Genomic DNA, 115,343 nt, shown 5'->3' on the forward strand with positions numbered 1-115,343 from the left:
CGCATAAGGGATAAAGCGTCGTCCTTCTGCACCACCAAACACTGCCTCAATATACGGGCTGTATGTGCCAACATCCGGCATCATTACAATAATATCTTTTGGTGTTAGCGCTTTATTTTCATTGAATAAATTGAGTAAGTAATCATGTAGTCGTTCGACTTCGCGTAGTGGCGTGTGACAATCGCTCAGCACAATGCTGGTGTCATCAACCTGAATCGGCAATTTGCCTTCGTCATTAATAAACCATTCTTTATCAGGCGTTAGTGATTCACCCTTAAAAGCTAATTGGTAAATTTCAGACTGAATTTGCGATAGCAAGCTTTGATCAAACTCGTTATCGAATCCGTCAAGCCACTGCGCGTCTAGTTGTAGTAACTGCTCAAAATAGTCTCGGCCTAATTTACCCCACGACGATAGTAACGGGTTACCAATAAAAAAGTACTCGTGATCAGGGTTTTTAGCGCTGTCTTCAAGCGCTTGTAACTGCGGGCGTTTGGCATATTTAGCAGCAATTTTGGCTGCTGTTTTTTCATCGAGTGTGTCGCCCCAGTAATGTTCACTTGGGTTAAAGAAAAACAAAAACACCTGCGTTTTTTTCGCAATGGCCTGAAACACTTCAAGCTGGCTACTCGCAATTGCAGAAATACCAAATAAGCTAATACGCTCAGGTAATTGGCTTGCGTCCATTTTTTCAAGGGCTGCAAGGAGTTTGTCTTGCATATTGGCGCGGTGATATTGGCTTTGCCCTAGTTCTTTACTGTGCGCCACCAGCTTACGCCAGAGATCTGGCTGCCATGGCGCAATGCCCACATCAACATCATCAAGTTCATCGATGCCCTGCTCCCAAGTGGCAATCCAATTGGGGCGATACATTAAATATTGGTCATAAACGTCGGCAATTTTCTCGCACAAGGCAAAGGTTTTTTGCCCTTCACTGTCACCATCCAAATAGGTTTTCAGCGGTAAGTACAGCGGCTCATCAATGCAGTTTGGTAAAATAGCAAACAGCTTCCAAGCAAGGTTCGCTTTGTTATACGGTGATTCACTGGGTACATCTGGCAATAATTGTTGGTAAAGCTGCCATATAAAACTCGAAGGTAGCGGAAAATCAACCTGAGCGGCAATCCCTAAGTGTTCACTTAAACCTATTTTTAGCCACTGCGACATACCTGGTGACTGCACAAGCACAATTTCTTTTTTAAAGGGACTCGTTAATGGATTAACTTTAAGAAGAGCGTGAAACCGCGCTTGCAGTGCTTCCATGCGATTTGATTGAATTATATTCAGCACTTTACACTGTCCTTGCTTGAAACTAACTAATTGACACAGTGTAAGATATTTTAATTAGATGGGATAGAGAGAAATACCCGCAAACAAGGCTTATTCCATGTTTGCGGGCATGAGCTACGGGCATGTGTTAAATATATGCGCAGCTGGCAATATTTACTGGTATGGGCTTATCGTCGATAACGCGAACTCAGTGTGAATTATCTCATCACCCTTGATACCTTTAAGCGCAATACGAATGGTAGGGTCTGCTTTTTGCCAATCGATTGTTAAATCGCCGTAGTTAACCTCATGAGTGTAATCACCCACACGGTGTTTATTAGGGCTAACATCTTTCCACTTTTCTGTAAGCCCCGAGCTGGTCATTTCATATAAAGGATAATCTAGATTTTGTTGATACTTAGACAGCTCACCCCAGTGGGTATCACCACTGACAATAATCACACCATTTACTTTATGCTTTTTAATAAGCGCAAATAAACGCTCACGATCAGCCGGATAATTTGCCCATGACTCCCAGCCTGTAAAATCAGCTAATAGCTGCAAGCTTGAGGCAATGATTTTTATCTTTTCATCTGACTTGAGCTCTTGTTCAAGCCATTGCCATTGACTTTCGCCAAGCATAGATGCGTTTTTATCGGTTGTTGGGCTATAAGGCCCTTGTTTTGCAGGTTTTCGTTCAAGCTGATAGGTCATCGCCGATACGTGATTCAACGGTGCGCGATTAAAACGCAGATCTGGCATGATGACTTTTACTGTTTGCTCACCTTCACCGTACGTGTACGAAGTGTAAATACCATCTTCACGAGTCCTGCGAGCAGAATCCGCAGGCTCTTGCCAAAAGTCGAGCATGATTTTTCGTGACTGCTGTTTTTTGGGGTATTCACTGCCAGCATCATTTTCGCCATAATCGTGGTCATCCCACATGGCTATTATAGGTGTATTTGCACGTAATGTTTTAAAGCCCGGCTTTTGCCCTAAACGTTGATATTTATCGGCAAGTACCGACATATCTTCGGTATCTCCATAAATGTTATCGCCAAGGAACATAAATAAATCGGCTTGCTCTTTGTTGATGGCATCAAAAATGGGAATAGCCTTGTCTTGATGACCACATGAGCCAAACAAAATTTTACTCGGTGCGGCAATCGCACTCGCACAACTAACCAGCATTAATCCAGATAAGGCGCTTCTAAAAAAACTAAGCGTTAAACTCATTTTAAAATCTCCTTAATCGGCGCGGCCATTTTCGGGTTAACTTGCTGACTGTTGACGCCTAAAACGCTCAACACAGTTGCAGCCACTTGTGCTTGTTTAAGCTCATTTTTGGGCTTTATTAAGCCCTTTGCTTTTATATCTGGGCCGATCGCCGCTAACCAAATATGCTCAGAGCCAACAATGCCGTTTGGAAAACGTTGCTTACCTTGCTCTGAACGAGCTAAAGCACGCTTCGAACTATGATGCTGCCAATCATCTGCATGACTGCCACGGCCATGATCGGTGGTAATGATCAATGTGGTATTGTCTTTATAGCCCGGTGTTTGTTGAATTGTTTGCCAAAGGTCACGAATAAACGCATCACTTTGTTTAGCCGATTTTAAATAGGCATCGTATTTACCGTTATGGGCAAAGTCATCGGTTTCACCCAAGCTAATAACAAGCAAACGCGGCTGTTTATTTAATAAATATTGTTTGGCAAATCGGTAGGTAAAGCTGTCGAGGCGAACATTGTGCCAAGGACTTGGGATCTCGCTTTGCATTTGGTTTAGCAGAGTCACTTCCTTTGACTTCACCGCATCAAAAGTTTCAAAGCCAGCATTAACATAAACCCCACTGCGCTCACGATTTACAATATAGGGAAACACATCCCAGCTACCAAAAAGCGCGGTTTTACCTTTAAACTCTGGCTGAGTATTTAAACTCTCTAAAATCGTTTTATTGGGGTTAGGCACTTTATCGTTACTATCGATATTTTCATCTACCATACCGGTTAAAATTTCACTGTAACCTGGGTATGAGAAATACCACGGGTTGCTTACCGACATCAATGAGCCTTGCGTTCTATCGCCAATCAAAACGCCTTGTTTTGCCAATGTTTCGCTAAAAAATGGCATTAACGCTTGAGTTCGCTGTGCTTGGTCATCTCGCCAAAAAAGCGCCTTTAGTTCATCTGTATCTGCAACAAAATCAGTGTTATCGATTAGGTTTTTATCTGCACCAGAGAACACTTCTTGCCAGCGAAGGCCATCAAGGGTAATGAGCACAACATTGTCGGCAGCTTTACTGTTTAAGCTTAATAGTGATGCCGCTACCACCGCCGTGGCTAAAATTAATTTTTTCATATTTCACCTGCAAAAAAGCCCATCAACGATGGGCTGTTTTAAACGTTAGCTTATTACTTAAAACTGCGCTGTAAGTGTTAAAGCTGCGGTACGTGGTGCACCAATAAAGTAGGTTGAACCATTACCTGTACCACCCGCTAGATATGATTTATCAAACAGGTTATTCACCACAAATGCAAGGTCGATTGATTTAAACACGCCTGAATCAAGACTGGTGTTATAACCAATGTTTAAATCAACCAAGGTGTAACCATCAACCTCGTTACGCGAACGGGTTTGCTCATCAGTCCATGCACCTAAACGCTCACCTGTGTATTTAGCCGATAAACCAAAGCGGAAATCACCGCTGTAGTAGTCTGCCGATACCACAAATAAATCTTGTGCTGAGTCAATCACTTCATCACCCGCTTTAAAGCTGGCTGATGCATCCTCAAGTAGCTCACCATCGCTGTTGTAAGCACTTGGATCGTTCGATTGATACTCAGAGTTATTGTAGGTATACGATGTGTAAAGATTCCATTTCTCAGTCAGCATATAGCTTGCTGAAAGCTCAACACCCGTTGACTCAATACCACCAACGTTGATGTAAGAACCGTTCGTGCCGATCGTGTAGTCAATACCATCGGTATCACTGCCCGGAGCAATAAAGGTAATACGGTTATCAAATTCGATGCTGTAAGCGGTTGCCGTTAAACGTAAACGGTCATCACTGTAACGTACACCTAGGTCGATGTTTTCAGCTGTTTCAGGTTCAATTTCGGTCAGTGTTGATGAATCACGTTCAAGTACACCATCTTTAATTGCTGCAAAGTTTTCGCTGTAGCTGGTAAATAACTCTGTGCTTGCAGATAGCTGATAAAGCACACCACCGCTGAATAGGACGTCTGAATCACTGTCGATTTTATCTGAGTATTCATCTTCAAAATGATTATAACGCTGAAGCTCAACAAGGTACTGTTTAGCACCTAAATTAAGTGTGAAGTCGCCTAAACTGATTGAGTCTTGTACGTACCACTTGAATGTATCTGTTTCGAAGGTGTTTTTATACTGTGTCCAATACGGCGTATGGTCAAAGTGATGATAAATACGGGCATCAATAACTTTATGCCAGTCACGTGACTCATCACGGTCTGTTTGCTCAAACCAAAAACCGGCTTCAATATCATGATTGCCAAGGGTTACTTGGTACTCACCGGTCATACCTAAGCGGTCTTTTTTGTAGTGAGTATGACGATACGACATAACCGGAATAGCATCATCTGGGTAACAGGCTGGGTTTAAGCCAGGGCCTGAAGACCATGGCCATTCTAAACTTGCAGTACAACCCGCAGCTGGTGCAAGTGGATTACCGTCGCTATCTGTAAAGCCGTAGCTGCCAGCGTTTTCGCCGCCAATTGTTGTTGGATTGCCATCGCCATCAACCGGTGACGTTAAATAAGGCGGGATCCAATCACCACGACCTGAATTTTTATGATAGTAAGGTGACAAGCTTAAGTTTGAAGTGGCACTTAACGCGTAATCAAACTTTACATACGCAAGGGTATTTTCACGCAGTGTACCCCAGCCCTCAGCAAACATTTGATCAAAATGCGGCACGCCAGTCCAATTCCAAGTTAAACGATCCCAATCAGGGTTTTGTTCAAACTCACTAATGCTGATGCTGTTATAGTTAATTTCGTGAACATCATCATACGAAACACGACCTGTTACAGTTAAGTCACTAAAGTCTGATACAAACTTCGCTTCGATGTGCTGATTGTCTTTACCACCATTGCTGCCATCACCAACCCAGCGGCTAGTGTCTGTTTGCGAATAGCTGATATAGGCTTGCGTGTTATCAAACACAGTGCCGGTTTCGTGCTTCACAAAGTAGCGGCTAGCGTTATGATCGCCCGTTGTGTAAGCAAACGTGGTGCTTTGCTCGGTACTCGGTTGTGCACTCACAAAATTGAAAGTACCGCCTAATGCTTCGAGTGAGGCTGAGGCAATATCAGACGTACCTTGCCCTACTTCAACTGTTGCTAAGTTTTCGCTGTCTAAGTAACGGTTTGCTTTTGCACCGCCACCATAGTTAGAACCACCATTAGGAATACCATCAATCGTCATTCCTAATTGCTGTTGATTACCATCAATACTAAAGCCACGCATAGTAATGGTGGTTGACCAATCGTCACCACCAAACGCATCACCTTCGTTGATGCTGATACCCGGTAGGTTATCAATCACGGCTAACACGCTTGATACTGAACTTTGTTGCTCAAGCATGGCAGGTTCAATAACGTTATTTGCATAACTGGTTGGCTTTGCAACAACGGTAATTTCTTCAATTTCGTTATTCGAGTTTGCATTTGCCGATGTTGCTAAAAGCGTTGCGACTATAAGGCTTAGCTTTGTTTTTTTAGTTACTGTGCTCATTGTTTTTCCAAGGTTACGTATTTAAAAGCGGGCACAGTATGCAGAGCGTGTATGACATTTAGGGTCAAAATTTTTGACACAACAATTAAACAATTAATGCATTTTCATGGCAGATTTAAGACTTAACTGTTTAATAAATAAGAAAGTATTAGAAAAAACGCCCAGTTAAATTAACTGAGCGCTTGTTGGTTGGACAATATTATTAGGTTTGCTTAAATCAGTTCAGCCAGCATTTCGTCGCTGTATGGTGTTAACGCTTCACCATTTTTAACTTTACTGATGTAATCTGGGTTCGCAATGAATGGGCGACCAATCGCAATTAAGTCAAATTGGTTATTATCGATAGCTTGATTAGCTGTCTCAAAGCTATAGCTGCCTACCCCGACTAAGGTACCTTTGTATGCACCGCGCATATATTCAGACGCCGACTTATCACCTAAGCTTGCAAAGCGCATGCTGTCATCAAAAATACCAACATGTAAGTACGCAAGGTTACGTGTTTCAAGGGCTGGTAATAGATAATCAAATACCGCCTTATCACCGTCACTTTCAGTCATATTAAAATACGCGCCTGGCGATAAACGTAATGCAGTTTTATTTGCACCAATTGCTGCCACTACTGCATCAACGACTTCAAGAGCAAAACGCGACATGTTTTCTGGTGTTTGACCGTATTGGTCTTCACGTTGGTTGGCAGCAAAGTGTAAGAATTGATCAATTAAGTAACCATTCGCACCATGAATTTCAACCCCGTCAAAACCCGCTTCAATTGCATTTTCCGCCGCTTTTGCGTAGTCAGCAATCAAACCTTGGATGTCTTCGATGGTTGCCGCTTTTGGAGTAACGTAAGTTAATTCACGCATTCTTGGTACCGAACCTTCAATACCAATTGCTGATGGTGCCAGTACATCACCACCAAAAAAGTGAGGATGAGCAACACGACCTACATGCCAAAGCTGAGCAAACATTTTGCCGCCTTTGGCGTGCACAGCATCGGTCACTTTCTTCCAACCTTGAATTTGTTCACTGGTAAATAAACCCGGCGTATTTGGATAACCTTGGGCATCTGGGCGGATAATCGTTGCTTCACTAATAATTAAGCCCGCATCAGCACGGCGTGCATAATAATCAACCATTGCTTGTGTAGGTACTAGGTTATCGTCGCTCATACAGCGCGTAAGTGGTGCCATTAGTACTCGGTTTTGCAGCTCAATGCTGTCGTTTAATTTAAACGGAGAAAGTAAATCGGTTGTCATGGTTTTATCCTTATCTTGAACATACATTCAAGATAAGGGCGAAACATACACACTTCAAGGTTTATTTTGAATAATCGTTCAAGATTACGTAAACTTCGTTTATACCAATTCGCTTAATTAAGTGGTCTATTTTGAGGCAAGAAAACCTCGTTGATAACAAGGCAAAAATTTCGTTATTTAGTTGTGCTCGGCAATTGCTCCTGCATTGCTCTACCTTCTGCATCCATGCAGTCGTAAATCAGAAATTTTAACGCGGGTAGCGACAGGTTTAATCCCTCAAAATGACTAAGTATTATTGCGGATTGGTATTATATACCGTGAGGAGCTTTAATGAGAACTGCTGAATTTGATACTGAATTTGTACTACGCCAAGCCATGCATGCTTTTATGCAATATGGCTATGCGAAGACCAGTATGCAAAAATTAAAAGAAGTAACTCACCTTCATCCGGGTTCTATTTACGCGGCTTATGGCAACAAAAAAGGCTTGTTTTTAGCCGCTACGGAGCAGTATCAAAAAGATAGAAACCAACAATTTACTGCCCTTTTCAATAACCAACAATCAATTTTATCGACCCTCAAACATTACTTAACTGTGATTGTCGATGAATGTATTGAAGGTGAAGTAGCTAAAGTGTGCTTGCTTACAAAGAGTATTTCTGAGGTTGAAGGCAACGACCCACAAATTTGCACTGTGCTGCGTGGTAACTTAAACGCTTATGAGCATGCTCTCGCCGAACAACTTCAAAAAGCGCTAGATAACAACGAATTTGTAAGTAGCAAGTCAGCGCAACAGTTGGCGCGCTTTTTAGTGATGGGCATATACGGTATTCGTACCTATGCGCTGACAAATCAAGACCCTAAATCTCTGCAACAACTTGCTGACGATCTATTTGCTGCATTAGTAAATTAATTTAGCTATTAACTTTACTTGTCATATTAATTTATCACCTTATGATTAAGGTGTAGCTGTGTATAACTAAAAGAGTGAGCCTGTCATGAATAATGCAACTGCTAAACGTGTTGAAACTGAGTTTGATGCTGTACTCGCCTTAGGCGCTAAGAAACGACTCGCTTATATGTTTGAAACGGTTCAAGAGTTTAAACAAGTGTGGATCCTCAATGATGAACATGGCTGCGTCATGCTCTCAAACGAAGACGACGACTGCGTGCCTGTATGGCCTAGCCGTGAATTTGCCCAAAGCTGGGCAACCGGTGAATGGCAAGACTGCACCCCAAAAGCCATCCCTGTAAAAGACTGGTTAAGTCGCTGGACACCTGGCCTTGAGCAAGATGACTTACTCATCGCTGTATTCCCAACAGACCAAGACGACGGCACAATTTTATTCCCCGATGAGTTTGACTCACAACTGAGAATGCCAAAAAGACGATTTTAAGTACAAGGGAGCCAAGCGCTCCCTTTTTTATGCGATTTGTTGTAACCGCAGTGCCGAAATATCTTTTATCGGTGGCTTGCCAAAAAAGCGTGTGTATTCGCGGCTAAACTGGGATGGACTCTCATAGCCCACTTTTAAAGCCGCAGAGCCTACATCAATTCGCTCATTCAGCATTAATTGCCTTGCCGCCTGCAACCGTAGGTTTTTTACGTATTGCAATGGGCTCATCTTTACCACATCACGAAAATGTAGCCTGAATGTCGACGGACTCATGTGCGCATCACGGGCTAAATCATCAATTGAAAATTGACTCGTGTAGTTTTCTTTTAACCAGCATAAGATCTTGGCTATTTTTTGATGGGCAGAACCAGACATCACAATTTGCCTTAAATAAGGGCTGTGTGGACTATTTAACAAGCGCAATATAATTTCTTTTTTAATAAGTGGCGCAAGGTTAGCTTTTAATTGAGGCTCTTTGTCGAGTTGAATAAGCCTAAGTAAAGCATCAAGCAGGCCATTATCAGTATCAACCACCGACATAGCTTGGTGTTTAGGGAACTTGCCTTGCCCAGCAAACTCCATTTCAGCAACAATGTGGCTGATCTCATGGGCATCTAAGCGTAAGTAAATGCCGTAAAATGGCTGCTCTTTACTAGCACGCGTTATTTGTGAAGCTACGGGCACATCGACTGAGGTCACCAATGATTGGCCGTCAGTGTAATCATAACTATGTTCACCCAACACAACTCGCTTTGCACCTTGCAAGCTAATACCCAGCCCTAACTCATACACGCAGGCCATCGGTAATGAAACTTCGCTTCGTCTGAACACCAATAACTCAGAAATCGCCGTTTCAAAATTACCGTCTGAAATCGCTATCGCTTTAACCGCTTCTATTAATGCCTGACGCATTTAGATTACCTCTAAGAAATACTCAATTAAGTGTATCACCGTAATTTGAGGTTAGGACCATTTTGGGTAACAGTTCGTTATTTTAGGCAAAAATTAAATCATTTATGGCAAGCAGAAATCGCCATCATCAACCATAATGTATTTTCAATTTTTCGATTGCATGCTCTTTGCAATCAGCCAAAGCTACAAAACCTCAATACATTCAATATCTAAAATCAAAAGAGAAATTATGAACCATAACAACACGGATTTATTTGTGTTTGTCGCGATCGCTGCTTTGGTCACCGTTCATGACAAGCCTTTGTTAAAACGAGCATGTCAGCACGCATTGAATGATGGCGTTTCAATGCAAGAGTTGTGTGATATTTTACCGCATATTAGTGTGTATTCTGGGGTGCCAAAAGCATTGCTGGCGCTAGAGATTTTAAAGTCCCTTGATGATATTCAGGGTTCAAATACGTTGCTTATCAAGCGCACAGAGCAACAGCTAAAAACCGCACTGACATTCGGTCAGCTGCCGTTTGGCATAGAGCAGCAAAACAACACAGTATTTGAGCTTGCCTCTTTAGGCGCTTTATTTGCCCTAGACGATGCCAGCAGCTTAGTTAGCGAGCAACTTAAACGCTGTGTATTGCTTGGTTATAGTCGTGAACAACTTGAATTATTAGTAATAGAACTTGCCAGAAAGGTCAGTAGCCACATAGCAATGCGCGCTAAATGTAATCTTGAAAAACACTTTGCTAAGGTGGGTTAAGAAAAGCGTATAAGTACTCTATTTTATCCGAGAACTTTGCTGCACATTGAAATTTGTCTAAGTTTTCGGATAGTTAAGAAAACGCCTCTGCTAAGCTTCAACTAAATAAATTATAGAGTATTGAAATCACTTGATTAACCCGCCTTAAGTTATAAAAAATAAAAATACTACTAAGATGAAAAAACTATAAGTTTGTCTATATTTAAGAAGATATTACTTAAATAGTGAATTGTATTAATGAAATCAACGATTTTGATAAAGCTCAACTCTTTTAAAAGTAAAGGGTTCACATTAGTTGAGCTTATGGTGGCTATCTCAATTATAGGGATCTTATCCTTAATCGCCTTGCCTAATTATCAAGGCTATGTAAATGAATCTAAGGCAGCCACCTTATTATATAGAATCCACTCTATTGGCCTTGCTTATCAGGATGTTATTGCAACTTCACCTGATGCATTAGCAAAGCCAAATCAGCTTTCGAGTTCAAGCTTTGGTCAAGCCCCAAGCTATTTACCTGGGCTTGCCAATCAATTTTCAGAAGAGTTTGGTATTCAATTTTCAGCTCAGTTAGTTAATCACTCTGGTTATTTTAATTTTACGGGTCATGAGGCTTTTCCTGTTTTATTTTTAAAAGCAAATAGTCAAAACGGATTGAATGTACTCAATGCCTTGGATCATGTAACTGAATTAAAACATTCTTTTGTGACTCCTAATATGATGATTATTGCATTAGCAACACCTTATGAGACTCACCAAACCAATTTAATACCTTCAGAAACAAATACAAACCCTCCCAAAATAAATCAACCACCAAAATTAACTGATGCAGGGACTAATCAGCAACCTGATGCTAGCAATACAGGTAATACTCAACTTCCTGACGCAAGTAACACAGGTAACACCCAACCTCCAGATAGAAATAGTGGAGATAGCAACACAGGTAGCCAAACGAGTACAAGTACAGAAACTAGTACCAATGGTGATTCAGAATCGGGCAGTCGAAGCAATGCTGGTTCTAACTTGAATTGGCCTCCTGGCTGGGTAAAACATCCAGATCAACATATAGGCCAACAGCATGGGCATCATGATTAAAAAATTAGGAAGATAAAAATGATTTCAACCAATAAACGATGGCAAGAAAGTATCGCGGAAGCGATGGATGAAACGCAAAATAATCAACGAAATAAAAATAGAGCTTCCATTGTATTACCTAGCTGGCTTCCTTATGCCGCATATATTGCTTTTGGATTTTTGTTAGCAAAAACTCTACTAATTGGCCATGAAACCCACCCTGTAAATTACGACAGAGATTATCAAACAGGCAGCTCAGTGGCATTATTAATGATTGCAGAAGATGTTGAACATTACCGCACAACTTACGGAGAACTGCCAGACGATTTACCAAGCCCTATCGCGTCTGTCATGGATGTAACTTATGAAAAAATTACCAATGAACATTTTCGCTTAACCATTCCACATGGTGATTCAACAATCACGTTTGATGCCAAAGACGACAAAATATATATGGAATGAGTATGATAGATAAAAATGAGGTACACAGAAGTAATGCCACTTTTAACTGGCTAAAACGATTTTGCATTGAAAAATCGACTAACAGCAATATTAATATTGAAGAAATGTATAACGGTGAGTCAGCCATTTCAGCATGGAAAAGTGCAGAGGCAATTTTGCAAGTCGACAGCAAAGTGTTAACAGCAATGATTGCAAAAAGTTACCAGTTAGATGTAGCAAAACCTCCTGATGATATGTCAGAAGAATTGCTTCATTATGTTTCTTTTAAAGTAGCTAGAGAGTATGGAATTTTTCCTTTAGGCTTTACAAATGGCTTATTAACAGTAGCTTCCCCTCATCCATTTGATACTGATATGGAATCAATGGTTGAATTTTTAACGACCCTTCATGTTAAATCGGTATTGGCATCACCCGAGCTCATAGCAAAATGGACGGAAATGTTTTATCAGGAGCAAATGCTATCTGAGAATGACATTATTATAAAATCAAACCAACTCAACACACGAACAAAACAAAATGAGCCCGACTCTTCAAACTCAGCCATAGTTAAAATTGTATCCGAAATGCTGTTAGAAGCGTTTATATTCAAAGCCAGTGATATTCACATTGAACCCTTTAATAATGGCGGCATAATTCGTTACAGAATAGATGGTATGTTAAGGGTCATATCAGAATTACCAGCACAAGTTTTTATTCCAATAGTACAAAGAATAAAAGCATTATCTGACCTTAACTTAGCAAAAAAAATGGTTCCACAAGATGGAAGTGCTAGTTTAGAGCTCAAAGGTCAGGATGTGGATCTACGGGTATCGACACTACCAGTTAAAGGGGGAGAAAAAGTAGTCATCCGTCTACTGATTAAATCTGTTGTAAACAAGTTAGATGATATTGGTTTACAACAGCAAGAGCTCAATACATTTAAAAACTTACTGCAAAGTAGCGAAGGTATCTTTGTAATAACAGGCCCTACTGGGTCAGGAAAGACAAGTACGCTTTATGCTGCTCTAAAAGAATTAAACACTCCGGAAAAATGCCTTGTAACTGTTGAAGACCCAATTGAATATGAGATTGAAGGTATTGCCCAGGTTAATATTAACCCACATCAGAACCTCACCTTCTCCAGCGCCCTCAGAAGCATTTTAAGACAAGACCCCGATGTAATATTAATGGGTGAAGTTCGCGATGAAGAAACGGCAGAAATGACCTTTCGCGCTGCAATAACTGGGCATTTTGTGATGACCACCTTACATACAAGTGATGCAATTACGACTATTTCAAGGTTAATAGGTTTAGGTGTGTCACGTCCTATTATTGCAGACTCCTTAAAAGGTGTTGCAGCGCAGCGATTAATTAGAAAGCTATGCCCTAGTTGTAACCTAAGTGGCCCGTTGTCCACAGATACCTATGGTAAACGCTTTAAAAGCATCTTTCCTGATATAAATATTATGTCGCCATCGGGTTGCGATGACTGCGATCAGTCCGGTTACAAAGGACGTATTCCTCTGTTCGAAATAATCACTATTGATTATCAACTAGCCGATGCAATTCGTGCTGGAGAAAGTACCAGTAAGTTAAGAGAGATTGCAGCTAAATGCGGTGCGAGATCTTTATATAAAGTAGCCTTAGAAGCACTTTCAAAAGGCCTCACTTCAGTAGAAGAAATAAATAGAGTATTAGGACAGTCTTTTTGGAAAGAGTGTGAAAGAAATAACAGCTTAGATAATTAGACTGGCTAAACCTAATATCCTGTGATGTAAAGCCACTCTTGTTCAAGAAGTATTGTACAGTCTTATTTATTTTTATAGGGCCTCTAAGCCCAAAGTAAAAGTTAAGCCTAATAATTACAGCAATCTAGCAAATAGTAAATTTGTAATAGTTATTTAAGCTTAGTATTCATCCAAAGTATATGAAATTATTACATATTCAGATATCATTCAGCTTTCATTAAAAGGAAATTGAATGAAGAATCTATTCCACTTCCCTTTTGGAATTAGCCCCAGAACTATTTAAGAAATCCTTTTGTTGTCTAATAACTAAAGAGCTGATTACATCATTACTAAAAAACTATTGAATATTGTAGAACTGAATTTGATTGACATCCCAAGAAAGCGCCTAGGAAGAAAAAGATGACTGATTTATTACATAAGCTGAATCACTTAATTACTGATAAAGATTTTCAATTACTAACACGCTTGTGTATTTCTACTTCGTTATTCGAATATATTCATTTTGACGAGAATAGGAGATCCGATACTTTGGCTTGGTTACTAGCTCCAAATGAAGGGCATCAACAAGGCGAGTATTTTATTAAAGCCTTAGTTAATGCAGTTTACTCAAAAGAAAATGAAGTAGCTTCAATGCCACCTCTAGATTATATGCTGCGAATTAGCTTTTCTGGTATCCAAGTATTAAGAGAATTAGCAATAGATGTTAATGATGGTAAAAAGCGTATCGATTTGTTATTGGTCGATCCACTGTTAAAACTAGTTATAGTGATTGAGAGAAAAGATGGCTCTTATGCGAAAAATAATCAGCTATTGAATTATGCTGACTGGGTAGAGAGAAACTATGAGGGTTGGCAGCACATTTTTGTACTTTCAGATAGCTACGGCCTTAATCACAGCGAACAGTATGATCAGCGCTATATACAAATTGATGATACTTGGATTTGTAATGCCTTGTTAGATGTTATTGAACGAAAAAATTTAACCCCTAGGTTAGAAAATCAATTTAGAGATATCCACGACTTTATATTTGGCGAATGGGAGGAGTCGCGGGATAATTATTATCGAAACTTTGATAAAACTCTTAAAAGTATTGCTCATACCCACTCTGATACATTAAGGCTTTTAGTAGCTTATTCAATTGAAGTGAATGATAAAAGTTTTAATTTACTAGAAACCTCTCAAAATATGTTCTATTCGGACGTATTACCTAACTTAAAGAGTGAAGATAGTGATTTTTATAAAATAGCGACCTTAGTACATCGTTACTTTAATGTTTTTGATCACTTACATGGCCTTACTGAATTTGATCAGTTTGAAGAGGGGCTCTTATCATTAAACTACCAGCTAGAAACAGAAGTTCACTCTGATCATATTTATTTTACTCTGAAGAAATTTATTGCAGACGAAAGTTATTGGCCCATCTCTTTTCAACTACATCGAACCAAGCTAGAACCTAATAATGAAGACAGTACTGAAGTTTATGAGTTTAATGCTTTTTTTAGTAAATACTCTGAAGACAAATACCACGGACTTGCTGATAGAGCAGCTACCGCATTTAAGAAGCCTTTCAAAACCAATCAGAAAAAAGCATCAATTAAACGTTTGGCAGTTTTTGATCAATTAGATATGTCGCCAAATTCAGATCTCGTTCTATTCATTGAGAAGCAGTTAAGTAGAATCAATGAATTAAGTTTTTGAACCAAAAATAGAGTTTAGTTATTACTGAACTCTATTATTTATTTTCAACTCCGTATAAAACCTCATATATTCAATGAAGTAGTGCCATCTATATCGCTTGCTTTTAGTGTTTTAGCGATTGTTATTTGGTACTTTGAAAGGTTAAAGAACGAAATAAAGAAATGGCGGTGACGGAGAGATTCGAACTCTCGATACGTTGCCGTATACACACTTTCCAGGCGTGCTCCTTCAGCCACTCGGACACGTCACCTAAGGCGCTTAGAGTAAAGCGCGGCGTTATAGTATGAAAACAACCCTATAGACGCAAGGGCTTTTTAAAATCGTGCAGTTAAGTGATTAGTAATCAAACAAAAAAGGCAAGGTAAACACCTTGCCTTTTGTATAGACGATTCGTTCTTAGCGTTGAAGCGTTGCTGAGAAATCTAACATACGATTAAGCGACTTTAATGCGCCTTCGCGTAAGTCCATATCAACAAACACTTCTTTACCTTCTGGGTCTGTCAGTGCTTCTTCAATCGCTTTTAAGCCATTCATTGCCATCCACGGGCAATGTGCGCAGCTTTTACATGTTGCGCCTTCACCCGCTGTTGGGGCTTCAAAGAATTCTTTCTCTGGGCATAACTGCTGCATTTTGTAGAAAATGCCTCGGTCAGTCGCTACGATGAACTTTTTGTTGTCCATAGTTTGCGCTGCTTTGATTAGTTGGCTTGTTGAGCCAACCGCATCAGCTAAGGCTACAATCTCCGCAGGAGACTCTGGGTGAACCAATACAGCCGCATCTGGGTGTAAGGCTTTCATATCCTTAAGTGCTTTGGTTTTAAACTCGTCATGAACGATACAGGCGCCATTCCACATTATCATGTCTGCACCTGTGTTCTTTTGAATGTAAGAACCTAAGTGTTTATCTGGACCCCAAATGATTTTTTCGCCTTGCTCATCAAGGTGCTCAACGATCTCTAGGGCACATGAAGAAGTAACAATCCAATCTGCACGCGCTTTAACAGCTGTTGATGTATTTGCATACACTACTACCTTGCGATCAGGGTGCTGATCACAAAACGCTGAGAATTCTTCAATTGGGCAACCTACGTCTAATGAACAAGTTGCAGCAAGTGTTGGCATAACAACTGTTTTATTTGGCGTTAGGATTTTTGCTGTTTCGCCCATAAAGCGAACACCGGCTACCACAATTACATCTGCGTCGTGCTTAGCGCCAAAACGCGCCATTTCTAGCGAGTCAGCAACACAACCGCCTGTTTCTTCAGCTAGAGCTTGAATTTCAGGATCAGTGTAATAATGGGCAACAAGAACCGCGTTCTTGTCTTTTAATAATTGTTTGATACGTGCCTTATACTCAGCTTGCTCGTCTTTTGATAACGGAGCTGGCTTTGGAGGGAAGATATAATCTTCAGGCATAATTTGTTCAGCTAGACTCATTTCTCGACCACTTAGTCCACAGTGCATTCATGGCGCGAATTATACGAGAATCTTAAGCTAAAGAACAGTATTGCTGTGAGCTGTTAAGATAAATAAAGGATAACTTAGAAAGAAAAGATAAATCAGCAATGGTGGGTCATGATGGACTTGAACCATCGACCAATGGATTAAAAGTCCACTGCTCTACCAACTGAGCTAATGACCCGCTCTGGATATTTAGATGCGTAAATCCGCCGATATGAGACCATTCGAAAAATGGTGGGTCATGATGGACTCGAACCATCGACCAATGGATTAAAAGTCCACTGCTCTACCAACTGAGCTAATGACCCGCTCTGGATGTTGAATTGCGTAAATCCGCCGATATAAGACCATTCGAAGAATGGTGGGTCATGATGGACTCGAACCATCGACCAATGGATTAAAAGTCCACTGCTCTACCAACTGAGCTAATGACCCGCTCTGATGCTTGTAATAAGCTACGTAAATCCGCCGATATAAGACCATTCAAAGAATGGTGGGTCATGATGGACTCGAACCATCGACCAATGGATTAAAAGTCCACTGCTCTACCAACTGAGCTAATGACCCGCTCTGATGCTTGTAATAAGCTGCGTAAATCCGCCGATATAAGGCCATTCAAAAAGAATGGTGGGTCATGATGGACTTGAACCATCGACCAATGGATTAAAAGTCCACTGCTCTACCAACTGAGCTAATGACCCGCTCTGATGCTTGTAAAAAGCTGCGTAAATCCGCCGATATAGAACCATTCAAAAGAATGGTGGGTCATGATGGACTCGAACCATCGACCAATGGATTAAAAGTCCACTGCTCTACCAACTGAGCTAATGACCCGCTCTGATGCTTGTAATAAGCTGCGTAAATCCGCCGATATAGAACCATTCAAAGAATGGTGGGTCATGATGGACTTGAACCATCGACCAATGGATTAAAAGTCCACTGCTCTACCAACTGAGCTAATGACCCGCTCTAATTGCTTATAAAAGCTATACGTAAATCCGTCGATTAAAGATTACCATTCTAAGAGAATGGTGGGTCATGATGGACTTGAACCATCGACCAATGGATTAAAAGTCCACTGCTCTACCAACTGAGCTAATGACCCGCTCTTTTTTCCGCATTTTGGCTGTTGTTACCAATCGCCTGCTGCGGGCGCTTATAATACTTATTTAAATGCTGAGTGCAACAGAAAATATCTCTTTTTTTAAGTTTTTATGTCTAGTTGCCTAATTTTAGACCGCTTATGTCAAAAAGCAGTCTAATCAGGTCAAATCTACATTTGCGACAGACGTTCTGTGGCTAATTTAGCAGCGGTAGTACTTGGGTACTGATTAATTAAATCATTAAAGGTTTTAAGGGCTTGCTCGCCTAAACCTTGATCCGCTAATAAGTTTCCTAACTTTAACATCGCATCTGGGCGCTTATTAGAATTAGGGTATTCATTCACAACAACTTTAAAGTGCTCAGTTGCACCAGCTTGATCGTTTTGAATTGTTAACAGCTGACCTAACCAATAATGCGCATTAGATGCATACACTGAATTAGGGTAAGTAGTTAAGAATGTTTGGAACTCAGGAATTGCTTGCTCATAACGTTTATCTTTCATGATTAACGCTACAGCACGCTCATAGGCTTCGTTTTCAGATAAGTCTGAACTAATTGCCTGTGATGCACCCACATCCGTATAAGTGTTAGTAGGTTGAGTTTGTGTTGCAGCAGGCTGGCTATAAGCTTGACTTACACGGTTCTCAATCTCTTGATAAAGCTCACGCTGACGTTGTAATACTTTTTCAAGCTTATAGCTTTGCTCTTCAGTAATACCACGTACTTGGCTCACTTCGTCTTGTAAAATATTAAGCTGCTGCTGAAGCTCAGCTTGCAATAAATTACGTGACTTCATCATGTTTTCTAAAGCGACTAAACGCTTCTCAATGCTCGATTGCGAGCTTGCAGCTTCTGAAACAGGAGCGGGAGCAGCCCATAACTGGGTGCTCCCGCTTAAGATCATTGCTGCCAAAATAATTTTCGGCTTCATAATGACTCTTTATTAGTAAACTAATACTGCGCGACGGTTCTTCGCGAACGCTTCTTCAGTGCGAGACTTAACCATTGGCTTCTCTTCACCATAGCTCACTACTGACATTTGGCTAGCAGAAACACCTAAACTTTGTAGGTATTTTTCTACTGCTTGACCACGGTGCTCACCTAGTGCGATGTTGTACTCAGGCGTACCGCGCTCATCTGCGTGACCTTCGATTAGTACTTTCACTGAAGGGTTTTGTACTAAAAACTCAGCGTGTGCTTGTAATAATTCAGCATATTTGCTTTGGATTTTTGCGTTATCAAAACCAAAATAAATGATTTGCTCTTGACGTAACGCTTCGTATTTTTCACGAAGTGCTTCTTCAGCTTGTTGCTCTGGAGTAAGCGTTGCAACTTCAACAGTATCAGTGTTGTTTGATTGCTCAACCATACCTTGGTTAGATTGGTTTGCAGCACCTTCGTCAACACCTGAAGAAGAGCTACACGCCGCTAATGTCATCACTGGCACAGCAATTAGCAGGCCTTTTAAAGTTTTATTAAGTTGCATTTAATTGATTCCTATATTGAGTAAACCAGTAAAATTACTGTAAATAAGGCGACCAAGCTGGTGCCTTTACTTGTCCGTTTAGCACAGGTAAGCGTGCTTTAAAGCGACCGTCCATAGAAACTAACGCCAACACCTGTTTATTATTATGAAGCGTGCTGTAGATAATCATCGAGCCGTTTGGAGCGATACTCGGTGATTCATCTAAGCGAGTTCTAGTTAATACTTGGAACGCGCCTGTAGCTAGCTCTTTCTTAGCAAGATGGTATTGACCGTTGGTACGGTTCACCATCACTAATTCTTTTCCGTCTGGAGAAATCGAACCTGCTAGGTTCATATCTCCGTCAAACGTCATGCGTTTTGACCTACCAGTTTGCAAATTTAACTTATAAATCTGGGCATTACCACCCCTTTCAGACGTAAACACAATATCTTGCCCATTAGGGAACCAAGATGGTTCAGTATCTATACTACGGTGGTTTGTAAGACGTCTTTCTTTACGAGTTGCAAGGTCTAAAACATATACTTCTGTTGCACCATTTCTGTCTTTAGAAAGCACTAATAATAACTTTTTACCATCAGGCGAGAACTGCGGTGCACCATTAATACCAGGGTGACTTGTGATCAGCTCACGTTTACCTGTGTATAAATCTTGAATATAAATTTGGCTTTGACGATTCTCAAATGTTACGTACGCAAGCTTAGTACCGTCAGGTGACCACGCTGGTGACATTAATGGCTCTTTAGAGCGAAGTAACACTTGCTCATTAAAACCATCGTAATCAGCAACTACAAGCTGGTATGGCTTAGGCTCTTCTTCGCGAACAATCACATAAGCAATCTTCGTTAAGAATGCACCTTTTTCACCCGTAAGCGCTTCGTAAACCACATCACTAATGCGGTGCGCGTAACGGCGAAAACCTGTTTCAGCAATTACGCTTTCACGCGCGTCTAAAATGTGATCTTGGCTTTTAACTAATTGGCCATTGCTCATCATTTGCGTTTCGCCACCGGTAATTTGACCACGAATAACATCAATAAGCTCATACTTAACTAAGTAACGGCCATTTGTTTGCTGTTCTACTTGGCCTACAAGAACCGCTTCAACGCCTTTATTAACCCAAGCGCCGTAATCAACGTCGGTGTCAGTAGCTGGAAGCTGCGGCATTGTGTTAACGTCAATTGGCTTAAACTTACCACTACGCATTAAGTCAGCTGCAATGACTGAGCTTAATTTTTCAGGGATAGTTCCTACACCATTGTACTGGAAAGGTACAATCGCAATTGGACGTGCACCGTCAATACCATCGGTGATCACAATTTCTAGTGCAGCACTGGCAATGCCATGAAAGCCCAGTAATACAATAAAACATGCTGTTTTTATCTGGTTAAACATATCATTCCTTTAAAATTGAGGCGCTATTGTTAAATTAATATTTTTAAGTTGCTCAAATACTTCACGGTCTGGTGATACTGGTAGTGTGTCTGCCATACGCACCGCGCGCATTGCAGCTTCGCATACCAAGGTATCTCCGCCCAGTGATTTTACTTGAGTCACTAAGCCATTAAAACCAAGACGAATATTAAGACGACATTCTTTACCTTTCATCTTCTCATCTTTTAAGAAGTTTTGTTGAATGCGCGCCATAATTAACGCTTTATATTTTTCAACTTCGCCCACTACTTGTTGCTGGCGCACTTTATTACGTGCAGCCTGCTCAGCAGCTAATTGTTCTTGTAGCATTTGCTCTTGCAATGCTTGCTGGCGTTTACGCTCTGCTTCAGCTTCTTTGCGTTTACGTTCAGCTTCAGCTTCGGCAGCTTTACGCTTACGCTCTTCTTCCGCTTTCTTTAACGCCTCTTCTTCAGCTTTACGTTTTTCAGCTGCAGCTTTCGCTGCGGCTTCAGCTTCTTGCTTTTGCTTTTCAGCCTGTTGCGCTTTAGCTCGTTCTTTCTCTTGAATTTCACGTGCTTTCTTCGCTTGTGCTTCTGCTTCTGCTTTTTCTTTCTCTTTCGCGCGGCGTTGCTGCTCTAGCTTTTTAAGGCGTCTGTCTTCAGCTTCACGTTGCTTACGTGCATCATTTGCACGGCGCTCAAGGTCACGAATACGTTTTGCTTCGGCTCGTTTTTTTGCTTCTTCTTGCTTTTTAAGCTCGGCAATTTTCTGCTCAACCTTTTGCTGATCAACCGTTACTGCGGCAACGGCTTTTTCAGGCTCTGGTAAAGCAGGGTTCAGCGTTACTTCCATCACCTTAGGCGCTGGCATATGAAAATTAGCTGTTGCTACTAATAAACCTGCTATTGCAAGGTGCAAAAGAACCGATTTTACTACTGATGCACCCATACTAGCCTTTCGTCCCCTCGAATGATTCGGTCATAAGACCCACTGAAGGCACACCAGCATTTTTCAAAAAGTCCATAAGCAGCAGTACTTCTTGATAAGAAACACGGCCAGAACCTTTAATCATCACAGGTGTATCTGGATTTTTTTGCAGTTGAAGTTTAATTACCGCCGCAACATCCAGCGCTTCCATTGGTGCTTCTGGGTCAGTACCAATACTTACATAGTACTTACCTTCAGCATCAATTGACGCAATGATAGGCGGTGTATCTTTGGTATCAACTAAATCCGATTCTTCCATTTTCGGCAAATCCACTTTTACACCATGGGTAATAAGTGGCGCAGTTGCCATAAATATAATTAGTAGTACCAACATTACATCAATGTAAGGTACTACGTTTATTTCACCTACAGGGCGACGTTTCTTACGCTGATACATTCGCTTTAGCCTCTATTTGCGCAGCTGCTTGGCGGTGTAAAATATTGGCGAATTCTTCCATGAAGTTAATGTAATTACCTTCAAGCTTTTCTACTTTATTAGCAAAACGGTTGTAAGCAATTACAGCAGGGATTGCAGCAAATAAGCCCATTGCAGTTGCAATCAGCGCTTCGGCGATACCTGGCGCTACCATTTGTAGCGTTGCTTGTTTAACTTCACCTAACGCGATGAATGCGTTCATGATACCCCATACCGTACCAAACAGACCGATGTAAGGACTAATTGAACCCACTGTTGCTAAAAACGATAAACTAGACTCAAGCTTTTCAACTTCGCGCGATAGCGCAACTCGCATTGAACGATGTGTGCCTTCCATTACGATGCCTGCACTTTGAAATGTATTTTTCTTATGACGTGCAAACTCTTTAAATCCTGCAACGAATAATGCTTCAACACCTGATGCACCACCAGGACGAGCAGATACTTCGTTATATAATTTACTTAAATCAATACCTGACCAAAACTTTTGCTCAAAACGCTTAGCGCCATTAAGTGCATCAGAAATCGCTTTTTTACGTTGAAAAATAATTGCCCATGACATTACCGACATACCGACTAATGCCAACATTACTAGCTGGACAAGTACACTGGCTTCTAGAATAAGATCTAAAAAGTTAAGCCCTGATCCCACGTTAAACTCCTAAAATAGATTTCTATGTAATTTGTTATATTTTTTACACTTGCATTTATTGACCACAAAGGTGGCCAAAAGTTACATCTAGTGTATCTAGTCAGTTATAAACTGACAACGCTCTTGCTGTGAATTAGCGGCAAATAACGGTAAAAAGCAATTTGCTTAGTTATTTTTTAGCCATATTAGGTTTTATCAACACATTTACGCATATTTTCACCTTAATAATAAGTCACTAGAATAGCTCTCAAAAGCAACCAAAACAGCCAAAAACACGACGTTTATTCATAAATTACGCATAAACACCCAAAAGCACTTTTGCAAATCTACTACAGAATACTTAAACTAATCCTGAATAAAGATCACAAAAATTATAAAAACCCTTTTATTCAGAAGGTTAAAAACAAAATAGTTACAAAGTGAACAAAAAGAAAACAATTCAATTTTTAGCTCACATTAGTTTTTTTTATCTGAAAATAAAATTTTTCTAGTTTGAAGAAAAATCCATCATTGCGTATTATTTACCTATACCGAGCTAGCAACCTCATGAAAGTTTCTTTCATCAAGCTCCGTTTTTAGCAATATGAAGTTTCGTATTGCTCTAGGTTCACTTAAATCGGGATAAAACCTTATTCAAGTAGACCGTAGTTCCCTGGATTACTTCCTTCAACTTGTTGTTTGCCCGCATCCTTATGCGGGCTTTTTTTTGCCTACACAAACGCCAATGAGAATACCTACCGATAACTTAACAGCATGTGAATTACAGATGTTAAAATGAGACAACAACCCACTGGTTAGTGGTTTGTGGTAAGCGGTAAGCGGTAAGCGGTAAGCGGTAAGCGGTAAGCGGTAAGCGGTAAGCGGTAAAAATCTACATACCCGTTGGATACAAGCAATTTATCTCGATAAAAAACAGCCCTTCCGAGCTGCTTGATACTTATAGCTTAAAGCTTCTAACTAACCGCGGGGTTTTAGTTATTTCTCTGGCGTTAGCCCAAAGTGCAGGTAAGCGATGTCTGAAACAAGTCGTCCGCGGGGGGTACGCTGAATAAAGCCTTGTTGAATTAAAAACGGCTCTATGACATCTTCAATGGTTTCTTTTTCTTCGCCAATTGCAGCCGCTAGGTTATCAAGGCCAACGGGGCCGCCCATAAATTTTTCGATAATAGCTAGCAAGTATTTTCTATCCATGTAGTCAAAACCGCTTTTATCGACATCAATCATATCGAGGGCTTGCTCTGCAACTGTAGCATTTACTTTACCGTCTGATTTCACTTGGGTGTAATCACGAACGCGGCGTAATAAACGGTTTGCTATGCGCGGTGTACCGCGTGAACGCTTGGCGATTTCGGTTGCGCCTTCATCACACATGGTTAAGTCTAAAAAGCTTGCTGAGCGGGCAACAATTTTTGATAAGTCTTCAACAGAATAAAACTCTAATCGCTGAACAATACCAAAACGGTCTCTAAGTGGTGAAGTGAGTGAGCCAGCACGAGTTGTTGCACCAATTAAAGTAAATGGCGGCAAATCAAGCTTGATAGAGCGTGCTGCGGGGCCCTCACCTATCATTATATCCAGCTGATAATCTTCCATTGCGGGATACAAAATCTCTTCGACTTGCGGGCTCAAGCGATGTATTTCGTCAATAAACAGTACGTCGCCTTCTTCAAGGTTCGTTAAAAGTGCGGCTAAATCGCCTGCTTTTTCGAGTACTGGCCCTGATGTTGTTTTAATATTAACGTTAAGCTCGTTGGCAACAATATTTGCAAGTGTGGTTTTACCAAGGCCCGGTGGACCAAATATTAATAAGTGATCCAGCGCTTCGCCACGGTGGCGAGCTGCCTCGATAAAAATTTCCATTTGTTGCTTAACATGCGGCTGGCCTGTGTAATCGGTTAACAGCTTTGGTCGTATGGCACGATCAACACTGTCTTCGTTACTTTGTTCACTCGCATCTATTAAGCGATCTGCTTCAATCATGGTTTACTCACAACATTGATTTTAGAGCTTCTTTAATTAGAACCTCGGTCGTCATATCTGGTTTGTTCACTGTTTTAACCGCCTTTTGTGCTTGCGGTAGCTTATAGCCTAATGCCACTAATGCTGATACTGCATCATCTGCAGCATTATTTGCCACTAGGCTATCATCACTTGATGGCTCAATGACGGCATTATCGCTAAATGGTGTAAATAAGTCATTACCCCAATCTTTGAGTCTATCTTTCATTTCGAGCACTAAACGCTCAGCCGTTTTTTTACCAACACCCGGCAGTTTAACCAGTGTTGTTGCATCTTCATTATTAACACAACTTACAAATTGCTGCGCCGACATACCCGATAAAATAGCAAGACCAAGTTTTGGCCCTACACCATTGGCTTTTAAAAGCTCTCTAAATAAAGCGCGTTCGGTTTTGTTGTTAAAGCCAAATAATAGCTGGGCATCTTCACGTACCACAAAATGGGTATAAATAATCGCTTGCTCACCCACTGCAGGTAAATCATAAAAGCAGGTCATCGGCATTTGCACTTCGTAGCCTACACCACTTACTTCAATAAGAATTTCTGGCGGCTGTTTTTCTACTAGTAAGCCATTTAATCGACCAATCATATTACTTCCTTAATCGTCCTCTTACGGTTTTGCTCGCACTGCCCGCAAGTTTTATTAAATTTTGTTCTGAATGTGCATGACAAATAGCAATTGCTAAGGCATCTGCGGCATCGGCTTGAGGGGTACCAGGCAGCTTTAAAATGTTTTTAACCATATGCTGTACTTGAGACTTATCGGCTCCGCCATTACCTACAACGGCCTGCTTAATTTGCCTAGCTGAATATTCATAAACTGGCAGCTCTGCCATTGAAGCGCCAACGATAGCAGCGCCACGTGCTTGACCGAGCTTAAGCGCTGAGTCTGGGTTGTGTGCCATAAACACTTTTTCGATAGCAAAACTGTCTGGTGAGAATTGCTCTACCAATTGACTGATCCCTTGGTAAATCATTTTTAAGCGTACCGGAAAATCGTGATCAGCCAATTTAATGCAGCCACTACCTAAATAAGTGAACTTAGCACCTTGGTGAGCAATCACGCCGTACCCTGTTAACCGTGAACCAGGATCAATCCCTAAAATAATCGCCAACTAACTGATCCGTCTATTATCATTATTATCTGCGGTTAATAATGCCAGAGCACTGTATAAATTACCAGTAACCAATTGCAATTCATAAAAAATGCCCGCAATTGCGAGCATTTTATAGCCAACCTTCAAGAGACTTTTACGCGAGTGAGCGTAATAAGCCTTGGGTATTTTTTCGCATTGTGCGGGCTATCATCAAATAGCCCAAACATGCCACGAATAAGCCACCGACTGCTGGGCCAATCACCCAAATATGAGGGTGGAACTTACCTGCTAAATCGAACATTTGTTTTTGCACTATTAACAGAGCGATGTCACTGACAATGGCAGCGACTAAACCTGCAGTAACGCCTAATAGTAAAAACTCATATAAGGTGGCATTTTTAATTAAGCGCCCTTTCGCACCTAAAGTTCGCAAAATGACAATCTCTTGCATTCGCTCGCCTAAACTTGCTTGCACTTGCGAAATAAGTACTAAAGCGCCACAGGCAACCACAATCGCTAGTACAAAGCCAATCGCTAACGATACTTGCTCTATGGTTGAACGAATTTGTTTAATGAAACTCTCAACATCTATCACGTTAACCGTGGGGTATTGACGCATTAGCTCATTAAACTCTCGTTTTTTCTCTGCTTTTACATTCACTGATGAAATATAAGTAGCAGGAAAACTCGCAAGCACATCAGGGCTTAAAATAATAAAGAAGTTAGGTTTAAGTGTGGTCCAATTAACCTTACGTACACTGGTAATTTTTGCATCGAATGATTGTGCACCAATTAAGAAAGTAAGCGTATCGCCAATTTGTACATCAAGACGTTCAAGCATCGACTCTTCTAACGATGCCTCGGCTACTGAGTCTTCACTAAACCATGTACCGTCGATAAGTTCGTTTTGATTTGGTAAGTCTTTACGCCAAGTTAGGTTTAACTCACGGCCAATACCAGAGCGGGCTTCTTCATCTTTCTTTTCGTTGTCTTCTTGCGATACTTCGCGGGCAACCAACTCGCCATTAACAGCGTTTACACGGCCACGCACAACCGGATAGAAATCAGACGTTGGCATATCGTTTTGCGCTAAGAAGCTAGTTATAGGCTCTAACTCTTGCTCAGTAATGTTCACTAAAAATGAATTAGGGGCATTTTCAGGAAGCTGAGACTGCCAATCCGAAATCATGTCGTTCTTAAGTACAATTAAAAACAGTAATAGTTTTATGGCCAAAGCAAAGCTAATTAATTGTACCGCATTCACATTGGCACGCTTTTGAATTGACGCAATCGCCAATGACCAACTGTTACCAGGGCTTAAACCAAGTTTGCGGCCACCACCAAAAATAACCTTTGATAAACCAAATAACACGGCAATTAAAAATGCCGTCGAAAGGAACAAAATTGCACTAATTTTGAGGTTGTTACTAAATAACCACATCAGTAAAAACACAGTAAGCGCCGACATAGTAAGATGCACTTTACTTACCAATAAACGGTCGCCTAAGTTACGGCGAAGTACACGTAGCGGCGGAATATCAAATAAATCGAGTAGCGGTTTAATTGAAAACATAACCGCACAAATCACACCTGTGCTAATCGCAATGATCCAAGGTTTAGCCGATGCGCTCGGCAATGCTGTGCCCATGGTTTGTGCCAAATAATCCGTGGCAACCGCTTGTAAACCATAACCAATCAGTAAACCGACAATCACCGACATTGAACATACAAGGCTCAAATGTAATAAATAGATTTTACGGATCATAGCGCGGCTACCGCCAAGCGTTTTCATCATAGCAACTGGGTCGTACTGACGCTCACAATACCGTTTTGCCGATACCGCAATAGCAACAGCAGCTAAAATAATGCCAAGCAAACCAGCTAGCAATAAATAGCTTTCGGCACGATTTAAACTATTAGAAATAGGTGACTGGCGGTCTTTAACACCATACCAACGCTGGTTTTCTTTCATTTGTGGTTTTAACCACGCATAGAAGGTATCTAAATTGTCTTTGTCGCCAGCATAAAGTTGACGGTAAAACACCCGACTCCCCGGCTGAATTACCTCTGTAACAGCAATGTCTGCTTCATTAATTAAGATTCGTTGGCTGCTCGAAAACACATTAAACGGTGCATCTGGCTCTTCGGCTACAACATGACTAGCAGTAAACGTAGCAGCGCCAAGCTCTACTTTATCGCCCACTTTAATGTTTAGCGCATAAAACACAGATTCACTTAACCATACTTCACCACGGCTTGGGATCTCGGTTGTTACTTCTGGTTGGCCAGTCAGGCTAGTTTTAACTTTTAACTCGCCTTTTAACGGATAGGTGTTTGATACCGCTTTAACCGAACCAAGCTGCATTTCGTCACCGGCAAATAGCATGGTGTCGAAGTAAGTTATTTTAGCGGTGCGTAAGTTATCTTGGTTGGCTTTTTCTAAAAACTCAGCAGGTAAAGCATGGTTACTTGCTAAAACGCGATCAGCCGCAATAAAAGCACTGCTTTTTTCTTCAATACTTTGACCAATTCGATCGGTAACCATAGACAATGTTAAAACAGTGAGCACAGCTAAGGCTATTGCTGCACTGATCACTGTTAATTCGCCACGCTTAAACTCACGTGAAAACAGTTTTAGTGCTAATTTAGCCCACATTCGCTTGCACTCCTTCGCTTTCTTTTACAGTTACTAGCTGCCCTGCTTCAATATGTAAAATTTGCTGACACTTTTGTGCAAGCTGCTCATCATGGGTTACTAAAATGAGTGTTGTGCCGTGCTCTTTATTTAATTCAAATAATAAAGACTCAATTAACTTACCGTTTTTGCTATCAAGGTTCGCTGATGGTTCATCGGCAAATAAAATTTTCGGTGTGCCAATAAATGCACGAGCAATTGCTACACGTTGCTGCTCACCACCAGATAATTGCGATGGGTAATGACCCACGCGATGACTCAAACCTACTTTTTCAAGTAGCTCAAGTGCTTGTTGTTTAGCGTCTTTACTACCCGCAAGTTCAGCAGGAAGCATTACGTTTTCAAGGGCTGTTAAGCTTTGTACAAGCATGAAAGACTGAAATACAAAACCTACTTTTTCAGCGCGAAGTGCTGCGCGTGCTTCTTCATCTAATTCGTGTAATGCGGCTCCGTCTAAATGGATACTGCCGCCCGTTGATTGGTCAAGGCCTGCTAATAAACTTAATAAAGTAGACTTCCCCGAACCTGAGGTGCCTACCACGGCAACTGAGTCGCCCGACTTGACATTAAAGCTGATGTCACTGAGGATGGTCAGGTCGCCCTCAACCGTGGTGACCGTTTTAGAAAGTCCTTTAACTTGAATGATGTTTAATTGAGAAAGCGCTGACATATGATGCATCCAATCCTACGTTTTATATTCGTTTTACTGTTAGTAATCAAACCACTTACGGCAGCAGCTGACAACACAATTTTAATTCTAGGTGACAGTTTAAGCGCCGCTTACGGACTTAAACAAGAGCAAGGCTGGGTTAAATTGTTACAAGATAAGTACGATGAAAAAGACCAATCTGTATACCTAGTAAACGCCAGTATTAGCGGTGAAACCACAGGCGGTGCCCTAAGACGACTCGACGCGTTACTGAGCGAATTTGAACCCACTCATGTACTCATTGAGCTTGGCGGAAACGATGGTTTAAGAGGTTTCCCTATTAAACGCCTGCAAGCTAACCTACGTGATTTAATAACAAAAAGCCAACAAATCGGGGCGAAAACCGCCGTAATGGAAGTGCAAATTCCACCTAACTATGGCCCGCGTTATACCAAACTTTTCACCGATAGCTTTAAAACCATTGCCGATGAAACAGATTCTGAGCTCATGCCCTTTTTCATGCTAAGTATTGCAGGCCGTCCAGAACTTATGCAAAACGATAACCTGCACCCTAATGCCGATGCTCAGCCATTAATACGCGACTTTATGTACAAAACGATCAACGATTGGCTAGATTAACCTCTAGCCCATTGATTTAATGTGGATTACCTGAACAATAAACAAGCAATCAAACTGCGGGGATATTGATTTTTATAAAAAAAGCCGTACTATGGCTTGCAACGTCGGCATATAGCGCAGCTTGGTAGCGCACTGTCATGGGGTGTCAGGGGTCGCAGGTTCAAATCCTGCTATGCCGACCATTTTTCTACACTCTATTCAATAAGTTACTTAACTTACCAGCTTAATTTATCGCACTTTAAACATACATTCCTTTATTTATATCGCACATTTATCGCACCATATTAAGCTAAACTTATTTTCTCATTTTTTGGGGTATTAGGTGTTGATTGGAGGGATATATAGTAAGACAGCTAATGGCACCTCAGTTAGCCTTATAAGTTTTCACTTGCCACCGATACGATGGAGTGACGAATTAAAACAGTGTTCCAATTGTTCATAAATCATCAGATTTTTTTCAATATAGTCGTTCACCATTTCAATGAAGCTTTCAATTTCTTCTTTGTCATATGGTATCACAATAATTTTGGTGATCACCCTATGATTGATTTCGTTTAACCATTTGATCCTATCGAGCTTTTCGCTGAGATCCAATTCCTTATCCCACAAATAAACACGAACAGACACAGTTAATGAGTGAGCTAACATTCGAAAAAAGTCGCATCTTTCACTGTCAGATAGCGATTCTATTTTATCGATGAAACTATTGAGCTTAATACCAATCTCCTTTTGAGAACAGCGCCATTACTATTAGGCGCATAAATGCTTGGCTACATCAACAAAGGAGAAGCAAACGCCGACTGTTTTCTCCTTTTTTAATTTCTTGTTATGTTTGAAAATCACTAATATATGTTTTTTGATTTCATAATAGAATTGCCGAATCCAAAACAGCAACCTTTTTAAAAGGTCAAAAGGGATCACTACCAATTACGAGTAACGCAAATTCAGAGTTTTTAGTGAAATAGCGAGTTGCTATAGTAAGTATTTTAAAATAAACATCACAGCATTCGCTCTTTTAACAAATGCTGTGTAATTGACCTAGTTACCTTCACTTTTTAGAAGATAATGCCGCTTCTCTAGCTAGTGAAGTGATCTCATTAGTCAAAGCATCATCAAACGAAAATGAATAGACTCTCCAACCTTGCTTTACTTTAAAAAATTGAAACTCATAACGTAAAGGTTGTCTATCATAAGTCACTAAATAGGTAACATGCACAAAGTTGTCACCTACAAAATAGGTGTCTATTTTGCCTACGTTGTTTATCTCTCCAACGAGTCCTTCAAGAGCATTCAATTGAGTTTTAACATTTTTAACTTGATCAGGAATTGAAGATACGTATTTGTTCGTTTTGTAAATCGAATCTACGGCTTCATTTACCTTACCAGATTGGTAAAGCTTAAAAAAATCATCAATTTCAGATTGATAATCTGATGCTAAAGAATTGAAAGATAATAATGTCGCTATTAAAAACACTGATAACTTCATATTTGGTAATATTCCTTTAGTTATGAAACCCAAAATGGGTATATAAGCTTGAATAGAATTCGCTAAAACGATTTCCTAGCCAACTTTAAACAACCTTCTTATTGTTATTTTTTAGCTTACAGTTCTTATCCTTAAAGAGAAAGTTATAATTGTTTATCTTTAAAGTGTGTTGCATTGATAGTTGTACAATAATTCCTTGCGCGTTATCTTAAAGAATTATGAAAAACATTGCTCTTTAAGTTATTCCATTTGAAGCAATTTACAGATTAAATCAAAACTTCTTTAAATGGATTTCTTAATATCTAAAACGTCAATAACGTTGAAAAGCTATACACTAATTTACCATCAACAGCCTCATGATCTTTAGCTACAAATTGTGCTGTCCAGCCTTTGTTATCACTTGAAACTAAACCTGAAGAATGCAACTGACAAAAGAGTTGCTCTAAAAATAATGATTGGTAACTAATTAAGAGCTCTTCCAACTCAGGTTTACTTTTTGAAACTGGAATATTTATTTTTGCGTTGTAAATAGCGTCAATGGGTTTTGGTTTATAAGCATTGAATTTAGTATATAAATCAGGATTTTGATTGATAAATGAATCGAGTTCATCTTGCTCGGCTTGTTGCAAATGATAAACAAATGTTGAATCACAGCATTCTGTTGCAAAGGATCGCTCATAAGAGTCATTTACAAAGCGTGAAGAGAAAACAACAGTTCTAGGTTTGTTAGTTTGACTTTGAATATCAAAATCATTGATTTCTAGAATTCGATGAACTCTCCATATTCCTGAACCATAGCTTCTGACCCAATCTCCGACCTTAATATTATTGTCCATACTTTCCTTGATGCCTAACGCCGTGATAAACGGAACAAAATAGCAGGCTACAATTTAGAGCGTACACGGCCTGATGATTTGTGTTCGATTTAATTACCTTGTTAAGGTTATAAAGCACCTTTTTTGATTGAGTGTGCTTCAAGTTCTTTTGCTATTAAATCTCGATCTATATCTTTAGGTAATAAAAATGTAATTTCACTATCATCTGTAAACTTAAAAACTATGCCGTCAACAATAAAAGTATACGAAGATATCAGCTCCCAAGGTATCGAAGTTATATTATCTGCTTTGATTCTAATAAGACCTTTGGGGCCGGAATCAATTTTAACTGGTGACAGCCACCTGATCGTATACATGCCCCAAGCTAAAATGAAACCTCCTACAGGCGCAATCCAAATAGTTTTAACCAGATGATTGATAAAGTCATCTTTTGTCAACAGACTTACAACTGCCAAAAAAACGAAAAACAACGTCCAAATAAGGTAGCTGATTAATACCCCCTTTGAAATGAGGCTATATCTTTCTTGATTTTGGATTGATTTAACCCAAGGTTCAGTCCACTTCATTGCTTGATTGTAACCCTAACGCCGTATAGAGGGCGGATAAATCTTGGCTAAAATTAGCGACAAAGGAGCGCAAGCCAAGCTTTTTGCGTCCTTTTCATAATTATTTAGTTAGGTTTTGCTTAGCGCATTACCGTAATTTATACCAAGTAAGACTTTGTTAACTGTATCTTGAAACGAGCCACCGAAATATAATTGCTCATCTGGATCTGTAAAGATATAAAAGTTATTAAATTCATCGACAACTATTTGCATGTGATCTCGATGGGCTGAGGCAACAGAGAAGAGGCTATTTATGTTAGTCCAATATTTATCAAACTCTTTGACTAAATCAAAAGTTTTAGAGTAAAAACAAATTTCACTCGCTGAAAAGTCTCGACCTGGAGCGACTTCACCTACGGTTAGACCTCCGTATTCTTTTAGAACTCTTATTGCGTTTTTGTATGCTGGCTTAAATAAATCCAAAACATTAGTTTGTACTTTTACATTTCTTCCTTCATACCAACCAGAGTCGTCAAACAATTTCTGAATATATTGCTCGGTGTCCATTAAAAGCCTAACATGTTTATAGCAAGCAAATCGGGTGTTTTTCTACCACTGTATCGCTCGCTTTTCTGAATGACTCATTTGTAACAAACTTCTTAAGTAATTGCCAATACTACTAAAATGCAGGAGCTTTAGCTTTTGTCTCAGAACAAAAACAAGCGATTGGATCGTTTTCGTGACTATGCAAGCACTTTACTTTGATGAAATAAAAAAGCAATTGTGAACAGACGAAGGGCGGCTCTATAAAAGAAAGGCCTTGGTAACACCCAGTTAGGGGCTGATTAATGTTTGGCTAAAATGCAAAGGTAGCGAAACCGACCAAGCTTTAGCAGTCCCATACTTAAACAGCTTGTTAGGTTTTCTTATACACATAGAACCTAAATATCATTGCTTGGGACAATGCAGTCAGCGCAAATAATACAGAATCCTGACTTTGAACAAAATACAACGTTAAGCTTACTAGAATACTAACTACCATATAGATCTTGAAGGAAGCATTTGCATATTTACAAATTACCCAATGAACAGGAAAGCCGACACATAGCCACCCGACCAACGATACAAGTAAATAGACACTTAAAAAAAGTAAACTTGATACAAATAAGCCAGTAATATCACTAGCGGTTGTAGGTAGTGAACCCATAACCAAAGTTATTACGATTATTCCTAAGGCTACCCATGACAGGCTTTTGATAATTGCGCTATCCAAGCTTCCTAAGTTCACCACTCCTCCATTAAAACATAACGCTCGATTAACGGGTTAAAAATAGTGGGCTAAAATAGAGCGAAGAGCCCGCTGTTTTTAATCCCTGTTTAATTGCTTGTTAGCTGTACTTACATTAGAAATATGGCCAAGGGCATAAAAGTAAAAAAAGCTAACAACATTAATGTGCTAACCCAAACTTTGAGCTTTGTTGAAGTGCAATTGTTTAAGTTGATAAACCAATCTTCAGCTTTTTTGTAACGAAGTTCATGTTTTACTGCGACATGAAACAAAGCAGTTGTAGAAAAGAAAAACGCTACAATAACAACCTCATAAAGATTGGAGTCTAATCTGATTCCAAATGGGTTATTGATGGCAATGTAGATAATGCTTTGTAAGACAATGCTCAACCAAAATGCGCAAGTCATAATAGGAAAGAATCTCTCCCCTGCATCGTGGTTTAATATGTACTTGACAATAACATGCCATTTACACAAAACGTACATCTAACTCCCTGTACAGCTTACAGCGTATTACCGAGAATTCCCGTTAACACTTAATGTGTCAATTTCCAGAATTATCAAAATACGATTTTTATTAATTTAATTATTAATAACTTACACATAGCCTAAAGGAATTACAATTGTTTAGAATCCCATATAACCGAGAATTTACTTATTCGAGAGTAGGGAAAATTACATTTCGAGAACATGCATGAAAAATAGCATTAAAATTAGTAACTTAAATTTCTATGAAAGTTTTAACGAGAAGCCAATTATTTAACATAACGAGAATTGATTATTTGTTCATTAACACTTTGAATATCTGCTTCTCTAAAAGCAGCCATAAGTGGGTTTACCCTAACTTGTTTTGGAGCAGAATAAGTTACCCCAAACTCCCGTTTTATTATTTTTCACTCTGTGCTTCAAAATCCTTAAAAATACTACCCACATTCACTTTTGCGCCTAGCTTTGCAGCGATTAAAAACAGGCCTGCTAGTTTTCTGTGAACGAACAAGGCATCTACCGGTGGTGCGTGCCAATGTTCTGATGCGGTGCTCATTTTTAGGCCGAGTTCTTTAATGCGTTTTGGTAAGTCGCTATTTGCAAAGTCATACTCACCTTGATGGCGCAGTGGCTCGCAGGCGAGAAGAAATATATCAACGACATTATCTATATATTCTTGAGCAAGCCCTTGTTGAAAATAGCCAATTTGCTGTGCTGCTGTTGCCACACCTGCTCTGTCGTTATTATACGCGGCAGATAATAGCTGTAAGTAACCATCACTAATATGCTGAGGTAGTTCACGGGTGGCACCAAAATCTAAAAGCACTAGGCGTTGATTGTCGATTTGATATTGATAATTGGCAAAGTTTGGATCTGTTTGAACTAGTTTAAAGCTAAATAATTCACGTAAAAATAGGCTGAGTAACTGTTCAACCGCTTTATTACGTAGCGCTTGCTCTGTATTTGCCAGTTCATCGAGTTCTTGCCCTGTATTTGCCAGTTCATCGAGTTCTTGCCCTTCAACAAAACTCATGACTAATACTTGAGAAGAACTAAGCGAATCTACCACATTAGGAATAAGGTAATTGTCGTCACCTTTTAAACACTCGCTGTAGCGTTTTAAATAATTAGCTTCTAATTCGTAGTCTGCTTCGTTTATAAGCTGTTGTTTTGCTTCATCGATAAGAGGCTGTATTTCTACCTCTTTAGGTAATAAGCCACTGAGCTTAAGAAGGTAAGCTAAGTTATCAACATCACTGGCAATGCCTTTTGCAATACCTGGGTATTGCACTTTAACTGCTAACTTTTCGCCCGATTCTCGATAAGCAATATGCACTTGCCCTATTGATGCCGCAGCAAATGGTCTGAGTTCAAAATGCGATAATTGCTCTAACCACGCATCACCCCAATGCTCACGCATTACTTTAACTAGCTGCTTTTGCGGCATAGGTGTCGCTTCTGCACGCAGCCTTGCTAAAATTGCAGATAGCTCAGGAGTGAGTAATTCACCGCTATCCATAGATAACAGCTGGCCCAATTTCATTGCTGCGCCACGCAAATTTGCAAGCTGTTCGGCAAAGCGCTGAATATTTTTAGGCTGTAACAATAACTCTTGTCGTGATGTTTGCTTGCCAGTTGCCCATGCTTTTGTGCCTTCAAACAACATATTACCTGCGACTTTACCAGCTAAAGAGCCAAGCCGAGCAGCGCGTGAAAACCGTGATGTTGGCACTGACTTTTGTTTATTACTCATATTGCTTCACACTATTAACTTTATGCTTTGAATACGTTGATTGCTCGCGTTTAGATCCACTTTGGCTTTTACTGTCTACAGTCTTTTCGCCAAAAGTAAAAAGCCGCATGGTTTCCAGATGCGGCTATTTATTTAGATTAACAACTTAATAAATCGTTTTATTGAGTGTTACTGCTTACCAGACATCAACTGTTCCATCAGTTGGCTAAAGTCAAAGCTCGCTGCTTTTTGCAGTGGTGGATATTCAGTCAATGACTTAATGTGTTCACCAAGTAGATGTTGCACAGGCTCATTTAGCCATTGCTTAGCTTGCACAATGTCTGAACGGTCTGTTAGGCCATCAAAGCTTTCAAACGGGTCCATACGTAAGTTATAGATGATCGGGAACTTTTGCTTCTCATACTGAGCGTAATAGTTTTCGCTCGTTTCGAAATGAAGTTTCCACTGCTTATAACGCACAGCCTTGATGCTTGATTCGTAATAATAAAGGAAACTATCACGCGCACTTTCGTCTGTTTTACCTAACCAATAATCTAAGTTGTTTACACCATCAATCGGTTGCTTATGCTCTTTAAGGGCTTTTTTCGCGATATTTGGTTCACCCGCTGCTGCTGCAAGGGTTGTGTAAATATCCATGTGCGATTGAATACCCGTTAGTATCGTATTTGCAGGGACTTTACCTGGCCAACGAACAATCATTGGTACGCGTACGCCGCCTTCGTAAGTTGTCATCTTTTCACCACGGAAAGGTGTTGTACCGCCGTGTAATCGAGCGCTGTGCTCTGGACCATTATCTGTTGAGTAAATAACGATAGTGTTATCAAGTACACCCATATCATCTAGCGCAGCCATTAACTCACCCACTTGCTGGTCATGTTCAATTAGGCCACTGCCGTATAAATCATGCTCTGTGGTGTACTCTTCAGCTAAATAACGACTTTCGTCACTTAAACGCGTATACATGTGCATACGACTTGGGTTAAACCAAACAAAGAAAGGTTTATCAGCTTTTTTTGCACGCTTGATAAAATCTAGGCTCGCAGCCATAAACTCTTTATCTACGTTTTTCATACGTTCGCGAGAAAGCTGGCCGGTATCTTCAATTTTTTGTTTACCCACTTTACCAAAACGTGGATCAACAGTTTTATCATCTACATTAGTTGCGTAAGTATGTAAAACACCTCGCGTACCATACTTTTTGAAAATTCAGGGTCTTTTGGATAATCACGTTGCTCGAATTCTTCTTGCGTATTTAAGTGATATAAGTTTCCAAAAAATTCATCAAAACCATGAACGGTTGGTAAGTGCTCATTGCGATCACCTAAGTGGTTTTTACCAAATTGACCTGTAGCGTAACCTTGCTCTTTAAGAACCTCAGCAAGGGTATAAGAGCCCGCTTTTAAACCAAGCTCTGCACCTGGTCTGCCAACAGTTGTCATGCCACTACGGATTGGGTACTGGCCGGTAATAAGGGCAGCGCGACCAGCAGTGCATGATGGTTGTGCATAGTGATCGGTAAACATTGCGCCTTCGTGGGCGAGTTTATCGATGTTTGGCGTTTTGTAACCCATGGTACCTAGGCCATATGCACTGACGTTTTGCCAGCCTACATCATCGGGGAATATTATGAGGATATTGGGCTTATCTTTAGCAAAAGCGACAGAGCTTGCTAAATACAAAGCAGCAGATGCTACGGCGAGTAGTTTTTTCATAACAGCAGTCCTTCGTGTATTGTAATAAAATACTATGTGATTTAGTTTTAAAACTGATAGTACCTATTTTTAGTTTACTAAACATACTGCTTACCGCAATTAATTATTATCAAAAAATAAAAAAAAACCGCATGGTTTCCCAATGCGGTTTCATAAAATGACTAAAAATTAAGCCTATTTAATTACTTCTAAGCCACCCATGTAAGGGCGTAATACTTCTGGTACAACAATTGAGCCATCAGCTTGTTGGTAGTTCTCTAAGATTGCTACAAGGGTACGACCAACCGCTAAGCCTGAACCATTTAGTGTATGAAGTAGCTCTGGCTTTTTCTCGCCTTGACGACGGAAACGCGCTTGCATACGACGTGCTTGGAAATCAACCATGTTTGAACATGATGAGATTTCACGATAAGTGTTTTGTGCAGGTAACCATACTTCTAAATCGTAAGTTTTTGCGGCACCAAAGCCCATATCACCCGTACATAAAATCACTTTACGGTATGGAAGTTCTAATGCTTGTAAGATTTGCTCAGCGTGACCTGTTAGCTCTTCTAGCGCTTGCATTGAATCTTCTGGTTTTACTAGTTGTACTAATTCAACTTTGTCGAATTGGTGCTGACGAATAAGACCACGTGTATCACGGCCATAGCTACCCGCTTCACTACGGAAACAAGGCGTATGCGCTGTTAAACGAATTGGTAAGTCGCTTTCGTCGTAAATTTCGTCACGAGCACTGTTCGTAAGTGGTACTTCAGCTGTAGGAATTAAGCTAAAACCTGGTTGTTGCTGACCGTCGTCATCCACTAAACCTAAGGTGTGGAATAAGTCACCAGCAAACTTAGGTAATTGACTTGTGCCGTATAAGCTTGCGCTATTAACTAGGTAAGGCACATACATTTCTGTGTAGCCGTTTTTCTCTGTGTGCGTATCAAGCATGAACTGCGTAAGAGCACGGTGCATACGTGCAACTTGACCGCGCATAACGGTAAAACGTGCACCACTGATTTTAACGCCCATTTCAAAGTCTAGGCCGTTTACGTCTTGACCAACATCAACGTGATCTTTTACTTCAAAGTCGTATGACTTAGGCGTACCCCAGGTTGAGATTTCAACGTTTTGATCTTCGTCTTCACCTACTGGAACAGACTCATCAGGTAGGTTCGGAATAGCAAGTGCAATTTGCTTAAGCTCTTCTAACACTGCATCTTGCTCTGCTTTAACGCTGTCTAGTTGATCGCCAAGATTACTAACTGAATCAAGCAGCTGTTGTGCTTTTTCGTGCTCGCCTTTCGCTTTTGCTTGGCCGATAGCTTTGGAACTTGCATTACGCTCGCTTTGAAGTTCTTGCGTTTTTACTTGTAATGTTTTGCGTTTTTCTTCAAGTGCAGTTACCGCTGCAGTATCAAGTTCGTAACCGCGTGATGCTAAACGTGCAGCCGCTTGTTCGATATCTTGACGTAAATATTTAGAATCTAACATGTTCGATTTTTAACCTTTTTGCATTACCAGCTGAAGGCCCAGCCAAGCCATAAATATACACACCACCACGTTTAAGGTGATATTGAGGGCCATTTTAAAAAAGTGACCTTGTTGCAAGAGCAACAACGAATCCATTGAGAATGTTGAAAAGGTGGTCAATGCACCTAAAAAGCCAATACCAATTAAGGTTTTAGCGGGGCTAACAGCGATTATTTCTTTTTCAATCAAGCCGTATAAAATGCCCATTAACAATGAACCAAGAATATTAACTGTCAACGTGCCAAAAGGGAATCCCCTACCGAGGAGTTTTAGCATGGTTTCGCTAAGAAAATAGCGTAAACATGCCCCTGAAGCGCCACCCATTGCAATCATCATGTAAAGTTTCAAACTATTCATAACGTTTAATATCACTTTGCTCGTTGCGCTGAGTTAAATAGTCCAGCTTTTGTTTTATTTTTTGTTCAAGCCCGCGGTCGGTTGGGAAGTAATACTGGCGATCATTAATTGCCTCAGGGAAATACTTTTCGCCTGCTGCAAATGCACCTTCCTCATTATGTGCATACCGATATTCAGCGCCATAACCTAAGTCTTTCATTAAGCTAGTTGGTGCATTGCGTAGATGCTCTGGCACCGGATGGCTCGGCTCATTTTTAGCATCTTGCATAGCTTGATTAAATGCCATATAAACTGCGTTACTTTTCGGGGCACTGGCTAAATAAATGGTGGCTTGTGCAATAGCGCGCTCACCTTCACTTGGGCCAACACGTTGAAAAATATCCCACGCATTGAGTGCAACTTCCATTGCTCGCGGGTCTGCATTGCCAATATCTTCTGTAGCAATCGCTAATAAGCGCCTAGCCACATAAAGTGGGTCGCCGCCCCCTGCTAAAATACGGCAGTACCAATATAAGGCGCCATCAGGTGAACTACCTCGCACTGACTTATGAAACGCTGAAATCAAGTCGTAAAACTCATCACCGCCTTTGTCGTACTTGGCTAAGTGTGTTGGCAGCACTTGGCTTAAAACATGTTGGTCAACAAGGTATTTACCCTGCTGCTCCGAGGTTAAATCAACAGCTTGTTCTAACAGGTTAAGCACTTTACGCGCATCGCCATCACTTGCTTGGCAAAGCGCTTGTTTAGCGTTTTCGGCAATTTCAATGTGTTTTTGGCTGAGCTCTACGTCTTCACGTAAGGCGCGTTCAATTACGTTAAATAAATCGGCTTGCTCAAGTGCTTTTAAAACATACACACGGGCACGAGACAATATCGCGTTATTAAGTGCAAATGATGGGTTTTCGGTGGTCGCGCCAACAAAAATAAAAGTACCATCTTCAATATGTGGTAAAAATGCATCTTGCTGAGATTTATTAAAGCGATGCACTTCGTCAACAAACAATAAGGTGCGCTGCCCTCGACCAGCAAGATTTGCTTTTGCTTCGCTTACGGCCTCACGAATATCTTTTACACCTGCTGTGACTGCCGACATTTGAATAAGGCTGGCATCGGCATGGTTTGCAATAATCTGCGCTAAGGTGGTTTTACCAACGCCTGGCGGCCCCCACAAAATGAGGCTGTGGCATCGACCAGCAAGAATGGCTTGGTAAAGAGGTTTATCGGGGCTTAAAAGGTGCTGCTGACCTATGTAGTCATTGAGTGTTTCTGGTCGCATGCGCGCCGCAAGTGGGCGCACATCAGGACCAAAATTAAATCCGAGATTACTCAAGCCTTAATCACCTTGGCTTTGGTCGTCAACTTCAACGCCTTCTGGAATGGTAAATTCAAAGGTTTGAGTTGCAAGTGCTTCGTTTACTTTAGCATCTTTAAAGGTAAATAAAGACTGCTGACCAGAGGTATCTAATACTGTCAGTGATGCTAGGCCTTGCTCTTTAGCATTAAAGCTAATATCTAACTTTTCAACTTGGCTCTCAACGCCTTTGTTTGGCGTGACACTAAAGCCTGCATCAGTTGCCACAACTTGGTATTTAGCCCACTGCTCTGGATCTTTTGAGGTCAACAATACAAACGGTGTTGAATCAATCAGGCTGTGGGTATTCATAATCGTTACTTGCTCAGCAAAGCTGTCGAAGTAATACGTTTTGTCGCCATTTGATACAAACAAGGTATCGTCTGGGCTTTGCTGTTGCCAGCGGATCATCATAGGTTGCTGAAGAGCAATATTCCCCTCACCTTGCATGATAGCTTCGCCTTGCGAATCGGTCACTTGTTGTGAAAACTCTGCTTTAAAACTTTTAATCGCAGCCAGTTGTTGTTGCAACGCTTCGCTGTCGTCTGCAAAACTTTGACCGCTTAATAAACAACCCATAATTAGGGCTAGGTATTTAATTTTTTTCATTAATTTGCTCCACCATTTGGCACTAAGACTTCGCGGGCACCGTTGTGTCCTGGTGCGCTAACAATGCCTGATGTTTCCATTTGTTCAACTAAGCGTGCTGCGCGGTTATAACCTACACGAAGCTTACGCTGTACACTCGATACCGACACTTTGCCGGTTTCAATTACAAATGATACTGCTTCATCGTAAAGCGGATCTGACTCTTCATCACCGTCTTCACTGGTTTCTCCTGGTAGTAAAATTTCTTCTGTAGCGTCGCCACTTAAAATTTCATCAATATAATTTGGTTTGCCACGTTTTTTCCAATCGTCTACAACCGCATGTACTTCGTGGTCGTCAACAAACGCGCCATGCACACGCACTGGTACACTAGTACCCGGCGGTAAGTAAAGCATGTCACCCATACCAAGTAAGTTTTCAGCACCTTGCTGATCTAAAATGGTACGCGAGTCAATTTTACTTGAAACTTGGAACGCCATACGGGTTGGAATATTCGCTTTAATCAAACCTGTAATTACGTCAACCGATGGGCGCTGTGTTGCTAGCACTAAGTGAATACCTGCAGCACGGGCTTTTTGCGCGATACGTGCAATAAGCTCTTCCACTTTTTTACCCACGATCATCATCATGTCGGCAAATTCGTCAATGACCACCACAATACTTGGCAGTTTATCTAGCTCTTCAGGGCCATCGGCCATGCCATCGGTGTCTTTAAACAGTGGATCTAGAATCGGTTGACCCGCTTCTTTGGCATCCAACACTTTTTGGTTGTAACCTTTTAAGTTACGTACCCCAAGTGCCGACATTAGCTTATAACGACGTTCCATTTCGCCTACACACCAACGCAATGCATTGGCTGCTTCTTTCATGTCGGTAACAACTTCACATAATAAATGTGGGATGCCTTCGTACACAGAAAGTTCAAGCATTTTCGGGTCGATCATGATCATACGAACATCATCAGGGCCCGATTTGTACAGTAAGCTTAATATCATTACATTAACGCCCACTGACTTACCTGAACCTGTGGTACCCGCAACAAGTAAATGTGGCATTTTGCCAAGGTCAGCGCATACCGGCTCGCCAGCAATGTCTTTACCTAACACCATAGTCAGTGGTGATGGATTTGATTCGAACTTAGGCGCGTTAATAACTTCACTTAAACGCACTATTTCACGGTGTTTGTTTGGCAGCTCTAAACCAACATAGGTTTTACCCGGAATAACTTCTACTACACGCACGCTTACAGCAGACAGTGAACGCGCTAAATCTTTCGCTAGGCCAGTGATTTTAGCGACTTTAATACCCGGCGCTAAATCAAGCTCAAAGCGCGTTACAACCGGACCTGGATACACACCCACAACCGCAGCTTGAATGTTAAAATCAAGTAATTTGGTTTCAACTAAACGCGAAATACCATCAAGCTCTTCTTGCGATAATGGGTTTTTCGCTTTATCTGGGCGGTCTAATAAATCAAGTGATGGTAACGGGTTTGTAGGCGGCTGCTCTTCCAGCAGTGCTTCAAATTTTTCTTTTGCCGTTGGCGGTGGCTCATATGCAGGTTTTGGTTTAGGCATAGGGCGCGCAGGCGAAACAACCGTTGTGACAGGTTTTTCTGGCTCAACAACTGGGCTCTGATCAAGCGCATTTAGTGCCGATACGGTATCGAATGATTCATCATCAAGGGCACTAAAACCAATTTCTTGGTCAAGAATATCGTCTAGTTCATCAAAGCCTTTAAAGTCATCATCGGCTTTTTCTGCAGGCTTTTGCTTAGCCTTAGTAGGTTTTGGTTCTTCTTCATCTGCATCATTAAAGCTTATAGCTGGCTCGTTTTCTGGCTCTACAAAGTTAGCGTCTGGCTCTGTAGTAGCAATATCTTTAACGGCTTCTTTTTCACGATGTAACCAAGCAGAAAATTGCTCACGTAAAAAGTAAAATGCTTTCATTACCCACTTGCCGACAAAATCGACAAATTGCACCCACGAAATACCGGTTAATAGGGTTAAACCAGCAAAGAAAAAACACAGTAATAAAATTGAGGTGCCGGTAAAATTAAAGGTAGGCATCATTGCTGTCGCAATAACATCCCCCACTACCCCACCAGATGAGAAGTTATAAATATCGTCAAAATTAATGCTGCTGATTGCCGTCGCTGAAGTAATAAACAGCGCAAAACCAATAACACGTAAGGCAAGCGTGGTGTAATCTAGCTGGAAAATACGGTGTGGCTGTTTAAACAATAAATAACCGAACAATTGAATGGCAACAGGCACTAAATAAGCAAGCCAGCCAAAAGTGAGTAATAGGATATCTGCAACCCAAGCTCCCGCTGTGCCGGTAATATTCTTAACATTAACAAATTCACCGGTTTGCGACCATGAAGGGTCCGCAGGATCAAAACTGATTAATGCACATAAAATAAATACTGCAGCAAAGGTGCTGATGATTAGCCCCGTTTCTAACAGTCTTTGAACACCATTTAGGCGCATAGCTCCCTATTCCTTATTATTCTTTACTGATCGATTAGCAGTGAAATACCTTAGCAGGAAATGCCGTTTGATGCACTTTATCTTAGCCTTGATGGACTGATAATGAACAAGTTTTTGTTACTCAATATGTATTTTAACAGTTTAGGCAATATATGGGCGAATAATGACCCCTTCTTCACCTTTTACTTCTTCCATTACCACATAAGTTCGGCTTTCACTGACATTTGGTAGTTTTAGTAGAATATCACCCAGTACATTGCGGTATTCCGACATATCATTTACCCGCGTTTTTAATAAAAAGTCGAAATTACCCGATACTAGATGGCACTCAATTATTTCGTCGTGCTTTTTAACTGCAGCGTTAAACTCTTCGAAAACATCTGGTGAGGTTTTAGTGATGGTTACTTCTACATAAACCGACAAACCTTGGCCAAGTTTAGCAGGATCCACTACTGCTTTATATCCGAGTATATAACCCTCTCTTTCGAGCTTTTTTACCCGCTCCAAACAAGGGGTGGCACTTAGCCCTACACGCCTTGCCAGCTCTACGTTAGAGATCCGACCATCGAGCTGTAATTCCATTAAAATTTTACGGTCTATTCTGTCGAGTAATTGATGCATAAGCCAAACCAGAGTTTTGCACTGTTTAAAATGTATTTTTAGATTATATCACTAGAATGACACTTAAAAAAGGTGAGACACACTGGCTGGTCATGAATATAATAGTCAAAAATTTTATCCCGTTCTATTAAGGCGAAAAACTATGATTATTGGTGTACCTAAAGAAATCAAAAACCATGAATACCGTGTAGGTATGGTTCCTGCGAGTGTTCGTGAACTAGTAAACCATGGCCACCAAGTGTTTGTTGAAACTGATGCTGGTATGGGCATTGGCTTCACTAACGAAGATTATGTTGCAGCTGGTGCTGAAATTTTACCAACAGCAGCAGACGTTTTTGCTAAAGCTGAAATGATCGTTAAAGTAAAAGAGCCACAAGCTGTTGAGCGTGCAATGTTACGCGAAGACCAAATTCTATTTACTTACCTTCACTTAGCACCGGATCTTCCACAAACTGAAGACCTAGTTAAAAGTGGTGCAATCTGTATCGCTTACGAAACAGTAACTGATTCACGTGGCGGTTTACCTCTTCTTGCTCCTATGAGTGAAGTTGCAGGTCGTATGTCTATCCAAGCTGGTGCACAAGCGCTTGAAAAATCAAACCACGGCCGTGGTATGTTACTTGGTGGTGTACCAGGTGTTGAGCCAGCTAAAGTTGTTGTTATCGGCGGCGGCATGGTTGGTCGTAGCGCAGCGCAAATGGCTGTTGGCCTAGGTGCTGATGTTGTTGTTCTTGACCGTAACATCGACGTACTACGTGCATTAGACGCACAGTTTGGTAATAAAGTTAAAGCTATCTACTCTACTGCTGACGCACTAGAAAAACACGTACTAGAAGCTGACCTTGTGATCGGTGGCGTACTAATCCCAGGTGCAGCAGCGCCTAAACTAGTAACAGCTGAGCACATCAAAGCAATGAAGCCTGGTTCTGCAATCGTTGACGTTGCAATCGACCAAGGTGGTTGTATCGCAACTTCTAAAGCGACAACTCACGCTGATCCTACTTACATCGTTGATGACGTTGTTCACTACTGTGTTGCTAACATGCCAGGTGCTGTACCACGTACTTCTACGTTCGCACTTAACAACGCGACATTACCGTTCATCATCAACCTTGCTAACAAAGGCTACAAGAAAGCGCTTCTTGACGATGCAAACTTCTTAAAAGGCTTAAACGTGATCAAAGGTAAAGTTACTTATAAAGAAGTAGCTGAAGCTTTCAACATGGAATATGTTGACCCACGTACAGCAGTTGAAAATGCTTAATTAGCATTATGAAACAAAAAAAGCAGCGATATCGCTGCTTTTTTTATGCCTGTTTGCAAATAAATTAGTTTATCTGCAAACAATTATATTTCTGATTAACGACGCTTAGTTTGTTTAGCGCGTTGATTGTGCTTTTTAACCGCCTTACGGATTTGGTTAATTTTGGCACGTTTGTCTTTACGCTTTTCAGGAATAACCGACAGCTTAGTTTGCGTTTCGCGGCCTAGTTGTACTGTTTTACGTAAATAGTTAACCGTGTCTAAATCAAGCTCAGCCCAACCACCTTGTGGCAAGCGCTTATCAAGCTCTAACTTACCGTAACGAATACGGATAAGACGCGATACTTCAACATCTTGTGATTGCCATAAACGACGTACTTCGCGGTTACGACCTTCTGTTAAAGTGACATTGAACCAACGGTTGATACCTTCACCGCCCATAGGTTTGATGTTTAAGAATTTTGCAGGACCATCTTCAAGCTCAACGCCTTTTGTTAAAGTGCGTAGCGTTTCGTTAGTCACTTCACCAAACACACGAGCTGAGTACTCACGCTCTACTTCGTAGCTTGGGTGCATTAAACGGTTAGCAAGTTCACCATCGTTAGTAAACAGCATTAAACCAGCGGTATTTATATCTAGTCGGCCAACTGCAATCCAACGTTCGCCATCAACACGTGGTAAACGATCAAATACCGTACGACGACCTTCAGGGTCTTTACGTGTACATAGCTCGCCTTCTGGTTTGTTATACATAAGTACACGACAAATACGGTCGGCTTTGTCTTCAATTTTTACTACGTGACCGTCAACTCGAATTACATCGGTTGCTTCAACACGGTCGCCTAAACGTGCCACTTTACCATTCACGCTCACACGGTTGGCATCGATGTATTTTTCCATTTCACGACGTGAACCCACGCCAGCACGGGCTAATACTTTTTGTAACTTTTCAGTTTCTACATTACTCATTCAGATAGTTCTCTCACAGAAGGATCGCTCAATAACTGGTTGATTTTACTCTCCTGAAGTTCAGGTAACGGCGGTAATTCATCTAAACCAGCTAATGAAAAATAATCTAAGAAAGCGGATGTTGTGGCATACAACGCTGGGCGCCCAGGCACCTCTTTGTGGCCAACAACTCTGACCCACTCTCTTTCTAATAAGGTTTTAATAATTCCTGAGCCAACAGCAACCCCCCGTACTTGTTCAATTTCACCACGGGTAATAGGTTGTCTATAGGCAATCAAGGATAAAGTTTCTAGTAGTGCTCGTGAGTATTTAGGTGCGCGCTCTTGCCATAAGTTTGCCAGCCAAGGCGCTAAACTAGCGCAGGCTTGAAACCTGTAACCGCTGCCTACTGCAACAAGCTTAATGCCTCGGGTTTGATAATGCGTTTGAATTTGTTCAATTGCATTATTAATGCGCGGCATAGATACGCTTAAATCAGCTAATACTGTCTCTTTTAAATGACGTTTAGATACAGGTTTTCCAGCAACAAAAATCGCGGCTTCTATGATTTCGATTAACTGTTCATCACTGATACGTTTTGTGGCCATCGCTACTAAAGGTCATTTTAAATCACTAACGCTCTATTATGACAGAAGTCGGCCAAGGTTGGAAAAATTATTGTAAAAAAGCCAGTGTAAAACACTGGCTTTGGGGGATATTTATGAATGGATATTGAAATTAGCTATTTTTAACCATTTCAAGGGCATCATCTTCGGCAACGTCGCTGCCATATTTGCTAATGTAATTAATAAACTCAGTACGGCTTACACGCTTATCTTTGTTGCTATCCATATAGCCAAAGTGATTTGCGATATCGTCGTCATCGGCTTCTTCAATAGAAACATAACCATTTTTGTCGTTATCTAACGATTTAAAGTCATTTTCGATTGGGTCAAATTTAGCGATTTCAGCTTTAAATGCTGATTCAGATACCTCACTATCAGTTGCTACCTTGCCTGTATTTAACTGCATATATGCATTAAATTCAGTACGGCTGATTTGCTCATCCATATTGGTATCGATATTTGAAAAATGATCCCAAATTGCATCATCGTCAGCTTCTACCTTAGAGATATAACCGTCATTGTCATTATCTAGGCTGCCAAAATCGCTGTCGATTTTTGCTAAAGAGTTACTTGCAGAACATGCTGAAAGACTTAGTGCTGCTAAAATTGTTGATGCTAAAGTTAACTTGTTCATAAGACATTTCCTTGTAGTCGATTAGATTCACTTCGACTGTTACAAGTTGAATGCCAAAATGCCTTATTGGCTAAAATCAAGCACTTACAGCCTGGTTAAGTTGAGGTTAAGCCTATGATTTAGCAAGCTTTTCATGGATTACTGTAATTTTTTCATAAAAAAAGCGCTCCGAAGAGCGCTTTTTACAAATAACAAAAATGCCGCTATTAGATAGCTGCGTTTTGGTAACGCTTAACGAAGTCTGTTACTGCTTCGCCATTACATTTTAACGTATTTAAGTTACCAATTTTTTCACGCACAGGTGTTAAACCTTTTTTAAGTGCAGTGATGCAAAGTTGAGTTTCTTTTTGCTCATTTTTAGCAAACACTTCAACAGCTGCTTTTGCTGCTTCTTGTGATTGTGCTTTTTTAGCAATCTCACGGATGTCAGTACCGTTACATAAAATGCTTTTTGAAAAACGTGACATTGAAATGCCATGCTTTGCTGCTTCTTTACGTGCAGCGGTAAACCCTTCGTTCGCACTTAAGCTACATAACTTTGATTCAATACGGTTATCAGCTGAAAAGTAGTGCGGGTTGCTTGCTAATGAGCCAAATGAGATACATGCAAGAGAAAGCATCACTAATTGTTTTTTCATGGTTTACCTTTAAATAGTACATAATATGAACGGATGGTTTGCGCGCATTATATAAACAAAAATCAGTAGATCAACTGAATTATTTATTTAATTTAATAATTAATAGTGAGTTAACAATGTTTTTAAATTAAGCAGCAATTGATCAACATTTACCCAATTTGATTTTCGTAATTAGCTCATGAATAAGCCCTAGTTTGATGATAGAATTGCGCTAAACACTGAAACAAAAATAATAGGTGCACCATGAAGGTAATCTCATTTAACATTAACGGCCTGCGCGCTCGTTTACACCAATTGCAAGCCGTAATTGATAAACATCAACCAGATATTATTGGCTTACAAGAAATCAAAGTACATGATGAGGCCTTCCCTCTCGAAGACGTGCAAAAAATGGGTTATCACGTTTATTTTCACGGTCAAAAAGCGCATTACGGCGTGGCTATGTTATGTAAACAAGAGCCAAAATCAGTTGTTAAAGGCTTTGCAACCGATACCGACGAATCACAGCGTCGTATGATCAGTGTTACCGTGACACAAGAAAATGGTCGTGACCTAACGGTGATGAATGGCTACTTCCCGCAAGGGGATAATATTGCCCACGAAACCAAATTCCCTTATAAGCGTCAATTCTATAAAGATTTAATGACTCACTTAGAAGATAACCACACGCCAGAGCAAGATGTTATTGTGATGGGCGACATTAATATTTCACCGACCGATCTCGACATTGGTATTGGTGAACCAAACCGTAAGCGCTGGTTAAAAACAGGTAAGTGTTCGTTCCAACCTGAAGAGCGTGAATGGTTAAGCACTTTATTAAACTGGGGCTTTAAAGATACCTTCCGTGAACTTTACCCAGAAAAAACTGAGCAATACTCGTGGTTTGATTACCGCTCAAAAGGTTTTGATGACAACCGCGGTCTGCGTATTGATGTGATCTTAGCAACCCCTGCTCTTGCTGAGCGTTGTGTTGAGTCTGGTATCGATTACGAATTACGTGGTATCGAAAAACCATCTGATCATGCGCCAATTTGGTCAACATTTAACGCATGATAGACACACTGCAATGGCAGCTCCCTTTGTGGAGCTGTGTGGCTCTAATACTTTGGCTCAGCTTTGATAAGCAAAGCGCATCACAATTATTGGCAACGCCAATAAGACAAGTTGGTGTGCTCGCATGTGCTTTAGTACTTGCGGTACTGTGGCGCATTAAAGCGGGGATATTGCCTGGCCTCGAATTGCATATTTTAGGGGTCACTGCAGTGACCCTAATTTTAGGCTGGCGACTGGCTATTTTTGCAAGCCTTCTTGCAAGTTTACTCTTGGTATTAGTCGCTCAGTTGCCAGTATCAATACTGCCAGTGCATTTATTGTTTACTGCTTTTTTACCAATTACATTGAGCTATTTGTGTTTTGTGCTTTGCTATAGCTACCTGCCGAGACACTTTTTTATTTATATCTTTTTATGCGCGTTTTTAACCGCTGCTGTTATCGCCTGTATTAAAATACTTACCAGCGGTGTGTTTTATTACTTGCTTGGTGATTACAGTTTTATTGAGATTTCAGAAAACTATCTGATCCTGTGTGCCATAATTTGGTTTCCTGAAGCAATGCTCAATGGCATGGCCATTACCTTGATGATCACCTATCGCCCTCATTGGGTTAAAACCTTTTATGATAAGGACTATTTAGACTCATGAGTCTTCACTATCACTGCCCGCTTTGCAAACTTGAACTTACTCTAAACGACAAAACTTACCGTTGTGACAACAACCACAGTTTTGATATCGCCAAAGAGGGTTATGTCAATTTACTTCCCGTGCAAAATAAAAAGTCTAAACAACCAGGCGATAATCTTGAAATGGTGCAAGCTCGCCGCGCTTTTTTAAGTGCCGGACACTATTTGTTTTTACAGCAAGCTTTAGCAGAGCTAGTGGCATCTCTCGAACCAAGTTCAGTTATTGATTTAGGCTGTGGTGAAGGCTTTTACACTCAAGCAATTGCAGCGCAGTCGAGTGCCGATGTATATGGTGTTGATATTTCTAAGCCCGCGGTAAAATACGCCGCTAAGCGTTACGAAAATGCGCATTTTAGTGTCGCGTCGATTAGCCAAGCCCCTTTTGCAGATGCGCAGGCTGATGTGCTTGTTAGTGTGTTTGCCCCTTTATTTGCACAAGAACTTGCTCGCCTTGCCAAACCGCAAGCTAGTTTAATTGTTGCAAGCCCTGGCCCTTGGCACCTTAAAGAGTTAAAAGCGTTTATTTATGCCGATGTAAAACCGCATACAGAGATAGAATCACCAGCAGGCTTCAGCAAAGAGTCGATAAACTTGTTAGAGCAACAAGTGCTGTTGTCTGTCGATGAGATAAAACATTTAATTATGATGACGCCATTTGCGTGGAAGTTTCGCCCAGAGCATTGGCAGCAGATAGAGCAACAAGGCCCACAAAAAGTAACGTTATCGTTTTATGTGAGCCAGTTTGTTCGCGATTAGAAGTGTTCTTTAGTGAAGGCTTTATCCATTTTTTCGAACATATCTTTTAATAATTGAGCTAAGTCAGTGTAGCGTGGTTTTTCAGTCGTTAATTGTGACTGATAACCATGCGCCTTCATTTTACTGTGCAACTCGGTATACCAACTTAACATTGCTGGTTCTAAACGCGTTTCTGCACGGCGGCCTAGCCACAACAAACCTTGAAGTGGTAGTGATAAAAAGAAAAGCGCAATAGTGATAGCTTGTGGAAAATAATCACTACCTAAGTAATTCACTTGCATAAAAACGGTCAGCATTGCCAATATTGGCATCACTGTAATTGCCAGATCAGTGGCCTTGATCACTCTAAATTCGGCAAACAATGGAGCGAGCTCTTGTCGCATCGGCCATTTTTTAGCGTACTGACGACCTGTTTGCACTTGTGACATGACACCTTTTTGCATCATCACTCCTAGGGTTTTCAACTTGTTTCACAACCGAGTGTAACACACTCCCGGATACAATCCCTGCAAAACCTGTCCTAGTTTTAATACCAAATTAATGGTTAGGAGACTAACGTTTAAAGTCTAAATGAGATAAAATGTTATCGGCTTAAGTCAACCAGACTTTAGTATAATTACAGCCTAGCTTTGTTAAGTGTAGCAACAAAATACTTATTTACTATACTGGCAAAGAATTCTAATTATCAAGCCTTAATATACACTGACTGATATCGTACTTTTAGGACCTAGCTATGTCGACGCCCCTTTGCTCACCACAACATGTTTTAGTACTGAACTGTGGTAGTTCAAGTTTAAAATTTGCCATTTTAGATGCCGCCACTTCTGACGAAGTTATTTCTGGTTTAGCTGAGCGCCTTGGCTCAGACACGCCTTCAATCAAATATAAATATAATGGTGAAAAACAACTTATTGAGCTTGCAAAGGGCCAAGCCCACGATGCAGCAATTGCTGAGCTTGTGAAGCTAGTTAATGAGCTAGGCCTTGCGGATAATTTAATTGCTGTAGGTCATCGTGTTGTACACGGTGGTGAGCATTTCACTGAATCTGTGCTTATCGACGATGATGTACTTGCAGCTATCGAAAAAACAGCTGCACTTGCACCACTTCATAACCCAGCCAACTTATTGGGTATTCGTACTGCACAGCAAGCGTTCTCAGCGCTGCCACAAATTGCTGTATTTGATACGGCATTTCACCAAAGCATGCCAAATATTGCTTACTTATACGCCCTACCTTACTCGCTTTATAAAGAGCACGGCGTAAGACGTTATGGGTTCCATGGCACGAGCCATTATTATGTTGCAGGTGAAGCGGCAAAATTATTAGGCAAAGAGCGCGAGCAAACCAATGTGATCAGTGCACATTTAGGTAATGGCTGTTCGGTATGTGCGATTAAAGATGGTAAGAGTGTTGATACCAGTATGGGTCTTACACCGCTTGAAGGCTTAGTGATGGGTACCCGCAGTGGTAGTATCGACCCTGGTTTATTCACGTTTTTAACTCAGCAACTAAATTATTCAGTGCAAGAAATTGATGATTTACTTAATAAACAAAGTGGTTTGTTAGGTATTAGTGAATTATCAAATGATTGTCGCACTATTGAAGAAGCCGCCGTTGAGGGCCACCCACAAGCGAACCTTGCACTCGATATTTTTTGCTACCGTTTAGCAAAACAAATCGCCGCATTCTTGGTGCCAGTACAACGCCTTGATGCACTTATTTTCACCGGTGGTATTGGTGAAAACTCAGATATCATTCGTGACAAAGTAATCACTCAATTAGGCTTTTTAGGCCTTGAGTGTGACGAAGCTGCAAACTTAGCGGCACGTTTTGGTAAAGAAGGCTTAATCTCAAAAGACCAAGCCCACGCGAAAGCGTTTGTGATCCCGACTAACGAAGAATGGGTTATTGCTAACGATGCAGCCCGTATTGCAAAGGAGGGTTAAGTAAATGGCACGTAGAATTATGTTGATCCCTATTTCGACTGGGGTTGGTTTAACATCTGTATCTGTTGGTTTAGTGCGCGCACTTGAGCAAAAAGCGCTTAAAGTGAACTTTTTCAAACCAATTGCGCAGCCGCGCTCTGGCGATACAGGACCTGAAAAGTCGACGCAAATTGTCACCCATGGCTCGCCAATTAATCCGCCGACACCATTTGAGCTTAGCTATGCAGAGCAAATGATAGGTGATGGTAAAGGCGACGATTTACTAGAAGAAATCGTAGAGCGCTTTGAAAGTACCATTAAAGAAGACGAAATTGCTATTATCGAAGGTATGGTGCCAACACGCCGTCAGCCTTATGCAGGCCGTGTAAACCGTGAAATCGCGCAAACACTGGGTGCTGATATTGTTTTTGTTTTAACACCTAGTAACGATAGCAACGACCAAATTGAAGACCGTTTAGAAATTGCCTCAGGCAACTATGGCGGTGTTAACCACCCTCGCGTGCTAGGTTGTATTTTCAATAAAGTTAATGCACCTTTAGATGACGAAGGTCGCGCACGTGCAGACCTTGTTGAAGCCCATGAGCCTGAGCAACTTGAAAACGAATTAAACCGTTTAGCATCATTGCCTATTTTCAGAAAACACCCATTTAAATTATTAGGTTCAATCCCGTGGGATTTCGACCTAGTAGCGCCACGTGTACGTGATTTATGTGAATACCTAAAGGCCGAAGTTATTAACGAAGGCGACATGGCTCACCGTCGTTTACGTCGCGTTACTTTCTGTGCTCGTACTGTATCGAATATTTTAAGCCACTTTACCCCGGGTGCATTACTAGTTACTCCGGGCGATCGCTCTGATGTACTCGTTGCCGCTTGTTTATCAGCCATGAATGGTACCAAGCTTGGGGCTATTTTATTAACCGGTGGCTTTAAACCTGAAGATCGCATTATGAAATTGTGCGAACAAGCTATGAATACCGGCCTGCCGATTCTTGCAACACAAGAAGATACGTGGCGCACGTCTTTATTACTGCACAACTTCAATATGGAAGTACCGTGCGATGATGACCAACGTATCGATAAAGTAAAAGATCACAACGCTAGTAACATTGACTCTGACTGGTTAGACAGCCTTGCACAAAGTGTTGGTCGTACTCGTAAAATGTCTCCGCCAGCGTTTCGCTTCTTACTAACAGATAAAGCCCGTCAAGCGAAGAAAACGGTTGTTTTACCTGAAGGTAATGAGCCACGCACGATTAAAGCCGCTGCAATTTGTGGTCAACGTGGCATTGCAAAAACAATCCTACTTGGTGACAAAGAAGAAATTTTACGTATTGCTGAGCAACAAGGTGTTGAGCTTAACGATAACGTAACCATTGTTGAACCAGGTGATGTGATCAACGATTACGTTGCGCCTATGGTCGAAATTCGTAAAAACAAAGGCTTAACAGAGGTGGTTGCCCAAGAGCAATTACTGGATAACGTGGTGCTTGGTACTATGATGCTTGAACAAGGCAAAGTAGATGGCCTTGTGTCGGGTGCGGTAAATACCACAGCCAACACAATTCGCCCACCGCTACAGTTAATTAAAACTGCACCGGGTTCATCGTTGGTATCATCAGTGTTCTTTATGCTGTTACCTGATCAAGTTCTGGTTTACGGTGACTGTGCTATCAACCCTGATCCAACGGCAGAGCAACTGGCCGATATCGCGATTCAATCAGCGGATTCAGCGGCCGCGTTTGGTATTGAGCCTCGTGTTGCAATGATCAGCTACAGTACGGGTACCTCGGGTTCAGGTGCTGACGTAGAAAAAGTGCGTGAAGCCACTAAGCTTGCCCAGCAAAAGCGCCCTGATTTAGTGATTGATGGCCCGCTTCAGTACGACGCTGCAATTATGGAAAACGTAGCACTTAAAAAAGCACCAGACAGCCCGGTTGCAGGTAAAGCAACAGTGTTTGTATTCCCTGATTTAAATACGGGTAATACAACCTATAAAGCCGTACAACGTAGTGCCGATTTAATTAGTATTGGCCCTATGCTGCAAGGTATGCGTAAGCCGGTAAATGACTTGAGTCGTGGTGCATTAGTAGACGACATTGTTTACACCATTGCCCTTACAGCGATTCAAGCTAAGCAAGTTGAAAGCTTAGAAAATTAACCCTTCAAAATTTAGGCTAATTTATAAAACCTTTATAAATTAGCCTATTAGCTTCTTTATACTGACCTATTCCCATATTTATCCACAGATTCTGTGGACAACCTCAACAGCGATATTGAGTAAAACCTCAGCAATCAAAATTATTGCGCTTTATCTTAACTTTGTTTACCTATACTATAAATTCAAAGGCTTCAAAGATAGGATCGCAGATGTCAAAACAAACGTTACAACTTCATAGTGAAGAACTTACCATTCATAGTTTAGATGTCGATGCGACGATTGATCCTGCCTTACTCCAACAAGCTATTTTCTTTATTGCAAAAACGGCTGATGAGCTGTCTATTGTCTGCCCAAGTAGTTTCCAGCTCGACAGTCTGGACCAAGAAACCGACTGGCAAGCACTTGAAGTTATTGGCCCACTTGGTTTTTCGTTAACTGGTATTATGGCGAACATTTCTGGCGTGCTAGCAAAAGCATCGATTTCGATTTTTGCTTTATCAACCTACGATACAGATTATGTATTGGTGAAAAAGCAAAGTATGACAAAAGCTATTACAGCCCTGAAAAAAGACGGTTACCATGTGCTAGGTGATGTTAAATAAGCCATGACTAACGAAGTTCAATACTTACCCGAACGCAGCCTCAGAAAAGCGCGCTGCATGGCCATTAAAAGCCCATTTACCGGGCGTGTAAAAAGCATTAACGAGCATCCTGAGCCATTTTTTCGTTTTGCCACCCTTGGCCCAGGGATTAGTGTTGAACTAACTAGCCACAACATAATCGCGCCATTCGATGGCACCCTATTACAAGTTAAAAATGCCGGTAAAGAATACATTTTACAGGCAAAAAACGGTTTAAAAGTTTTATTAAACTTATCGTTTTCATCGGTTGAAGAACATATCAACCACACCAATATTGCTAAATTAAACGGCAGTAAAATTAGCAAAGGTGAACGATTAGCCTATTTTGATTTACGCGAGCTGAGCAGCCCTATGCTTGGCACACTGTGCGTTCTCAATAGCCAACACCTTGGACCCCTATATTATTCACTATCTCAGGTCACTGCTGGGGTAGACACATTACTCACTGTAACTAAAAAGTAGAATTTATGACTATCATGTACGGTATCAGCAACTGCGATACAATCAAAAAAGCCAAGAAATATTTAACTGATAACAATCAAGAATTTACTTTCCATGATTACCGTAAAGACGGCATTAGTGCTGAGCTAGTTAACGAATTTGCAGCGCACATTGATTGGCAAGAATTAGTTAATAAACGCGGCACAACTTACCGTCAATTATCTGATGAGCAAAAGCAAAACCTAGATAAAGAATCTGCATTAGCATTGCTGGTTGAGCAACCTGCGATGATCAAGCGCCCGGTACTTGTGCATAACGGCCAATACCACTTAGGTTTTAAAGCAGCTCAATACGATGAGATCTTTGCCTAATGACTCACCCTGTTATTGAACTTGCTCAAGCGCTTATTCAGCGTGAATCAGTAACGCCTGAAGATGCTGGTTGCCAAGCGTTAATGAACGAACGCCTTGAAAAACTAGGCTTTAATATTGAATCACTGTTTTTCACTGATACCTTGAATACTTGGGCTCGTAAGGGAGATGCATCACCGCATTTTTGTTTTGCTGGTCACACAGATGTTGTACCAACAGGTCCTGCAAAAAATTGGCAGCACCCGCCTTTTTCAGCACTGGTAAAAGACGGTATGTTACATGGCCGCGGTGCAGCCGATATGAAAGGCTCTTTAGCTGCTATGGTGGTTGCCACAGAGCGTTTTGTGACTAAACACCCAGATCATAAAGGGTCAATTTCGTTTTTAATTACTTCTGATGAAGAAGGCCCGTTTATCAACGGTACAACCCGTGTTATCGATACTCTTGAAGCACGTGGTGAGAAGATTGATTTATGCCTAGTTGGCGAACCCTCTTCACGTGATGTGCTTGGTGATGTAGTAAAAAATGGTCGTCGCGGTTCTTTAACTGGCTTTTTAACCGTGAAAGGTGTGCAAGGCCATGTTGCTTACCCGCATTTAGCGCAAAACCCAATTCATTTAGCTGCTCCTGCGTTAACTGAGCTGAGTCAAACCGAGTGGGATCAAGGTAACGAATTTTTCCCTGCAACGAGCTTTCAAGTTTCGAATATTAACGGTGGCACTGGTGCCGGTAATGTGATCCCAGGTGAACTTGAAATTCAATTTAACTTTCGCTTTAGCACCGAAGTAACTCACCAACAGCTACAGCAGCGAGTGGTTGATATTGTTGAGAAACACAACCTGAATTACGAGCTAAATTGGATTGTCAATGGACTGCCGTTTTTAACCGATCATGGCCCGTTAGTTGATGCCACCGTGCACGCTATTAAGCAGGTGACGGGACGCGACACCGCACTTGAAACCACCGGCGGTACTTCTGATGGCCGCTTTATCGCGCAAACGGGCGCCAAAGTCATTGAGCTTGGTCCGCGTAATGAAACTATTCATAAAGTAGATGAATGTGTTAGCACCGATGATTTAATTCAACTAGCAGATATTTACGAAGTCATTTTAGAGCAACTGCTTACATGAACCAAACCGAGCTTAAACAATGCGCCACGGGGTTAAGTAGCTCACATTTAGTTGAGCTACAAAATCATCGCTTGCATCGTGATATTGTTAATGATTTTTTAGCTCTGCAGCAAGGAGCAAAAGAAGCAGGTATTGATCTGACAATTGCCTCAAGCTTTCGCGACTTTCATCGTCAAAGTGCTATTTGGAATGCTAAATTTCAGGGCCTTCGACCGGTTTACACCCTTGAGCAACAAACGGTAGATTTAGAAAGCCTAAGTGATACTGAAAAGTGCCACGCTATTATGCTTTACTCAGCACTTCCAGGGGCAAGCAGACACCACTTTGGTACCGACCTCGATATCTACGATATCCGCCCTATTGACGATGATTATCAGCTGCAATTAACGCCTGATGAGTATTCGCCCACAGGACCCTTTGCCAAGCTTGCGATATGGCTTGATAATAACCTCGAAAAGTATGGTTTTTATCGCCCTTACCAAGAATACAAAGGCGGGGTTGCCCCTGAGCCTTGGCATATCAGCCATATCGGTGTATCTGCTAAGATGATGGAGTATTTATCAGTTGCAACATTACAGCACTGTATTGAACAAAGTGAGCTCAGCGGCAAGCAAGCGATACTAGCTGAACTTAACACCCTTTATGAACGCTACGTATTAAATATTAATACGCCCTAATTTTAGCAATTAAAAACACCAGTACAGCGCCAAGAATTAAGGCGCTGGCTAAAACTAAACGCGCTGTTAATTGCTCATCTAAAACCACCACCCCAGCTAATGTGGCAAGCACAGGCACGGTTAGCTGCACTACACCTGCTTGGCTACTTTTAAGCCTAGGTAATGCTATGTACCAAATGCTATAACCAAGCCCGGATGCAAGCGCTCCTGAAGCTATCGCTAAATAAACCCCACTCGCAGTAATACCTTGCCAATCAACCACGGCTAGAAACACTAAAATTGGCACGAGTATTAAACTTCTTAGAAAGTTAAAGCTGGTTGCTTGCAACGGTGAGCTGCATGATTTTCCGCGAATACTGTAAACACCCCATGCCACGCCACTTAACGCCATAAGCATTGCAGGCATGAAAGAAGGCACTGTGGCTGAGGGCAGCATTAAGTAAATAAAACCCGCAAAAGCGGTAAACAAAGCCCCCCACTGCACTTTACTGAGTGGTTCTTTATTTAAAACACTATGGCCTATCATGGTTAACTGTACTGCTGAAAATAAGATAAGTGCGCCTGTGCCTGTGTTTAAATCAACATAGGCAACTGAAAAGCACAGCGCGTAAACAAATAAACTAAGGGCACTGATATTGTTACCTTTATCGGTTAAAGGTTGTGCTGATTGTGATTTTGATCTCAATAAAGTTGTTTGCCATAAAAGTAAGCCAAGCAACATAAACGCCCCACTGGCTAAGCGAATAGCAGTGAAACTTAACGGATCAATATCACCACTTTGTAATGCCATTCGGCACAGCAAAGAGTTAGCTGCAAACGCACAAAGTGCAATCAAGGTATACAGTATGGTGCTCAACAAATGAGTTATCCTTTTGGTTTTAAAAAAGATAAGACCTAAAATTAGACAATTAACTTACGATTTTTTACATAATTTATCATAGAAGGTTAAGCCGCGTATGCTAATCTCAGTACATTGTTTAAAAGGAGTGTTCAGTGCATCGACGTTTATTTATTGGAGCTGCTCTACTGTTATCTGGTTGCAGTACCATAGGTATTACTGATCTATTCCAAGATTATGCGACGCAGCTAAGACCTGTGCGCCAAGCTGTTTCTCAGAATAACATAGCAAGTGCGCAGCAACTTTTGCCAAGTAACAGCCGAGGCCATAGTAACTATTTATTAAATCAGCTTGAAACAGCTCGTCTTGAATTTTTGGCTAAACAAAATTCTCAGGCCAATGAGACCTTTGAAGCTGTTTATCAAAATATGGAAAAAAAGCGTCAAGCAGCCAAAGTACAGCTAAGTGCAGGCCTTGAGCAAACAAATTCATTATTAACCAATGACTCAGTGATTGGTTATGAGCCAGCAGCCTATGAAATGACGATGCTGCATAGCTACAAAGCACTGAGTTATGTATTTAATAAACAACTTGAATCTGCATTAGTTGAAGTTAGGCGTGCTAATAAAGTGCAAGAAGATGCACTAAAAGACAACCAAGCCGTACTTTATGAACAAGCAGAAAAGGCCGCTGAAGGTTACCCTGATATGGCTGAGCTAATTGGTAATGTCAAAAATGGCTTTCAAAATGCCTTTACGTTTTATTTGTCTGGCCTACTTTATGAGGCAGATAAACAGTTTGATGATGCCTATATCGATTATAAAAAAGCACTCGAAATAAATAGCGAAAATAGCTACTTACAGCAAACAGTGTTACGCCTTGCCAAAAAACAAGGGTTTGATCAGGACTTTGAAGAATTTAGCAAACGCTTTGGCAAGCTAAAACAGACTCAAGCAAACACGGGCCAAGTAATTGTAATTGCAGAGCAAGGTTTGATACCAGCAAGGCAAGAGTTTCATTTACGATTACCCATTTATACCTCCCGTGGTGATGCACGCTTTTACAGTATTGCGATGCCAGTTTATCGCGATGCGCCTTATGCAGGCAGTGATAAAACAGTGACATTCGATGGCGAAAATTTGCCACTGACGCCCATTGTTAGGCTTGAAGCCTTGGCAGCAAAAACTTTGAAAGATCAAAGTGCTGGCAGAATAACCCGCCAAGTTATGCGTTTGGTTGCAAAAGAAAAGATGCGCGCAGAATTGGCAAGAAGCGGCGGCGATGTCGGTAATATTTTAGCGAATATTTATAACATTGCATCAGAGCAGGCTGATACGCGAAGTTGGTCTACTTTACCAAGTCAACTGAGTATTGCGCAGCACGCGATGCCAGCAGGTCAGCACGCTTTAACCGTGCCAGGGCATGGCGAAATAGACTTTGCGGTTAGTAAGCAAGGGTTAACCTTGATTTTTCTAACCTCTATAAATAACTACTACGACACACATGTCGTACAACTCTAGGAGCAATGATGAAATACTTAGTGCCACTATTAACCATTTTACTTGTTGCGGCTTGCTCCTCACGCCCTACCACTTCTGGCATTGGTGTTGAGCAGGCATCACAACAGTATAACCAACAACTGATTGTTAATAACCCTGAACTTGGCAAGAAATTAGCCATTACAGATGTAAAAACACGCCAAACAAATGGCTTAACAGATGTTGTTGTGACACTGGCAAGCCAGTACAAAAAGTCTCAATACTTACAGTATCAATTTACTTGGTATGACGCTGATGGCTTTGTTATTCGCGGCAACCATTCACCTTGGCAACCTATTACATTATTTGGATTTGCCAAGACCCAATTACCGGGCCTAGCCCCGACAGCAAATGCTGTCACCTTCTCGCTTGCAGTGCGTGAAGTGTCAACAGAAGCACAAGAATTTGAAGATTAAGGATACTACAATGAAATTACTTTCTGTTAAGTCGGCTGCGGCCGTTGCAATGACAAGCGCTTTATTGCTGTCTGGTTGTGCTAATAAAGCCGTTGTTAGCTATGGTGATGCGCAAGCCGTAGAAACCACAGATATCAACTTTGGTTCAACAGATCTACAAAAAGTAGCAAGCCAAATGACAGACTCGTTACTTGCTTCACCTGTGGTTGGTACCATGACAGCAAATACCCGCCCTATCGTGTTTGTTGAGCGTATTAAAAACAAAACGAGCGAGCATATTGATACTGAATCTATTACTGATTCAATCTCAACACAGTTATTACGCAGTGGTAAGTTCCGCTTTGTTGATATGACCCGCGTTGAAGCTGTGCGCGAGCAACTTAATTTCCAAAACGTTGACCCACTTGTAAACCCAAATACCGCTATTGCTTTTGGCCAGCAAGTTGGTGCGCAATACATGTTATACGGTAACTTATCGAGCATTGTTAAATCAAATGCTGACAAGGCTGATGTGTATTATAAATTCACTATGCGTTTAATGGATTTAAAAAGCGGCCTAGTTGAGTGGGCTGATGAAACTGAAATCCGTAAAACACGTGAGAAATCAACTTTTGGCTGGTAGTCAGGAGGATTTATGAAATACCTAGTAGCAATCCTAGCAAGCTGTTTATTACTGAGCTCGCCAAGTTATGCTGACTATCAGCGTAACAAAGCAGTACCAGTACAGCAGGTGTTGTTCGGCTCAGTACAGTCAGTGCGAACCATTACTGAACAAGAGCTGGTCAGAGATAAAACCAACGGCTGGGAAACGTTTGGTGGTGCGCTAATTGGCGGTGTTATCGGTAATCAGTTTGGTGGCGGCAGTGGCCGCACTGTAGCAACCATTTTAGGTTCGATGATTGGTGGCTCTGTTGCCCACAACCGCCAACAAAACAGTCGCATTATACAGTATCAGCTCGTTGAATTGATGATCAAAGTAGAAAGCGGCGAACAATTTATGGTTGTGCAAGATAAAGACAACCAAATGCTGTTCAACCAAGGTGATAAAGTACGTTTGGTCTACCTCACCGATAACACGGTGCGTGTTGATAAAGCTTATTAAAAAAGCGAGCCTCGGCTCGCTTTTTTTAGCTTTGTCGATAATCAGCGAAGAATCGCTGCATCTTACTCATGGCTTCTGTTAAATCATCTTTGTTTGGTAAAAATACTAATCTGAAATGATCAGGATCAGGCCAATTAAATGCGCGACCATGCACTAATAAGATTTTCTCAGCTTTGAGTAAATCTAAAATCATGCGCTCATCATCTTTAATGTTAAAGTGCGCCGTATCCACTTTCGCAAATGCGTAAAGTGCCCCTTTAGGCTTTTTACAGCTAATACCATCAATGGCATTTAAGCCACGCCATGCAATATCACGCTGAACGTACAGTCGACCACCTGGGTTTATCAAGTTATCGATTGACTGCACACCACCTAAAGCTTGTTGAATAGCATATTGTGCAGGTACATTGGCACATAAACGCATTGATGCCAGCATATCAAGGCCACGGCTTAAGTCGTCCATCATGCTAGTGCGGCCGCTTAACACCATCCAGCCCATTCGCAAACCCGCAGCGCGGTACGTTTTGGCTAAGCCATTAAAGGTGATAATTGGTACATCATCACACAGTGCGCCAATCGAGCTGTGGCTGACACCGTCGTACAAGATTTTCTCGTAAATTTCATCGCTCAGTAACAATAACTTGTGCTCGCGAGCAATATTGATAAGTTCCATCAACAGATCATCGCTATACACCGCACCAGTTGGGTTATTTGGGTTAATAAGCACCAATGCTTTGGTCTTTGAGGTGATCTTCGATTTAATATCAGCAATATCAGGGAACCAATCTTGTTCTTCATCACATAGATAATGCACAGGGTTACCCCCTGCTAATTTAACCGATGCAGTCCATAACGGATAATCCGGTGCAGGAATAAGCACTTCATCGTCATTATCAAGTAATGCTTGTGTGGTCATTTGAATTAATTCGCTGACCCCATTGCCGATATAAATATTATCGACATCAAGATTAAATAATCCGCGTTGCTGATAGTGTTGATAGACAGCCACACGGGCTGAGTAGAGGCCTTTAGAGTCACAGTAGCCTTGGGCTGAATATAAGTTACGAATGATATCTTTGTGCATATCTTCAGGCATATCAAAGCCAAAGGCAGCTGGGTTGCCAATGTTTAGCTTTAATACTTTTTGCCCTTCGTCTTCCATTTTTCGAGCTTGTGCAAGCACAGGCCCACGTATGTCATAACAGACACCGTCTAGTTTGTGACTCTTTTTGATTTGTGACATGGTTACCTCTACTAATTAGCCTTAAGACTAACCCAGTAAGGGGCAACCACGCCAGAGGATTATTGCGGTTATAACTGAAATAAATTCAAGTTTTTAGCGAGTAGCGAACCAAGCTTGTAATTTTTCTACAGAACCTGAAACTTGTTCATCAAGGGTTTGTGATTTTTCTTGTGCAGTGGCTACATCACCTTGGTTCAAGGTCAGTTCAATTTCTTGCGCAAGCGATGATAAACTTGCAGCACCAAATTGAGCTGCATTTGATTTTAAACTGTGTGCATGCCTTGCAGCTGCTTCGTTATCTGAACCAAGATTTGCAAGTACTTCAGAGCCTAGACGCTGAAATTCACTACAACAAAAGGTCAAGGTGTCGGCAAATTGGTCACCTAAAAGTGATTCCATCCCTTCAAGTGCACTCTCATCAATTGTGATTGTCGTCATCTTTATCCCTTAATCAAAAACGTAATTATATAAATCGCAACTTTAGCCGTTCATAGCTAAAAAGCAAACCTGCTTTGCGAGTTAAGCTCATGTATACTAGGCATAGTTTTGATTTACACCTGAGTTCGTATGGCTAGAGAATTGTGCTCACATTGTGGCTTTTCAGTTAAAACCTGTTTATGTGATTCAATAAGCATAATCAATAATAAACTAAAAATCATTATATTACGCCACCCTAGTGAGGAAAAAGTTACTAAGAACACCGCTAATTTACTGAATTTAGGCTTAGATAACTGCCAAATCATTGCAGGTGAGTCAGAACAAGACTTTTTACAGCTCGCAACATTGCCAAAAGCAACAACTGCGGTACTCTATCCTGCTGATAATGCATTATGTTTAGATGAACACACTGCCACTACAGATGCTTTCAAACAGTCTTTAACTCATTTAATTGTGATTGATGGTACGTGGAAAAAAGCCTACAAAATGCTGCAATTAACTCCAAGCCTTCAGGGGTTTCAGGCTGTGAGTTTTAAGCAAATACCACAAAACAAATACGTCATTCGTAAAGCACCACGCGCAGATAGTTTATCAACTTTAGAAGCAGTGGCTCATAGCCTTAAACTGATTGAAGGCCTTGATGTAACACCGCTATACAGATTATTAGCAGCACTGGTCGATAAGCAAACCCAACATATGCCAGATGATGTTAAGGCACGCTATTTATAATGCGTGTATCAAAACGGCTTAGTGCCGGTTTTCACCGTAAGGGACCAGATTATCGCTTTGATGATCAGGTCGATTTTGACGATATTCGCGATACCTTTGGTTTTCGTACCATGGTGGTTGGCAATTGGGTTAATAAGCAAGAGCGGCTATTAGCGGCGAATTTAATTTACGATGCCTTAGCTGATCTAGCGCAAATACTGACTTTACCCCCAACGGCAATAGGCCTTAGGGGAAAGCTTAATTTTGCCTTTGGTCATGGTGGCCAAAAAGGTGTGCAGGCTCATTATAATGCTCACAGTCAAACCCTTGCGCTAGCAAAAAATGCCGGTGGTGGCGCTCTGGCCCATGAATGGTTTCATGCGTTTGATCACCATATTTGTCAGCATTTATTTAAGAGCAGAAAGAGTATGCAATTTTGCTCAGCACTGTGGCTCGAACAGTCACCAGATTTGAATCATCCACTTAATCAACACTTAAATGAGTTTTACCATCAGGTATTTTTAGACACCTCAGGTGAAAATCCAAATGCGTTCGTGAAGCAATCTATCGCTTTTGATAGGCAAGTAAAGCAACTTTATATGAGTATGCCTGAAGAACTAGCGGCTCGCTGTTTTGAAAAGTGTATTGCCATGCACCCTGATATAAAAAATAGCTTTTTAGTGAGTGGGTTATCGACAAGTGGCTTAATCTACCCAGATGAGCAGCATACAATGCGCTGCTTTTCAGCACTGCTGAATTACTTTAATCAGTTAGGTTCGCTGTTGCATCAAGGCTAATTTCAACTTTCTGCACCTCGCTTATCCAAGTTAAGTAATCATCTGCACAAAGCGGTTTTGAAAAATAATACCCTTGTCCAAATTGGCAGCCATAACTTTGCAGCATTGCTAGGCTTTGCTCATCTTCAATACCCTCAGCAACAACATGTGCACCCAAAGTAGTGGCGATGTCACAGGTTGCCCGGCAGATACTCTGATCGTTCACTGAAAATGGCAGGTTTAACACAAATTGTTTATCTATTTTAACTTCATCAAAGCCTAGCTGGCTCAGATAGGCAAGCGATGAGTAGCCAGTACCAAAATCATCAATTGCAAGCTTTAAGCCGATTAAACGGTAGTCATCAAGTGTTGCTTTGATCTTTTTACTTTCTTCCAAAGTTGCTGATTCTGTAAGCTCCAACATCACAGATTCAGCCGCTACTTTTTGCTCATTTAAAATAGTGATTAACAGCACGGGTAAGTCTTTATTTAATAAATCTTTTGCTGAAATATTTATAGAAATAACGTGATCGGGTATCAGTTTGCAAAACTTTGCTTGCCACTCAATGCCTCTTTCAACAACCCATTCAGTTAACTGATTGATCACACCGGCTGACTCTGCAATTGGAATAAACACATCAGGGCTTACTGCACCAAATACGGGATGCTGCCAACGCAGTAATGCTTCACAGCCCACTACTTTGCCTGTTTTTAAGCAAATCTGTGGCTGAAAATGCAAGCTGAGTTGGTCTTCATCAATCGCTATTTTAAGCGCTGCAGCAATCGATAACCTTTGCTCAGACAGGCGTGCAGTTTCTGAATCAAACATTCGCCAACGCTCACCTTGTAAACGCTTTTCAGACATTGCTTGTATCGCACATTGGAAAATTTGTTTCGCGGTATTACCGTGCATTGGGTAATAAGCAACGCCGATATCAACACTGTCGACTAAATTAATTTCTTCATGGGTGAGCCCTTCTTCAAACACACCATGGATCAAACATGCAAACTGCTCAATGTGACTTAGTTCAAGCTCGCCCATAATTAAACAGCCAAACGTACTGTCATCAACATGTGCAAGCCAAGCACTTCTGCTTGCTTGAATTTCAAGCTTTAGTGCACTCATACTCTGTAGCTGAGTATTTAAGATACTTAATCTTTCATTGATACAAATATTGGCCTGTTCAAAGCCAAAGGTAGAACGGGCATTTGAAAGTACATGAGCCTTAAATAATAAAACTGAGAAGTGTTGTTTTTTCGAAACTTTTCTCACTATCTGCGCGAGCAAAAATTGCTTATTTGGCAGTTTAGTATCTGCATCATGTAACATGGAGTAGCTAAACGCTGAGATTTGCTGGCGATCTTTTAACAATAAGACAGAACATATCGCCAACGATGTAAGCAGCAATATGGTGTTATGGATGTCATGATAACCAATCCCAAAGCCATTCCAAATAACTAGACTAAGCACTTGAATAACAATAGTTAAAAGCATAAAAACACGCAGGTGGGTTCGGCTATTTTTGCGCTCCATTAAACTAAAAAATAGAGCGCCAGCAAAACTCAAGAATCCAACGCAAGAAACGATAAATAACCACTGGCGATTGAACTGTGGTTGAATTGATGACAGTAAAGCTGCAACTAGCAAACACGCAATCATTGCTTGCCATGCTTTTTTAAAAATAGGTTTGTATGTATGAATGGCTAAAAAATGATATAAAAAGTAGCTCACAAAACACAGTGCAAATTCATTAACAGGCCATTTTGCTTCCCAATCTAAGCCATCAACTAGATAGTTGATTAAACCGTTATCTATGAGAAATCCAACCGTAACAAGCAAGAAGTAGGCACTTAACACCATATATTTAGGTCGCTGCGATACAAAAAAATAAACAGCGCACACAAACATGCATAAAATTAGCACACCCAAAATAGCACCATAACCTAAAATAGTTTGGTGTAAATTGGCTTCAAATATTTTCGCAGCCACCACCCCAACTTCTATCGTCAGCGCCCTATCATGCACAAAGTTAACTAAAGCCCAGCGATGTCCTTGGCTATGCTCAATCAACCAATGAGGACGAACGTTCGACAAACTTTCTAGTGAAGCGAGTCGTTGATTATTAGTAGCCTGAAAATTTTCATCTAGAAGATAAAACTTAGCCCAGCTTAAATTGGGTTCGCCAAGAAAAACAACATAGTTTTTATTGTCAGGTAGTTGGTATAAATCAATGACTAACCAGTGGGACGTTTTAGCTGTAAGACGGACTGAGCTTGTTTCAAGCGCGTTTAGTTTTTCTGCGTTTTGTAACGATACTTCAAGAGATTGGCTAAGTTTGGCAAGTGGTTGTTCTGAATCAAGCAACCAAACCGATAAGTCATCCTCAGCAGCAAAAACGCTGGTGCAGTGTATAAATACACAACACAATATTATGAGCAGCTTTGTGATAATCCAATTAACTTGCTTGCCAACAATGTGCATTTTAGCTCCGTGCTTTTAACACCAGCTAAAAGTATGGGAGGAATACGCTTAAATTGCCAATTATGCAGGCTTTAATTAGGTAAAAAGTTCAGTAACAAAATGTTATGTGGCCCGAAAGCCACACAAACTGGAGTTATTTATTATCATCACTGATACGACTTGCAACCGCCGAATTTTGATCTTTATATTTTGCGTCTTTACGAACGTTGTATGGGTTTTCTGCAGGGCTTGTCATGGTTTCAAAGCTCATAGCACCAATTTTCATCATTGGGCGAAGCGCCAGTGGCAATTTGCCTGAGTTATAAAACTCTAACACGATATTACCAGACCAACCCGGATCAATACGATGTGCTGTAACATGAACCATCAAACCAAGACGTGCTAAAGATGAACGACCATCTAACCAACCAACAATATCTGCTGGTAATGTGACTTTTTCATGGGTGATAGCCAGTGCCAGTTCACCTGGGTGGAGGAAAAATGCTTCTTCTTCAGCAAGCACAATCTCATCACTCATGATTGATTCCATCGCCTTGTTAAGCTGATCTTTTGGACCACTTAAGTCAACATAGGCTGCGGTATGATCTTGGAAAACTCTAAACTTGTTGCCCAAACGCAAGTCCACCGTAACACCTGAAATCATTTCTTTGCTCGGTGTTGGCTCAATAACAATGCGGCCTTCGTCAATAAACTGCTGAATATGGGTATCTGATAATCTCATTTATTATTCTACCTAATACAACTTAAACATATGATTTTAAGCTGAAAAAACACGCTAAGCTCTAGTTGAAACACAACAAAAGTCGAGTGTGTATCAGTAAAGCCAAATGGGGTGGATATAGTGTGACATATATTACACAAATCAACAGCGTGTTGCGCAAATAATTCTCAACAAAATAAGATAAGCCATCTCAGCTAATAAGATCAGTGTTTTCTGATTTATCTAAAGTACTGGGTTTTGTTTTAATTACGCGATTACAAGGAGAATGAGGATAAGTTGTTATGGATTACGTTATTTTATCCGTAATAACATTGCCAGCATGCGTTGTCGCAATTTTAATAGCCAAACACTATGCTAAAAAGCACGATTTATGGCATGGCTTTCTCGTTTTTGTCGGTTCACTACTATTAACTAGCTGGTCGGTAGTGGGCTTAGTTGCTAACGAAACTTTCTTTTTCCCGCTACCTTCATTACTCACTATTGCCTTTTACTTCTACTGTTTTGGTGAAACCGATATTGTGTTCATGCCTAATTTATTAATTAATCCTGGTATTGCTATTTTTTGCTATTTTTTGGGCTACTTACTTTATCGCAAGAAGCCTCTTTAAAAACGTCTTAATTATCAGATTAAAATAAAAAAAGCCGCTCATTGAGCGGCTTTTGTTCCATCGGGATCACATATTAAAAGCTATAACGGGCACCAATTGTGTAACGAGGTCCGTATTGACGAGCAAATAAGAACTGCTCTTCGTAACGACCGTAGCCACGCTCAGTTTCGTTATTAAGGTTTATACCTTCAAAGAAAACAGTCATGTTTTCGTTGATGTCGTAGTTAACACTTAAGTCCCATTGACCGTAGGTATCGCCAAACTGTGGCGGAGCATCAGACGAGCCTTGCGCTTGACCAACACCAATTAAGTAAGAGTCACGCCATGCGTAGGTTACTTTTACTGATAAGCCGTCTTTATCGTAAAAAGCTTGGAAGTTAGCTGAATCACTTAAGCCAGATAAAGGAGCTTGTTGAGTCAAACTTGCTACATCAAATTCAACATCACCATCAACAAACGTAGCATTAACCCCTAAACCAAAGCCACTTTCACCAAATAAGTGTTGAACAGCAAGTTCAAAGCCATCAACTGATTTGCTATCAGTATTTTGTGGCTGAGAAATGTTCCATACCATCAGTGGATCTGAACTCGTTGGCTCAATGGCACCATCCGCATTACCATAACCTAATGCCAGCATTTCATTGAACACAGCGTCACTCGTTGCCTGCTCGCCACGTGCTTCTACAGATGCAACAGCTTCAAGGTAACGAGGACCATTTAAGATATCGTATAAACCTTCAATGGTTGTTTCAGTGATTTGCGTTTGAATAAAGTTATCTACGTCTTTTTTGAAGTAACCAACCGACGCGTAGCTACCTTCACCGTAGTAGTACTCAAGTGATAAATCGAGGTTAGTTGATTCAAATGGCAACAGATTAGTATTGCCTTGGCTACCTGTACGCGAACCTGGTTTCGGGCTACCCGTCAAGCTTCGGCCACCAGCCAAATTACCCAGCGGCGCACGTGCCATGGTTTTACCCCACGAAACACGACCAACAAGCTCGTCTGTAATTTCAACTTTTACGTCGATATTTGGTAACCAGATATCGTAGTTACCTTCTTCTTGGTAAAAGTTATCTGTACCGCCAGTTTCGTACTGCATGATCCACTCAGATGCACTCACCCAGTTAACTTGGCTTTCAACACGTTGACGAACCGTACTGGTCACATCAGTTTCTTCATAACGAAGACCTGCGTTGATTTGAACAAAGTAATCAGACAATTCAAATTCCCACAAGCTATTCACATAGAAGCTTTGTGTTTTTTCTTCTACGTAGCTTTCACTGTCGATACCATCAAAGAATGGGTCAATTGAATATTGATTATCGCCTAATAAATCTTCGTTTAAATAAGCAAGTTGACGGGCTAACGCTTCTTCAAAGCTATAGGTGTAATAGTAATTTGGTTCAAGGGCACTACCACCACCAGCAAACTGATCTAGCATGTCGCCAGTATCATTATAAGTGAACATACCATCAGGGAAAATTTCGGTGAATGATGGATTAAAACCAGGGCCGCCACGCAGGCCACTCCAAGCAGTAAAACCACCCATAGTTTGTTTAGTATTTGCTGCACCGAATTTTACTTTAACAAGTGGAATTTCAAAGCTTTCATTGAACCAGGTTGCATGAAGCTGAGCTTGCTCAACATTAGACTCACCTGGCGAGTAAATAAACTGACTGAAGTTCGAATCTATCTCACTTGGATCTAGCACTGTTGAGCCATTGTTCCAATTAACGTAGGCATGCGGAACCTCACCAGTGCGATAGTCATATACTTTGCTCTGTAACTGGTCAGAGCCAAGAATGATTTGACCATCAGAACCTAAGCCATCATCTGCGCCGTTATCTGTTTCGTTTTTCGAATCATGATAATCGAACTCAACTTCCCACTGGTCATTGATTTGCCATTCTAGGTTTAAACCAATTGAACGTGCTTTAACTTCTGTAGTGGCGCGGCTTGCTGTAAATGAACCATCATTACCACTTATATCGGCATAAAGCGCTGTACCATTTTCATCAAGCTCATAACTATTGATGTTACTGCCAAACTCATTCCAAATACCCCAACCTGCAGTTTCAACACCGGTGATTGCACGACTTGCTGTGTAATCAACCGTTGCAGTAAAGCTTTCAATTGGCGAGTACTGCAAAGTTACTTGGCCATTAGTACGCTCACGTTCAACATCAGCAATACTGTAGTTCATGTCTTTCGGGAAGAAATGATTACCGACACGGTTGCCTTCGCTATCTACTGCACGTGGGTCAATGTAGTCACCTTCATCAAGGGTTGGTAAATCAACATTTGCTTGCCAACCTTGAATATTGGCACTTTGCTGTTGAAAATCACGTTCTTGATGAGAGAATGATGCCGCAAAACCAAATGTATCATCAGCATAGGTATTGCTGTACATCGCTGAAAACTCTGGCGTTACATCATCACCTTTTTCATTTGACGAGTCATGAATAGCTTTAATAGACGAGCTAAACTTTTCGCCTGGGCTATTTAATGGGCGAGTTGTAATAATATTTACAGTAGCACCTAGACCACCACTTGGTACATCAGCTTGACCTGATTTTGCTACTTCAAGTGCACTTACACCATCAGCGGCAATATTCTCAAGGGCGTATGAACGCGTATAACCTGTGCCTGGCATTTGACGGCCATTCAACATTACTAGGTTAAACTCAGGGCCAAAACCACGTACCGTAATTTCGCTACCTTCGCCGTTTGAACGGCTCACTGATACACCGGTAATACGCTGTAATGATTCAGCTAAGTTAGTATCTGGGAATTTACCCATCTCTTCTGCTGAAATCGCATCAACAACACCTGTTGCATCACGTTTCATATCCATGGCGCGGATCATACTGCCACGAATACCTTTAATTTCGATAACTTCAATATCGTTATCAGCTTTCTCTTGCTCATCCTGTGCATAAGCAGACATAGTGCCTAGCCCTGCGGTTAAAATCATCGCAACTGACGCTGCAAGAGGTGTTTTAATAAATTTTGTGCTTTTCATGATATACCTGCTTTTGCATATGTTGTCATGGATACTGGGTGCTGTAATCAGCACCCATCACTTGTTGCCAATGTTAATTACGGGTTTGCAATAACTGCATTATCAATACGGTAAACCGCACCTTCACCCATCCCCCATGACGGGAACACCATAACAACGTCGATTGCACTAATATCAAGACCTGCACTTAGTAAGTCAGCAAGTGTATAAGTATACGTTTGCCACTCACCAACCACCGGCTCGACACCTTCTTGACTTGCACTTAATGCAAGCTCCACAGCTTGACCTGCATCGTTTGATTCAATCTTGAATAACCACTGAGCATCTTGGTCGCTGGCGTTTGAAACAATCTTCATTTCAAAACGAACCACACCTTCAGATAATAAGTGCGATGCATCAAAGCTCACGCCATCATCAGCTAAAAAGCCCATTACCGTAGCGGTAGAACCAATTTGAAATTCTGCCACAGAGCCATGAGTTTCATCGTCAGTTTCGACTGTTGGCGTGCTACCAGCACAACAATCCCAAATGCTCCACTGATCTGCCACGTTTTCGGCAAACAGCGTAAGTTCTGACGCAGCTGCTTCTTGCTCTGGTGCATAAATGCGAGCATTGTCGACACGGTAAACTGCACCTTCACCTTGACCCCATGCAGGGAAAATCATGATTACATCAATAGCACTTACATCTAAACCTGCGTTTAATAAAGTACTGATTGGGAACGTGTATGTTTGCCATTCACCAGCAACAGGGTCAACTCCTTCTGAGCTTGTGTTAAGGTTAACTTCTACTGCTGTTGCACCTTCATTAGACTCAACTTTTAATAGCCAAGGCGCATCTGGTGTTGATGATAAAGAGGTGATCTTCATCTCAAACTGCAGCATGCCATCATCAACCAATGCTGATGCATCAAACTGCGTACCACTACCACCTGATGAAGTACGGTTAATAAAGCCCATTACCGTAGGAGTTGCACCAATAGAGAACTCTGCAGTAACACCATGTTCTTCGTCGTCGACTACTTCAACAGGTGTTGAACCACCACAACAATCCCATAGCGGCCAATCAAGATTAGTTTCATCAGTGAATAAAGTTAATGAAGGTAATGTTGTTGTGCCGCCATTGGTAATTTCAACATTATCAACACGGTAAACAGCACCCTCACCTTGACCCCATGCAGGGAAAATCATGATCACATCAATTAGCGATACATTTAAACCTGCGTCAGCTAATGTTTGCAGTGGGAAGGTATATGTTTGCCATTCACCAGCAACTGGGCTAACACCTTCAGTACTATCACTTAGGTTGAGCTCAACGGCTGTCGCGCCTTCATCACTTTCGATTTTAAATAACCAAGGTGCATCTGGTGTAGCGGGCAGCGAAGTCACTTGCATATCAAAAGTTACATAGCCGTCTTCTAACATTGCACTTGCATCATAAGGTGACGCTTCACCGTTTTCATCGGTAATAAAGGCATCACGGCTAATAAAGCCATTTACTGTAGGCTCTGCACCCACACTAAATTCAACTACATTACCACGGTCTGCATCTTCAACTAACCCTGGCGTTGTGCCACCACAACAGTCCCATGCAGGCCAGTTAGGGTTAAAGCTGCTATCAAAGATAGTAAGCGGTGTTACAGTGCCATCACTTGGTGGTGTTGGAGCAGGAGCTGCGCCTTGCACAAGTGCATCTTCTAAATTGTCATAACCTGGGCGAACTGTTTCACAGCCTTTACCTGTGTCTGGGTCTTGAGCACATTCATAAACACGTACATAGTCAACTTCAAAAGTTTGACCATTTTCGAATGCAGTAGCATCAATACCAAGGGCATTAACATTTTCAGGCCAATCACCGCCAACAGCAAAGTTTAAGATTAAATAAAACTCTTGGTTATATGGCGCTGCATCCCAGAAAGTTGTTAACTCACCAGTTGTTTGATCAAAGTACTCTGTGTACCAACCCTTATGTTTAAGAGCCAGTGCCTCACCGTCAGCGTTATAAAGTAATTCTGATTGGCGCTGTGTTGCATATAAATAGTCATCTACGTACCAACGAATTTCACCCTCTTGCCATTCAATAGCATAAGTATGGAAATCATCAGCAGGATTAGAATCTTGCGCGAAGGTATAGGCTTTGCCACTACTATCATTATTTGGCCATGCTTGACCATAATGTAATGTGCCGTAGATATTTGACTCTAGACCATCATCATTTTCGACTTTTAGGTTCACCGACTCAACAATGTCGATTTCACCAGAACGAGGCCATTCACCGTATACTTCGTCGGTTGGCATCATCCAAAACGCAGGCCAAGAGCCTTGCCCACTAGGTAGCTTTGCGCGTACTTCAAAGCGACCATATTTAAAATCAGCTTTATAGCGAGTATTGATACGTGCAGATGTATATGGTTTTGCTGCACCCTCTTCTGCAGGTAATGCAACAATATTAAGAATACCGTCTGCAACGAAAGCGTTTTCTTCACTGTCGGTATAACATTGTTTTTCGTTATTACCGCCACCCGCACAGTCTATTTCGAAATTCCATTTGTTGTCATCAATGGCATCGCCGTCAAAGTTATCTTCCCAAACCATCACCCAATCTGAAACTGGTTCAGTTGGATCGACAGTGTCTATTTTTGTATCTGTGGCAGAGCCACCGCAGCCAGCTAAAGTCGCTACAGAAAGCGCCATTGCTAGTTGTGTTAAGTGTGTTTTGAATTTGTTCATTGCATTGAACCCTAACATTATGTGTTTGTTAGTACTCAACTGATATATATAGAGTATAGTTTTAATCAGTCAATTGTAAGCGCTTACATTGAAGGTCAAATAAAAAGCCCTTTTAATGTAAGCGCTTTCATTAGAGTATGACACGGTTACTAAAACGTCAATAAAATATTAACATTTACTGCGAAATTGTTTTTAGTCTAAGTGATTAACAAGGCAATACGTGAACAAAAAATGAGGAAGTACCCTCACAGCAAGACAAATTCACTAATAACAACTTTATTAATTGAAAAAGTCTCGCTGTAAAAATATTTGCTGCGATCAGTCTTCGGTAATGATGATTTCAACAGAACTTGACTGCGCCTGTTGGTAATACAAGCTACTAGCAAGCACACGGGCAGCGGTTTTGTATGTTTCACTTATTTGAGCCGCGTTGTCTTTGGCAATTAAGTCGCCCTGCTCTGAGCTTTCGCGAATTTCAATAGCCAGCGGAATATTAGCAAGCACAGGCACGCCATGACGATGCGCTAATGTCACAGCGCCATCTTTACCAAATACATGATTGGGCTCACCACAATGTCCACACAAGAAATAACTCATGTTTTCAATTAAACCAAGCACAGGCACGTTCACTTTATTGAACATAGCAATGCCCTTTTGTGCATCGGCTAAGGCCAAATCTTGAGGCGTGGTAATGATCACAGCGCCACTTGCTGGTACTTTTTGGCTCATGGTTAATTGAATGTCACCGGTGCCTGGAGGCATATCAACAATTAGGTAATCAAGCTCACCCCAGGCGGTTTCGTTCATTAACTGATTAAGCGCTCCCGATGCCATTGGTCCGCGCCAAACGGTTGCATCATCGCTAGGTACTAAAAAGCCGAACGACTGCGCTTTGAGGTTGTGCGCTTCAAAAGGAAGTAAGTTTTTATCATCGGCTGCTTTCGGCTCAGCACCTTGTAGGCCAAGAAGCAGCGGAATAGAAGGACCATAAATATCGGCATCGAGAATACCCACTTGGGCACCCTCTTGCTCTAAAGCTGAGGCAAGATTCACCGCGGTGGTTGACTTTCCAACACCACCTTTGCCTGATGCAACGAGCACAATATGTTTAATTTGCTTAAAACTATATGTGCTAGGTAATTTCACTTTAGCGCTAATTGACACAGGCACTGATAGTTTATCAGCGACAAATTTTTCAATCTCGTTGATTTCGCCACAGCCAGCAAAAGGTAGGCTAAGTTTTACCTGCCAGCTTTTATCGCTGTTTTGATTAAGCTCTTCGAGCCAGTCTTGCTCAATGCCAATGGCAAATGCGCTACTACGGTAGGCGGCTAAGGCAGCAATGATAGGTGCTTTTTCAGCCGATTTACTTGAGAATAGTTTTGACAGTCCAAACATAGCAATAAATTAGCGTTTCTTTGATGAAAAGTGCTGCGGAATTATGTAACATTCATGGCATTAAAACCAGACAATTAGATAATATCATTGCTTTAGGTTGTATATAAGCAACTCACAATGAATTAAATAATGATATTCGAGCATATTTGCATTGAACTAATCTCAATTCGGAATGATTATGGCACAGCGAAAGATCCTGATTACTAGCGCATTACCTTATGCCAATGGCCCGACTCACTTAGGTCATTTACTAGAATATATCCAAACTGATATTTGGGCGCGTTTCCAAAAACAACAAGGTCATGAAACCTACTACGTTTGCGCGGATGATGCTCACGGCACACCAATTATGCTTAATGCGCAAAAGCAAGGGATCACGCCAGAAGAGATGGTTAAAAACGTGAGTGTTGAACGTCAACGTGACTTTGCTGATTTCAATATTGAGTTTGATAACTATCACAGCACGCACAGTGAAGAAAACCGCTATTTCAGCGAGCTAATCTACAACCGTTTAAATGAAGCGGGTCACATTAAAAAGCACACTATTTCTCAACTTTTCGACCCAGAGAAAGGTATCTTCTTACCAGATCGCTTTGTAACAGGTACTTGCCCAACGTGTAAGTCTGAAGATCAAAACGGTGACAGCTGTGATTCTTGCGGTGCAACTTACAGCCCAACTGAGCTTATCAACCCACGCTCTGTTATGTCGGGTGCTGAGCCAATCTTAAAAGATTCTGAGCATTACTTCTTCGACCTACCTGCTTTTGAAGACATGCTTAAAGAGTGGTTACACTCAGGTACGATTCAACAAGAAATGGCGAACAAGCTTGATGAATGGTTTGCAGATGGCCTACAGCAGTGGGATATCAGCCGTGACGCACCTTACTTTGGTTTTGAAATCCCTGGTGCACCGGGTAAATATTTCTACGTGTGGCTCGATGCACCAATCGGCTACATGGCAAGCTTTAAAAACCTGTGTGATAAAAAAGGGATTGATTTTGATGCATTCTGGCGCGAAGACTCAGATGCAGAGCTTTACCACTTCATTGGTAAAGATATCATCTATTTCCACAGCTTATTCTGGCCTGCAATGTTAGATGGCGCAAAATTCAGAAAGCCAACAAATGTATTTGCCCACGGTTTTGTAACTGTGAATGGCGCGAAGATGTCTAAATCAAAAGGCACTTTTGTTAAGGCACGTACTTACCTTGATAACCTAGATCCTGAATATCTTCGTTATTACTACGCAGCAAAACTAAACAACGGCATCACTGACCTTGATTTAAACCTTGAAGACTTTGCACTACGTGTAAACTCAGACTTAGTAGGTAAAGTGGTTAATATCGCAAGTCGTTGTGCAAGCTTCATCACCAAGAAGTTTGACGGCAAGCTTAGCGACACCGTAATGGACGAAGCGCTATTAGGTGAGTTCCAAGCAGCTGCTGCAAGCATCGCAAACCACTACGAAAACCGTGATTACAGCCGTGCAATTCGTGAAATCATGGCCCTTGCTGATAAAGCAAACCAATTCATTGATGCTAAAGCGCCGTGGGTGTTAATTAAAGACGAAACAAAACAACAAGAAGCACACGATGTTTGCTCACTTGGTTTGAATATGTTCCGTGTACTTATCACTTACTTAAAACCTGTTCTGCCAGGTATGGCAGCAAACGTTGAAGCCTTCTTAAACGACGGTTTAACATGGCAAGGCGCGCAAACAGCGCTTGTTGGTCACGCAATTAATAAGTTCAAACCGTTAATGCAACGTGTTGAAATGGATAAAGTAAACAAAATGATTGAAGAGTCAAAAGAAAGTCTAGTTGCTGAAAAAGACAAGATTGATCCAAACAGCCCACTAGCAAAAGAACCTATTAGCCCAGAAATCGAATTTGATGATTTTGCGAAAGTTGATTTACGCGTAGCAAAAATTGCTAAAGCAGAACACGTTGAAGGCGCAGATAAGTTATTAAAACTAACTTTAGATTTAGGTGGCGAAACGCGCCAAGTATTCGCAGGCATTAAATCGGCGTATGCACCAGAAGACATCGAAGGCAAGCTAACGGTAATGGTCGCGAACCTTAAGCCTCGTAAGATGCGTTTTGGTATGTCTGAAGGCATGGTATTAGCAGCAGGCCCTGGCGGTAAAGAAATTTATATTCTTAATCCAGATGAAGGCTCAGAGCCTGGCATGCGTGTAATGTAATTACACAATTGCTAGTTAATATAAAGAACCGTTGTGTTTCAGACACAACGGTTTTTTTGTATTTAATGAATGCTTTAGATTAATGTTGTTAGCTTATGAGCTTGGGCATGCAGGATACTCAGTCAGTACTTGAGTAATTATTTGCCCAAACTGCTGGTGTTGTTGTTCGGTAATCGCAAAAGCGGCATTGTAAGCTAGGGTATCTGCAAGCTCACCTGTTATAACTTCATAAAAAGTCATCGCGGTCAGTAAGTGCCCTGCATCTGAAGCATGATTTCCATCTGCACTGTAAAAATTAAGCTCCGGTAATGCGGCGATTGCTTTGTCCCAAACTAAGCCGATTGGTGCTACACAGCTTGCCTCTTTTTCGCTAATCGACAAATGCAATTGATAGACAAGCTCCCCTTCTTTGCTGTCACCTTGCTGTGGATGCTCTGGAAACAAAATAGGTGTAATTTCCAGCTCTTTTGCACTGGCAATTAATCGCTCAGCCTCACTTGTAGAGTAATTCACAGAGCCAGACTGAGAATACTTTTGACCTTGAAAAATAGCATGGCTCCAATTGGCTTGCTGTAGCTTTTCAATATTGCCCGAAGTGTTCACTATTTCATCTAAAAAACGACCACTGACGGTAAGAGTTGAAACTTGAGCGTTGGTTAACTCACTGGAAATAAGCTGTTCAAGCAAATCCCCTAATCTAGCACTATGGCTATTGCCATAAATAATAATTTTATAGTCAGCACTACCACTGTTATCGACAAGCTCAACACCTGTATCCGGTGTTGAGCTGTTAGTGTCATCAACTTTTGTAGATTCGTTTTTTGAGCTCGAACCACATGCAACTAGGCTAATCAAAAAGACGAGTAACAAATAATATCGAATTAATCTAGTAAACTTATCATTTATCATACTTTACCTTTTGGCTTATTATTTTTATGTCGTTAATATTGAAACACAAAATTATAAATTGCCAATTTTTGTACGATTTTTATCTAGGGAGCTAAGTACAAATCATGCAAGAGTCGCTCTTTTCGAGGTAAGTAATAATCATCATAATCAAGTGACACTATGACTCTTTTAGCTTTGCCTAATAACTCACTGCGAGGCACTAAACCAATCACTCGTGAGTCTGCACTATTATCACGGTTATCGCCCATCGCTAGATACATATCTTTGGGAATAACGACAGGTGCAAAATGCTGCATCACCGAGGGCGTTTTTGATACCTGAATAGCGTGCTGAACACCTGCAAGGTTTTCAGTGAGTATCTGCTGCTCTTGCTTATCATCAGTTAATGCGTAATCAAGTGCTTTACCGTTAATGATTAATTTGTTATCGACTAAAGTCACTGTATCGCCCGGCACGCCAATAACACGCTTTATTAAGCGATTATTTGCAGCTTTAGAGTCAAATACAATGATATCACCGGCTTTTGGCTCATCAGTACGCATTAGCGAAATATGACTAAATGGCACTCGCAGATCATAAGCCATTTTATCCGTTAAAATTCGGTCCCCTTCAACGATGGTCGGATTCATTGAACCTGTTGGCACTTCATACCAATCAGCCACCGCACTTCTAAACACACTCATCAAACAGATGAATAAAATCAAAGAGCGGTTATTTTTCCACACCTTCAAAAGCCAGTTCATATTCGTTCCTTATTTGTTGTTTGTTTTCATAAGAGCCTGTGCGGTACAAATTAGTTCTCAACTAAATGTAACGAAATACGTCAATGATAAAAATACCATACATGATGTTAAAAATATTTGACACCACACTTAATGAGTAGTTTACTTAACACCAAGTCAAATATTTTTTACATTGGATGATATAAAATGAGCTACAAAGAAATGACAATTTGGGGCACCTTGGTGGTAACCATAGGCCTTTTAAGCTATTACCTGTTAGGTATTAATTCACTACAAGCCGCGGGGGCTCTAAGCCAAGAGGCCATGGTGTCTTATTTGTATAAGGTTGTTGTAGTTGCGGTGATCTTAGAGATCATTATGCAATCTGTGCTTGCTGGTATTAAACACAAAGAAGCAGACTTAGGAGATGATGAGCGCGACAAGCTCATCGAGCTAAAAAGCACCAAGCTTGGTCACTGGTTTTGCTCTGCAATTATCTTAATGTGTGTATTTTTAACAACGCAAATTGAGCGTGTGTCTGGACGTATGCTGTTACCTGAGGTCTCTGATCTATATAATATTATGCACTTTCTTATTATTGGTTTTTTAGTGAGTGAAATTATTACTATTGCTAGCAAAGCGTATTTATATCGAAGAGACAGCTAAATGACAAAACAGCTCAGTAATACCATTCGAGAACTTCGATTTCATCACAATGAAATGACTCAGCAAGCATTAGCAGAGGCTGTTGGTGTTTCAAGGCAAACTATAGTAGCGATTGAAAAAGGTAAATATTCCCCCTCTCTTGAGGTGGCTTTTAAGATTGCACAGTTGTTTGATAAGAAACTAGACGACGTGTTTTCGTATCAATAATACCAACAAAAAAGGTTAGCCAAATAGCTAACCTTTTTTCAATTCGAATCATTAAATTTTATGACTGCTGATTTTTGAACTGCGCTTTGGCTTGTTCAACTTCATCATCACTGATGCCAACTGATTCAGCCGCTTCTTTAATAAGGTGTGGCTGCGTCATCACTAATGCCATCAATTGTTGAAGCTTTTCTGGTGGGATACCTAACTGTTGGACCAGACCCATTGCCATCATTGGGTTTTCCATAAACGCTTGAAACAGCTCACGCACTTTCTCGTCACTTACATTGTGCTCTTTGAGCATTGCAATAATAGGGTTCATATTAACCTTTACTTTTAACTACTAATAAAACCAATAATATGGGCAAATTGATGTTATTCAACTAACATCACCACTTTTCCCGAATTTTCGTTGTTATCTAAAATACGGTGCGCCTCATTCGCTTCTTGCCAATTTAAGGTTTTATAGATATTGCAATCGAACAGCCCGTTGGCCAAGTCATCATAAAAGCGCGAAATAAACTGCTCTTTTAAATCACGTTTAAACTCAATTGAACGATTACGTAGAGTTGATGCATGAAATGATATGCGCTTACTAAGCAACCTTGCAAAGTCAACCTCAGCAAAGCGCGCATCTAAAAAGGCTAACATCACAATTTGGCAATCCATTGCTGCAACGGCAGCATTTTTATTTAAATAGCTTCCTGAGACAGGATCAACAATGGTATTAGCCTGTAAATTATTGGCTTTGAAATACTCTACAAAGTCGGTGGTTTTATAATTAATGGTGTGGTCTGCACCAAGCTGTTTGGCATGCTCACACTTTTCATCGCTGCCTGCGGTTATCACTACTTGAGCACCCGCGCGTTTTGCCATTTGAATTGCCGCCCCTCCGACACCACTAGCTCCCGCATGGATCAGTGCCGTTTGCCCCGCTTTGAGCTGACCAAATTGAAATAAGGCAGAGAAAGCCGTTAAGTATACTTCACTGATAGCAGCGCCCTCTGCCATTGTCATTTCATCTGGTAACGGCATCACTTGCGCAGCATCAACGGCAACATACTCGCTGTAAGCACCGCCCGCACACAAGGCAAAAACGCGTTTATTAAGCCAATCTCCCGATACTGCACTGCCTTGCTCAACAATGGTACCGGCGCATTCTAACCCTAGAATTTCACTGTCACCTTTGGGCGCAGGATATTTGCCCTGTCGCTGTAAACAATCTGCCCGATTAACGCCGATTGCTGCAACAGCAATAAGAACTTCGTTATCTTTTAGGGCTGGTTTATCTGTTTGCGCAAAATGTAACTCTGAGTCTTCGTGCTTAATATAACGCATATCACCTTCTATTTAATTCGTTGCCAGATCTCAGCTTCGACTAATTTGCCATTTTCATACAAGGTGTGGTGCCACAAGTCACCTTCTATTTTGTAATCAAATGCCATGGTCTTACCAAGTAGTGAAGGTACATTACCATAGGAAAAAGTTTCGATAAATTGCTGGTCTTGCAAAACATATTTGCCGCCACCAGCATAATGAAAGTTGCCTTGCTTTTGGGTGATATAGCTAAAATGACTGGGTGTAATCAGTTTAACTGAGGTTATTTCTGGCGCTTTTGCCGTCACATAGCCGTCATTGGTTGCATATTTGCCTTCAACAAATTGCCAGCTACCTAATAACGGATTGGCGCTTACCATAGACGAAATAAATAAACTCGATAATAACAGTGTGTTTTTCATAGTGCGTTCCTTAGCAATTTTTCAATAGCATACGCTAACACTATGTTCCTATTAAACAGTTATAGGTTGAGATTTTTTCATTTGAGCTCTCATCGACGAAAAGCGCCAAGACTGCTTATAAGGATAAACATCAAGCAATTGCCCATCGTTTATGGCAGTTTGTAATTGCTGCCACATCGTGGCAGTGAAAATATCTTGATGTGCAGCATTGAAATGCTCAAACGCTCGCTTATTGGCGCTAAAAAATACTTTAAACTGACTCGGAAATACGTCGTTTTCGGCAATATCAAAGTAGCTTTCGCTACTGAGTTCATCCAATGAGTCATCGGTTTTTGGCAGTTCTCTAAATTGACACTCTGTCATCGGGCAAATCTCATCGTAGTCGTAGAACACTACTCTTCCCCAACGGGTTACACCAAAGTTTTTCATCAGCATATCACCGGGGAAAATATTAGCCCCCGCAAGCTCTTTTATCGCTTTACCGTAATCAACCATTACTTGCTGCAGTTTTCGCTCATCACAGTCGTTGATGTATAAATTAAGCGGCGTCATTTTTCGCTCTACATAAACATGGCGCAAAATAAGTGCATTCCCCGAGATCACTAAGCTATCGCCAATTTGCTGCTGCATTGTTTGTATAAGCTCATCACTAAATCGGCTTAAATCAAACGCTAAATAACGAAATTCGTGGGTATCAACTAGCCGTCCTACTCGGTCGGCTTGTTTAACAAAGTCGTACTTAGCCATTACTTGTTGTTTGGTGGCCGTTTTTGGCGCACTAAATTTATCCTTTATTACCTTGTACACATAATCTGAGCCTGGGGTGGTAAATACCAGCATCACCATGCCCGGCGTACCCGGCGCAAGTGTGTATTTATCGTCAACGGGGCTATTACGGGTGGTATCAACTTTATAACGATAAAACTCGGTTTTCGCGTGTTTGATAAAGCCTATGGCATTAAACAGCTCAAAACGTTGCTTATGAGGCATTAAAACACTGAGGTAATCAACATATCGGGCGGGTTGGTCAGTGTCGACCATAAAATAAGTACGCGCAAAGCCAAACAACAAGCTGAGTTGATCAGCTCCCATCATCACAGCATCAATGTGCAAACCTTTTTCACTGTTTAATAGCGCAATCGCAAATGGCATGTTATCGCCATTTTTAGCAATACAGCGGCCTATGATGTAACACGCCTTATTTCTGAAAAACAATGAATTCGCGTATTCAATATAACCGTCGTTGAGTGCAAGGAGCTCATAAACTTGTGGGCACTGCTGTTTCGCTCCAGCAATCAAGGTGCGCTGTAACATGGCAACATCATTAGTAAAATCAGCGTATTGTGACCGAAACACATGGCGCTTTATCAAGCTACTAATCGCACTTTCAAAGCCATTTTGCAGGGAAATACGGCTTACCAGTGAATCAAAGGGTCTTGGCCCCAGTTGATATCGTGCTTTCAGTACAAACAAGTGCACATTGCGAATTTTTCGTGAGTCCCAAATTGCACCGAAGGTTGAGTTAAAAAACGTATGAGCAATGGGCTGATTTTCATGGCTTTGCACCATTTCTGCGTATATTTTTTTGGCTAATAACCAAAGCGCTGGGTCGTCTACTTCGCTATAAGCAATAATTTTTACCGCTTGGCTTACCTTTTTGACTTGCCCTTCGTAAACTTGCAATCGCGATTTCATAGCCCCTTGAACTTGATGCCACTGGCGCTGTTCAAAACGACTTTGTGCACCGAGAGTAATATTTAAAAACTCTGCAAACATAGCCTCAAAGCCAGCATACACCGCACGGGCAAGCTTAGTCGCTACGACCTGATTTAACTGTTCGCTGTGTGATTTAACAGCCAAATGTGAACTTTGCTGTGGCATTATTTTTATCGCTTATGCTGATTATTTTAGTCGCCTTGTTTACACACAATAGCAAGCGCGCTTTAATTTAGGTAATTAATAAAGATAATAAATAAGATTGATCAAATGAATATTAGGCACGTCGACCTCAACCTATTGGTGTATTTAAATGTCCTCATTGATGAACAAAGTGTGTCTAAAGCTGCCAATAAACTAGCTTTGACTCAACCTGCAATGAGTAACGCCCTTAAGCGTTTGCGAGATTTGTTTGATGATCCATTATTAGTGAGAGCCGCTGGCACAATGACGCCAACGGCAAAAGCGCTCAGCCTTAAACCTGAAATAGAATCACTGTTAAAAATGGCTGAGGAAATTACTCAGCCAAGTGAGGTATTCGACCCGAGCACCGCGAATATTACGTTTCGGATCATGGCAAACGACTACCTTGAATCAACCCTGATTGCGCCGTTTATCACCCAACAGCTTGCAAAAAATCCGGGGCTTAATTTTGATATTTTGAGCCCAAGCGATGTTAACCTTCAAGATATGGAAAAAGGCACCATCGACCTTGCCATTAATCGCTTTAACGGCCTGCCCCGCTCATTCCACCAAGCCAGTGTGTGGCGCGACAATTACTGCTGCTTAACACACCCGGACAACCCTTACTTACAACAGCAAAACCTTGAAGGCTACCTTGCACAAGAACACATTTGGGTGAATCGGGCTGGTTGGGGCGTAGAAGCGGCAGTAACAAATAAATCAGGCAGCCAAAAACTAGGCTGGGTCGATGAGGCATTATGGCAACTAGAACAAACCCGCAATATTCGCGTATTCACCCGCCATTACATGGTGGCGAGCCTACTTTGCCAATCACCTCAACTCATAGCAACATTGCCCCGTCGCCAAGCCATGTTATTAGCAAAACACACTGATTTGGTAATAAGTCCAGTGCCATTTCAAATCGTGCCTATTGAAGTAAAAATGTTATGGAGCCCTTTGCTACATCACGCAAACCCGCATCAGTGGCTGCGTAGAGAGCTACTTGCCTTTGCCAGTACCGTGGCTGATCGTTAAAAACAGTATAATATTGATAAAATCAATATCAGTTATTGAAAACAACAATTTCATTAATAATGAGTGAAGGGCTAGAGTGAAGTTAAGCACATAAACAAAGAGAAAATGATTATGGAAACTTCAGCGCAATTCACTCAACAGGACGGCCTTTACATCAATGGTCAATTACACTCATTCATCGAGCAGCAGCTTTGTAAAAAAAGCGATTTAGCCTGCGATGAGATTTACCAAACACTGGCAACAATGGTTGATGAGTTTGGTTGCCAATGCCGTAAAACCAAACATCAAGATGATGATGTTTTACAAGCAGAGACACTGTTAAAAGCATATAGCACAGTACGTACTCACCCGCATTGCCATGTTGATGCACAAACAACAACTGCAGTGCTAGATGAATACTGCTGCCAAGTACCAGCTATTTTAGTGGTTGCGTTAATGGATACATTAACAGGCATGACAAGCAACGAGCCAGGTGCAGAGCACATTTACCAACGTGCAGCACAGTTAACAGGTAAACCATGTGTCTACGCAGTTAAAAGCGCCAATGCCGCTTAATATGGTTCATTATTTGAGTTACTTATTCGCGCGATGATGCTTGTTGCAAAATCACTACAACTAAGCATCGTCGCACCGGCTACTAGGTTAGCCAAATCAAACGTCATTTCATTTGCGCTAAGCGTCTGCTCTAGGGCTTTTTCTATTTTATTCGCCGCTTCGTGCCAGCCCATAAAACGTAGCATCATAACCGCACTTAAAATACTGCTTGTTGGATTTGCACTGTCTTCCCCGGCTATGCGATTAAATGTGCCATGAGTCGGTTCAAAAAAGGCCACTTCATTATTTAAGTTTGCCGCAGGCATAATACCTACCCCACCAACTTGTGCGGTTAGCATATCAGCTAAGTAATCGCCGTTTTGATTGGTTGTTACCACCACATCAAATTGCTCTGGGGTGAGTAGCGCTTGTTGTAGCATGTTATCGGCAATGACTTCTTTGATGATTAAATCATCTTGATTGTCTCGCTTGATCACTAACCAACGACCATTTTCATGCGCTACAGCGTTAAACTCTTGCTCAGCAAGGGCAAATGCCCAGCGTTTAAAGGCGCCATCGGTAAATTTAAGTACATTGCCTTTGTGAACCACAGTCAGTGATTCACTGTGCTCTTTGAGGGCAAAGTTTAGGGCGTAACGCATTAGTCGCTCTGCCGCCTCTTTCGAGCTATTTTTAATACCAATACCGCATTGGTTATCAAAACGAAGTCGGGTGACCCCCATTTCTTGGCACAGAAAATCAAGCATACGTTCGTTATCGATACTGCCAGCCTGCCACTCAATGCCCGAGTAAACGTCTTCTGAGCTGTCGCGTATTACTGTGATTTGGGTTTTTTCAGGCTCTTTTAAGGGCGATGGTAAATGCGGATAACTACGAATAGGCCGCATGTTAACGAATAAATCCATCTCATGACGAAGGGCCACATTTAAAGAGCGAAAACCACCGCCAAGGGGGGTTGTTAGCGGCCCTTTTATGGCAATTTTATACTGCCTAACCGCATGTAGGGTTTCTTGCGGGAACCAGTCGCCATCGTAAAGCGCAGCTGCTTTTTCGCCATTGAACACTTCCATCCAGTGTATTTGTTTATCACCTTGATAAGCCTGACTCACTGCAGCATCAACAATATCACGCATCACCGGGCTGATATCTTGACCAACGCCATCGCCTTCAATGTAAGCAATAACCGGATTATCAGGAATATGCCATTGGCCCTTACTATTAATCGTAATTTGCGCGCCATTCGAGGGTACTGAAATATGTTGATACTGCATCATGCCTTCCCAGCAAGGTGTTTTAATAATATTAATATCAAGAAATAGCTAATTTGTCTGTGCTTACAAAGAAATAGCCGCTATTCAAGCAATCAATGCGTTACCTTGGTTATCTCGTCTTGCATAGCACAAAATAAGGAGGCAATAAGCTGCGTATCGAGCGTGACGGTATCTTTTTTAAGCGCGGCATCAACGGCGACCGCTTTAACATAAAGCGTTTCACATTCGAACATGTTCGCAGCGCCTTTAAGCATATGAACATTTCTGCTTAAGCCATCAATATCCATCTTTTTGTATTGCTCGCGCATTTCTCTATACTGTTCTTCAAGACCTTTTATATAGTCATCTTTAAGCGCCTGAAACTCTTTTTCAGGTAACTTGATATCGGCTAACTCATCGCAATCTAAGTAACTGGCAATTTTATGGCTAAACGCGTTTCTATCAATTGGTTTGGCGATTAAATCATTAAAGCCTTGTTTCATATAACGGGCAATTTCATGCTTCATGGTATTCGCTGTCAGTGCAATGATTGGCGCACTCACTCCCGTTGCTTGCATCATTTTTAATGCTTCTTGACCGTCCATAATCGGCATTTGAATATCCAGTAAAATAAGATCAAAGCTGTCTTCGAGGGTTGCTTGAACTGCGTCTTTGCCATTTTCAACGGTGGTCACTGTTAGTCCCATGCGCTCTAATATTCGCGCAATTAAGCGTCGGTTGTCTGGGTGGTCTTCGGCAAGTAATACTCTGCCCTTTAAGTTCTCTGGTGCATCAAGCTTACTAAACGGTGAGGTTTCAACGAGCTTCACTTCGCTCATATCATTAAGCCAGCGTGTATTATCTGTAGTATAAATCGACATGGTGAAAATAAACTCACTGCCAGAGCCTACATTACTTTTAACGCTGATATCCCCATCCAATTTCTGCGCAAGGCTCTTTGAAATATTAAGGCCAAGACCCGTGCCACCATATTGCCTAGAAATACTTGAATCCGCTTGATAAAAGGCACTAAACAAGGCTTGTTGCTCTTTGTCTGTCATGCCAATACCGGTGTCTTTTACGCTTATCGACAACTTATCGTTATGACAGCTCACCGTTAAAGTTATACGCCCCACTTGAGTGAACTTAAGGGCGTTGGTTGTTAAGTTTAATAAGATCTGCCTTAAACGACTCGGATCGGTAATTAGGTAGTCTGGCAACGGGAACTGATAATCAACACTGAACTTTAAGCCCTTATCTCGAATTTGCTTGCCAATAAGTGACTCAATATTGGCAATCGTTGCAAACAAGTCTGTTTCGACTAAATCTATTTCTAGCTTGTTGGCTTCAATCTTCGACATATCGAGTATATCGTTTATTAATCCAAGGACATGGCGGCTATTTTGCAAAATAACGCCAATCCCATGGTTGCGCTCATGAGGCTTAATGTCCCCGAGCATAATGCCATCTGCATAGCCAATAATTGATGTCATTGGGGTGCGAATCTCATGACTGATATTCGCTAAGAAACGGCTTTTAGCTTCATTCGCATCGCGAAGCTCAGAGGCAAGCTCTTCAAGCTCCAAGGTTCTTAAATGGACTTTTTCTTCTAGATTTTTGTTGAGCTCTACGTTGTCATCGTGAAGCAACCTAAACTTATCGGCCACAGCAAACGCCAGCAACATGGCGTCCATGGCTGTGCCTATTAACCCCAATAAATATAAATTAATGGAGGTAGCTGGCAGCAAGCCTAAATTAGTTAAATTACCGACCATATTCGGTAGCATCATGGCAATGTAAGCCAGCACAAAATAGCGTGCAGGCTTAAAGCCAATGAGCATACAGCGAATACCTATGTATAAGCCTAAACATAAAGCGACACCCGTTACTAACGTTGACCAATAAAAACCAAAGCTTGGCCATAAAATACAAAACGGAATACCCAAAGTGGCGATTATACCCACCGTCAGTGATAATTGCGCCAGTTTGGGAAATGTCTCTTTGAGTTTAAGTAAGTTGTTGTAAAACAGAATATTGGTTAATGGTGTGAGGGCAAAGCCGAGCCAGTGAAGATGAGGATTATAGTAACCAAACAGCTGATCAGAAATATGGAAAAAATGGCTCCAAGCAAACACCCAGGATGCAGTAAATAATGCGTAATACAGGTGTGTAACATCACGGGAAACCAAGTAAATTAATAAGTTATATAAACCAAGTGCAATGCCCACCCCAAAGCACAGCATCATGATCATATTTTCGACGGTTATGTTCTGAAAATAATCTTGATAAGGCGTTAATACCAGCTTTGCGGGAGTATAAAAGTAGTCACTCTCAAAATAAGTGATTAGCGTGTAGCGCTTACCTTTTTCAAGAGATAAGCGATTACCATAGTGAAAAGCAAATTGATTTGGCTCGACCCCGCCGGTTACAAAGTGCTGTATCGGGGCCGTTGGATCTGTTATGTCGTAAATGCGGCTTTCTATTTTCGAAACCAAGGTGTTATACGGGTAGAGAACTAAATCTTCGATATCACTTAGATTTTCAATTTCAACAATTAACCAATAGCTACCGCCGACAGAGCTTATTCGAGATTGTGATTTTTTGCTGGCTCGCCAAGCATCAATCGCAGCCACCGATTGCGGAAACATATTATCATTTGCCGTAAACACTTCACCGACATCATGAAGGTTTTGATCAGCCACGGCGTCGGTGTAGACAAACGTATCTTGTGCATTAGCCGAAACACTTAATAAAACCAAAAACAGCAGAGTGCTTAAATACAGCTTTAACCGCATTCACAAAACCCCTGTAACATCGTGGAGTTGGCAACGACTAGAATTGCATTGAAACATCAAAGCCATAGCGACGCCCTTCCCCTTTAAAGTCTTCAAGCATGCCTAAGAACGAGCTTAAATCGAACTTTAACTGACTGTATTCAGTATCAAATAAATTTTTGCCCCATAAAGTAAATGACCAATTATCAACATCATATTTTAGATGCGCATTAACAATGCTAAAGCCGTCTTGGCGGGCATAAGGGTTCATGTTCTGATCAAAATAAAACTCAGACTGATAATCGTAAATAATATTGGCCGATAACGGATATGACGCCAAGCTGGTATCGTATTTTAATCCCGCTGATACATTCCATTTAGAAGTAAATGGTAGTTGGTTATCGGTAATACTATTGCCAAGTGGGTCAACGTATTCTTCAAACTCAGCATGAGGAATATAGCCAACTGAAAGTAGCATGGCTAATTGCTTAGTTGCTTGGTAATTGATTTCTGTTTCAAGGCCATAAATAGTTGAATCAGCAACATTTTCAAGTAATTGCACTGGGGGCATTTGCGGTGTTTCTGAGGCTTGATTCATAAACAGTTGTTGGTCGTTATAGTCATAATAAAACGCCGCCCAATTCATTCTAAGTTGCTTGCCAGGCCAGAACGACTTTAAGCCAATTTCATGGGCATTTAAGCGCTCTTTGCCATAGTTTGCTAAGATTGCTTGTTCTTCAGATGACAAAAAGCCGCCGTTGTAGCCACCACTTTTACTACCATTAGCAAAACGATAATAAAGATTGCTTGCATCTGAATAGCGATAATTAACGGCAAATTGACCAGTAAAGCCATTGTCTGATTGCTCATCGGTAACGCGATAAAATGGTACAAGCACTCCGTCTAAGTCATTCACATCAACCACCGCATTTAACGTGGCGATTGAGTCATACTCAAGTGACTCATAGTCATATCTAAGACCGGCTGTGATCATCCATCTATCTGCGACAGGCACTTCAATTTGGCTAAATACAGCCAAATTTTGCATCTTGATTTCGTTATCGTAAATAAAGGTCGCGGTTAAGTTTGTCGGTAAAATACCCCGGAAATCACGCAAAATATCATTTAAATTATCTTGCTCAATCGTCTCATCGGCAAAATAAACACCACTGGTTAGTGTGTAATCAGCAAGTTCGTTTAATAACCTGAATTCTTGGCTGAATAGTTGGGTATCTAGCCCTAATACTCCTTCGCACAAACGAGCTGGCGAGCCATCGCAGTTAAAAGCGTGGCTTCTTTCTAAATCGTTAAAGCTCGAAAGTGAGGTAAATGTACTTTGCTCGTTTAAATGCCAATTCACTTCGGCGATAAAACCGTAGCCATCAGATTTATGAGGTGAGTCGTTATTGACACTCACAGCAAAAAAATCATCACTGCCATCATTAAAACCAAAGTTATCAAAACAGCGTGTTGAGCCCGCATCTGCTGGTGAACACAGCTCACCCGTTAAAGGGTTCGCGACAATACCAATACTACCAACTGGCTGGGCAATACCATCCCAATCTTCAATATGCGCTTGCAGGTAAAGATCAACGTCATCCCACTCGGACAAAAAAGACACTCGTGCATTTTTTTGCTCCATGCCTGCTGTTGGTGAGTCTGCATAGGTATTTTTTGTTGAATATTCGTAGTCTTGATAGTTAACAGCAATACGCATTGCGCTGGAATCTGAGAGTTGCTGGTTCCACACACCATCGACGCTGGTGGCGTTGTTATTGGCAACACCTAATGTTAGCGAGCCATAGCTATCAAACTCAGGGCGATTTGAGCGTATTAGTATTGCACCACCGGTAGAATTACGACCAAACAAGGTACCCTGCGGGCCGCGTAAAATATCGAGTTGTTCAATATCGTACAAGTTAACAATTTGATTATTGGCAGACCCCACCGCAACACCATCAATATACATGGCAACAGGTGAGGTATTCGCCGTATTATAATCAAGTAACCCCACCCCACGGATACTCACAGCGGGAGGCGTCCCTTCTGCGGCGTTTTGGGTGATTTTAACGTTTGGCGCAAACAAACCAATTTCAGTTGAATCTTTAAAATGCTGAGCTTTTAAAATTTCGCCATTCACTTGGCTTACCGCCACACTCACGTCTTCAATTGCTTGCGGACGCTTTTGTGCATAAACGCTAATAACTTCCATGTCTTTTTCAGTCTCAGCTCCTTCTCCTTGTGCAACAGCGCTTGCCATTACACATGCCGCCAAGCTTGAGCTCGACAACATCATAAACTTTGGATCTTTAAGAAAAGGACGCTTCATTGGCTTTTAGACCTTAAAAGAGGGAAACTTGTTAAATTGTTGTAATTTAGTGGTAAGTATAGACCAAACAATAGATTAAAGTCGCATATAAATCATGAAAATTCATGACTTATACGCATACTTATTTACAACTTTGCTCACACTATCCTTTTTCGAATGCATGCTCTCCGCTGATTTCGTTTGGCCAACCACATAGTGCCCGGGCTGTTTGCATACCGGCCATCACAGCAGCCTCAACGCAGCCCGCATTAACCCCTGTTTTTATCCAGTCGCCAGTGATGCGCAAATTGACAAACTGACTGCCATCTGTAGCAAGGCGGTATTTACTCGAATCAACCACAGATAGGACATAGCGCTCACTGGGATCGACATTTACGCGCCAATATTGCTGCTCTAGTACAGGTAAAATGCTATGCGGATCACTGTAAAAAACCTGCCAATCAAACTTGTTATCAGTATAGGCTTCAGGCCAAAGTGGCCGCATATCTGAGCTAAACAAATTATGCATATTCAATTTTACTTCGGCTTTCATTTGCTCTGGGAATTGATGTGCACTGGCAGGTGGGTAGTTTTCGCAGCTAAACGCACTGCAAAAATAGGCAACATTAACTGGTGAGTTGTCAGTTGGCCAATCTTCTTTATCGAGCAAGTTGCCCATTGCAGCCCAAGTATCAAACGGCTCTACAAAGCCACTTAAAATAGGCCCTTCATGAGCAGCATTAGTTTGCGTAAAGCCAAGTTGTGCGTCAGTTTTATTCAACCATACTTGGCAAGCCTGAGTCGCCACACTTTGCACTTTTGTTGCTTGTTGAGAAAGCGCGTAATCTACAGCTAAAAGTTCAGAGGCAACGTGTTCAAGTGAGGCAACCGGCACACCTAAAATCAGTGTATCAAAATCAATACCATGGCGAAGCGTCACTGTTGGCAATGAGGTACTAAAGTGTTCTTGGTACACCTCTGGCCAATTACTCCAAAATGACTCTAAATTGATTTGATATTCTTGCAATAAGTGTGCTTGTTCAGGGCTGATTTGCTCATACAGGGGTTCACTTGGCCAGCATGGCAGCTGTTTTACATCAATGAGCGGTTGATAATCTTGGCCAACTAAACTCACCTGTTGGCAAAGCTCAATTTCACTCACCAGCGGCTCACCTTGGGCAGTTTGCCCAGCAGATAAGTTAGTTAGCTGATGGAAAAAATTAAACTTAACACCGCGCTGCTTTAAAAGTTCATAAATTGGTCCGAAAATAACATCGCCCATGCCTGCTTGCATTTTCCACATTACGCCGCCTTTATAGCAAAGACCTATACGTAACATAGCAAGGGCGGCAACGCCTGCTTCAACATTGGGTTTACTAAAGTCACCTTTAGGGTAAGCGAACACCAAATCATAAAAGCCTCGCACTGGCGCTGAATCAACGCTGTAAGTTTTATTCGCACCATTTTTTTCGAGCCACTGACGAAAATCGTAGCAATTAATGACACCAAAACCGTCGCGATATACTTTGTCTTTAATCAGTCCTGTGAGCATTGCAATCGCAAGATCGGCACAAATATAAAGTCTGCGCAGCTCTGGGTTGTCTTTGAGTAAATCAATAACTTGGTCTTTAAACCAACGTTTTAACTTTCTGACGATATACCAAATAACCAGTCGATCGGCCTGTTTATCTGTATGGGTGGCCTGCTTTTCGGTGAACTGCAGCAAATGAGTTATCAATGTTCGTGGGTTCGAAGCAATTTCAGTTGCACCTGCTTCAATATCATCAATAAACTGCTTTGCACCATTTAAATGGGTATCAATGTCTGCTTTGATTTCTTGATACATGTGTTTGAGTAACGATTGATCCCGTGATTTTCTAGTCACTAAAATGGTTTTAGCATCTTGCTGCTGACAAACATGCTCAATGCCTTCGGTCCATTTTTTTAGCCATGCTAATGTCATGGTGACAAAGTCCCACACTGTTATATCTAGACTGCCATCAGCGGGGTTCCCTTCAACGGTAGGAAAATCTATCGGCCAAGTTTGCCATTCGTTATCAATAAACTCTTGTAAAGCAATAAAACTGTGTGGTTTAAATGCCTGCTGCCAAGTAGCCAATGAACAACTAGCTGGTCGATTGAGTGAGTTATACACCCCTTCTAAGGTGCGAAAGCTATTCACGTAGGCGCCAAACCAAACATGTAAACCATGCTCTTCGATTCGCTGTCCAAAATGGGCGTTTCGGCCACTCGCCCCTTTACCGCCAAGTCGCCAACCCTGTTGATAAACGGTAATTTCGCGATGGCTTTGCCAATTAGCTTGCTCGGTTAAATACACTGCCGCAGTCATCGCTGCAACACCGCCACCGACAATGGTGATTTTTTCTTTTTCCATGGTTACCCCTGAGCTGGTAACAATTGTGTTGCGCCAAGCTGGTCAAAGTCCATATTGACGTAAAAAGGTAAATGAACCGCTTGTTTGCCAAGTGCAATGCCAAACATGTCATTCAAAGGAAAGCTCGCAAGAGCTTTTACATCCAAGCTAAAATCATTGTGTAAAAGTTTTAATTGGTGAATTTTTTTGATTAACGATGGTGAGTGAACGACGCTTTGATAAACAGCTTTATCTCCTTGGCCATCGGGAAATTGTTTAAACAAAATCTGATCCATCTGCGGATGAATAAACCCGTCTAACAATTGTTTAAGAAGCGATAAATCAATGCCTTTAATTTGCGCATCAAACAAATCGGTAACGTGTTTAGAAAAATGGGATAAGTTATCGAGTAAGTTTTCCTTGGTACTTGCCTGTGTTTGCTCAATGGTTAATAGCTCATGCATTGCTAATTTAGAGTCTGGGTTAAACACATCAAAACATTCTAAAGAAATACTAAAGGCGCTCGCATCACTCACAGTCACAGGCATTTGATATTCACAGAGGTATTTATTGTAGCCCCAGGCTTCCCGGCCATTAATCAAAGCATAAATGTTATTAACGCTAATAAATGCCGGATACCAATATAGGTGACTAATATCTCCATCGAGCATTTTTGCTACTGGGAGCCAAATAATAATATCAGTTTCTTGCATCCAGCCATGCTCTGAAAACGGTGGCGTTAACGAAGAAATTTTTTCGATATCAGTGAAGGTAAGTAAACACGTGCTCCCTAACACATTAAACGAGGTTGATTCGGTTGCTAGTAGGTTTAAAGTTGCATCAACATACTGCTGCATTTTTTGCTCACACCCAGCAACAAAAAATCCGTACATTTGCGCATTGATCATTCGACAAGGTGGTTTAGCAACCGGGTTAGATAAGAAGTGGCTGTAATTTGCTTGGTCCGTCATAGTTATTACTTATATTGTTGTTTAGTAATGACTATAGACCAGTTTTTTAATCGTTGGGGACAAGTTCTGAGTTACAACACTCTTTTAGTAGCTGTTCGGTAAATTGCTGATAACCGAGCTGATTAAAATTCTCAGATAGCGGGTTCATAAACCCATGACCATAGTCGGCTATTTCACAGCTCACCTTGACTTTACTTTTTAATGAAGCAATCACTGGCTTAATATCAAAATGCTCTTCACTGTGAGGAAAAATAAATCGACAAGGAACGTTAGCCTCAAGCTCAAGATGATGTCTAACTTGGGATGGATAAAAGGCAATGATTTTTTTAATGAAAGAATTTTTTAATTCTGCTTGGGCACGCCACACAGCGGCAGCACCTGCACTAAATGCAATAACTGTGGTTGGCTGACGAATAGTAGCCATTTTTAAATGCACTAGCTCAAAATAACTGTCATGGCCGCATTGAGTCATAAAATGTTGATATTGAAACTGCTCATTTATGGGGAGCTGAATTTCCCCCATGTAAGGGTCACAAAGACTCACTTTACCGCGAAGCTGCTGAGCAAGCAGCGATAAATGCGCTGTTTTACCGAATATATCTGATACCAAAAGGTAATTCATAAGCATACTTCTTATTGTTATTTTGTGCCTAATCACAATACGCCTGTTTCTGTTAAACATCCAGAGATTATTTTTGATGTTTAAAAAATAAACCTTGCGCTTAATTGATTCTTACAGTAATCTGATTGTCTGGTTTTTAGAAACCACGCGGTTAACCCCTTACCTTGATCCAGTAATTCCCGCATATTCGTATAAATACTTGCAACTTGTTTGCTAAATGACATTTTGATGAATTTTCAAATCATCACCAAACTGTCACAAACTTAGTCAACACTGTTAGCAAGACAACAAATGTCGGTCTGTATTTTTAAATGCCTTTTAAAGCTCTACAGACACTGACAAAAGAAAGAGTGAGTTTTATTATGTCATATAAATACAACGGTTCTTTGATCCAGATCGCACATCCAGTGCAATCAATCTCGGTAAATAAACAGCGTGTAATTTTTAATGACACGCAGGGCTTAAAAAATGCCATCTTCCAAAAGGCCAGTGATGCACGCCAATTTGTGAAGTGGTTAAAAGCCAACTAAACCCTACCGATAAACGCCAGCCAACAAGCTGGCGTTTTAGTTTTCACCACCAGCCTGCATATAGCTAAATTCCTGCTACACTTATATTTTTAGCCCATAAATAGGTAGTAAAAATGCGTTTTGTGTGGTCTATTTTACTATTACTTTTTTGTCTGCCAGTTGCTGCAACCAAGAAACCGAAGGCTATTGAGTGGATCATGGTCGATTTTGCCCCCTACTACATCATGCATGATAAATATGAAGGCACAGGTCGTGATGAAAGTGTGATCAAATTATTAGAAAAAGCACTGCCTGAGGTTTCATTTAAACGCACTTTATTGCCAGCCAGTCGTGCTGTGCATGAACTATCAAACCCACAAAATAATTACTGTATGCTGTCGTTATATCAAAGCGAGCACCGCAAGCAGCATATTCAGTTTACTGAACATTCATCAACTGTTGGTTTGTCGCCGTCTATTGCAATACGTAAAGAGTTAGCAACAAAACTTAAGCTAGACTCAACAAAACCTGTGTCACTTAAATCATTACTAGCCGAAAACCTTGCTTTAGGGGTCTCTATGAGTCGCTCTTTTGGAGCAAATATCGACAAAGTGATTAACGAAAGTCATGACGCTAATATTATCTCTCGCCCCGGCAGAGACACCCTCGCAAGCTTGACTTATATGCTACAAAAAAAGCGTATTGATATATTACTTGGCTACCCAAGCGAGCATTATTACTTGGCTCATTCCATGGGCTTTGAAGATGATTTAACTCAACTATCACTTACTGAAGCTCCGGCGTTAAGCATTGGCTATATAGGCTGCACTAAAAACAAGCAAGGTGAGGTAACGGTAAAATTATTAGATGAAGCTCTTGAGAAAATCGCTCATACAGATGCTTTTCATGATGTGTTAGTTCGCTGGCTACCGGATAATTTGCAACCCATTTTAGAAAAGAGGTTAAAAGATAGAAACGAAAGTGCCGCTCATTAAGCGGCACTTTTAAGTTTACCAACCCACATAGTTATGCGAATTGGCGGTCGTATTAACGGTGCTTACTTACGCACACCTTCAATGAATAAACCAATATCAACATGCGTTGACGCAGGGCCAAGGTTGTAGTCAATACCATAGTCAGCTAGTTTTAGGCTTGTTTCACCTTCAAAACCAACACGGTAACCGCCCCACGGATCTTTACCTTCACCAATTTTGTCAATTTCAAAAGTAATGGTTTTAGTCACACCATTTAAGGTAAATTCACCAGTAACATCTGCTTCATCACCGTCTTCATCAAACTTGATTGAGGTACTTTTAAATGTTGCGGTTGGGTATTTATCAACATTTAAGAAGTCTTTACCGCGTAAGTGCTTGTCACGCTCAGCATGGTTTGAGTCGATGCTTTTAGTATCAATCGTTACATTGATTTTAGATGCATTAGGCGCTTTATCGTCATAGCTAAAATCACCTGAGAAAGTATTAAAACGACCATGTAACCAACTGTAACCTAAGTGCTTAATTTTAAATGTAACAAATGCGTGCGCACCGTCTGTATCAATAACGTAGTCAGCTGCATTTGCGTTTGCTGTTGAGAAAAGTGCAGCACTTAGTGCTGTGCCTAATAGTAATTTTTTCATGTTAATCATCCTTCAATGGTTTGATCATTCTAATTAAGGTTTTATCTTTATCGATAAAATGATGTTTTAGTGCCCCTAAAGCATGTAAAACAACCACAGCTATTAGCCCATACGCGGCATAAAAGTGAATTTTACCTGCAATATCTTCTTGATTCGCCACCGACTCGGGTAATGCCGGTACAGCAAATAAATTAAATACTTCAATTGCACGGCCATCAGCCGTAGAAATTAAATAGCCAGATGTCACAATGACAATTAAAGCTAAATAAATTAGTTTATGGACTGAGTGTGCAACTCGATTCATTGCTTTTGAACTACCTGCAACAGGCTCAGGTTGGGTGCCTAATAAGCGCCAGCCAAAACGAAACAACAGTAATGCAGCTAAGGTAATGCCCACGCTTTTATGTAAGTCCAAAGAGCCTTTGTACCATGCGTCGTAATAAGTTAGCTCAACCATATACACGCCTAAGCCAAACAAACCAAACACCCCAAGTGCCATTAACCAGTGTACTAAGATGGCCACCCAGCCATAACTTGACTTTGAATTCTTTAACATACTCATTTCCCATGAGAATCGTGAAACTAGATACATCTTAAATGACGGCTTATATAATGAAAATAGCGTAAAACGAACAGCTTCTGTGCGTATATGCACATCTTAGGGGAAAGTGTAAAGTTGTAAGGGGAAAGGAAAAAGAAGGTGCTAGGTGCTAGGTGCTAGGTGCTAGCAGTAGTATGAATCCTCGTTAATAAAAGCGTCTAATTCTTAACGTGATAAATTGTTAGTTTTCTCACAACCGATTAATCGCTCACCCCAATAAACTCAGCCGATTTCAAAAGAAGTAACACCGAAAATACGGTTTAATGGCAAGCTCGGACATTCGCCGGTATACATTCTGGCGGTTTCGAACGACACCTGCATGTTGTATTTCTGTGCTAAAGCAACAGCAGCTTGGTTGATTTCTGGCGTATCAAGGAAAATAGCGTCGGATGCACTCGCCTTAGATTTTAAAGCAAGGAACAAAGATTCAGCCAATTGTGGTGAGTCGGCAAATAAAGGGCCAATTTTAGAGCCGTTCTGACATTTGCGAATTACCCCGTATCCTGCCAATTCCCCATTGCTCATTACGCCCAAAGCGTCGCTCTGGGGTTGGTTTAACCATGCTTTAGTAAAGTTTGCTCTATTAGCAGGGAAAAAAGCCTGTTCGTATGCGTCAATAATTTCGAATGGCACGGCATTAAGATCAACAATATCTGCATTTTTTGGTGACCTACCACCACCTACTCCTGCAAAACGGATATTGCGATAAGCCAGATTAAAACCAGACTTTTTATAGTTTTCTTGCTGTTCCACCACACCATCAAGGCCGATATTCAACCCTTCAAGGCGCTTTAATGCGGCATTCCAGATTTGTATTCCGTAACCTTTGCCACGGAAACCGGGTTTAACAATGTAGAAACCAATAAAGCCAAATACATCGTGGTAATTAATGGCAGAAATTGTAGCGATAGGCTCATCGCCAAGAAAACCAACAAGAAATCCTTCAGGATCAGCAGCAAAATAACACTCTGCATCATTAAGGCCTGGATTCCAGCCTTCTGCTGCAGCCCAATCAATCATGAGCTCGACTTCCATCTTGGTCATGGTTTTGATCGTAAAATGTTTATTTTGCATCTGCTTTCCTTAAAAATTTGAATATAGGTGAAACTTAAAGATACTTGTAAATGATGCTACTTAGAGCATGCCTATTTTTACAAGTGCATACCTAAATATAGACGGCTAACTAATTGGAGCACACTAAAGTTAGCCGCTATAAGAACGTATAAAAGATGCTATTACAATTATATTTTACTTGCTGTTATTTCAATCTTATACACTTCAACACCATCAGTCCCAACCTCAATCGTTGCAGGTTCATTAAGGTTTACCATTAACTTAGGTTCTTGAAATTTATTGTAAGAGCCATTTTCAAATTTATAGAGTGCTGATGTTAGTGTCACAGTTTGCTCGTCCAATGTAGGGGTTACATCAAATTTAAGAATATCATCTGCAGTCACTGTTTGAGTTTTGTCTTCTTCAGTTTTAACAACGTGCGTTTTTATAAGTTGATTATTCAAATAAAGGTTAAGGTCTAATTGCAAATTTTCTGCAGCTGAGGCTCCAAATGCAACGAGAGATAACAGTACCATTCCTAACTTTTTCATTATATTTTCCTTAATAGTAGGCTTACCCCAAAATGGGGAAAGCCAACTTATCAGGTACTGAGACTTGGTGCAATTTTTTAACACTCTGTAAGTTAAGTGTTTTTATTCGCATATGAAGCAAACTTTCGTTACGAGCTACTTCTTGACTGGTGATGACTCAAAGATCTCGTAATGTCGCTCAACACAAGTTGTTACTTTACCCCATAAAGAGTTTTTAACTCTTTGCTGATGATATTCAAATGCCGATTTATCTATAAACTCTTCGTATACATCAAAGCGAAGTGGGTTTTCTGTATGTTCAGTAACACTGAAAGTAATGCAACCAGGCTCTTCTAGGGTAAGACGCCTATGAGTCACCAACTCAGATTTAACGTTCTCTAAGTCAGACTCAGGAACTAAAATAAAACCTTTCAACGTTACTTTTGACATAAATATCCTTTTAGAATGAGTCGAAACATAACGACAAGAACTGAACAGTCGCAAATTGCTGGCGTCCTGATATATTTATCAGGCCCTCAACTAGTAATGACCCAGTTTTAATAATTGATCTACTGCCTTTAAAACTTACCGCTTAAAGCTTAAAACTATTAACTTTCAGCTATTCGCCTTCTTCCACCAAACCAACATAAATCTGGCTATTGGCATCTACCTGAAAGCAGCTGATCAGGTTTTCTTTCACCAGTTCTAACATGGCGATAAAGCTAACTACAACACCGCTTCTGCCCTCTTCAATAGTAAAAAGAGTATGAAAAGGTAATTGTGATTGGGCTTCTGAGAGCTTATCTAAGATTAAGCTCATACGTTCACGGGTCGATAAGGCTTCTGCGGTAATATGATGGTGTTCAAATGTTTTAGCTCGGGCCATAACGTCGCTTAGTGCAACTAACAAGTCTTTCATGTCAACGTCAGGTAACAGTACCTCACGCTCACTCAATTCTGGCACCAGTGCTTCGGCTACAAAGATATCGCGACCTTCGCGAGGGATCTCATCAAGATTTTCTGCGGCTTTTTTAAATTGTTCGTATTCTTGTAAACGTCTTACAAGCTCAGCTCGTGGGTCTTCTTCCTCTTCAAGCTCTTCATGTTTTGGTAGTAATAATCGTGATTTAATTTGTGCTAATAACGCCGCCATCACAAGGTATTCACCAGCCAGTTCAAGTTGAAACTCGCTCATCATTTCAACATAACTAACGTATTGCTCTGTAATACTAAAAATAGAGAGTTCTAGTACATCGAGTTTATGTTTTTTGATTAAATACAGAAGTAAATCGAGAGGACCTTCAAAGGTTTCTAAAATGATCTCTAACGCATCGGGTGGAATATATAAGTCTTCAGGTTTATCGACCACCGCTTTGCCATGCAAAAAAGCCAGTGGCAGCTTTTGCTGTACTGGCTCTTGTAAATTATCTGGCGCGTCAAGCTCAGGGCTAGTCAATGAAGTCTCTACTCAAATGGTTTAGTATCACCACAACCGACACGTAAGATTTCGATATCATCATCCGACAAGTCAATTACTGTGGTTGCCTGTTCAGGAAGATAACCACCATGAATAATTAAATCAACTTGCTTTTCAATGCGATCGCGAATTTCATCAGGATCAGCCTCGGTATATTGCTCACCCGGTAAAATTAAAGAGCACGACATTAACGGCTCACCTAATTCAGCTAATAAAGCACAGGTGATTGGGTGTTCGATAACACGAATACCAATGGTTTTTTTCTTTTCGTTTAATAAACGCTTTGGTACTTCTTTAGTGCCTTTAAAGATGAAAGTATAAGGCCCAGGGGTGTTATTTTTAATTAATCTGAATAACTGATTATCAACACGAGCATAAGTAGATAGCTCTGATAAGTCACGACAGACCAAAGTAAAGTTATGGTGTTTTTCAATACCACGAATACGTTCGATGCGCTCTTTTGCTTGCTTATTACCAATGTTACAGCCAAGTGCATAACCCGAATCGGTTGGGTATACGATAACACCGCCCTGCTTGATAATATCAACCGCTTGGCTGATTAAGCGTGGTTGCGGATTATCTGGATGAATATGAAAAAACTGACTCATTACACGCTCCTATTGCCCTTCCCATGCTTGCCAAACCCCTTGGCAATCTTTTGGTAAGTATAAATTTTTACCTAACTCCAACCAACTGGTCGGAAAATGAAAATCTGACCCTTGTGATGCAAGTAAGCCATATTCACGACTCAGTTCACCTAAAAACTGGCGCTCACTGGGTGCTTGCTGTGGTTGTGCAACTTCCATCGCATCGCCACCTGCGTCTTTAAATTCAATAATTAACTTACGTAGCCATTTGTTAGACATTTGATAACGCCCAGGATGAGCAAGAACGGCAACCCCACCGGCTTGGTGAATGGCAGCAATTGCGGTTTGCATATCACACCAACTACTTGGTACATAGCCTGTTTTTCCTCGCCCTAAGTACTTTTTAAATACCCCAGGAAAGTTTTTAGCAACACCACGCTCAATCAGTGCACGGGCAAAATGCGCCCGTGTGATCTGTGCGTTTTCAGCAAATGTTTTTGCTTGGTCGTAAATGCCTTCAAAACCATTTTTAGCAAGGCGACGACCTATCTCTAAAGCGCGCTCTTCACGCTTGGCTTGTTGCGCCTGTAATAATGACAAAAGTGCGTCATTTTCATCATCAACATTTAAGCCAACAATATGAATTTCAAAGCTTTCCCATTTTGTTGATACTTCAACGCCAGCAATTAATTTAAGCGGTAAATTATCATCTGCAATGACTTGGCGAGCTGGTTTTATTGCACTTAACGTGTCGTGATCGGTAATTGCAAACACATCTATGTTTTTCTCAACCGCGCGATGTAACAATTGCTCGACTGATAGCTGACCATCTGAGTATGTGGTGTGGCTATGTAAATCGTATTTTATCAAAGGGAAAGACTGCTTTACGTAAGTTCTTGAATCAATGGTGTGAGTATAACAAAAATTTAGTGCCAGGGCGTGATTATCTTTTTAGGTTAGACATATACCCACATAAATGGGCAATTACGAGAGGTAAATGCCCAACACGTATTAATATGTAAATTAATGCTTGACAGTATCGGCATAGGTACGCTTTACTGTATGCACTTTCAGACACGTTAAATAAGTAATAACAATGAACAAAACAATTCAAATCACAATTTGGTGGTGGCACTCGTAACTAGCGGGTGACGAATTGTCGTGTCTAACGATTTCAAAACCCGCTCATGTAGCGGGTTTTTTTATATCTAAATTTTAAGGCTTTATAATGAATTACATAGCAACTCTTACACATCATTGGTGGTGGCGCCTGGCTTAGCGGGACGGTAAGGGTCTATCTAATTTATAGGCATCTTTATACGAACCCCGCCAAGCATCGCTTCGCGGGGTTTTGTTTTTTAAAGAGTTTTTGGGAATGAGGGAGAATGAGGTTTGATTTTTAGTCATATAACAACGACACCGGGTGAAGTAACCAGTATCACTCAAGTGCGCGACTACATCAGTAGCCCACTTGCGTTATACAGTTTACTCGATAAGCCTAATTCACTGCTGTTAGAGTCTGCTGAAATTGATTCTAAAGACAGTGTAAAAAGTCTAATTTTGGTTGACTCAGCGCTACGTATTGTTTGCCAAGGCAAACAGGTCACACTCACTGCACAGTCAAATAACGGCAAACAATTACTGCCTTATTTACAAACTCATGTGCAAAATTGCTCTGCTGAGCTTGTAGAAGACACATTAACGTTAACCTACAACGAGGTAGCAAGCGACATTGATGAAGCCAGTAAATTAATAGCAGATAACGCATTTAGTGCGCTACGTAGCTGTATTAATAGTATTAAAAGCACCACAGACAACCCATTTTCTGTGTTCTTAGGCGGTGTGTTTGCCTACGATATGGTTGCTAATTTCGAAACTCTTTCTGATGTGCCTGACGGCGAAAACAGCTGCCCTGATTATGTTTTCTACCTAGCCGAAACGTTAGTTGTCATCGACCATCAAGCAAAAACAACCGAGCTAATTGGCAATGTATTTAACGGCCCTGAAGTTCATGCTAATTGCTTTGAGGTTGGTCAACAGTTAGAGCGTTTAAATGCCGTATGTGACAATGCACAAAGCTACCAAGGGCAAAAGCAAACAGGCTCAAACCCAATTTCTGTCGATGTTAGCGACGAGCAATACTGCGAACACGTCATCAAGTTAAAAAAGAACATCGTTGATGGCGATATTTTCCAAGTTGTTCCATCACGTACTTTTTCTCTCGCCTGCCCAGACTCACTTCATGCTTACAGCCAACTAAAACAACAAAACCCAAGCCCATATATGTTTTACATGCGCGATGAAGAGTTCGTATTATTCGGCGCATCACCCGAGTCAGCCCTCAAATATTGCGCAGAGAGTAAACAAGTTGAGGTATACCCAATTGCTGGTACTCGCCCTCGTGGCAAGTTTGCTAACGGGCAAATTAATCCAGACCTAGACAGCCGCATTGAGCTTGAACTTCGTAACGACCAAAAAGAACGTGCCGAGCACCTGATGTTAGTTGATTTAGCGCGAAATGATGTAGCCCGTATTAGCGTACCAGGCACACGTCACGCTAAAGAGTTATTAAAAGTAGACCGCTACTCACAAGTGATGCACTTAGTTTCACGCGTGGTGGGTACTTTAAAACCTGAACTCGATGCGCTGCATGCTTACCAAGCTTGTATGAATATGGGCACCTTAGTGGGTGCACCTAAAGTACGCGCTGCTGAGTTAGTTCGTCAAACCGAACAAAAACGCCGCGGCAGCTATGGTGGTGCTGTGGGTTATTTAACGGGCGATGGCGCCATGGATAGCTGTATTGTTATTCGCTCTGCCTTTGTTAAAAACGGCACAGCCTACGTGCAAGCAGGTGCAGGTGTGGTGTTTGATTCAGATCCACAATCAGAAGCCAATGAAACCCGCGCTAAAGCACAAGCTGTGATCACGGCGATTCAATCGACTTACGAGGCACAATAATGACGACAACATCAGCCTATAAAATCTACTTTTTAGATAACTTTGATTCATTTAGTTATAACTTAGTCGATGAACTTTCTATGTTAGGGTGCCAGTTAGTGGTATACCGTAATAACATCAGTGCACAAAGCATCTTTGACAAAATGTGCCAAGAGACCGTACCCGTGTTACTAGTGCTTTCACCAGGCCCTGGCGCGCCATCTGATGCGGGTTGTTTAATGGAACTCATTGAACTATGTAAAGGCCGCTTCCCTATGCTGGGTATCTGTTTAGGACAGCAAGCTCTAACACAAAGCTACGGCGGGGTTATTGGTCATGCCGGCGAAACTGTGCATGGCAAGTCATCAATTATTACGTTGACTGAGCACCCAGTATTCGCAGGTATGGGCGATAAAATGCCGGTTGCTCGTTATCATTCATTAATGGCAACTAAAGTCCCTGATGATGTTGAAGTAATTGCTTGTTATGAAAATATTCCAATGGCAATTTACCATCAACAAGATAATGCCCTTGGCTATCAGTTTCATCCTGAGTCAATTTTAACGCCAAATGGCGCATTGCTATTACAGCAAAGCATTGAATTTTTAACCGCACGCGTGCAGTAGAGGAATAACATGGAAGCAACAACTCAAACCCAGTTAAACCAATTATTAGCAAAGCAAGATTTATCATTTTCGCAAGCAACTGAATTGTTTGACGCCATCATGAGTGGCCAGCTTAATGATATTGAATTAACTGCTGCACTTATCGCCCTAAAACTAAAAGGCGAAACAAGTGATGAAATCGCCGGTGCTGCAGCATCAATGCGTGCCAATGCAGTGCCATTTCAAACCAGCAAAACCTTGCTTGCCGATAGCTGTGGTACCGGTGGCGATGGCTCAAACACAATTAATATTAGTACCACGGCTGCTATTGTTGCCGCCGCTGCGGGCATCAATATGGTCAAACATGGTAATCGCAGTGTGTCGAGTAATTCGGGCTCTGCGGATTTACTTAAAGCCTTGGGTATCAATATAGATATGAGCCCTGAGCAAGCTGCCCATTGTTTAGAAAATACCGGCTTTACATTTTTATTTGCGCCGCATTATCACAGTGGTGTACGCCATGCGATGGGTGTGCGTACGGCCCTTAAAAGCCGCACAATTTTTAATATTTTAGGGCCACTGGCCAACCCTGCTGCCCCTGAGGTGCAATTGCTTGGTGTTTATGACCCTTCGCTGTGTTTACCAATGGCCGAAACCTTAAAAACCCTTGGCACAAAACGCGCTATGGTGGTTCACGGTGCAGGCACTGACGAAATTGCCTTGCACGGGCCAACCAAAGTGGTTGAACTTAATAACGGTGAACTGAGCGAATACACGCTAACAGCGAGCGATTTTGGTCTTGCAAACTATTCACTTGAACAATTAGCAGGCCAAGGCCCAGAATATAACGCAAAAGCAAGCTTAGCGATTTTACAAGGTCAAGGTGAAATGGCGCATAACGCAGCCATTATAGCCAATGTTGCCGCCCTTCTTTATTTAACCGATAAAGCAAGTGATTTAAAAGCAGCCGCAGATCAAGTAAGCGAATTATTAGCATCAGGCAAAGCGATGGACACATTGAACGCAATTATTGGGGTAAGTCATGGCTAACGTGTTAGACAAAATTGTTGCCGACAAACGTATTGAATTAGAACAAAGAAAAGCACAGCGCCCGCTTGAATCATTCATTAGCGAGGTTGTGCCAACCAAGCGAGACTTTGAAGGTGCATTAGCAGCAACCGGTACGCAGTTTATTTTAGAATGTAAAAAGGCCTCACCGTCAAAAGGACTTATTCGCGAACCATTCAATTTAGAGGAAATTACATCGGTTTATAAAAAGTACGCAACCTGTATGAGCGTACTAACGGATGAAAAATATTTCCAAGGCAGCTATGAGTACCTTGAGTATGTGCGCAGCCAAGTTGAACAGCCGCTTATTTGTAAAGACTTCTTTATTGATGAGTACCAAGTTTATTTAGCACGCCTTTCTGGTGGTGATGCCATTTTATTAATGCTCTCAGTCCTTGATGACGAGCAATATTTAGCGCTTCATAAGGTGGCTGACTCTTTAAACATGTCGGTGCTCACTGAAGTTAGCAATGAGCAAGAAGTCAGTCGTGCTCTTGCACTTAATGCGAGCCTTATCGGTATTAATAACCGCGACCTTCGTGATTTAAGTACTGACCTTGCAACAACAGAGCGTTTACGTCAGCTTATCCCAAATGACAAAGTGGTGATCTCAGAGTCGGGCATTTATACCCATAAAGATGTAAAACGCCTTGCGCCATTATGCGATGGCTTTTTAATTGGCAGCTCACTGATGGCTGAACGCGACTTAGAAGCCGCGTGTCGTAAAGTGATTTTAGGTGAGAACAAAGTGTGCGGTTTAACCCGTTCACAAGATGCGATGGCAGCCTACGCAAGTGGTGCTGTGTATGGTGGCTTAATTTTTTATCCTAAGTCACCGCGCTATGTTGATATCGACTGTGCCAAGCAAGTTACGCAAAGTGCCCCACTCGCGTATGTAGGTGTGTTTGTTAATGCACCGCTTGAACAAGTGGTCGATTATGCGCAAAGCTTAAAATTAGCGGCCGTGCAATTACATGGCGATGAGAATAGCAAATATATTCAAAGTCTCAGAAAGCAATTACCGCTTGGCTGTGAAATTTGGAAAGCCCAAGCCGTTAAAGGTGAATTACCTAAACCGCTTGAAGGTGTTGATCGCCATTTATACGACACTTACAGCAAAAGCCAAAAAGGCGGTACAGGCGAAGCATTTGATTGGTCTGTGCTTGAGACGGCAACCGTGCCATTTATGTTAGCCGGGGGTTTAAACCCAGAAAATATTCACGCAGCGCTTTATCGCGGTGCTAACGGCCTTGACCTAAATTCTGGCGTTGAAGCGTCAGCGGGTAAAAAGTGCCAAACAAAATTACAAAATGCGTTTTCGCATATCAGAAATTATTGAGGTTAGAATGCAAAATCCAGCTTATTTCGGTGAATTCGGTGGTATGTTTGTACCACAGCTGCTTGTACCAGCACTCAAGCAACTAGAAGCAGAGTTTAATAAATCACAAAACGATCCAGCTTTTCAGGCTGAGTTTGAAAAACTATTAAATGAGTACGCAGGTCGCCCTACACCATTAACACTGACACGTAACTTAGTTAAAAACCCTAAGGTAAAACTGTATTTAAAGCGTGAAGATTTACTGCACGGCGGTGCGCACAAAACCAATCAAGTACTTGGTCAAGCACTCCTTACCAAACGTATGGGTAAAAAAGAAGTCATTGCAGAAACAGGTGCCGGCCAACACGGTGTTGCAACGGCCCTAGCCTGTGCCCTACTTGGCTTAAAATGCCGTATTTACATGGGTGCAAAAGACGTAGAACGTCAGCAACCAAATGTATTTCGTATGAAACTAATGGGCGCAGAGGTTATTCCTGTCACAGCGGGCTCTGGTACCTTAAAAGATGCCGTAAACGAAGCACTGCGTGACTGGTCAGCAAATTACAAAGATGCTCACTACTTACTAGGCACTGCAGCAGGCCCTCACCCATTCCCAACCATGGTACGTGAGTTCCAAAAAATGATTGGTGAAGAAGCAAAACAACAAGTATTGAAAGCAGAAGGTCGCTTACCGGATGCTGTGCTTGCTTGTGTGGGCGGTGGCTCTAACGCTATTGGTATGTTTACAGACTTTATTGATGAACCAAGCGTAAAACTAATTGGTGTAGAGCCTGCAGGTAAAGGCTTAGATACCCACCAGCATGGTGCAACCTTATGTAAAGGCACCAAAGGCATTTTACACGGGACCTATACCTACATTATGCAAGATGATGATGGCCAAATTGAAGAGTCTTACTCTGTATCAGCAGGTCTTGATTACCCAGCTGTTGGCCCACAGCATGCTCACTTGCATGAAACTGGCCGTGCTGAGTACGTAGGTATTACCGATACTGAAGCGCTTGAAGCATTCCAACTACTGGCTAAGAACGAAGGGATCATTCCTGCACTTGAATCAAGCCATGCCCTAGCATATGCCCTTAAATATGCCGAGCAACAAACCGAAGACACTATTTTAGTCGTTAACCTAAGCGGCCGAGGCGATAAAGATTTGGCTCACGTACACAGTGTTTTATCAGAAGGAGGCGCACTATGAGCCAGACTAATCGTTACGGACAACTGTTCGCCACATTAAATGAAACAAACCAAGGTGCTTTTGTACCCTTTGTTACGATTGGCGATCCTAATAAAGCACTGAGCGTAGAAATCATCAAAAGCTTAATTGATGGCGGCGCCGATGCCCTTGAGCTAGGTATTCCATTTTCTGATCCGATTGCAGATGGCCCGGTGATCCAAGCGGCCAACATTCGTGCACTTGATGAAAACATCAATACCCAAGATTGCTTTGATATCATCAAACAAGTGCGCCAGTACAATGCCGATATTCCAATTGGCCTGTTATTGTATTCAAACTTAGTGTTTAAACGTGGCATTGAGAAGTTTTATCAAGATGCTAAAGAAGCCGGTGTCGATTCAATTTTAGTGGCTGACGTGCCGCTACATGAATCAAAGCTATTTCGCCAAACAGCAATGAAAAATGGCATCGACCCAATTTTTATTGCTACACCGAATGCTGATGATGACACTTTACGAGAGTGTGCGTCATATGGCCGTGGTTACACATACCTTCTTTCACGCGCAGGTGTGACAGGCACAGAAACCAAGGCACAAATGCCAGCAGATTCATTAGTTAAAAAACTAAAAGATTACCATGCTGCACCGGCATTATTAGGCTTTGGTGTATCAACACCGGAAGATGTTAAATCAGCACTTGAGTCAGGAGCCGCTGGTGCGATTTCAGGCTCAGCTGTTGTTAAAATTATCGAGGCAAACCTTGATGACCAAGCAGCGATGCTAACTGGTTTAAAAGAATTTGTAGCCAGTATGAAAGCAGCTACAAAGTAAGTTTGTTTTATTACTTCAAAAAGGGCCATAAAGGCCCTTTTTTGTGCTTAACAATTAATGATGGCGGTGCACACCCTCTTTAATCTCTTCTATGAATTTTCGATTAAAGGCCTCTAAGTCGGCTGGGCTTCGGCTTGTGACTATGCCCTCATCTACACACACCTCTTGATCAACCCAATTAGCTCCTGCATTGATCAAATCTGTTTTGATACTTGGGTATGAGGTTACTTTGCGCTCCCGTAGTTTGTTAATTTCGGCTAATAGCCATGGACCGTGGCAAATCGCAGCGATAGGTTTATTTTTACCGGCACTGAAAAAACCATCAACAAAGGCTTTTGCTTCGCTATCTTGACGTAACGTATCTGGGTTGAATAAGCCACCAGGCAGAAGTAACGCGTCATACTCTGCAGAGTCAGCTTCGCTGACTACACGGTCAACACTGACTCGCTCACCCCATTGGTTTTCATCCCATGCTGTGATATCACCACGCTCAAGTGACACAACTTCGACAAGTGCACCAGCTTCTAATAATGCGCTTCGTGGTGACAATAGCTCGCTTTGCTCAAAACCATTGGTTGCAAGAATGGCAATCTTTTTACCATTCAGTTGGCTATTTAAATTTGACATGTTATCTCCTTATTTAGGTAAACCTAAACAATTAATAGCAGACAACATGCCAAACTTAATAGATTGAAAATATTGAATAAATTTCCAGGTGTTCTATTTATGCTCTGTAAATACTACACCCGCTTTGCAAATCCTGCTTATAAACCGTCTTTGAGTGCTTTAGCAGGTTTAAAAACTGGCTTGTTAGCGCCTTCTATTTCAATTTCTTCACCGGTTTGTGGGTTGCGTCCTTTGCGTGCTGGGTAATAACTTAAGGCAAACGTACCAAAGCCATTAATTTGCACTTGGTCGCCCTCAGAAAGAGACTTTTCGATAGCATTTAACATACTGGTTAAGGCAGCTTGTGTGTCTTTTTTTGTTAACTCACTGTGGGCAGCCATTTGCGATACTAACGCGGCTTTATTCATAAAAAGTGCTCCAAAATACGCCGCTTAATCATCTGAGGTTAAGCGGAAAAGATAAGGTAAAACAACCTAAACGCAGGTTTAGGCCAGATTGGCTCGGGAGGCTAAGCTTTCAGGGCTGTTAAGTCAACCTTGTATCTTGCGTGATAACTTGATACAACCCAGTATCTTTTTAAATTAGAGCATTTATAAATTTATGCATGCGATTATTGAATACATCCCGCTGATTCTATTTTTTGCGGTTTTCAAGTTAGTTGATATTTATTGGGCAACAGCCTTGCTGATGCTAACCACCTTAATTCAAGTTGCTTACTGTTATTTTAAAGATGGTAAAGTGCCAACCCGTCACTGGGTGTTTTTTGCTATAGCGGTGGTGTTAGGTACCCTCACCTTAGTGTTCCACGATGAGCAGTTTGTTAAATGGAAAGCCACCATTGTGTATGCCATTTTCAGTGTTACTTTGTTAGTAAGCCGCTATGTACTTGGCAAAAACTTAGTGAAAAAAGCACTTAGCTCGATTTTAGAAAATGCCTCTGAAAGTAAACAAGAAATCAATGTACCTGAAGCCCTTTGGAATAAGCTTAACCTATTTTGGGTTGCCGTGACTGCAGGTATCTCGGCGCTGAATATCTACATTGCCTATAACTTCTCGCTCGATTTTTGGGTTAACTTTAAAGTGTTTGGCTTAATGGGCATTACCTTTGTTTGCGTGTTAGCAACGATCATCACCCTGTTCAAATACTTACCTGAAGATGACGAAGAGAAAGATCCAAAGCAATCTTAATGTCATAAATCTGTCGTCTTAGCTTGTTAGCGTAAACAAAAAACACGCTGAGACGACATTGAACGCTAACCAATACCGCTGGCTTGAATTTACCCTCATATTTGTTTCTTTGCCGCTATTAGGCTTCTTTCTTCGTGCCTACCTCGCTAACTGGCTTATTCCTGCCCTTATTATTTTAATGGCCGTGTGCGGCATGTTGCTTTTATCTGATCCCCATTTTAAACGCTTTCGTTTAACAAGCCTTGGGCAATTTAGTGCGGTAAAACGTCGCTTATTTAGTTTCTTCTTTTTAGGGGCGCTATTCTCTGGAATGTTTTACGGCATCATGAATCAAGAAAATTGGTTTTCACTGCCTCGAAACTCATTTAACGATTGGCTAATGTTGTTATTGCTCTACCCTATCTTATCAGTGATGCCACAAGAGCTTATTTTTAGAACCTATTTTTTCCATCGTTATAAACGCATTATGCCAAGTAAAACAGTGCGTATTATTGTCAGCGCATCAGTGTTTGCGTTGGCGCATATTGTCTATGCGAATGTATTGGCCGTATTGTTGGCATTTTTAGGGGGGCTGTTGTTTTCTTATACGTACGCGCAAAGCCGCTCGACCTTCGTGTGTGTGATTGAACACAGCTTATGGGGACTGTGGATGTTTACCCTTGGCTTGGGTGATGTGCTTGATGCCGGGGCCTTTTAAAATAAAAAGGTAGGTATAAAAAAGCCGCGCAAAGTGCGCGGCTAAGTATTGAACTGGTTTTTAAAATCCGAAAATACTAAATGCAAAAAACTTAGTGGCCACCGTATTTACAAAGATTAGTAATAAAATGGCAGGGATAAACGTTGATAGCGAGAAGTTCACATACTTCTCAGTGAAGCTGCCAATATAACCTTCACAGCCTTGGCTTAGCTCTGCTGATAAGTTCGCTTTTTTCCAACGATACATAACGAATAAACACACCATTAAACCATTAAGCGGTAAAATTGTGTCGTAAAACACATCATAAACAATATCAAATAAGCTCTTATCTGCACCGCCATAGCTAACAAACTTTGTAAGCGAGTCAACCATACCAAATGACATGGTACATAGCACAGTCAATACACCTGTCGATAAAGTTAAGATAGCCAGTGCTTTTTTACGGCTGATACCTTTGCGGTCACTTAGTGTTGCAGTTGGCACCTCTACAATTGATACAAGTGACGTAATTGCAGCAAAAAAGACAAGTAAGAAGAATACAAACGCAACAATTGATGCACCCAGGTAGCCAATATCAGCTTGTAACGCTAATAAAATTTTTGGTAGGTAGACAAAAATCATCGATACTGACGAGTCAGATAAAGTACTTGGGTCAGTATCTGGGTTAAAACTGAAAATAGCTGGAAGCACCATTAGACCAGCAATAAATGCCACCATCGAATCAGTAACTGCAACCATTTTTGCACTACCAACAATGTCATCTTTCTTAGAGATATACGATGCATAGGTCATTAAAATACCCATACCCAGTGACAACGAGAAAAACGCTTGAGCTAATGCACCATTTAATACGCTGGCATCCATTTTTGAAAAGTCAGGCACAACATAGTACTTAACACCGGCCATTGCGTTATCAAGAGTTAGTACGTATACAACCAATGCGGTGAGTAGTACAAATAAAGCTGGCATCATAAACTTAGCCGCTTTTTCAATACCTTCTTTAACACCGCCCACTAAAATCAAGTTAACGATGATGGCAACCACGGCCATATAACCAAACACGGTGTAGCTATTGATAAAAGTGCCAAAGTTATCTGGCTGGGCCAAGGCATCTAGATTACCAAATGCGGTTTGCGATAAATAACCGAAAATCCATACAGTGATCACCATATAAAAAACAGCAATCATAAATGGCGTTAATACGGCTAAAAAGCCGGCAAAGTTCCATTTTGGATCATTGCCCGCTAAAAATTTGTATGAACCAAGTGG

At 41.2% G+C, this 115,343-nt stretch carries 108 protein-coding genes and 10 tRNA genes (2 of these 118 cut by a window edge); 42 read left to right on the plus strand and 76 right to left on the minus strand.

All coding sequences use genetic code 11. From position 1 onward, the window contains the following. From recC to WA256_RS12510, 5 genes are all read right to left on the minus strand, one after another. Positions 1 to 1,290: the 5' portion of an exodeoxyribonuclease V subunit gamma gene (gene recC / locus WA256_RS12490; protein WP_335991892.1), read on the minus strand. 2,055 nt of this gene lie to the left of the window's left edge; 1,290 of the gene's 3,345 nt are visible here — the first part of the coding sequence; the start codon lies at positions 1,288 to 1,290; its stop codon lies off the left edge, out of view. A gap of 153 nt (positions 1,291 to 1,443) precedes the next feature. Further along, complete coding sequence (locus WA256_RS12495) at positions 1,444 to 2,460, minus strand: alkaline phosphatase D family protein (RefSeq protein ID WP_335992111.1); 1,017 nt, start codon at positions 2,458 to 2,460, stop codon at positions 1,444 to 1,446. A gap of 41 nt (positions 2,461 to 2,501) precedes the next feature. Further along, positions 2,502 to 3,629, minus strand: coding sequence for an alkaline phosphatase family protein (locus WA256_RS12500; protein ID WP_335991896.1), 1,128 nt, complete (start codon positions 3,627 to 3,629; stop codon positions 2,502 to 2,504). A gap of 57 nt (positions 3,630 to 3,686) precedes the next feature. Further along, a complete protein-coding gene (locus WA256_RS12505) occupies positions 3,687 to 6,044 on the minus strand; it encodes a TonB-dependent receptor domain-containing protein (RefSeq protein ID WP_335991897.1) in 2,358 nt (785 codons plus the stop codon). Positions 6,045 to 6,256: 212 nt separating this feature from the next. After that, positions 6,257 to 7,300 carry an alkene reductase gene (locus WA256_RS12510; RefSeq protein WP_130166481.1) on the minus strand — a complete coding sequence of 348 codons (1,044 nt, stop codon included), beginning with the start codon at positions 7,298 to 7,300 and terminating at the stop codon, positions 6,257 to 6,259. Positions 7,301 to 7,630: 330 nt separating this feature from the next. On the opposite strand from WA256_RS12510, the gene WA256_RS12515 reads away from it, so the two are divergent. Together WA256_RS12515 and WA256_RS12520 are read left to right on the plus strand one after the other, a co-directional pair. Next, positions 7,631 to 8,212, plus strand: a complete 582-nt coding sequence (locus tag WA256_RS12515) for a TetR/AcrR family transcriptional regulator (RefSeq protein WP_130166482.1) — start codon at positions 7,631 to 7,633, stop codon at positions 8,210 to 8,212. 85 nt (positions 8,213 to 8,297) lie between these two features. Further along, on the plus strand, positions 8,298 to 8,696 hold the full coding sequence (locus tag WA256_RS12520; RefSeq protein WP_054561299.1) for a DUF2750 domain-containing protein: 399 nt from the start codon (positions 8,298 to 8,300) through the stop codon (positions 8,694 to 8,696). A gap of 27 nt (positions 8,697 to 8,723) precedes the next feature. On the opposite strand, the gene WA256_RS12525 is transcribed toward WA256_RS12520, so the two are convergent. Beyond that, positions 8,724 to 9,608, minus strand: a complete 885-nt coding sequence (locus tag WA256_RS12525; RefSeq protein ID WP_130166483.1) for an AraC family transcriptional regulator — start codon at positions 9,606 to 9,608, stop codon at positions 8,724 to 8,726. A 229-nt stretch (positions 9,609 to 9,837) separates the two neighbouring features. Between WA256_RS12525 and WA256_RS12530 the strand changes: the two genes are divergently transcribed. From WA256_RS12530 to WA256_RS12550, 5 genes are all read left to right on the plus strand, one after another. Then, positions 9,838 to 10,362, plus strand: a complete 525-nt coding sequence (locus tag WA256_RS12530) for a carboxymuconolactone decarboxylase family protein (protein WP_130166484.1) — start codon at positions 9,838 to 9,840, stop codon at positions 10,360 to 10,362. A 237-nt stretch (positions 10,363 to 10,599) separates the two neighbouring features. After that, complete coding sequence (locus WA256_RS12535; protein WP_130166485.1) at positions 10,600 to 11,454, plus strand: prepilin-type N-terminal cleavage/methylation domain-containing protein; 855 nt, start codon at positions 10,600 to 10,602, stop codon at positions 11,452 to 11,454. 18 nt (positions 11,455 to 11,472) lie between these two features. Continuing rightward, a complete protein-coding gene (locus tag WA256_RS12540; RefSeq protein WP_054561295.1) occupies positions 11,473 to 11,895 on the plus strand; it encodes a hypothetical protein in 423 nt (140 codons plus the stop codon). 2 nt (positions 11,896 to 11,897) lie between these two features. Further along, the gene (locus WA256_RS12545; protein WP_335991905.1) at positions 11,898 to 13,622 is read left to right on the plus strand and encodes a GspE/PulE family protein; all 1,725 of its coding nucleotides are present in this window, start codon (positions 11,898 to 11,900) and stop codon (positions 13,620 to 13,622) included. A 399-nt stretch (positions 13,623 to 14,021) separates the two neighbouring features. After that, positions 14,022 to 15,320: a PD-(D/E)XK nuclease family protein gene (locus tag WA256_RS12550; protein ID WP_269407735.1), complete on the plus strand. Its 1,299-nt coding sequence runs from the start codon at positions 14,022 to 14,024 to the stop codon at positions 15,318 to 15,320. A 162-nt stretch (positions 15,321 to 15,482) separates the two neighbouring features. Here WA256_RS12550 and WA256_RS12555 read toward each other — a convergent pair. The 21 genes from WA256_RS12555 to WA256_RS12655 form a co-directional block, all read right to left on the minus strand. Next, positions 15,483 to 15,570: transfer RNA gene (locus tag WA256_RS12555), tRNA-Ser, on the minus strand. Between the two features lie 146 nt (positions 15,571 to 15,716). After that, complete coding sequence (gene nadA, locus WA256_RS12560) at positions 15,717 to 16,757, minus strand: quinolinate synthase NadA (protein WP_054561293.1); 1,041 nt, start codon at positions 16,755 to 16,757, stop codon at positions 15,717 to 15,719. Positions 16,758 to 16,886: 129 nt separating this feature from the next. Beyond that, positions 16,887 to 16,962: transfer RNA gene (locus WA256_RS12565), tRNA-Lys, on the minus strand. 51 nt (positions 16,963 to 17,013) lie between these two features. Further along, a tRNA-Lys gene (locus tag WA256_RS12570) sits at positions 17,014 to 17,089 on the minus strand. A gap of 51 nt (positions 17,090 to 17,140) precedes the next feature. After that, positions 17,141 to 17,216: transfer RNA gene (locus tag WA256_RS12575), tRNA-Lys, on the minus strand. Positions 17,217 to 17,272: 56 nt separating this feature from the next. Continuing rightward, positions 17,273 to 17,348 (minus strand) — tRNA-Lys (locus WA256_RS12580). Between the two features lie 58 nt (positions 17,349 to 17,406). Next, a tRNA-Lys gene (locus tag WA256_RS12585) sits at positions 17,407 to 17,482 on the minus strand. 57 nt (positions 17,483 to 17,539) lie between these two features. Next, positions 17,540 to 17,615: transfer RNA gene (locus tag WA256_RS12590), tRNA-Lys, on the minus strand. A gap of 56 nt (positions 17,616 to 17,671) precedes the next feature. Beyond that, positions 17,672 to 17,747, minus strand: a tRNA-Lys gene (locus tag WA256_RS12595). Between the two features lie 63 nt (positions 17,748 to 17,810). Beyond that, positions 17,811 to 17,886 (minus strand) — tRNA-Lys (locus WA256_RS12600). A gap of 168 nt (positions 17,887 to 18,054) precedes the next feature. After that, on the minus strand, positions 18,055 to 18,816 hold the full coding sequence (gene ybgF, locus WA256_RS12605) for a tol-pal system protein YbgF (RefSeq protein ID WP_054561292.1): 762 nt from the start codon (positions 18,814 to 18,816) through the stop codon (positions 18,055 to 18,057). Positions 18,817 to 18,828: 12 nt separating this feature from the next. Further along, a complete protein-coding gene (gene pal / locus WA256_RS12610) occupies positions 18,829 to 19,371 on the minus strand; it encodes a peptidoglycan-associated lipoprotein Pal (RefSeq protein WP_054553016.1) in 543 nt (180 codons plus the stop codon). Positions 19,372 to 19,405: 34 nt separating this feature from the next. Beyond that, the gene (gene tolB / locus WA256_RS12615; RefSeq protein WP_062565178.1) at positions 19,406 to 20,764 is read right to left on the minus strand and encodes a Tol-Pal system beta propeller repeat protein TolB; all 1,359 of its coding nucleotides are present in this window, start codon (positions 20,762 to 20,764) and stop codon (positions 19,406 to 19,408) included. Between the two features lie 9 nt (positions 20,765 to 20,773). Further along, positions 20,774 to 21,712 carry a cell envelope integrity protein TolA gene (gene tolA / locus WA256_RS12620; RefSeq protein ID WP_054561290.1) on the minus strand — a complete coding sequence of 313 codons (939 nt, stop codon included), beginning with the start codon at positions 21,710 to 21,712 and terminating at the stop codon, positions 20,774 to 20,776. A 1-nt stretch (position 21,713) separates the two neighbouring features. After that, positions 21,714 to 22,148, minus strand: a complete 435-nt coding sequence (gene tolR / locus WA256_RS12625; RefSeq protein WP_054561289.1) for a protein TolR — start codon at positions 22,146 to 22,148, stop codon at positions 21,714 to 21,716. Then, positions 22,135 to 22,839 carry a protein TolQ gene (gene tolQ / locus WA256_RS12630; RefSeq protein WP_054561288.1) on the minus strand — a complete coding sequence of 235 codons (705 nt, stop codon included), beginning with the start codon at positions 22,837 to 22,839 and terminating at the stop codon, positions 22,135 to 22,137. The genes tolR and tolQ overlap by 14 nt, the downstream gene beginning before the upstream one ends. 975 nt (positions 22,840 to 23,814) lie before the next feature. Beyond that, positions 23,815 to 24,819, minus strand: a complete 1,005-nt coding sequence (ruvB, locus tag WA256_RS12635) for a Holliday junction branch migration DNA helicase RuvB (RefSeq protein ID WP_054553011.1) — start codon at positions 24,817 to 24,819, stop codon at positions 23,815 to 23,817. A 7-nt stretch (positions 24,820 to 24,826) separates the two neighbouring features. Beyond that, complete coding sequence (gene ruvA, locus WA256_RS12640; RefSeq protein ID WP_130166299.1) at positions 24,827 to 25,447, minus strand: Holliday junction branch migration protein RuvA; 621 nt, start codon at positions 25,445 to 25,447, stop codon at positions 24,827 to 24,829. Between the two features lies 1 nt (position 25,448). Beyond that, positions 25,449 to 25,973: a crossover junction endodeoxyribonuclease RuvC gene (gene ruvC, locus WA256_RS12645; protein WP_054561285.1), complete on the minus strand. Its 525-nt coding sequence runs from the start codon at positions 25,971 to 25,973 to the stop codon at positions 25,449 to 25,451. Between the two features lie 136 nt (positions 25,974 to 26,109). Further along, positions 26,110 to 28,611, minus strand: a complete 2,502-nt coding sequence (locus WA256_RS12650; protein ID WP_130166298.1) for an ABC transporter permease — start codon at positions 28,609 to 28,611, stop codon at positions 26,110 to 26,112. Then, a complete protein-coding gene (locus tag WA256_RS12655; RefSeq protein WP_054561283.1) occupies positions 28,601 to 29,320 on the minus strand; it encodes an ABC transporter ATP-binding protein in 720 nt (239 codons plus the stop codon). The genes WA256_RS12650 and WA256_RS12655 overlap by 11 nt, the downstream gene beginning before the upstream one ends. Here WA256_RS12655 and WA256_RS12660 point away from each other — a divergent pair, their 5' ends adjacent. Together WA256_RS12660 and WA256_RS12665 are read left to right on the plus strand one after the other, a co-directional pair. Then, entirely contained in the window at positions 29,321 to 29,938 is a 618-nt protein-coding gene (locus WA256_RS12660) for an arylesterase (protein WP_062565175.1), read from the plus strand. A gap of 105 nt (positions 29,939 to 30,043) precedes the next feature. Continuing rightward, positions 30,044 to 30,120 (plus strand) — tRNA-Pro (locus WA256_RS12665). An 866-nt stretch (positions 30,121 to 30,986) separates the two neighbouring features. Here the strand turns inward: WA256_RS12665 and WA256_RS12670 are convergent. The 13 genes from WA256_RS12670 to lrp all read right to left on the minus strand — a co-directional run bounded on the left by WA256_RS12670 (position 30,987) and on the right by lrp (position 44,991). Further along, the gene (locus tag WA256_RS12670) at positions 30,987 to 31,424 is read right to left on the minus strand and encodes a hypothetical protein (protein WP_105174293.1); all 438 of its coding nucleotides are present in this window, start codon (positions 31,422 to 31,424) and stop codon (positions 30,987 to 30,989) included. A gap of 302 nt (positions 31,425 to 31,726) precedes the next feature. Beyond that, complete coding sequence (locus WA256_RS12675) at positions 31,727 to 32,260, minus strand: hypothetical protein (RefSeq protein ID WP_253108685.1); 534 nt, start codon at positions 32,258 to 32,260, stop codon at positions 31,727 to 31,729. Between the two features lie 107 nt (positions 32,261 to 32,367). Beyond that, on the minus strand, positions 32,368 to 32,826 hold the full coding sequence (locus WA256_RS12680) for a hypothetical protein (RefSeq protein WP_138519632.1): 459 nt from the start codon (positions 32,824 to 32,826) through the stop codon (positions 32,368 to 32,370). 108 nt (positions 32,827 to 32,934) lie between these two features. Next, positions 32,935 to 33,372 (minus strand): SUKH-3 domain-containing protein, encoded by a 438-nt coding sequence (locus tag WA256_RS12685; protein WP_138519633.1) that lies wholly within the window; start codon positions 33,370 to 33,372, stop codon positions 32,935 to 32,937. A gap of 1,606 nt (positions 33,373 to 34,978) precedes the next feature. Beyond that, on the minus strand, positions 34,979 to 36,331 hold the full coding sequence (locus WA256_RS12690; RefSeq protein WP_138519635.1) for an ABC1 kinase family protein: 1,353 nt from the start codon (positions 36,329 to 36,331) through the stop codon (positions 34,979 to 34,981). A gap of 168 nt (positions 36,332 to 36,499) precedes the next feature. Then, positions 36,500 to 37,450 carry a sulfatase-like hydrolase/transferase gene (locus tag WA256_RS12695; protein ID WP_335991935.1) on the minus strand — a complete coding sequence of 317 codons (951 nt, stop codon included), beginning with the start codon at positions 37,448 to 37,450 and terminating at the stop codon, positions 36,500 to 36,502. Positions 37,451 to 37,482: 32 nt separating this feature from the next. Further along, entirely contained in the window at positions 37,483 to 38,043 is a 561-nt protein-coding gene (locus WA256_RS12700; protein WP_335991937.1) for a sulfatase-like hydrolase/transferase, read from the minus strand. Positions 38,044 to 38,217: 174 nt separating this feature from the next. Then, positions 38,218 to 39,522 carry a serine--tRNA ligase gene (gene serS, locus WA256_RS12705; protein WP_054561278.1) on the minus strand — a complete coding sequence of 435 codons (1,305 nt, stop codon included), beginning with the start codon at positions 39,520 to 39,522 and terminating at the stop codon, positions 38,218 to 38,220. A gap of 9 nt (positions 39,523 to 39,531) precedes the next feature. Further along, positions 39,532 to 39,918 carry a fluoride efflux transporter CrcB gene (gene crcB / locus WA256_RS12710; protein WP_082389253.1) on the minus strand — a complete coding sequence of 129 codons (387 nt, stop codon included), beginning with the start codon at positions 39,916 to 39,918 and terminating at the stop codon, positions 39,532 to 39,534. Further along, entirely contained in the window at positions 39,911 to 41,248 is a 1,338-nt protein-coding gene (locus WA256_RS12715; RefSeq protein WP_138519637.1) for a replication-associated recombination protein A, read from the minus strand. The genes crcB and WA256_RS12715 overlap by 8 nt, the downstream gene beginning before the upstream one ends. A 3-nt stretch (positions 41,249 to 41,251) precedes the next feature. Next, on the minus strand, positions 41,252 to 41,878 hold the full coding sequence (gene lolA, locus WA256_RS12720) for an outer membrane lipoprotein chaperone LolA (protein WP_062565165.1): 627 nt from the start codon (positions 41,876 to 41,878) through the stop codon (positions 41,252 to 41,254). Continuing rightward, the gene (locus WA256_RS12725; protein ID WP_138519638.1) at positions 41,878 to 44,370 is read right to left on the minus strand and encodes a DNA translocase FtsK; all 2,493 of its coding nucleotides are present in this window, start codon (positions 44,368 to 44,370) and stop codon (positions 41,878 to 41,880) included. The genes lolA and WA256_RS12725 overlap by 1 nt, the downstream gene beginning before the upstream one ends. Positions 44,371 to 44,511: 141 nt before the next feature. Beyond that, on the minus strand, positions 44,512 to 44,991 hold the full coding sequence (gene lrp / locus WA256_RS12730; protein WP_054552971.1) for a leucine-responsive transcriptional regulator Lrp: 480 nt from the start codon (positions 44,989 to 44,991) through the stop codon (positions 44,512 to 44,514). 142 nt (positions 44,992 to 45,133) lie between these two features. On the opposite strand from lrp, the gene ald reads away from it, so the two are divergent. Then, a complete protein-coding gene (gene ald / locus WA256_RS12735) occupies positions 45,134 to 46,255 on the plus strand; it encodes an alanine dehydrogenase (protein ID WP_062565163.1) in 1,122 nt (373 codons plus the stop codon). Between the two features lie 95 nt (positions 46,256 to 46,350). Here ald and rluB read toward each other — a convergent pair whose 3' ends face one another. The 4 genes from rluB to WA256_RS12755 all read right to left on the minus strand — a co-directional run bounded on the left by rluB (position 46,351) and on the right by WA256_RS12755 (position 49,100). Continuing rightward, a complete protein-coding gene (gene rluB, locus WA256_RS12740; protein ID WP_055198703.1) occupies positions 46,351 to 47,223 on the minus strand; it encodes a 23S rRNA pseudouridine(2605) synthase RluB in 873 nt (290 codons plus the stop codon). Next, positions 47,220 to 47,810 carry an SMC-Scp complex subunit ScpB gene (gene scpB / locus WA256_RS12745; RefSeq protein WP_062565162.1) on the minus strand — a complete coding sequence of 197 codons (591 nt, stop codon included), beginning with the start codon at positions 47,808 to 47,810 and terminating at the stop codon, positions 47,220 to 47,222. The genes rluB and scpB overlap by 4 nt, the downstream gene beginning before the upstream one ends. Before the next feature lie 130 nt (positions 47,811 to 47,940). Further along, positions 47,941 to 48,462, minus strand: coding sequence for an EF-hand domain-containing protein (locus WA256_RS12750; RefSeq protein WP_062565161.1), 522 nt, complete (start codon positions 48,460 to 48,462; stop codon positions 47,941 to 47,943). 206 nt (positions 48,463 to 48,668) lie between these two features. Continuing rightward, entirely contained in the window at positions 48,669 to 49,100 is a 432-nt protein-coding gene (locus WA256_RS12755; RefSeq protein ID WP_054561271.1) for a hypothetical protein, read from the minus strand. A gap of 243 nt (positions 49,101 to 49,343) precedes the next feature. On the opposite strand from WA256_RS12755, the gene xthA reads away from it, so the two are divergent. The 3 genes from xthA to WA256_RS12770 are packed head-to-tail and all read left to right on the plus strand — an operon-like array spanning position 49,344 to position 51,594. Continuing rightward, complete coding sequence (xthA, locus tag WA256_RS12760; RefSeq protein WP_054552965.1) at positions 49,344 to 50,153, plus strand: exodeoxyribonuclease III; 810 nt, start codon at positions 49,344 to 49,346, stop codon at positions 50,151 to 50,153. Then, on the plus strand, positions 50,150 to 50,800 hold the full coding sequence (locus WA256_RS12765; RefSeq protein ID WP_152996508.1) for an energy-coupling factor ABC transporter permease: 651 nt from the start codon (positions 50,150 to 50,152) through the stop codon (positions 50,798 to 50,800). Before xthA ends, WA256_RS12765 begins: the two co-directional genes overlap by 4 nt. After that, positions 50,797 to 51,594 carry a putative RNA methyltransferase gene (locus WA256_RS12770; protein WP_062565160.1) on the plus strand — a complete coding sequence of 266 codons (798 nt, stop codon included), beginning with the start codon at positions 50,797 to 50,799 and terminating at the stop codon, positions 51,592 to 51,594. The genes WA256_RS12765 and WA256_RS12770 overlap by 4 nt, the downstream gene beginning before the upstream one ends. Here WA256_RS12770 and yfbV read toward each other — a convergent pair. After that, positions 51,591 to 52,037, minus strand: a complete 447-nt coding sequence (yfbV, locus tag WA256_RS12775) for a terminus macrodomain insulation protein YfbV (RefSeq protein ID WP_054552963.1) — start codon at positions 52,035 to 52,037, stop codon at positions 51,591 to 51,593. The two genes, WA256_RS12770 and yfbV, sit on opposite strands and share 4 nt — an antisense overlap. Before the next feature lie 290 nt (positions 52,038 to 52,327). Here yfbV and WA256_RS12780 point away from each other — a divergent pair, with 290 nt between their 5' ends. The 7 genes from WA256_RS12780 (at position 52,328) to WA256_RS12810 (ending at position 58,963) form a co-directional block, all read left to right on the plus strand. Then, positions 52,328 to 53,542 carry an acetate kinase gene (locus WA256_RS12780; protein ID WP_138519655.1) on the plus strand — a complete coding sequence of 405 codons (1,215 nt, stop codon included), beginning with the start codon at positions 52,328 to 52,330 and terminating at the stop codon, positions 53,540 to 53,542. A gap of 4 nt (positions 53,543 to 53,546) precedes the next feature. Next, positions 53,547 to 55,703, plus strand: coding sequence for a phosphate acetyltransferase (pta, locus tag WA256_RS12785; protein WP_130166282.1), 2,157 nt, complete (start codon positions 53,547 to 53,549; stop codon positions 55,701 to 55,703). A gap of 209 nt (positions 55,704 to 55,912) precedes the next feature. Beyond that, positions 55,913 to 56,305: an ACT domain-containing protein gene (locus WA256_RS12790; RefSeq protein WP_138519654.1), complete on the plus strand. Its 393-nt coding sequence runs from the start codon at positions 55,913 to 55,915 to the stop codon at positions 56,303 to 56,305. 3 nt (positions 56,306 to 56,308) lie between these two features. Continuing rightward, entirely contained in the window at positions 56,309 to 56,806 is a 498-nt protein-coding gene (locus tag WA256_RS12795; protein WP_062565157.1) for a PTS glucose transporter subunit IIA, read from the plus strand. A gap of 5 nt (positions 56,807 to 56,811) precedes the next feature. Continuing rightward, entirely contained in the window at positions 56,812 to 57,156 is a 345-nt protein-coding gene (locus WA256_RS12800) for an ArsC family reductase (protein WP_138519653.1), read from the plus strand. Further along, positions 57,156 to 58,286 (plus strand): succinyl-diaminopimelate desuccinylase, encoded by a 1,131-nt coding sequence (gene dapE, locus WA256_RS12805; RefSeq protein WP_138519652.1) that lies wholly within the window; start codon positions 57,156 to 57,158, stop codon positions 58,284 to 58,286. The genes WA256_RS12800 and dapE overlap by 1 nt, the downstream gene beginning before the upstream one ends. Then, positions 58,283 to 58,963 carry a M15 family metallopeptidase gene (locus tag WA256_RS12810; RefSeq protein ID WP_138519651.1) on the plus strand — a complete coding sequence of 227 codons (681 nt, stop codon included), beginning with the start codon at positions 58,283 to 58,285 and terminating at the stop codon, positions 58,961 to 58,963. The genes dapE and WA256_RS12810 overlap by 4 nt, the downstream gene beginning before the upstream one ends. On the opposite strand, the gene WA256_RS12815 is transcribed toward WA256_RS12810, so the two are convergent. Then, positions 58,950 to 59,819: a DMT family transporter gene (locus WA256_RS12815; RefSeq protein WP_138519650.1), complete on the minus strand. Its 870-nt coding sequence runs from the start codon at positions 59,817 to 59,819 to the stop codon at positions 58,950 to 58,952. The two genes, WA256_RS12810 and WA256_RS12815, sit on opposite strands and share 14 nt — an antisense overlap. Positions 59,820 to 59,956: 137 nt before the next feature. Here WA256_RS12815 and WA256_RS12820 point away from each other — a divergent pair, with 137 nt between their 5' ends. From WA256_RS12820 to WA256_RS12835, 4 genes are read left to right on the plus strand one after another with little or no spacing between them, the layout of a single operon-like run. Next, positions 59,957 to 61,321, plus strand: a complete 1,365-nt coding sequence (locus tag WA256_RS12820; RefSeq protein WP_138519649.1) for a COG3014 family protein — start codon at positions 59,957 to 59,959, stop codon at positions 61,319 to 61,321. Between the two features lie 8 nt (positions 61,322 to 61,329). Further along, positions 61,330 to 61,755 carry a YcfL family protein gene (locus WA256_RS12825; protein WP_054552954.1) on the plus strand — a complete coding sequence of 142 codons (426 nt, stop codon included), beginning with the start codon at positions 61,330 to 61,332 and terminating at the stop codon, positions 61,753 to 61,755. Positions 61,756 to 61,765: 10 nt separating this feature from the next. Then, positions 61,766 to 62,377, plus strand: a complete 612-nt coding sequence (gene lpoB / locus WA256_RS12830) for a penicillin-binding protein activator LpoB (protein WP_054561262.1) — start codon at positions 61,766 to 61,768, stop codon at positions 62,375 to 62,377. Positions 62,378 to 62,389: 12 nt separating this feature from the next. Next, positions 62,390 to 62,857, plus strand: coding sequence for a glycine zipper 2TM domain-containing protein (locus WA256_RS12835; protein WP_130166277.1), 468 nt, complete (start codon positions 62,390 to 62,392; stop codon positions 62,855 to 62,857). Positions 62,858 to 62,882: 25 nt separating this feature from the next. On the opposite strand, the gene WA256_RS12840 is transcribed toward WA256_RS12835, so the two are convergent. Both WA256_RS12840 and WA256_RS12845 read right to left on the minus strand, forming a co-directional pair. Next, complete coding sequence (locus WA256_RS12840; RefSeq protein ID WP_054552951.1) at positions 62,883 to 64,100, minus strand: pyridoxal phosphate-dependent aminotransferase; 1,218 nt, start codon at positions 64,098 to 64,100, stop codon at positions 62,883 to 62,885. Between the two features lie 93 nt (positions 64,101 to 64,193). Next, entirely contained in the window at positions 64,194 to 64,538 is a 345-nt protein-coding gene (locus WA256_RS12845) for an Hpt domain-containing protein (protein ID WP_058584795.1), read from the minus strand. A gap of 129 nt (positions 64,539 to 64,667) precedes the next feature. Here WA256_RS12845 and WA256_RS12850 point away from each other — a divergent pair, with 129 nt between their 5' ends. Next, positions 64,668 to 65,267 (plus strand): tRNA-uridine aminocarboxypropyltransferase, encoded by a 600-nt coding sequence (locus tag WA256_RS12850; RefSeq protein WP_054561259.1) that lies wholly within the window; start codon positions 64,668 to 64,670, stop codon positions 65,265 to 65,267. After that, positions 65,267 to 66,043, plus strand: coding sequence for a CLCA_X family protein (locus tag WA256_RS12855; protein WP_063529031.1), 777 nt, complete (start codon positions 65,267 to 65,269; stop codon positions 66,041 to 66,043). The genes WA256_RS12850 and WA256_RS12855 overlap by 1 nt, the downstream gene beginning before the upstream one ends. On the opposite strand, the gene WA256_RS12860 is transcribed toward WA256_RS12855, so the two are convergent. Beyond that, entirely contained in the window at positions 66,009 to 68,504 is a 2,496-nt protein-coding gene (locus WA256_RS12860; RefSeq protein ID WP_335991983.1) for an EAL domain-containing protein, read from the minus strand. The two genes, WA256_RS12855 and WA256_RS12860, sit on opposite strands and share 35 nt — an antisense overlap. Before the next feature lie 133 nt (positions 68,505 to 68,637). Further along, positions 68,638 to 69,225 carry a dCTP deaminase gene (gene dcd / locus WA256_RS12865; protein ID WP_062565148.1) on the minus strand — a complete coding sequence of 196 codons (588 nt, stop codon included), beginning with the start codon at positions 69,223 to 69,225 and terminating at the stop codon, positions 68,638 to 68,640. Positions 69,226 to 69,506: 281 nt separating this feature from the next. Between dcd and WA256_RS12870 the strand changes: the two genes are divergently transcribed. Beyond that, complete coding sequence (locus WA256_RS12870) at positions 69,507 to 69,833, plus strand: hypothetical protein (RefSeq protein ID WP_062565147.1); 327 nt, start codon at positions 69,507 to 69,509, stop codon at positions 69,831 to 69,833. A 73-nt stretch (positions 69,834 to 69,906) separates the two neighbouring features. Here the strand turns inward: WA256_RS12870 and WA256_RS12875 are convergent, their stop codons facing one another. The 3 genes from WA256_RS12875 to apbC all read right to left on the minus strand — a co-directional run bounded on the left by WA256_RS12875 (position 69,907) and on the right by apbC (position 76,985). Beyond that, positions 69,907 to 72,858: a TonB-dependent receptor gene (locus WA256_RS12875; protein WP_304636865.1), complete on the minus strand. Its 2,952-nt coding sequence runs from the start codon at positions 72,856 to 72,858 to the stop codon at positions 69,907 to 69,909. A gap of 77 nt (positions 72,859 to 72,935) precedes the next feature. Next, positions 72,936 to 75,587, minus strand: a complete 2,652-nt coding sequence (locus WA256_RS12880; protein WP_335991987.1) for a family 16 glycosylhydrolase — start codon at positions 75,585 to 75,587, stop codon at positions 72,936 to 72,938. A 318-nt stretch (positions 75,588 to 75,905) separates the two neighbouring features. Continuing rightward, positions 75,906 to 76,985 carry an iron-sulfur cluster carrier protein ApbC gene (gene apbC / locus WA256_RS12885; protein WP_335991989.1) on the minus strand — a complete coding sequence of 360 codons (1,080 nt, stop codon included), beginning with the start codon at positions 76,983 to 76,985 and terminating at the stop codon, positions 75,906 to 75,908. 178 nt (positions 76,986 to 77,163) lie between these two features. On the opposite strand from apbC, the gene metG reads away from it, so the two are divergent. Then, positions 77,164 to 79,188, plus strand: coding sequence for a methionine--tRNA ligase (gene metG / locus WA256_RS12890; RefSeq protein WP_335991991.1), 2,025 nt, complete (start codon positions 77,164 to 77,166; stop codon positions 79,186 to 79,188). A 93-nt stretch (positions 79,189 to 79,281) separates the two neighbouring features. Here metG and WA256_RS12895 read toward each other — a convergent pair whose 3' ends face one another. Both WA256_RS12895 and lepB read right to left on the minus strand, forming a co-directional pair. Continuing rightward, complete coding sequence (locus WA256_RS12895) at positions 79,282 to 80,097, minus strand: hypothetical protein (RefSeq protein ID WP_335991994.1); 816 nt, start codon at positions 80,095 to 80,097, stop codon at positions 79,282 to 79,284. An 83-nt stretch (positions 80,098 to 80,180) separates the two neighbouring features. Then, the gene (gene lepB / locus WA256_RS12900; RefSeq protein ID WP_335991996.1) at positions 80,181 to 80,840 is read right to left on the minus strand and encodes a signal peptidase I; all 660 of its coding nucleotides are present in this window, start codon (positions 80,838 to 80,840) and stop codon (positions 80,181 to 80,183) included. 186 nt (positions 80,841 to 81,026) lie between these two features. On the opposite strand from lepB, the gene WA256_RS12905 reads away from it, so the two are divergent. Both WA256_RS12905 and WA256_RS12910 read left to right on the plus strand, forming a co-directional pair. Further along, positions 81,027 to 81,485: a hypothetical protein gene (locus WA256_RS12905; RefSeq protein ID WP_335991998.1), complete on the plus strand. Its 459-nt coding sequence runs from the start codon at positions 81,027 to 81,029 to the stop codon at positions 81,483 to 81,485. Beyond that, positions 81,486 to 81,692: a helix-turn-helix transcriptional regulator gene (locus WA256_RS12910; protein WP_054552938.1), complete on the plus strand. Its 207-nt coding sequence runs from the start codon at positions 81,486 to 81,488 to the stop codon at positions 81,690 to 81,692. It begins immediately after the preceding gene. 58 nt (positions 81,693 to 81,750) lie between these two features. On the opposite strand, the gene WA256_RS12915 is transcribed toward WA256_RS12910, so the two are convergent. The 4 genes from WA256_RS12915 to aceK are packed head-to-tail and all read right to left on the minus strand — an operon-like array spanning position 81,751 to position 85,309. Then, positions 81,751 to 82,011: a DUF2999 family protein gene (locus WA256_RS12915; protein ID WP_054561248.1), complete on the minus strand. Its 261-nt coding sequence runs from the start codon at positions 82,009 to 82,011 to the stop codon at positions 81,751 to 81,753. A 53-nt stretch (positions 82,012 to 82,064) separates the two neighbouring features. Beyond that, positions 82,065 to 83,027, minus strand: coding sequence for a zinc-binding dehydrogenase (locus tag WA256_RS12920; protein WP_335992002.1), 963 nt, complete (start codon positions 83,025 to 83,027; stop codon positions 82,065 to 82,067). Positions 83,028 to 83,035: 8 nt separating this feature from the next. Then, positions 83,036 to 83,428: a hypothetical protein gene (locus tag WA256_RS12925; protein WP_058584827.1), complete on the minus strand. Its 393-nt coding sequence runs from the start codon at positions 83,426 to 83,428 to the stop codon at positions 83,036 to 83,038. A gap of 51 nt (positions 83,429 to 83,479) precedes the next feature. Continuing rightward, positions 83,480 to 85,309 carry a bifunctional isocitrate dehydrogenase kinase/phosphatase gene (aceK, locus tag WA256_RS12930; protein WP_335992004.1) on the minus strand — a complete coding sequence of 610 codons (1,830 nt, stop codon included), beginning with the start codon at positions 85,307 to 85,309 and terminating at the stop codon, positions 83,480 to 83,482. Positions 85,310 to 85,414: 105 nt separating this feature from the next. Between aceK and WA256_RS12935 the strand changes: the two genes are divergently transcribed. Together WA256_RS12935 and WA256_RS12940 are read left to right on the plus strand one after the other, a co-directional pair. Further along, the gene (locus WA256_RS12935) at positions 85,415 to 86,362 is read left to right on the plus strand and encodes a LysR family transcriptional regulator (RefSeq protein WP_055021137.1); all 948 of its coding nucleotides are present in this window, start codon (positions 85,415 to 85,417) and stop codon (positions 86,360 to 86,362) included. 111 nt (positions 86,363 to 86,473) lie between these two features. Beyond that, the gene (locus WA256_RS12940) at positions 86,474 to 86,917 is read left to right on the plus strand and encodes a hypothetical protein (protein WP_054561244.1); all 444 of its coding nucleotides are present in this window, start codon (positions 86,474 to 86,476) and stop codon (positions 86,915 to 86,917) included. Here WA256_RS12940 and icd read toward each other — a convergent pair. From icd to WA256_RS12970, 6 genes are all read right to left on the minus strand, one after another. Further along, positions 86,914 to 88,188 carry an NADP-dependent isocitrate dehydrogenase gene (gene icd, locus WA256_RS12945; RefSeq protein WP_335992116.1) on the minus strand — a complete coding sequence of 425 codons (1,275 nt, stop codon included), beginning with the start codon at positions 88,186 to 88,188 and terminating at the stop codon, positions 86,914 to 86,916. The genes WA256_RS12940 and icd overlap by 4 nt on opposite strands. Positions 88,189 to 88,280: 92 nt before the next feature. Further along, positions 88,281 to 90,962 carry a 7TM diverse intracellular signaling domain-containing protein gene (locus WA256_RS12950; protein WP_335992011.1) on the minus strand — a complete coding sequence of 894 codons (2,682 nt, stop codon included), beginning with the start codon at positions 90,960 to 90,962 and terminating at the stop codon, positions 88,281 to 88,283. 37 nt (positions 90,963 to 90,999) lie between these two features. Beyond that, positions 91,000 to 93,234, minus strand: a complete 2,235-nt coding sequence (locus WA256_RS12955; RefSeq protein ID WP_442961437.1) for a TonB-dependent receptor — start codon at positions 93,232 to 93,234, stop codon at positions 91,000 to 91,002. Between the two features lie 178 nt (positions 93,235 to 93,412). Continuing rightward, positions 93,413 to 95,644: an NAD(P)-binding protein gene (locus WA256_RS12960; RefSeq protein WP_335992018.1), complete on the minus strand. Its 2,232-nt coding sequence runs from the start codon at positions 95,642 to 95,644 to the stop codon at positions 93,413 to 93,415. Between the two features lie 2 nt (positions 95,645 to 95,646). Then, on the minus strand, positions 95,647 to 96,594 hold the full coding sequence (locus tag WA256_RS12965) for an acetoacetate decarboxylase (protein WP_335992021.1): 948 nt from the start codon (positions 96,592 to 96,594) through the stop codon (positions 95,647 to 95,649). A 46-nt stretch (positions 96,595 to 96,640) separates the two neighbouring features. Beyond that, positions 96,641 to 97,216 carry a hypothetical protein gene (locus WA256_RS12970; RefSeq protein ID WP_335992023.1) on the minus strand — a complete coding sequence of 192 codons (576 nt, stop codon included), beginning with the start codon at positions 97,214 to 97,216 and terminating at the stop codon, positions 96,641 to 96,643. Between the two features lie 362 nt (positions 97,217 to 97,578). Here WA256_RS12970 and WA256_RS12975 point away from each other — a divergent pair, with 362 nt between their 5' ends. Both WA256_RS12975 and WA256_RS12980 read left to right on the plus strand, forming a co-directional pair. Next, positions 97,579 to 97,746, plus strand: a complete 168-nt coding sequence (locus tag WA256_RS12975) for a hypothetical protein (RefSeq protein ID WP_335992025.1) — start codon at positions 97,579 to 97,581, stop codon at positions 97,744 to 97,746. 113 nt (positions 97,747 to 97,859) lie between these two features. Further along, a complete protein-coding gene (locus tag WA256_RS12980) occupies positions 97,860 to 98,720 on the plus strand; it encodes a TIGR02285 family protein (protein WP_335992027.1) in 861 nt (286 codons plus the stop codon). Positions 98,721 to 98,782: 62 nt separating this feature from the next. Here the strand turns inward: WA256_RS12980 and WA256_RS12985 are convergent, their stop codons facing one another. The 8 genes from WA256_RS12985 to rnm form a co-directional block, all read right to left on the minus strand. Further along, a complete protein-coding gene (locus WA256_RS12985) occupies positions 98,783 to 99,361 on the minus strand; it encodes a YceI family protein (protein WP_054552925.1) in 579 nt (192 codons plus the stop codon). A 1-nt stretch (position 99,362) separates the two neighbouring features. After that, complete coding sequence (locus tag WA256_RS12990) at positions 99,363 to 99,917, minus strand: cytochrome b (protein ID WP_054552924.1); 555 nt, start codon at positions 99,915 to 99,917, stop codon at positions 99,363 to 99,365. 267 nt (positions 99,918 to 100,184) lie between these two features. Beyond that, complete coding sequence (locus WA256_RS12995; protein ID WP_335992031.1) at positions 100,185 to 101,036, minus strand: GNAT family N-acetyltransferase; 852 nt, start codon at positions 101,034 to 101,036, stop codon at positions 100,185 to 100,187. 167 nt (positions 101,037 to 101,203) lie between these two features. Further along, entirely contained in the window at positions 101,204 to 101,566 is a 363-nt protein-coding gene (locus WA256_RS13000; RefSeq protein WP_335992033.1) for a hypothetical protein, read from the minus strand. A 135-nt stretch (positions 101,567 to 101,701) separates the two neighbouring features. After that, positions 101,702 to 101,995 carry a putative quinol monooxygenase gene (locus WA256_RS13005; RefSeq protein WP_063529282.1) on the minus strand — a complete coding sequence of 98 codons (294 nt, stop codon included), beginning with the start codon at positions 101,993 to 101,995 and terminating at the stop codon, positions 101,702 to 101,704. A 169-nt stretch (positions 101,996 to 102,164) separates the two neighbouring features. Further along, positions 102,165 to 103,001, minus strand: a complete 837-nt coding sequence (locus tag WA256_RS13010; RefSeq protein ID WP_335992037.1) for a segregation and condensation protein A — start codon at positions 102,999 to 103,001, stop codon at positions 102,165 to 102,167. Positions 103,002 to 103,009: 8 nt separating this feature from the next. Next, a complete protein-coding gene (locus WA256_RS13015) occupies positions 103,010 to 103,630 on the minus strand; it encodes an L-threonylcarbamoyladenylate synthase (RefSeq protein WP_055021149.1) in 621 nt (206 codons plus the stop codon). 9 nt (positions 103,631 to 103,639) lie between these two features. Beyond that, complete coding sequence (rnm, locus tag WA256_RS13020) at positions 103,640 to 104,479, minus strand: RNase RNM (protein WP_062565125.1); 840 nt, start codon at positions 104,477 to 104,479, stop codon at positions 103,640 to 103,642. Between the two features lie 522 nt (positions 104,480 to 105,001). Here rnm and WA256_RS13025 point away from each other — a divergent pair. Genes WA256_RS13025 through trpA form a run of 6 tightly spaced genes read left to right on the plus strand, consistent with a single transcriptional unit; the run spans position 105,002 to position 111,562 of the window. After that, a complete protein-coding gene (locus WA256_RS13025; protein WP_335992046.1) occupies positions 105,002 to 106,570 on the plus strand; it encodes an anthranilate synthase component 1 in 1,569 nt (522 codons plus the stop codon). Beyond that, positions 106,570 to 107,175: an aminodeoxychorismate/anthranilate synthase component II gene (locus WA256_RS13030; RefSeq protein ID WP_062565123.1), complete on the plus strand. Its 606-nt coding sequence runs from the start codon at positions 106,570 to 106,572 to the stop codon at positions 107,173 to 107,175. Before WA256_RS13025 ends, WA256_RS13030 begins: the two co-directional genes overlap by 1 nt. A gap of 9 nt (positions 107,176 to 107,184) precedes the next feature. Continuing rightward, positions 107,185 to 108,204 (plus strand): anthranilate phosphoribosyltransferase, encoded by a 1,020-nt coding sequence (gene trpD, locus WA256_RS13035; protein ID WP_335992051.1) that lies wholly within the window; start codon positions 107,185 to 107,187, stop codon positions 108,202 to 108,204. Further along, positions 108,197 to 109,561 (plus strand): bifunctional indole-3-glycerol-phosphate synthase TrpC/phosphoribosylanthranilate isomerase TrpF, encoded by a 1,365-nt coding sequence (gene trpCF, locus WA256_RS13040; protein ID WP_335992055.1) that lies wholly within the window; start codon positions 108,197 to 108,199, stop codon positions 109,559 to 109,561. Before trpD ends, trpCF begins: the two co-directional genes overlap by 8 nt. A gap of 7 nt (positions 109,562 to 109,568) precedes the next feature. Next, on the plus strand, positions 109,569 to 110,753 hold the full coding sequence (trpB, locus tag WA256_RS13045) for a tryptophan synthase subunit beta (RefSeq protein ID WP_138619900.1): 1,185 nt from the start codon (positions 109,569 to 109,571) through the stop codon (positions 110,751 to 110,753). After that, on the plus strand, positions 110,750 to 111,562 hold the full coding sequence (trpA, locus tag WA256_RS13050; protein ID WP_055021153.1) for a tryptophan synthase subunit alpha: 813 nt from the start codon (positions 110,750 to 110,752) through the stop codon (positions 111,560 to 111,562). The genes trpB and trpA overlap by 4 nt, the downstream gene beginning before the upstream one ends. 54 nt (positions 111,563 to 111,616) lie before the next feature. Here trpA and WA256_RS13055 read toward each other — a convergent pair whose 3' ends face one another. Together WA256_RS13055 and WA256_RS13060 are read right to left on the minus strand one after the other, a co-directional pair. Next, positions 111,617 to 112,189, minus strand: a complete 573-nt coding sequence (locus WA256_RS13055) for a type 1 glutamine amidotransferase domain-containing protein (RefSeq protein WP_054561226.1) — start codon at positions 112,187 to 112,189, stop codon at positions 111,617 to 111,619. A 137-nt stretch (positions 112,190 to 112,326) separates the two neighbouring features. Continuing rightward, entirely contained in the window at positions 112,327 to 112,596 is a 270-nt protein-coding gene (locus WA256_RS13060; RefSeq protein WP_054561225.1) for an HU family DNA-binding protein, read from the minus strand. 193 nt (positions 112,597 to 112,789) lie between these two features. Between WA256_RS13060 and WA256_RS13065 the strand changes: the two genes are divergently transcribed. Together WA256_RS13065 and WA256_RS13070 are read left to right on the plus strand one after the other, a co-directional pair. Then, positions 112,790 to 113,377 (plus strand): inner membrane-spanning protein YciB, encoded by a 588-nt coding sequence (locus tag WA256_RS13065; protein ID WP_054561224.1) that lies wholly within the window; start codon positions 112,790 to 112,792, stop codon positions 113,375 to 113,377. A 58-nt stretch (positions 113,378 to 113,435) separates the two neighbouring features. Continuing rightward, positions 113,436 to 114,074: a CPBP family glutamic-type intramembrane protease gene (locus WA256_RS13070; protein WP_054552911.1), complete on the plus strand. Its 639-nt coding sequence runs from the start codon at positions 113,436 to 113,438 to the stop codon at positions 114,072 to 114,074. A 60-nt stretch (positions 114,075 to 114,134) separates the two neighbouring features. Here WA256_RS13070 and WA256_RS13075 read toward each other — a convergent pair whose 3' ends face one another. Next, positions 114,135 to 115,343, minus strand: the 3' portion of a protein-coding gene (locus WA256_RS13075) for a sodium-dependent transporter (RefSeq protein WP_063527282.1). The gene runs 216 nt beyond the window's last position; only the last 1,209 of its 1,425 coding nucleotides appear in the window; the start codon falls outside the window, past its right edge — the gene reads right to left on this strand; its stop codon occupies positions 114,135 to 114,137.

Source organism: Pseudoalteromonas sp. CH_XMU1449-3, assembly GCF_037027245.1.
In the GTDB taxonomy this organism is placed as follows: Bacteria; Pseudomonadota; Gammaproteobacteria; order Enterobacterales; family Alteromonadaceae; genus Pseudoalteromonas; species Pseudoalteromonas shioyasakiensis.

Coding starts and splice junctions, on each gene's coding strand:
- WA256_RS12495 (WP_335992111.1), bottom strand. CDS start 2,460: ATGCTGGTTAGTTGTGCGAGTGCGATTGCCGCACCGAGTAAAATTTTG.
- WA256_RS12500 (WP_335991896.1), bottom strand. CDS start 3,629: ATGAAAAAATTAATTTTAGCCACGGCGGTGGTAGCGGCATCACTATTA.
- WA256_RS12505 (WP_335991897.1), bottom strand. CDS start 6,044: ATGAGCACAGTAACTAAAAAAACAAAGCTAAGCCTTATAGTCGCAACG.
- WA256_RS12510 (WP_130166481.1), bottom strand. CDS start 7,300: ATGACAACCGATTTACTTTCTCCGTTTAAATTAAACGACAGCATTGAG.
- WA256_RS12515 (WP_130166482.1), top strand. CDS start 7,631: ATGAGAACTGCTGAATTTGATACTGAATTTGTACTACGCCAAGCCATG.
- WA256_RS12520 (WP_054561299.1), top strand. CDS start 8,298: ATGAATAATGCAACTGCTAAACGTGTTGAAACTGAGTTTGATGCTGTA.
- WA256_RS12525 (WP_130166483.1), bottom strand. CDS start 9,608: ATGCGTCAGGCATTAATAGAAGCGGTTAAAGCGATAGCGATTTCAGAC.
- WA256_RS12530 (WP_130166484.1), top strand. CDS start 9,838: ATGAACCATAACAACACGGATTTATTTGTGTTTGTCGCGATCGCTGCT.
- WA256_RS12535 (WP_130166485.1), top strand. CDS start 10,600: ATGAAATCAACGATTTTGATAAAGCTCAACTCTTTTAAAAGTAAAGGG.
- WA256_RS12540 (WP_054561295.1), top strand. CDS start 11,473: ATGATTTCAACCAATAAACGATGGCAAGAAAGTATCGCGGAAGCGATG.
- WA256_RS12545 (WP_335991905.1), top strand. CDS start 11,898: ATGATAGATAAAAATGAGGTACACAGAAGTAATGCCACTTTTAACTGG.
- WA256_RS12550 (WP_269407735.1), top strand. CDS start 14,022: ATGACTGATTTATTACATAAGCTGAATCACTTAATTACTGATAAAGAT.
- nadA (WP_054561293.1), bottom strand. CDS start 16,757: ATGAGTCTAGCTGAACAAATTATGCCTGAAGATTATATCTTCCCTCCA.
- ybgF (WP_054561292.1), bottom strand. CDS start 18,816: ATGAAGCCGAAAATTATTTTGGCAGCAATGATCTTAAGCGGGAGCACC.
- pal (WP_054553016.1), bottom strand. CDS start 19,371: ATGCAACTTAATAAAACTTTAAAAGGCCTGCTAATTGCTGTGCCAGTG.
- tolB (WP_062565178.1), bottom strand. CDS start 20,764: ATGTTTAACCAGATAAAAACAGCATGTTTTATTGTATTACTGGGCTTT.
- tolA (WP_054561290.1), bottom strand. CDS start 21,712: ATGGGTGCATCAGTAGTAAAATCGGTTCTTTTGCACCTTGCAATAGCA.
- tolR (WP_054561289.1), bottom strand. CDS start 22,148: ATGTATCAGCGTAAGAAACGTCGCCCTGTAGGTGAAATAAACGTAGTA.
- ruvB (WP_054553011.1), bottom strand. CDS start 24,819: ATGATTGAAGCAGATCGCTTAATAGATGCGAGTGAACAAAGTAACGAA.
- ruvA (WP_130166299.1), bottom strand. CDS start 25,447: ATGATTGGTCGATTAAATGGCTTACTAGTAGAAAAACAGCCGCCAGAA.
- WA256_RS12650 (WP_130166298.1), bottom strand. CDS start 28,611: ATGTGGGCTAAATTAGCACTAAAACTGTTTTCACGTGAGTTTAAGCGT.
- WA256_RS12655 (WP_054561283.1), bottom strand. CDS start 29,320: ATGTCAGCGCTTTCTCAATTAAACATCATTCAAGTTAAAGGACTTTCT.
- WA256_RS12660 (WP_062565175.1), top strand. CDS start 29,321: ATGATGCATCCAATCCTACGTTTTATATTCGTTTTACTGTTAGTAATC.
- WA256_RS12670 (WP_105174293.1), bottom strand. CDS start 31,424: ATGAAGTTATCAGTGTTTTTAATAGCGACATTATTATCTTTCAATTCT.
- WA256_RS12675 (WP_253108685.1), bottom strand. CDS start 32,260: ATGGACAATAATATTAAGGTCGGAGATTGGGTCAGAAGCTATGGTTCA.
- WA256_RS12680 (WP_138519632.1), bottom strand. CDS start 32,826: ATGAAGTGGACTGAACCTTGGGTTAAATCAATCCAAAATCAAGAAAGA.
- WA256_RS12685 (WP_138519633.1), bottom strand. CDS start 33,372: ATGGACACCGAGCAATATATTCAGAAATTGTTTGACGACTCTGGTTGG.
- WA256_RS12690 (WP_138519635.1), bottom strand. CDS start 36,331: ATGAGTAATAAACAAAAGTCAGTGCCAACATCACGGTTTTCACGCGCT.
- WA256_RS12700 (WP_335991937.1), bottom strand. CDS start 38,043: ATGAAAAAACTACTCGCCGTAGCATCTGCTGCTTTGTATTTAGCAAGC.
- serS (WP_054561278.1), bottom strand. CDS start 39,522: ATGTTAGATTCTAAATATTTACGTCAAGATATCGAACAAGCGGCTGCA.
- crcB (WP_082389253.1), bottom strand. CDS start 39,918: ATGAATAGTTTGAAACTTTACATGATGATTGCAATGGGTGGCGCTTCA.
- lolA (WP_062565165.1), bottom strand. CDS start 41,878: ATGAAAAAAATTAAATACCTAGCCCTAATTATGGGTTGTTTATTAAGC.
- WA256_RS12725 (WP_138519638.1), bottom strand. CDS start 44,370: ATGCGCCTAAATGGTGTTCAAAGACTGTTAGAAACGGGGCTAATCATC.
- lrp (WP_054552971.1), bottom strand. CDS start 44,991: ATGCATCAATTACTCGACAGAATAGACCGTAAAATTTTAATGGAATTA.
- ald (WP_062565163.1), top strand. CDS start 45,134: ATGATTATTGGTGTACCTAAAGAAATCAAAAACCATGAATACCGTGTA.
- rluB (WP_055198703.1), bottom strand. CDS start 47,223: ATGAGTAATGTAGAAACTGAAAAGTTACAAAAAGTATTAGCCCGTGCT.
- scpB (WP_062565162.1), bottom strand. CDS start 47,810: ATGGCCACAAAACGTATCAGTGATGAACAGTTAATCGAAATCATAGAA.
- WA256_RS12750 (WP_062565161.1), bottom strand. CDS start 48,462: ATGAACAAGTTAACTTTAGCATCAACAATTTTAGCAGCACTAAGTCTT.
- WA256_RS12755 (WP_054561271.1), bottom strand. CDS start 49,100: ATGAAAAAACAATTAGTGATGCTTTCTCTTGCATGTATCTCATTTGGC.
- xthA (WP_054552965.1), top strand. CDS start 49,344: ATGAAGGTAATCTCATTTAACATTAACGGCCTGCGCGCTCGTTTACAC.
- WA256_RS12765 (WP_152996508.1), top strand. CDS start 50,150: ATGATAGACACACTGCAATGGCAGCTCCCTTTGTGGAGCTGTGTGGCT.
- WA256_RS12770 (WP_062565160.1), top strand. CDS start 50,797: ATGAGTCTTCACTATCACTGCCCGCTTTGCAAACTTGAACTTACTCTA.
- yfbV (WP_054552963.1), bottom strand. CDS start 52,037: ATGCAAAAAGGTGTCATGTCACAAGTGCAAACAGGTCGTCAGTACGCT.
- WA256_RS12780 (WP_138519655.1), top strand. CDS start 52,328: ATGTCGACGCCCCTTTGCTCACCACAACATGTTTTAGTACTGAACTGT.
- pta (WP_130166282.1), top strand. CDS start 53,547: ATGGCACGTAGAATTATGTTGATCCCTATTTCGACTGGGGTTGGTTTA.
- WA256_RS12790 (WP_138519654.1), top strand. CDS start 55,913: ATGTCAAAACAAACGTTACAACTTCATAGTGAAGAACTTACCATTCAT.
- WA256_RS12795 (WP_062565157.1), top strand. CDS start 56,309: ATGACTAACGAAGTTCAATACTTACCCGAACGCAGCCTCAGAAAAGCG.
- WA256_RS12800 (WP_138519653.1), top strand. CDS start 56,812: ATGACTATCATGTACGGTATCAGCAACTGCGATACAATCAAAAAAGCC.
- dapE (WP_138519652.1), top strand. CDS start 57,156: ATGACTCACCCTGTTATTGAACTTGCTCAAGCGCTTATTCAGCGTGAA.
- WA256_RS12810 (WP_138519651.1), top strand. CDS start 58,283: ATGAACCAAACCGAGCTTAAACAATGCGCCACGGGGTTAAGTAGCTCA.
- WA256_RS12825 (WP_054552954.1), top strand. CDS start 61,330: ATGAAATACTTAGTGCCACTATTAACCATTTTACTTGTTGCGGCTTGC.
- lpoB (WP_054561262.1), top strand. CDS start 61,766: ATGAAATTACTTTCTGTTAAGTCGGCTGCGGCCGTTGCAATGACAAGC.
- WA256_RS12835 (WP_130166277.1), top strand. CDS start 62,390: ATGAAATACCTAGTAGCAATCCTAGCAAGCTGTTTATTACTGAGCTCG.
- WA256_RS12840 (WP_054552951.1), bottom strand. CDS start 64,100: ATGTCACAAATCAAAAAGAGTCACAAACTAGACGGTGTCTGTTATGAC.
- WA256_RS12845 (WP_058584795.1), bottom strand. CDS start 64,538: ATGACGACAATCACAATTGATGAGAGTGCACTTGAAGGGATGGAATCA.
- WA256_RS12850 (WP_054561259.1), top strand. CDS start 64,668: ATGGCTAGAGAATTGTGCTCACATTGTGGCTTTTCAGTTAAAACCTGT.
- WA256_RS12855 (WP_063529031.1), top strand. CDS start 65,267: ATGCGTGTATCAAAACGGCTTAGTGCCGGTTTTCACCGTAAGGGACCA.
- WA256_RS12860 (WP_335991983.1), bottom strand. CDS start 68,504: ATGCACATTGTTGGCAAGCAAGTTAATTGGATTATCACAAAGCTGCTC.
- dcd (WP_062565148.1), bottom strand. CDS start 69,225: ATGAGATTATCAGATACCCATATTCAGCAGTTTATTGACGAAGGCCGC.
- WA256_RS12870 (WP_062565147.1), top strand. CDS start 69,507: ATGGATTACGTTATTTTATCCGTAATAACATTGCCAGCATGCGTTGTC.
- WA256_RS12875 (WP_304636865.1), bottom strand. CDS start 72,858: ATGAAAAGCACAAAATTTATTAAAACACCTCTTGCAGCGTCAGTTGCG.
- WA256_RS12880 (WP_335991987.1), bottom strand. CDS start 75,587: ATGAACAAATTCAAAACACACTTAACACAACTAGCAATGGCGCTTTCT.
- apbC (WP_335991989.1), bottom strand. CDS start 76,985: ATGTTTGGACTGTCAAAACTATTCTCAAGTAAATCGGCTGAAAAAGCA.
- metG (WP_335991991.1), top strand. CDS start 77,164: ATGGCACAGCGAAAGATCCTGATTACTAGCGCATTACCTTATGCCAAT.
- WA256_RS12895 (WP_335991994.1), bottom strand. CDS start 80,097: ATGATAAATGATAAGTTTACTAGATTAATTCGATATTATTTGTTACTC.
- lepB (WP_335991996.1), bottom strand. CDS start 80,840: ATGAACTGGCTTTTGAAGGTGTGGAAAAATAACCGCTCTTTGATTTTA.
- WA256_RS12905 (WP_335991998.1), top strand. CDS start 81,027: ATGAGCTACAAAGAAATGACAATTTGGGGCACCTTGGTGGTAACCATA.
- WA256_RS12910 (WP_054552938.1), top strand. CDS start 81,486: ATGACAAAACAGCTCAGTAATACCATTCGAGAACTTCGATTTCATCAC.
- WA256_RS12915 (WP_054561248.1), bottom strand. CDS start 82,011: ATGAACCCTATTATTGCAATGCTCAAAGAGCACAATGTAAGTGACGAG.
- WA256_RS12920 (WP_335992002.1), bottom strand. CDS start 83,027: ATGCGTTATATTAAGCACGAAGACTCAGAGTTACATTTTGCGCAAACA.
- WA256_RS12925 (WP_058584827.1), bottom strand. CDS start 83,428: ATGAAAAACACACTGTTATTATCGAGTTTATTTATTTCGTCTATGGTA.
- aceK (WP_335992004.1), bottom strand. CDS start 85,309: ATGCCACAGCAAAGTTCACATTTGGCTGTTAAATCACACAGCGAACAG.
- WA256_RS12935 (WP_055021137.1), top strand. CDS start 85,415: ATGAATATTAGGCACGTCGACCTCAACCTATTGGTGTATTTAAATGTC.
- WA256_RS12940 (WP_054561244.1), top strand. CDS start 86,474: ATGGAAACTTCAGCGCAATTCACTCAACAGGACGGCCTTTACATCAAT.
- icd (WP_335992116.1), bottom strand. CDS start 88,188: ATGCAGTATCAACATATTTCAGTACCCTCGAATGGCGCGCAAATTACG.
- WA256_RS12950 (WP_335992011.1), bottom strand. CDS start 90,962: ATGCGGTTAAAGCTGTATTTAAGCACTCTGCTGTTTTTGGTTTTATTA.
- WA256_RS12955 (WP_442961437.1), bottom strand. CDS start 93,234: ATGTTGTCGAGCTCAAGCTTGGCGGCATGTGTAATGGCAAGCGCTGTT.
- WA256_RS12960 (WP_335992018.1), bottom strand. CDS start 95,644: ATGGAAAAAGAAAAAATCACCATTGTCGGTGGCGGTGTTGCAGCGATG.
- WA256_RS12965 (WP_335992021.1), bottom strand. CDS start 96,594: ATGACGGACCAAGCAAATTACAGCCACTTCTTATCTAACCCGGTTGCT.
- WA256_RS12970 (WP_335992023.1), bottom strand. CDS start 97,216: ATGAATTACCTTTTGGTATCAGATATATTCGGTAAAACAGCGCATTTA.
- WA256_RS12975 (WP_335992025.1), top strand. CDS start 97,579: ATGTCATATAAATACAACGGTTCTTTGATCCAGATCGCACATCCAGTG.
- WA256_RS12980 (WP_335992027.1), top strand. CDS start 97,860: ATGCGTTTTGTGTGGTCTATTTTACTATTACTTTTTTGTCTGCCAGTT.
- WA256_RS12985 (WP_054552925.1), bottom strand. CDS start 99,361: ATGAAAAAATTACTATTAGGCACAGCACTAAGTGCTGCACTTTTCTCA.
- WA256_RS12990 (WP_054552924.1), bottom strand. CDS start 99,917: ATGTTAAAGAATTCAAAGTCAAGTTATGGCTGGGTGGCCATCTTAGTA.
- WA256_RS12995 (WP_335992031.1), bottom strand. CDS start 101,036: ATGCAAAATAAACATTTTACGATCAAAACCATGACCAAGATGGAAGTC.
- WA256_RS13000 (WP_335992033.1), bottom strand. CDS start 101,566: ATGAAAAAGTTAGGAATGGTACTGTTATCTCTCGTTGCATTTGGAGCC.
- WA256_RS13005 (WP_063529282.1), bottom strand. CDS start 101,995: ATGTCAAAAGTAACGTTGAAAGGTTTTATTTTAGTTCCTGAGTCTGAC.
- WA256_RS13015 (WP_055021149.1), bottom strand. CDS start 103,630: ATGAGTCAGTTTTTTCATATTCATCCAGATAATCCGCAACCACGCTTA.
- WA256_RS13030 (WP_062565123.1), top strand. CDS start 106,570: ATGACGACAACATCAGCCTATAAAATCTACTTTTTAGATAACTTTGAT.
- trpD (WP_335992051.1), top strand. CDS start 107,185: ATGGAAGCAACAACTCAAACCCAGTTAAACCAATTATTAGCAAAGCAA.
- trpCF (WP_335992055.1), top strand. CDS start 108,197: ATGGCTAACGTGTTAGACAAAATTGTTGCCGACAAACGTATTGAATTA.
- trpB (WP_138619900.1), top strand. CDS start 109,569: ATGCAAAATCCAGCTTATTTCGGTGAATTCGGTGGTATGTTTGTACCA.
- trpA (WP_055021153.1), top strand. CDS start 110,750: ATGAGCCAGACTAATCGTTACGGACAACTGTTCGCCACATTAAATGAA.
- WA256_RS13055 (WP_054561226.1), bottom strand. CDS start 112,189: ATGTCAAATTTAAATAGCCAACTGAATGGTAAAAAGATTGCCATTCTT.
- WA256_RS13060 (WP_054561225.1), bottom strand. CDS start 112,596: ATGAATAAAGCCGCGTTAGTATCGCAAATGGCTGCCCACAGTGAGTTA.
- WA256_RS13065 (WP_054561224.1), top strand. CDS start 112,790: ATGCATGCGATTATTGAATACATCCCGCTGATTCTATTTTTTGCGGTT.